Raw genomic sequence first — 115343 nt, 5'->3', positions numbered from 1 at the left:
AGGATGTCTCCTTGATGCGGAAACTGTCTCCAGCCTCCACTGTGAAGGCCTCCTCTCCAATCCACACATCCAGCTTGCCAGAGACCATGTAGGCCACCTCCTGCGTAGGGCGTGTAATCGCCTCGCTGCGGTGAGAGCCCGGCTGAAAGGTGGAATGGATCATCTCGAAGCTGTCGGTCAGGTCTGGTGATACCAGTGTTTCCAGCAGGCCTTTGTCCCGCTCGCCAATCACGCGGCGGTTGCCATCCCGCACTACACGACCTCTCTCATTTTCCGGCGCGTCTGCATTGCCGAAAAACAGGGAGAGCTGAACACCAAACACCTCGGCAAACTGCTTCAGGTCCGTATGGCGCGGCGTGGATTTATCCCGCTCCACCTGAGAGAGCCAGCCGACCGAGCGACCCAGTTGTTTTGCCAGTTCTTCCAGCGTCAAACCGCGCGCAATGCGAAGCGCCTTCAGATCTTCTCCCAATGTGCTTGTAATGGTCATGCATCGCGATTCCGTGAAATATTTCCCGATATTTTCACCATTCGCTGTGAAAATATCAAGCATTTTTTCACGAAAGATCAGAGAACATGGTGGCCAGAAACGCTACAAGCACATATTTTCATAGCTGAATCAAATAGTTAGAAAATATTACTCGCCACCTGTATTAGTCGCGGTGAATATATCACTACCCTTTTAATTTTCAGGATGCCGGTTCCGAAGCACCTATAGCTTTTTGCTATAAGTGTCTAAAAAAATGATTGTTGTGGCAACATCGTCGATAAAGTAGCTTCCATCGCGATTGAGGGGGATTTAATCGTGAGCCATAATTCATATCGCATCTGCTTAGGATCAGCGATCATACCCGCTTTGGTATTTTCGATGGCTATGATTACACCAGTTTCATTGACAGCATTCTGAAGCTGACGGCCAACGGGCAGGATCTGGACGACATCTTCGCCCCCTCGGACTGCGTGCTCAATACTGGATCGATCTCGGCTCGGCAATCGGTCATTAGGGCGGATGCGGCCTTCGGCCTGAACTGCAATGGCTGTTTCGGTTCCAACTTCACCAATTAGGGGCTTAAGGCGAACCTTGCTCTGCAGTTCTGATCGCGTTTCGGCCTTCACCGGGGCAGAGCCTCTGCAATCCCACGCACCGCTAGAAATCGCAAGCTGCGGGCAATTGCGCTTAGACCAAACAACGCGCCGATCCAATCTGGACACTTAAGACCTGTGGCAACGTCGATAACAATCGCCAAATGACAACCTACTTGAGAAATACCTGCTCAGGGTTCCCTGATTTGACCGCGTGCTTAGTCAATCAAGGCGCAAGTTTATGGAGCAAGAATGAAAGACAGAGTTGCAAGTTCAACCGCTTACACAGTGTTGCAAGGCTTGTTGTTGATTGCAGAAAAACCAGGATATCGACATCTTGTCACTGCAGAGGCTCTTAAAGCAGGCAAAACTATCTTGGACGGCTCTGACGAAGGCAGAAAACGACTGAAGCAGCTCAACAGTCGTTGGTTTCGTGCACTCGTTCCATTTATGGAAAGGCTGACATTACCCGGTATTTCAACGCATTACGGGTTACGTAAGAAGTATATACGCGACGCTGTCGAAAATGCCCTCTCCGAGGGCTACAGCACGGTCGCAATCCTTGGCGCAGGTTTAGATACGCTTGCCTATGAACTGCATTCGCAGTTTCCCGAGGTTACTTTTTTTGAATTGGATCATCCGGCGACCAGTGCTCACAAGCAAATGGCTTTAGATGGCCAAGTGGCCGACAACCTTCATCTGATCGAAGTGGATTTCAAAAAGACCAGCGCTAAGGAAGCGTTACTTTCTCATGAGTCCTATGACGGCGCCAAACCTGCTGTTTTCATCTGTGAAGGCGTGCTCATGTACTTGCCGGTTTCAGATGTGAAAGCACTCTTTTCAGGACTCAGAGAACTGGGCCAAAAGACGCGGATCGTATTCAGTAGCGTTACCCCTTTCTCCGATCCCGAGAACAATTGCGGCCCTTTGTTGCGCCTCTATCTGCGAATGAAAGGTGAACCAGTGAGTTGGACCATTCGGCGCACGGATTTAGCCGGTTTCATCAACGAGCAAGGATATGTTTTGCTGGATGTGGCCGAGGGGCCCAAGCTGAAGGATCGTTATCTCCCCAACACCACGCCAACAATGTTGCATCGTGGGGAATGCTTGGCCCAGGCACAAGTTAACAGCACTCGCGTTGAGATCGAGGCATCATGCCAATCCGGTTGAACATCGCAACGGATCCAGTACAGATCGATAGCATTCTGAAGTTGCGGTATGACGTGTTCTGTTTGCAAGAAAAATTGTTTCAACCAACCGCTGACCAGAGGGTTGTTGACAGGTTCGACACGTTATCGACAACGCGAAACATATTGGCGACACGAGACGACAGGATTGTTGGTGCGCTAAGGATTAACGTCGATTCCTCTGTGGGGGTGCCAGCGGATGACTATTACGATTTTCGTCAGCATCTGCCAAAAGAGAACGTCAATATGATGAGTGTGGGCATGTTCTGTGTTCGTGAAGCGCAGCGCTCGCTAGGTATTGCACTTCACCTGATTTCGTTATCGGCTTATTTCGCCGTTTCAAACGACATTACGCATGTCATCGCGCCAACGAACCCGGCTATCGGCAAACTTTTAGGTCGCGTTGGTTTCAAACCTGTTGGCGACTTGCGGTATGATCCGCACTTGGGGGGGAATTTCGTCCCTATGATGCTGGATATGAGAGACTTGGCAGACAGTTTTCTAACATTTGCGAAACGCACCCAACTTTATAATTTCCTGCAATCCTACGAGTACATGCTGTTCAACGCCGGCGAAACTGTGTTGCAGGCTGGTGTAAAGGGAAACTCGGCTTTTGTGATTATTGAAGGCGAAGCAGAAGTGCGCCATGCTGAATCCGGCGCTGCTCTAGCCGTCTTGGGCGAAGGTCAGGTTCTTGGCGAATTAGCCCTTTTGACCGATGATACTCAGTCTGTAGATGTGATCGCAAGATCTCATCTACAAACGATGGTGCTGCCGAAAGATACCTTCCTAAATCATTTGCGGACTGATCCGGATCACACGCTGCAAATGCTACACAGCTATGCTCACAGGATGAAAACCGTGTTGCTGGGATCGGGCTTTGTTGCAAATCTCTCCTAGAGTGCACTTCGAGCTACTTTAGAACTATCGCTTTAGACTTATTCGCTCAGAAGTTAGTTTCCGAGTATCGTCTTAGCCTCAGACAGGACCCTTGGCCCAGTTCCGAATCCCTGTTCAACATGCTCCGCTTCCCCCAAAATATCTTTCGATAAGTTATAAGGCATTGTTTTACTCGCGAAACCGACCCGTAACCAAAATCACCATGCCGCCTATATTAGTCGCGACAAATATATCACTACCCTCTTATTTTTCAGGATGCCGGTTCCACCGAACAGGAGGGTTCGTTAGGGTCTGCGCATAGCCATTCCTTTGAATTCTTCAGCTGCTCAGCGATGTTTGTCGCTGGCCGGTATCTTTTTCTTTGAACTGAGGCATCTATGCAGAATTTAAGCGTTAACGTGATCGGGGCCGGGATTACCGGAGCCATGATTGCGTATAAACTCGTACGTCAAGGTTTCAAAGTCACCCTGTTTGATGCAAACCACTGTGTGGGCGGAGATGTCTCCCGCACCTCCTTTGGCTGGATTGGCCACATCGCCAATGATCCGATTAAGCATCCAGATTTGTTCCCGTTACTGACCGATGGCATGCAGCGTTACAAAGCTTTGAACGCCGAATTTGACGGCACGCTGTTTGATGCGGAAGGCGGCGCCATTGTTTGGCGCGCAACTCCGGAAGAAACGCAAGCCGTGATTGACCGTCAACGGCAGGCAGGCACCCGAACCCGCGCCATGAGCAAGCAAGAGCTGCAGCAGCATCTGCCAGCACTCGCCAACCCGCCAGAGCTGGCAGCCCATTCAGAAGAAGATGTCAGCTGGTATCCACCTAAAGTCATCGAAAAGCTGGTTGATGTCTTGATCCGTCTGGGCGGCGACGTGGTGCTGAACAGCTCAATGAGTGCATTGGATGTCACCGACCATCACTGCAACGGCATCCGCATGAATGATGAGGTCTTTGCCAGTGATTTCACCGTACTGGCGACCGGTGGCGGCAATGGCAGCCTGATCGCTCCGTATGAGCCGAAACATGGCCTTTACACCTCGCCGTCCACCTACATTGAGCTCAGCGCAGAACTGCCGGACTTCACCCCTGTGCTGCAAACGCCGGATATCGAGATGCGCAGCCTGGGTCTTGGCAACTTCGCTCTGGCTGAAAATCCGCCGGAAACGGATGATCCTGCCGAGCTGGAGCGTATTGGCGCGCAGATAGTGCAGGCCGTCAAAGACACCTTCACCAACGCCGGTCAGGTGGAGCTGCTGTCCATTCATGTCGGCCAGCGCCCCGCCAGCCATTTAATTGAGCCTCTGGCCCGTCCCATCAACGGCTTTTCCAACGCCTTCGTCGCAGGCAGCCACCCCGGCGTCATCCTTGCCCCCCTGATCGCAGAAAAAATCTGCACCCAGATCACGGAGCAAGCACTGTCCAGAGCAGTGGTTTAAAGGGCTAAAGGACTGTTGGGCTGGCTGAAGACAGCCCAACTGGATGGCAAGCGCTCAAGTTTATGCACGAAGCCATTCATCGTTTGAAGGATGAAGCTGTGTTGCCCCCTCATTTTGCGAGGTATTGAGGGAATCGATGGTCACGCGCCACAGTTTGACGAGCTTGATGAATGTATCCAGCTTCTCTTCAAGCTGCGTCACACCAAGGCTCTTGGCAGAGAACCTTGAGTTCAGCGCTGGCTGGTTGTCGCCTTCTGTCATGGCAAGAACCGCATCTCCGGTGCCTTTGCCCAGCAGGTTGGCTTGCAGCAACAACCGATACCCTGCTTCGCGTTTGTCTTTCTGGATGTCAGGCAGCAGGGCGAACAGGATCACCTCATCCTGATTGTTCGCGCCCAAAGTGAGCATAAACTCCTCCTCAACGTCAAAAGAGCAAAGCCCTTCCTCGTCCAGTTGAAGGTTTGGCAGCCCGATTTTCTCGCCAAGCTCGGCAATAAGTGTTTCAGCGTGTTTCATGTTCTATTCTCAATATGGTTTGAGGCTCAGGCTGCGCCCACGGGTTTCCCAGCTGCGTAGCTGTGCTCATCAAAGTAATCCAGCGTCGCATCAAAGGCGTTGTCCTTGGCTCGTGCCAAAGCATCGCCAGTCTCCGTGCCATCGTAGAGGCCGATGAAGTCATTGAGGTCGGAGACATAGCTTGACGAGTCGATCTGTGTTCCATCTGGCTTCGCTTGTGCCAGACCGAGATCCAGCCCCAGCGTACCGTCCAGCTCCTGCCCAACCCAAAGTGCCTCGTGGATTGAGTGACCGCCGTCATAGTTCAGGAACATGGTGTTCGCGACCATGTAGTCTTTGGAGTCCGGGATCTGGTCCGGGTTAGGGGAGGTGTGCCTCAGATAATGCAGGAAATGCAGGTTCAGGTTGGTCGAACCAGAAACGCCAGAGGCAAACGGCATGCCGCGAGACAGCGCTTCCACCTGAGACTTACTCGGTTCCTGCAGCTTTGGCAGATTCACATCCGCCGGATGCGTGCTTGGGATTTTGTCTGCATCTCCTTCAAACGTAACACTGCCGGGCTGATACCCAAGCGTAATGCCCGCATGGGCACTCTTTGGAGTATCCGTACGCCCAACTTTGGGTCTGTCTTCTCTCGCCAGACCTGGATCTTCCGGCGCATTTGTGCGGTTGGCTTCCTTGCAGATCCCTTGATAGGCCTTGTTCGCAACCTTGATATAAGCAGGCAAGTCGGCGACCTGCTTGCCGTTGACGACCAGTGGTTGCCGGTCTGTAGGCACCGTCTTGGTCAACAAAGCATGCAAGGCAACCGTGGACTTCACGACCAGCATGGGAACAGCAATGGCGTCATATCCGTTGCGGGTTGGTGCGGACAAAAACTTGTCCAGATTCAAGAGTGCATCTTCGCGCGGCCCTTGCACAAACTCCATCAGTTCCGGGCATTCCGGCATCCAGAACCGCTCATTACCCGCCATCATCCGGTGCATGGTCATGGCCGTCTGGTTCTGCACCCGCGGGGTCTGGATGGAAATCACATCGCGAATGCCATCTTTCACCAGTTGGGCGGAGTTCATCACGGACTGCGGTGTGTCGTGAACCATGTCCGCAATAAAGGTACTGTCGAGTACGCGGGAATAGATTGCATCGTGCAGGCGCGTCAGCGGCGGGTTATCACTCTTGCCCAGCTGGCTAAGCAGCGTCTTTGTCTCATCAGAAAGACCCGTCAGGCCGATCTCCTCGAGGCGATCCGCAACAGCGGTCAACAACTCGCGGGTTTCCGGCACGGAGATCCGATGGCCCAGCACCTGATCCTTCACATACCCATCAACCTCAGCCAGATGGCCAGCAGTTGTCGGGTTCAGACCCGGGGTTTGCGCTTCATTTCTGAGGAGTGCAAGCAGATGGGTTGTCACTTCGCCCGGCACGCGCGCAACGTCTCCCCCCTGCGCCGCGTTCTGCGTCCGCACACTTTCTGGATAGACGAGGGTGGAATGAACCGCCTTCAACGCAATCGGCACGGCTTCTTTCAACACCGCGTTGTCTGAACCACCCAGAAAGCTCAGCGACCGGGTGATGCTGGAAATACCATCCGCATCTGCGCTCTTGGCCAGCTCCACAATACGAGTGGTGAGAACCTCTGCTGCCTTTTTCGGGTCATCCGGGATCGCGGCCCCTTCAAAAAACGTTTCCAGCGTCAGTCTGGTGCCATAGGCATGGGCTTCCTCAAAGAGTGCTGTCACTTTTTCCTGCGCTTGCTGAGAAGCCTTGCTTGGCACATGAAGGAGCGTGGCAAGAATGCTCGACTTTGGGAGGTGCGGCTTTGTGGAGAGGAAGTGATCTACTACCTTTTCCGTGACTTCTGTGCTGAAATAAGAATTGAGCTCGCGCTTGATTTCACCCAGAACCGCTTCGTGCTGAGGTGTTTTCTTCGTCACGTAGTTGAGAGAGTTTTCAACGATCCGCTCACTCGGCTTCGGTGGGGCAACATCTGCATATTGAGCAATGTTGGGCTGAGGAGCCGGGGGCTGAGAGTTTGAAACTGAGTAATTTGATCCGGTCATGAAAGCACCATCGCTTTAAAGTGGAACTGCTTGCCCTCATGCGGGAAGCACGTTCCGGGTACACGCTTTAGTCATCACTCATATAAGCGTTGGTCTGATGGTTCTGTGCTGACTGGCACTCTGTTCCTGCCACTTGGAAAAAATTGTCGTTCTCTTCCTTCCAGCAAGCAAAACTGATGACAATATTGCGATGGTTCAGGGAGTTAGGTATTTTGAGACCACCGATGGGACTGGTAGACTGGGAGGGAGGGAGCAATGGGGATGACAAGGAGATATCTGGCACTCTCCTCGTTGTGCATGGCGTTGCCAGTACGAAAATCAACCACAAGCCCTACGTGGCTACAACAGCGTTCATGGTTAAAAAAGCTTCGGTTGTTTTGAAGGCAATCACTCCGCAGCATTTCACGACTTTATTGCGGCACATGATGTCTTTGCGCGTCCTCCTGATCATTAATTTGCACCGCTATTTGCAGACTGTTTCCTGAAGCACTTTCACAAGGTGATACAGCAAATATCACAGTTTCCGTTTGCTGGATAACAAGCTTCGGCGTCGGCCCCACTCTGCATTTTTAATCTAACCAGCCTGTATTCTTTCCAGTTTTCCTTCGCCATATAAAAATATTAAATTTATAAAATCAAAATAATTTATATTTTTACTATATCACGCAAATAGCCACTCTTTGAATATTACAATCACCCAATTCATTTACTAGATTTCGCACCTTGGTTTTCCTTATTTCTCCTGTATAGCTATTTCTAGTCTTGTTGTTTTCCTTCCAAATGACAGGGTTCAACCAACAGGGTAATGACCGCATGTTTTCATTGAAGGGCAAGAAAGCCCTTATTGTTGGGGTGGCGAACAGCCAGTCCATTGCATGGGGATGCGCTAAAGCCATGAAGGCACAGGGCGCAGAACTGGCTCTTACATACCTGAATGACAAAGCGAAAAAGCATGTGGCCCCACTGGCAGAAGAAGCCAATGCAGCCATTTTTGCGCCGCTGGATGTGACAGATCCAGACCAGATGGAGGCCCTGTACCAGCAAATCGAGCAGGTTTGGGGTTCGCTGGACATTCTGCTGCATTCCATCGCCTTTTGCCCGCAGGCTGACCTGCATGGTCGCGTGGTGGATTGCTCGGCAGAGGGGTTTGGGGTGGCCATGGACATCTCCGTGCACTCCTTCCTGCGCCTCATTCGCAAATCAGAACCGCTGATGTCCCCCGGCTCCAGCGTCATGACCGTGACGTTTCATGGCTCGGAAAAGGTGATCAGCCATTACAACATCATGGGCCCGGTGAAAGCCGCGCTGGAAAGCACCACGCGCTATGTGGCAGCAGAACTGGGCCAGAAAGGCATCTCCGTCAACGCTTTGTCGCCTGGCCCGTTAGCAACACGGGCTGCCAGCGGCATTGCCAGCTTTGATGAGATGCTGGCCGACGCAACGCAGCGCGCGCCCACACGAAAACTCGCAAGTATTGAAGACATTGGCGCATATGCCGCCTTTCTGGCCAGTGATGAAGCTCGAAACATCACAGGCGTGGTTCACCCCATTGACGGCGGTTACCGCATCATTGGTTAGGCAGGCACCGAGGTAGATTATGCAAGTAGAACTCTTTAGCAAGCGAACGACCGATTACTTTGCGGCTCTCGCGGAACAGAACCAGTTTTTGCAAGTCGCCAACTCACGGCGCTCCACGCGCCTGATGAACGATCTGCAGAAGAAACAGGCAAAGTCAAAGACCAAGAGCGAAGCACTGGCGGCATCCTGGGGCCCGTACGACACGCCCAAGAAACTGCTGGATGCGTGGTCGCATTATCTCAAGGAATCCAGCGAACGCGCCATCCTGACCATGGATGCCCTGCGCGAAGCCAGTGACACCTACTTTGACCACATGGCCAAAGGCTGTCCGCCGGTTCTGATCTACGATTACGAGATCGTGGTGGAAGGTCGCAACCTGCCGCGCCCCTGTAACTACATGCTTTTGAAGATCATTCCGCCTGAAGGGGTGGAGGTGCTGGACTGGAAGCGCCCCTATGTGATCATCGATCCGCGCGCTGGCCATGGTGCAGGTATTGGCGGGTTCAAGAATGACAGTCAGGTGGGCGTCGCCCTGCGTGACGGGCACCCCGTGTACTTCGTCGCCTTTCACCCCATGCCAGAGCCAAATCAGGAACTGGCGCACGTCACCCATGCCGAGGCGGCCTTCCTGCGTGAGATCATCTCGCGCCATCCCGACAGCCCGAAACCGATTGTGGTTGGTAACTGTCAGGGTGGGTGGGCGACGGCTATTCTGGCCGCGATCTATCCGGATCTGGTGGGGCCGATTGTGCTCAACGGCGCGCCTATGTCCTACTGGAGCGGTAAAATGGGGCAGGACCCCATGCGCTATTCAGCTGGCCTGACGGGCGGCATTGTGCCTGCTTTGCTCTCCGCCGATCTGGGCAACGGCGTCTTTGACGGCGCCAATCTGGTGCAGAATTTCGAGATGTTGAACCCGGGCCGCAACTGGTTCCGCAAGTACTATGACCTTTACACCAACATCGACAGTGGCGAAGAGCGCTATCTGGAATTCCAGAAATGGTGGAGCGGCTTCTACTACATGACGGAGGAGGAATTCCGCTGGATTCTGGACAACCTTTTCATCGGCAACAAGCTGGCGAAAAACGAAGCGTTTCTGGAACCGGGACGCCCCATCGACCTGAAGACCATCAAGTCGCCCATCATCGTGTTTTCCTCTTACGGCGACAACATCACCCCACCGGATCAGGCGCTCAACTGGATTGCCGATACCTACACGGATGAAGCCGAGATCGAGATCCTCGGTCAGCGTATCCTTTATATGCTTCATGATCAGGTCGGGCATCTGGGCATCTTCGTGTCTTCCAGCGTTGCCAAGCGCGAACACACGCAGGTGGCCTCCACGCTGAAGACAATTGAGGCCATGCCTCCGGGGCTCTACAAACTGCAGATCGAAGAGCAAAAAGGCAAGGGGTGTGATGCTAAGTTCAAGGTGAGCTTTGCCCGTAAGACCATTGATGAAATGCTACTGGAAACTGGTGAGCGCGATGAAGAAAAAGCGTTTGCAGGTGTCGCCCGCTTTTCAGAAAGCTGGGAGGACATGTATGACAGCACCATCGGCCCTGTTCTGAAAACCATGAATAGCCCGCAAACGGCAGATGCAACGCGCGACATGCACCCCATGCGGCTGGCAAATGGTGCTTTTGCCTCCACCAACCCTTTCATGTTCTGGCCCACGATGGCCGCAGCAGCGGTGAAGGAGAACCACACACCAAACATGGCCAAAACACCCTTCCATTACTGGGAGGAACTGATGGCCGACAGCATTGAATATGGCTGGGATGCGCTCAAGGATATGCGCGAAGCCTTCATAGAAAACAGCTTCCTCACCTTCTGGGCCTCACCGCCAGCCGTGGAATACGGCAAGGCCTTGTCATTCCGCAGGCCAAAGGTGCCACTGCAGGACCTGCACAGCCTGACCAGCATTCAGAACGCGCTGAAAAAGATCGAAAAAGGCGGTGCTGCAGCGGCTATCGTGCGCATTGTGCTGATGATTGCCGACACCCGCACCGAAGTGCGCGGCGAAAAGCTGGAACGGTTCAACGAAGTGCTGACCACATGGGCACCCTTCAAATCCATGGATCCGAAAGAGCGCAACTTCCTCATTCATGATCAGACGCTCATTTCCCGTTTCGAAATGGAAGCAGGGTATAATGCGTTGCCGGGCTTGCTGAAAAGCGAGAAGGACAAGACCTTTGCGTACAAAGCCGTGTCCTACATCATCGGCAAGGAAGAAAATATGGCGCCCAATTCGCTGGAACTGTGGCATTGTCTGAAGAAGTCGCTCAAATGGGGTTAGGAAGGTTTGATGACAACAACCTACAAGAATACTCCGTATGACCAGATCGAAGTGGGCATGGAAGCCACGTATGAGCGGACCTGCTCTGCTGATGACTTTTACGTCTCTGCCCATGCCTCCGGCGATCTCAACCCCATTCACCTGCCCAAGGAGGACCGCGACGGAGACGGCGACTTTGAAGGTGTCGCCCCTTCGCTCTGGGTCGCAAGCCTGATTTCCGCAGTGTTGGGCAACCAGATGCCCGGACCGGGCACACTTTACAAAAGCCAGAGCCTGCGCTTTCTGGGCCGCGCCTATGAAGGCGACCACCTGACAGCCCGTGTAAAGGTGACGGAAAAGCTACCTGATTATGTGGTGACGCTGCGAACCACTGTAGAACGTGCAGGCGGTCAGGTGATTGTAGAGGGCGAGGCTGAGGTCATCGCCCCGCGCACCAGCAAAATCGCCAAGGCAGTGAGCCTCCCCGGCCTGACAGTGCGCAGTCACGAGCACTTTGACCGATTGCTGGATCTTGCGCGCCCACTGCCTCCACTGATCACCGCCGTTGTCGCGCCGGAAGACCGCAAGTCACTGGGCGGCGCATTACTGGCTGCTGAAAACACGCTGATTGAGCCTGTCCTGATTGGCTCGCGAGAAAAGATTGAGGACGCTGCGGACCGTCTTGGCAAAGATCTGGCTCATTGCGATATCATTGATGTTGCAAGCCACAGCCAGGCGGCAGCACAGGCCGTTGCCCTGGTGCGCGAGGGTAAGGCCCAAGCCATCATGAAAGGACAGCTCCACACCGATGTGCTGCTGGCACAGATCGTCAAACGGGATGTGGGCTTGCGCACGGACAATCGCCTCAGCCATGTGTTTGTGATGGATGTGCCGGGATTGGACCATTTGCTGTTTATCACCGATGCAGCCATCAACATCTCACCAGATCTGGAAGCCAAGGTCGACATTGTCCAGAATGCCATCAATCTGGCACTGGCGCTTGGCCAGCAGCAGCCCAAGGTGGGCATCTTGTCAGCTGTAGAAACGGTAAACACCAAAATCCCCTCCACCATGGATGCAGCGATCCTTTCCAAAATGGCAGAACGCGGCCAGATCAAAGGCGGCATCGTGGATGGCCCACTGGCCATGGACAACGCCATCGACATTGATGCTGCCGTGACCAAGGGCATCACCTCCCTTGTTGCAGGTAGGGCAGATGTACTGGTTGTGCCTAATCTGGAATCTGGCAATATGCTAGCCAAGGAATTGGCCTTTGTTGCCCATGCAGAAGTGTGCGGAGTTGTTATGGGTGCCCGCTGTCCGGTGATCCTCACCAGCCGTGCAGATGACGATAAGGCCCGATTGATGTCTTGCGCTGTTGCGCTTCTTTACGCTGCGAGCCAGAAAGCATGAGTTTCTATTTTACGCTCAATACCGGATCATCCTCAGTCAAGTTTGCGCTTTACAAAGCGAAGACCGAGCCTGAGCTTTTCATCTCCGGCATCATTGAGCGTCTTGGCCCTCAAGCCCGTCTGAAAATGCAGACAGCGAGTGAGCAGATCGTGGAAGATCTGGGCCACGTTGACCATGCCGGCGCTGTCGTTTCCATCTTCACCCGCGTGGAACCCCATCTGAAGGGTAAGTCCGTGGTAGGCATTGGCCACCGCATCGTCCATGGCGGCAACGCGTTTTACAAACCAACAGAGCTGACCTCAGAAGTGGTGCAGGAGCTGGAACAGCTGATCCCGCTGGCGCCGCTGCACCAGCCTTACAGTCTGGCAACCATCCGTGCGGCCAAGCATGTATTTCCCGGCGTGCTGCAGATCGGGTGCTTTGATACGGCCTTCCATGCCGGTCACACCTTCCCCAATGACGCCTTTGCCATACCACGCCATTTTTATGAGGAAGGTGTCCGCCGCTATGGCTTCCACGGTCTCTCCTTCGACTATATCTGCAGTGAGATGCACCGCGAATATCCGGATGTGGCACGCGGACGTCTCGTGATCGCGCATCTGGGCAATGGCGCTTCCATGTGCGCCGTGGAAGATGGCCGCTCCATCAACGCGAGCACCAGCTTTTCTGCCGTAGATGGCCTGCCCATGGGCACACGGTGCGGGCGTTTGGACCCGGGCGTCATGCTCTACCTGATGCAGGAAAAAGAACTGTCGGCAGAAGAGATCGAGAACATCATCTACCGCCGCAGCGGGCTTTTAGGATTGTCTGAGGAATCCTCCGACATGCGCGTGCTGGAGCATTCTGAAGAGCTGTTTTCCAGACAAGCCGTCAACTACTACAGCTACCAGATCCGCCGCGAAGTGGGCGCCATGGCCGCCACGTTGGAAGGCATTGATGCGCTGATCTTCAGTGCTGGAGTAGGCGAGAACTCAGCACGCGTGCGCTCCAATGTCTGCGAACCGCTGGCATTCCTTGGCATCACCATCGATCAGGAGAAAAACAAGGCTAACGCCCCGGAAATCGGAACCGGACCAGTCCGCGTCTTCATCATGCCCACCAACGAGGAGCAGGTGATTGCCCGGGCTGTTGCACAGGCCTGCAATAAAACGCAATAGAGAGTGACTGGAGCACAGAGCAACCTCGCGGTAAACGTGTTTCATATTCAATGCCGCACGTTTTCAGTGAGTCCCCTTATGACTGTCCTCTCGCCGACCATCACCGTCCGCCAACTCTCTCTCGATGATTATGAGGATGTCGTCGCGCTCCTGAATGAACTGACAGATGGCATTCCGCTTGTTTATGGCAAAGACGGACCTGCGCAATTCGCCAAGCTTTTGCAACATGACGGCACCTCGCTCTTTGGGGTGGAGATTAACGACCAGGTCGTTTCCTGCGCCACGCTTCATATTATGCCCAACATGACCTATGGAGGTCGCCCTTACTGCCTTGTTGAGAACGTGGTGACGCTCCGCGCCTACCAAGGCAGAGGCTTTGGCCGGATGGTCATGGAGGCCCTGCGAGATGCCGCATGGCAAGCCAACGCCTACAAAATCATGCTGCTGACCGGACAAGACCGCGGCGCAAGAGGCTTTTACGAAAGCCTCGGCTACAAAGCCGACCAAAAACACGGCATGGTCCTGCGCCAGGTCCCCCCGTATAAGGCGCCTGTTAGCTAGCTACGACAACTGCCGATGGGTCTTGATGTGGTCGATGAACAGGCGCAGGGGTTGCAGGTTTTTGTATTCGCGTGGGTAGAACAGGTAGATCGGGTCCACTGGCTTCAGGTAGTCCTCCAGCAGGCATTCCACCTTTGTCAGGTCGCAGTTTATCAGCGCGTAGTCGCGGAAGGTGAGCACCAGCCCCATGCCCTGTTCCATCAACTGCAGTTGAGCGGGCAGGGTGTTGAGGATCAGCCCGCCCTGCACATCAATCTCAACACGGTCCCCATCCAACCGAAACACCCAGGGCGCCAACTGCCCGGATGTTTGGAAGCGGTACTGAAGGCAGTTATGCGCCAGCAGGTCTTCAGGTTTTTCGGGCCTGCCATGCTTATCCAGATAGGCCTTGCTGCCAAGCACGGTCAGGGGTTGCGGGTTGGAGAGGCGGATCGCAATCATATCCTGTGCAATCATTCCGCCCAGACGGAGCCCGCCATGCAGCCCGTCAGCGACAATATCGACGATGGCATCGCTGAGTGACAGCTCCAGCTGTATCTCCGGATAAGCCTCCTGAAAGCTGGACAGAAGATCAGCAAGGAAAGAGTGAAACACAAACTCAGGCAATGTCAGCCTGAGGCTACCTCGGGCGCTGCTGCCATGATCTTTCGCATCCTTCACCGCTTGCCCCAGCAAATCAAAGGCCGCACCGGCTCCGCTTTGCAGGGCACGGCCTGCGTCTGTCAGGGTCACAGACCGGGTGGTGCGCACGAATAACGCCGTCCCGAGCTGTTCTTCCAGCGACTTCAGCTGATGAGACACCGTGGACGGTTTGATGCCGAGTGCCACAGCTGCGCCTTTGAGGCTGCCGTTCTGAGCAATGGCGTTGAACACTTCCAGCATGGCAAGGGGTAGACGCATTATTCGATTCCATACATCTATCAGATCGATATTAAGGCAATTAATAGCATGAAACCATCCATCTATAAAGACAGCATCAGAAATTCAAAGAGGCTCTCCCCCTATGAAAATCCTCGTGCTCACCGCCCATCCCGATCTCAACAAGTCCCGCATCAACCGCTCCTGGTTTAAAGCGTTTGCCGAAACCGACGACATCACAGTGCTTGATCTGACCCGTGTTGGCGGCCCAACAATGAGCTTTAACGTCGAAGAACAGCAGCAACTCCTGCTCTCCCACGATCGCATCGTCTTCCAATTTCCATTTTACTGGTACTCCGCTCCCCCCGTTCTGAAAGCATGGCAGGATCAGGTATTGACCTACGGCTTTGCATACGGCCCGGGCAGCAAAAAACTGGTGGGCAGAGAGCTTGTGCTGGCCATCTCCACCGGGGGACCGGAAGACAGCTACCATGCAGGCGGCTACAACAACTTCAGCATGGATGAGTTGCTCAAGCCCTTTCAGCAAACGGCATTGATGACTGGCATGACTTACTTGCGTCCCTTCGTCTTTCACGGTCTGGCGGTGGTTGCAGAAGCTGCCATGGAGGCCTCTATCGCAACATTGCTTGCTCACATCCAGGACCCGGAGCTGAACCCACTCATCAAGAAAGCTCGGATGGATAAGCTGCTTGAAAACGACGCGGAGTTGGCTGCCCGTGTCAGTGCCTGACCTATTTTTCTAGCCCAGTTTCAAAAGGCGAGCCTTAGTGCTCGCCTTTTTGCCGTCTCATAAAAACTGGTGCTGATGAGCCGGCTAAGGCTTAAAAATATGTAATATCTAAAAATCGATTCGATCTTTAATGAGCGTATCCGCATCCAGCCGTCCATCTCTCTTAACCTGACGTTTCAAAGCACAGCTTTGTTTTAGCGATTTGTTTCACGCCCTTGTTTTCGCTGCGATCCTTTAGAAGGATAGACCTACTGTGGCATTATGGATGGGACGACATGGCGGTGACTTTGTTTTCGGTGTCTTGATCTGTTGGTCAACACTGCATTCATTTTCAGAATTCTTTTTTTATGGCCGAGGCTTGGGGATCGCTTCCTGAATTTTGGTCATCTGAAGGCTGGAGGGACACCATTCCTGTCAGACTTAGCGTAGGACACATTGCTCAACACCGCCTTGCCTCCAACCACAAGCAGGACCACGGTATCAATGCCCGTTTTGCATCATTTTCAACGGGAGGGGACGCAAAACTGACAGAACGGAGTGGCCTCGCCGGTCCCTTTCTCAATCGGGATTGAAGCTCCTTCGTTCTCCAGCCTTCAGGAATATTTCGAGTACAGATTGGAATTACCCCGCACAAGTTGCAGTATAGTACCGAGTAGAATGTCTGTTGAATCGAACAACTCAATGAATGAGCCGAGACCTGAGGTAATTTACCGGCCCAGCATCAACTGGGATGAATGGCGCGAGGGGGTCGCTGAAGCGACGGGAGAGGCTTGCTTACCTTCCAGCACCGCTTCACCGGATGCCTTTGGTGCAGGCGTGCGCGGGTCTCGTTATAAAAGCGGCTTTGTAGCAACCATCAACGCGACCCCGCACAAGTTCATCCGCACCAGCCAACGCATCGCCCGTGATGGCATGGATGCTGTGTTTGTGCAGTTTTATGATCACACCCACAATTGCGTCACCCATATGGGTCAAGAGAGCGTGGAGCTCCAACCCGGTCATTTGATCGTACAGGATATGGCCGAACCCTTTGTGGTGGACCATGGCTCTTACAAATTGATGACATTGGCTCTGCCACGGGCAATTCTGGCGCCCTTCCTTCATGGGGACCGCACCTACCCAACCCTGTGCCTCCCTGCAACAGGCGGCTCAACCAACGCCGTGATCAGCATGATGCAACTGCTACGCGGTCAACTGGCGTATCTGACAGATGAAGACGTCACGCCCATCGTGGAGTGCATCGCCAAGCTGGTCGCCAACCAGATGAACAACGGCCCGAGCCCCTCATTTGCACTGGACGAAAACAGCCAGACCGCAGCACGGTTTTTGCAAGCCGCGGAATACATCAGCCGGACCTATGCCAATCCACGCCTGAACAGCACAGAAGTAGCACATCACCTCAATGTATCGCGCACAACGCTCTATCGCCTGTTTGAGCCCATGGGCGGCTTCGTCGCCTTCCTGCGTTACATCCGCATGAAACACGCCATGCGCAAGCTGCTGCATTCTGGAAGTGATGCAGTCAAGATCCAGCAGATCGCCGAGAGTTGTGGTTTCTCGCACGCCTCCAGCTTCACCCGCAGCTTCAAGGAACACTACGGCGTTTCTCCTCGCGACATCCTGATGGACATCACTGCTGGACAAGACATACAGCTTCGCACCTCCAGCGGCATCTTCGCCAACTGGCTTGCCACGCTGAATGGGACAACGTTGAACTGAGGGGGAAAACACAGAGCTAATTGGCTCTGCCTTTCATTAGATAACCCATTGCAACTAGAAGTTTCGACGCTATGCTCGCCCTTGTTATCTATTTAAGGATTTTCAGCAGGTTATTATGATTTGGCGTTGGTTGGTTAAAAAAACTTTTTACTACAAGCTCATGAGCATACTGAAACTGTGGGGAATTTATGGAGCTCTTTTACAGTTCGCCCATAAAGGGCCATTGCGCGCGATGCTATCAGTTTGTTGCGTGTTTGCAGCGATCATTGCTTATAATTTCTTTACAGGCCTGATAGCGTCACTCTTCATCAATTTCGAAACAGATTTCGCTCTTAAAAATATTCTGTTTTTGATCGTGGTTTTGCCATTCGTTTTATGGGCGGGCACGTTGGCATTTGAGCTCTATATTACCGGAATGCGCGCCCCGAGAAAGTTCCTCCTATGGAACCTCTTTTACAATGAAAAAAACGACCAAGAGGTGCGGGAGTACATTCAATGGGTAAAGGAGCAACATAAGAAACAGAGAAACCCTGGTACTTAGCAGCAACGCAATAGTAATTGCTTGGTACACTCTTAAACTAATCCATGCCTACCAAACTTCTTTAGCAACACGGCACAAAACTACCAGGTGAAAGACATCCATCTTCGTGTTTTGGTGTGATTTGTGGCGAGGAACACAGCAACGCAGAAAAACGCGGAAGCTTTCAAACGAACGCACAAAACAACTCAAACGCTCACAGGTTTGCGTAGTACCAATTTAGAGCGTTGATTTCGCTTAATTTTCATAGCGTTAGTTACGTGCCAGCAAATAGGCCCCTATGAGTTTTGCCAGTAGAAGCCTGATTGGTAGCATTGACAAGACCGGGACGGCACCGAAGAGTTGCTGTGTTTTATTCTCTGATAAGTTTTGAGCTGCGCAATGATTGTTCTTGGTAATTCTGAAAGTTGGCCTGGCATTGGCACCAGTGCTGATCAACTGCAAAACGGGGCACATGGACTGGATGCTCTGGTGCCCGGCCTGTCTCTTGTGGAAGCTGAAGCCAAGGTACGCAGTGTAGGCTATGGCGGCTGGCCAAACCTGCTGGGTAACATGGAATTCGATGCCAGCGTGATGGACGGCACTACGCGAGATTACGGCGCGGTTGCAGGCGTGCCGATGACGCTGGAGGTCACCCGCCTAGCAAAAGCGGTGCTCGATAACCTGCCGCACACAATGCTGGTGGGTGAGGGGGCTCGCCGTTACGCGGATGAGCTTGGGTTTGCCAAGGACCCTGCCTTACTGGAGCACAGCAAGAAGGTATGGTGGCGTAAACTGGAAGAGGTGATGAGCGAGGAGCAAAAGGCTGCCTTTCCCAACACGGATCTGGCGCCGCTCACCAAAGCGATCACCGATCCCGAAAAGGTGCGGGACACAACCGTATTCCTTTGTAAAGACAGCCAAAACAACATCTGCACCGCGACCTCAACTTCAGGCTGGGCTTGGAAATACCCCGGACGGGTGGGCGACTCGCCAATCCCCGGTGCGGGTTTTTATGCGGACAGCCGCTATGGAGCCGCCGCGTGCACGCACACAGGTGAAATGACCATGCGCTGCGGCACCGCTCGCACCATTGTGCTGGCCATGAAATTGGGCATCTCACTGGATGACGCGTTGCGACTGGCCATCTCAGAACTGCAAGAGCTTGAAAGCGGCTATATCGGCGGTGTTGTGATCCATGCCATTGATGCAGCAGGCAATCACCGTGTGGTCAATGTGGGATGTGAGGAGGAGATCGTCTATTGGGTCTGGACGCCCGCGCTCGGTCAACCTGAGAAGCGCAAAGCTATTCCGGCAGAAGATCTTATGGCGGGTCAGGTGGAGGCTTTATCATGAAGCTGGAAGTTTGTGTCGACACCATCGCCGGATTGAATGCTGCTGTTGCAGGCGGTGCTGACCGGATTGAGCTGTGCTCCTGCCTTGCGATGGGTGGCCTGACGCCGTCCGTTGGCCTAATGGAACTGGCGGCCAAAGCGCCTATCCCGGTCTACGCCATGATCCGCCCGCGCGGGGGTAACTTCATCTTCTCCCCGCAAGAGGTGGACCAGATGAAGCGAGAAATTGATGCTGCCCGTAATACCAATTTGGCCGGTGTTGTTCTGGGCGCTAATCAACATAGCAACGCACTCGACGATAACCTACTGAAAAACTTAATAGATCACGCCAATGGCCTTGGTGTCACGCTCCACCGCGTCATTGACCTTGCCCCAGATCTGATCGAGGCCACCCATATCGCCGTTGAACTCGGTTTCGAACGCATCCTCAGTTCCGGCAGTGCTTACAAAGCTATTGATGGAATTGAGAAACTAGCCGCCATGCACCAAGCCGCTGCAGGCAGATTATCTGTGATGCCGGGGTCAGGTGTTAACACTCAGACAGCGCTCAGTATCCTGCAAGCTGCTGATTTCACTGAGATCCATGCCGGCTGCGGCACAACTTATCCGCAAGACCAGCGTCTGCTGGATTTTGGATTTGAAAGCGCTGGAGAGAAACACACTGACGAGAAATTGGTTAGATCACTCAAAGAATTAATTCAGGGAAATGCTTAAAACAACTAACGCCGCAATCCATTTCACCGGAAATTACTTATTTTTACTTTGCAACTCCAAGCAAACTAAGTAAATTAAGGCACTCCCGCAAGCGCAACTCCAGACCGCAGCGTCCCCGTTACAGGAGAGATGAGGATGCTGATGAACTTGTTGACTTCAGAAACGGACGAGTTCGCCACATAGATCACATCTTTGTCTTTGATTTCAAACGCTTGCGTCAGGAACATGCCGCTTGGCTCTTTCAAGTTGAGGCGGTAAACAACAGGCACAGTACCAAACTCTTCATGTTGCTCATGAGGAGGAAGCAATGGCATCATCTTTTGCCGGTCCTCAAACCGGAACAGGAAAACCCCCGTCGCATCTGCAGTCCCGTCGTGCAAACCACCAGACATTCCAATGGCTTCCGAAAGGTTCACCCGCGAAGAGGGGAAGTCATGTTTGCGCCGGGCAACGACCGCACCAAACACGGTGAAGGATTTTGGCTGGTGCGTAATGGTAACAATGTCCTTCGGTCGGAGCCAAATATTGTTGGCAGGCTGTTCGGAAATATCGTCCAGAGAAAACCGGAACTTCTTGTCGTCCCTCACGACAGTAACAAACGACTCATAGTCCGGATTCCGCGTTCCCCCAGCCTCTGAGATTGCTTCAACCAAACTGAGCCCATCTTCATGCACGCGGAACTGCCCAGGACGCATCACATCACCGATGACAATGACTTTATGAGATCCATTTGCCTGAAGGTTTACAACCACTTGCGGGTCAACAGCTTTGCCTTCCAGCCCACCGAGAATCTGTTCGCGAACTTCAGAGATACTCTTGTTCTCAACCTCCAGTTCCCCAACATATGGCACGTAGATCTTGCCTTGGTCATCAACTACGAGACCTAGCTCAGTGCGCTTCTGGCCTTGTGTTGAGAAAAGCCCATTTGGAATAGACTCCCAGATCCCGACTGAGAGTTGATCTCCAACACCCACACGGACCGTACTTCTCTTGCCTCTACCGACGCGAAATTCTTTTGGAGGTAAGTTGCTGGCATAATTGGATAAATGCTGAACTGTAGGCACATCAACATCCAGCATGACATAGCTCAGAGACTGCGCATCACGTTGAGAAGTCGCGTTCTCCACCTGATAGGCACTTGGGCCATGCCCTGGAATTTCCGAGCACCCTGCTACAGCCAGTAGTAGCGCAAATGCGAAAAGGAACTCCAACCAGCCAGTTATGTGCAAACATGTTTTCACATGGCGACATTGACCTATTCACAGGCCTACGAGTAGCCGCTGGATTTGGCCATTGTGGTTTAGGCGCTGGATAATAGTAGGGGCAAATTACTGCAAATTATGAGTTCGATCAGAGATCGAAAAGTTTCAACTAATTGAAATAATGTAGATATTAGCATTCAGCATATGAGGGCAATGCTCGTGTTGGACCACGAGCATTGCAGGGGAAATCCTACCCGTTATGGGCAGGCAATCATTTCAATCTCAACAAGAGCATCTTTTGGAAGGCGTGCAACTTCCACGCATGAGCGCGCTGGGAACGGAGCGTTGTTGTCTTCAAAGAATTTGCCATACACTTCGTTCACACGACCGAAGTCATTGAGGTCTTTCACAAAAACCGTTGTCTTCTTAATGTTCTTTGCTGCAAGGCCGGCCTCTTCAACAATCGCTAGACCGTTCTTCAAAGACTGAAGGGTCTGCTCAGCAACATCTGCAGGCATCTCACCGGTTTCTGGATTAATCGGCAACTGGCCGGACGTGATGATCATCTGCCCAAGGTTCACACCCTGAACATACGGGCCAATGGCTGCAGGTGCTTTGGAGGTATCGATAGCTGTCATTGTTTTTCCAGTTTTATAGGCTTGTTAGTTCGAAATGTTCTGTTGGTGTGACGAATTCTTGTTGTGCTGCAATAGTTTGCAGCTCCCATTCGTCTTTTTCCTGCGTGGTTTTAAGCACGCCATACACCGCATTATTACAGTGCTGGAACGCTTCTACTTCAGAAAGTCCATTCAGATAACCAGCGGCAAATACAGATGTGATTAGATCTCCGACGCCAACCGGTTGGCGCTCAAACGGAAGGTGCGGCCGCTGTGCCAGGTAACTGCCTTGCGCATTTGCGAACATCATGGTGAAAGCATCATCAGAAACGCTGTGCAAGTGCTTGGCGAGAACCATTTTAGGCCCAATTTCCATTGCCTTAGCGCATGCTTGTTTGGCTTGTTCCAGCGTTTCAATTGGCTCACCAATGAACTGTGAAAGCTCAAACTGGTTGGGCACAATTACATCTGCAATCGGCATCACCTTGCTCACCAGCAACTCCGCAACGCCTTCGCTGACGATGCAGCCTTTATCAGGTGCACCCATGACTGGATCACAGAAATAGAGACAGTCCGGATTGTGACGCCGAACTTCGTTCACGATGTCGACAATGACATCGCAATGAGAAGGTCCACCAAGATACCCTGTTACAATGCCTTTGATCTGAGAGAGGACGTTCAGTTTTGCCAATCCCTCAAAGATTTCAGAGATTTGCTTGGCATCATGGGCCTGTCCAGTCCAACCTTGCGGATGCTGGGTGTGGTTTGAAAACTGGACGGTGTTGATGGCCCAGACCTCATGCCCCATACGTTGCATTGGAAATACAGCACAGCCGTTGCCAGCATGGCCGTATGTCACGTGGGATTGGATGGAGAGTATGCCTTTCATTTCAAATACCTCATTTCGGAACTGAGGCTCACAACCGCGAGCCTCAGCAGAACATCATGCCATTCTCGGCGCTTATGGATATACTGGAAGTGCGTTGAACATCCCCAGAATGTGACTGACTGCGACCAAAATGCCGAAGCCAAAGACCAGCCAGACAAGAGCGTCACCGCCCCAAACGCGGAACTGAGGATTGCCGAATTTCTTACGGCTAACACGCACCATCAGAGCAGGGACGATCGCAGTCCAGACTGTTGCTGCAAGACCAGCGTAACCAATCGCGATGATGAAACCATCCGGAAAGAAGATGCCACCAATCAGCGGAGGAACGAAGGTTACAGCAGCTGTTTTCGCACGACCTGCAGGGCTGTCATCAAACTTCAGGAAATCCGCCAAAAAGTCGAACAAACCAAGCGCTACGCCAAGGAAGGAGCTGGCCACAGCCATGTTGCCGAATGCGGACAACATATTGGATGCAGAGGTGTTTTCTACTGCACGGCCAAGAGCTTCCACCAATACGCCGATGTTACCACCCTGTTCAATGATCGGACCAAAATCGGCACGTGAGATGTTGCCCAATGTGGCGAATAGCCAGACAATGTAAAGTACCAGTGCGAGGAAAGTGCCTGTACCAAGGCAGAGCAAAATCTTCTTCGGCTCTTTACCGTAGTACTTCATCAAGCTTGGTACGTTGTGGTGATACCCGAAGGATGCCAGACAAAACGGCATTGCTGCGAACAGATACGGGAAGTAACTCCCCATTCCCATAGTACTGTCGCTATCAAAGAAAACTGCAGCCTTCATGTTGAACGTGTAACCGGTCACAGACATGAAGAACGTGATGATCATACCGCCAAGCAGAATGGTTGTGATGCGATCAACCGCTTTGGTAGACCACCAGACGAAAAACGCCAGACCCAATGCAAAGATCAGTCCGGCAAGCATCTGCGGAGGTGCAACGCCTAGAGTTGCATCGAGCGTATGCACTACGATCGATCCGCCACCGGAGATGTATGCATAGCAAAGAATGTAGCCAACAAACGCAACAGCGATGTTGTTGATGGTGTTCCACCCTGTCCCAAGGGTGTCTTTCACCATAGTATCGAAGCTGGACCCAACTGGATAATTCAGGTTTGTTTCCAATATCATAAGACCGGAATGCAGCATACAGAACCATGTGAAGGCGAGCGCCAGAATGGCCCATATGCTCCACATGCCAGCACTAACGGTTGGAACGGAAAACATACCAGCGCCGACTGCAGTGCCGGCGATGATCATAGCCCCGCCTAGGAAGGATGGACTGACTGTTGCAGTGGATTTTCCCAAACCACCGACTTGTGTGCCCTCAGACATTTACTTCTCTCCCGTGAAGTAGTTTTGTTATATCCGTGAGGAAAGAGGAGAGGCGCAGAGCAGCGCCTCCCAAGTTGCCAACTTATTTGATTGGCTTCAGACGTGCAGTGAAGTGGCGAAGCACGGGTGGCTCGTATTCAAAATCAAAGCCTTTGATATCCTTCGCGTTCTTCGCAACGTTAATCAACGCATCCGCGATGTAGTCCATGTGATCATTGGTGTACACACGGCGCGGAATGGTCAGTCGCATCAGTTCCAGCGGAGACTCTTTCTGCAGACCTGTGGCCGGGTCACGACCCAACAGGAAGGAACCGATCTCAACCGGACGAACACCGGATTCCAGATAAAGCGCGTTACACAAAGCCTGTGCTGGGAACTGATCACCCGGGATGTGCGGAACGATCTTCTTCGCATCCACGAACACAGCATGGCCACCGGTTGGGTACTGAATTGGCACGCCGCCTTCAACGAGACGATCACCCAAATACTTAACCTGACCAATACGATAGTGCAGGAAGCTCTCATCCGCACCTTCATGCATACCCCGTGCCAGTGCTTCCATGTCGCGGCCGGCTAGTCCTCCGTATGTTACGAAGCCTTCCATTGGGACGCAGAGGGTTTGGACGGCCTGGAACAGCTCTTTCTTCTCGCGGATGGCGCACATGCCGCCGATGTTGACCAGAGGGTCTTTCTTGGCGGACATGGTGAGCATATCGCCGTAGGAGTACATTTCGCGGATGATGTCGGTGATGGACTTATCCGCGTAGCCTTCCTCGCGCTGCTTGATGAAATACGCGTTTTCGCAGTAACGCGCGGAGTCGATCACAACCGGGATATCGTATTTCTGGCCGATCTCATATACAGCCCGCATGTTGGCCATAGAAACTGGCTGACCGCCGGAGCTGTTACAAGTCACTGTGGTGATGATCGCAGTGATGTTCTTCGCACCGTTTTCCTTGATCGATGCTTCCAGCTTCTCAAGATCGAAGTCACCCTTCCAATCGTAGTAAGTGGTTGTGTCATAAGCCCGTTCGTCCACCACATTGACGACTTCACCACCGTTCAGCTCTACGTGTGCGGCTGTGGTGTCGAAGTGGTAGTTGGAGATGAACACGTGCTTATCTGCATCGCGCACTTCCTTGGCGCGGCGGATCAACGCCGGGAACAGGATCTGCTCTGCACCACGACCCTGGTGGGTTGGTACCATATATTCATAACGGAAGAAGTGATGGACAGCTTCTTTGAGGTTGTAGAAATTGCGGGATCCGGCATAGGCTTCATCGCCCATCATCATGCCCGCCCACTGGTAGTCAGACATGGCGCCTGTGCCAGAGTCTGTCAGCAGATCGATGTAAACGTCATCACTTGCGAGCAGGAATGGGTTGTAACCTGCTTCAGCCAATGCCTTTTCGCGGTCTGCGAAAGTGGTCATCTTGATTGGCTCAACCATTTTGATGCGGAACGGCTCAGGGATACGTTTCATTGTTCTAGTCCTTACGTCATGTTTTTACTGCGCATTCTTTATCCAAATACTGGCTCCCACCTTTGGGAACACGCAGCGGCGCACGAGTTGGGTCGCTCTCCAACCATTTGGCGCGAAAGTTTTCAAGCACCTGAAACTACAGGCGTTTATCTTGGAATTTGTGTCTTGCGGCAGCAGTCACCAGATTTGAAAGTAAGACGCAGCTCACCCGTTCACTGTCAGAGACGGTGTGAGTAGTTTTGCCCGAAGAAGCGCAAGGGTAGATGTAGTTTTCCCGTTACACCAAGTAGATTGGGCGTCTAACAATCAAATTTTCAAAGGGACTGATGGGCCTGTAGGCTTATACGCACACATTTGGGAAGTCATAGGCAAGACGAACATCTTGCGTAAACCATGCCAAACTTTTTTTATTGCGATACTGAAGAACCAGTACTGACCGGCTCATGGCCTATTCCTCATCTTTACTGCATATCATGTGATAGCAAAGGCATATGAAACCACATTCACCCATGTGTCAAGCAGCTATTCTACCCCTGTGCTACGGGGTTGCCCCTAGTACAAGTATAAAGGTCAGTATAGACTTCATGAGGTATTAACAGGCGCTGTAATATTCGACATCACACAGTAAATAATTCTGTAAGTTATTACTTTTCCCTTCAAGGCAAGGTTCTTTGCGGTGCTTTACGGCAAGATCACCTGAAGTCGCCCAAGAGTGAAGCGCACAAATCAATAGCAGATACACAGGCGCCGCCACGAACTCTTGATATCTCAGAGATTTCTTTCCTGTTAAATTTCACAGGAGGCAATTATTCCAAGTTATTTGCAGGTAAGCATCTCTTTGCGACACTTTTTGGCTGCCACCACGTTATCCCCGTAAGAAAATTGCGCGCTCCCGCACTTATCCTCCCAGCCGCGTTTTTCTGCCCTGCCCAAAGGCAGTTGATAACTTTTCCGCACGCCGGGCATAAACCTCTCCCCACGCTCAAAACCAGAACGCCACCTTCATGAAACCTGCTCAGCAATCCACCTAAAACACCCCCACATAGCAACGCGTTCTTTTGCGTTTCTTTGCGTTTTTTAAGGATTTCATTGTGCGATGCACCATTAAATTCCAAACTCAAAAGTCTTGCGTGAGCAGCAACCTTAAAATCATGCGGTTAACCTCACCAAAGACAACCTTGGCAAGTACTACTCCCACACACTCAGACGATCAGTCTTTTTCTGAAAGACTGAAGCAAAGGACTGCGTTCGTGCTTGCAAAAGTGATAGTCGCCCCTCAGGGCTACGTGTGTAGATAAGTTGTGAAGGCCCGATATATCGCTCCCAGCGTTTAGCAAAGAACTCGGCATTCTTCTTTTTTTGACCGATCGAATTTGGAACTGGGTGATAATCCACGCGAGATATACCGCCGAGCCTGGAAGAACGCACAAGCAAATATCGCGGATTTTCAGAGGGGCCTAAAACTTCTCCCATTGCCTCCAAAAAGAGACGTCTCTCCGCAGGCGTAGCCCCATCCAACCGACAATAAACGACGCCCATTTTGTTTTGCGTGGACTGAATACGAAGGTTTTGAGTGCTTGTTTTTATGTGCTCCATGAACTGAAGGGTTTCTAAGACGCTCCATCCAACTTGCGTTATAGATTTCTCTAAAGAACTGTTTCGCAGATATAATCGAAAAATCTTGAAAGCTTTTGGTGCGATCATAACCGCAGCTACACCAGCACCGACCAGAATCCAAATTGCCAATGTCTCAACACCACGAACACCAGACAATATCTGCGCAATGGCAAGAGCGGCGGTTATAAGACCTGTCATAATTAAGTATTGGATGGTTTCAAAAAACACGAAACCTTGGGGCGCGTAGTTTGAACCAACGTTTTCACGCATTTCCGGTTTCGGGCTGGAACCATGCAATCCGTTGCTCCATGTGTGGCTCAGAGCGTTCCTCTCTTTAGCCCGCGCTAACATGCTTTGATTAAGGCTCTCTACACCAGCATTCGTCCATTTCGTGCCAGCAAGAGCAAGCCGCTTGGAACCGTTTTCTATTGTGAAGGGCGCTTCATAAGAAACGCCTTCAAAAGCAAGAAACCGCCTTTGCAGCATCCTCACATCATCTCCAACATTCTGTTGAATGTCATCAAACGGGTCAAAGACTTCTGGCCTTAATATCTCTTTTGTAAAAACTGATTTCAGCTTTTCATCTAACCGCTCAATATCAACTGATGCGAGATGCCAGATATTGGCTGTTTTATTAGGTTTACTCGGATCAATACGAATAGCCCTGCCACGCATTTGATTGGAAAGCATGTAAGAACCAACATAACTGGCTAGAATGAGGGTATTTACGGAGGGTGCATCCCAACCTTCTCCAAGCAATGCCTGCGTTCCAACCAAGGCAGTAATTCCGCCAGCATTGAACACCTCAGTTATCAAGTGAACGATGCTTTGCTTTTGCTCTCCCTTGATATGAACACGGACGAAATTCTTGTCATGAGCCAGGTCTGAAAACCGAATATGGCTATTATCGATGTGATTATCTCTAACCACTTGATCAAAGATGCCAAGAGCATCTTTGGGAAGAATAATCAGAGATCCGGTCAGCACACCAAGTTTGACGCCGGCGATACTTTCGCGGCGGAGATGCTCAAAAATTGGGGCCACACCGATTTTATTAAGCGGGCCTATGTCATCCGTACCAGAAGGCAATTCGGCCTCTCGAATATAGTCCGCAAGAACCACCATGCGTAGATCATCACCAAGTTGCCTGGCTTCCATTCGAGTGATCGTAGCTATGCTCTTCAGCTTGCCAGTGCTACTGGCTAGTATTTTTTTGATTTCCTTGGTGTCTTCAAGGTTTATTCTGCGCCGCTCAATAGCTCCTATTCGCTTAAGTTCGCGGCGAACAGCAACCAGAGTGTCATCAAATTCGGAGAAGTCATCAACATAGGAGTAAAGAACCCCACTCAGCAATACTTCAAGCCACTTGGGATCAACACCCGGAACCTCAGCCGCCCTGACACCTAAAATGTTTAGAGCGTAATCAGGCGGAGCAAAGCCAAGCGAATTGAGAAATATAATTATCGAGGAGAAGAACTGCGGATCATCAAGAATGTCTTTAACGTGGCTCTGCGTATCACGAACCCAAGGATGCGCAGAAAGGGCATCCAAAAAGCGCTTATTCTCCGAAAGTTCCTTAAGAAACCCTGCGGTGTTCTTTTTGAACTCCCATAGTTTCTGGTGCTCATCCTTTGTCGGAAGAGAAAAATGAACATAATCTTGATGCGGACATAAATCACCGCGTTGCACCAACTCAGGCACCGAAATTTCAGCATCTATTGGGCCGCACAGCTCTTCGTACTTCTGCCACTCTTTAAAGTCGACATCATATGGAGGAGAAGCTGTCAATGCGACAGTTTTGGGCTTCACTAAGCCAGCTTTCAGCTTGATGAGTGCCTTCCACCATTCATTCCGTAAATGATGCGCTTCGTCCAGCACGAGCACATTCACATTTTGCTCAGCAAGCAGTGCAATTACATCAACCGATTTAGACCGGATTACCTTTGGCTGGTCTTCTGCTTCATCTTCTGCGTCTTGAAGCTCCTCATCGATGTCCTCATTCGAGAATGCGGCATGAAGAGCTTGATAGGTGATCACAGTGAGAAACCTTGGGTTTCTGATATCCTTTGATATCCAATCAGGTCGCTCTTCACCCTCTGGTAAAAACAAGGACGTGAGGCGTTCTATCCATTGATTGCGGATCGTAATCGTAGGAGCAAGAATTACTGCGGGTTGATCTACTCGCCTTATGACCTCCAATCCAAGGATAGTCTTCCCTGATCCTGGAGCTGCAACAATATGCAAGTGGTCATCATCCAGATGGGTATCTAACTCAGCGAGAACGCGCTCTTGATACTCTCTCCAGGACGCTTGGAAACTTAATTTATCAAATGACATCTACAACTCTGGATTTAAGGCCCGCTATAAGTAACATGAAATACTTGTAGTGCCTACACGCTCAGCTGCTCCCTTCGTGTACTAAACGAGTTGAAGATAAACCCAAATTGGGCTGGCGCAATGCAAGACGCATCAAGCAGTTCGCACAGCTCACCGCGAGAAGGATCGAAACACTTCATAGAGCTGGAAGAGTTGTTTTTGGGAGTTGATGTTCATTTTGTAAAGAGCGCTTCTGAGTTGTTTGCGGACGGTGTCGAGCCGGACGGAGCGGCTTGTGGAATAGGCTTGCAGGGACTGGTTGGAGAGGACGGCGCAGATCACGTTTGTCTCAGCTTTTGAGAGCCGGAAGACATCTGCCATATTCTCCAGCACAGCACGTTCTGCCTGCTCCGAGGCACCTGTCATCATGATCTTCACCGCCAGGTATTGCGCGGCCTCAACAGCTCCGCCTGCCGCCTGTGGTTTTGGGTTAAACATCTGGATCAGATAGGTTATGCCGGATCGTTCATCCGTCAGCTTCAAAAGTGGCAGGCCACCGTGAAGGGCGCTAACATGCGCTTCTGCCAGTTTTCTGTTGTGCTTACGGTCAGTACAGGCAAGGCCTGCTTTCTTCAGTTTCAAAAACCCGTGCTCCAAAATCTCAAGGGCCTCTGGATTGATGGAACTGATGGTATGCTGTGAAAAGATGATGAGGCCAAATGGAAGCTCCGCTGCAACGCGGTCTTGCAACGACAGCTTCATCTCAAGGCTCTTGACCCTTTGCCGATAATGCAGAGCCCGGCTGGCATGCGGTATCATCCGCTCAAACACCTTTCTTTGCAAAGGTGTGAAGCCATCTCCGGCCCTGAGGGAAGATACACCAAACCAGCCGAAGTTATCGCCCTTGGTCAGGTTCGTTCCCATAAGGTCATAGACCTCATATCTGGGAAGCAGCTGGTGGACCGGGTTGGTTTTCAAACCATGCTCCGTCGTCATCTCTGCATCAGTTATCACCTGTCCATAGGGAGATTTGTGAACCCGCTCTATTCGGTAATCATGGGGGAAGTAGTCTGTGGTGTATTCAAGCTCGAATGCGGTATCGATACGCGCCACATAGTTGAGGCGCTCCTCGGGTTTTGCTGCATCATACGTGTAAAGGTGAACGCCAGACGTTCCCAGCATGTCGCTAGCCGTGGTGAGGGCGCGCTCAAACAGATCGGGGTGCTCTACAGCCTCATACAACTGAGTGAGAAAGAGTTCAAAATTCTTTTCCATGCCTCTAAATATGTAAATAGCAATGATTCTCTAAATATTCGATAGAGTTACCGTAGCGTAGTGACAATAAATATCAAACAGGATTTAGGTGGTGCCTAGCTTATGCAGAGTAACGCGAGCAGAGCAGTCTTATTAATCGAACAACCAGAACACGTTGAGTATCTTTCGGAGGCGTGCTCTTTTTCTTCTGCAAGCCCCCATTTGGGGAATGGTTGGTGGGTCGCGTTCCTTTTAACCTAAGTGGCAAGCTGATCGCATTTCAAAACAAACACTGTGTTTTTTGTGGCCCCTTGTTGAGATTATTCATCTCAGCTGACGGGTCATTGAGCAAGCGGTTTGGGTAAGCCGAAATGAGGTTCTGCTGTGTTTTAACTGTTATGGGGGGAAGAGAATATTAGAATGGATATTTCGTAACTTATTGTATTTATACTTGAAATCTATATCAAGCAGAGATGAACCTTAGATTGAGCTATACTCTAAGTCATTTGCTTCAAAACAGCTCGCCAAGCCTCCAGCGCGAGCTGTTTTTATTTCATGCGGTCAATCTGGTTAAGTCAACTTATCGGGCGCAAGAGCAAGGGATGTGTGATCGCTTTGCGCACGGCGCAGGGCCATGGTGGCCTCCAGAGCGGCGAGGCCAAAGATGAGGTAGAGCAGGGGGCCAGTGCCCAGTTCCACAATCATCCAGCCTGCGATGAGCGGAAAGCCGAAGATGCCGATGAAGTAGGTCAACGCGAACAGCTGCAGGGTTTGCGGCACCAGATCCTCCTGCGCATCATTCGCCGTCATTGCTGCCAGCACGGGATAGGACGCCCCGTAGCCAATGCCAAACAGGATCGCCACGACGATGTAGGCTGGCACATTTGCGCCTGACAGCGCAAAGAGCAGCACACTGCCAGCCATCACGTATTGCAGTGCTGCGATGGTGAGGTACGGCTGCACACCGCCCTTGAACTTTGCCAGCGCCACACGGCAAATCACCACGGTAATGGTGTAGGCAAGGAAGAAGTAGGCGTAGTCCAGCCCCCGAGCATCGGCAAACACGGTCTGGAAGTTGTTCATGCCCGCAAACACGCTGGCCCCAAGGCACACCATGATGATCGGCAGGAGCGCTCTGCCTTGCAGGATCACACCAACATAACGGATGCTCAGTCGCGATTTCGCCTCTGGTCCTGGGTTGATGGCGTGTCGTTGTACAGGCCTGACCAACACTGCAAACAAGAGCGCGCTGAGAACGCAGAGCCCGGCGGTGATCAAAAACGCATCTGCAATAGTCCCGCCCGCGGCTTCAATCTGCGAGGCCATCACGGGGGAGAGGCCGAAGCCTGCCATTAACACCACAGAATGGAGCGCAAAGTAGCGGATGCGTTCGTCTGCCGTCACAAGCCGGGTCAACACCACAGGTGCCAGCGCATAGGTGAGGCCCCATCCTGCACCTAACAGCAAACTGGCGATTATCACTGTGGCGTTCACTCCATCAGCCAGTGCAAACAGTGCAAGGGCACCCGCTATGGCCAGACATGCCAGAGCAAGCGTGACCACACGGCCAAACCAGTCGGAAAGGTGACCGGAGAAGAAGACAGCAATCAGCGTGGAAACGGTTGCCACCAACAACACGAGGCCGACGGCTTTTTCATCCGCCCCAAACCCGGCAAACAGCCGTGGGAGCATAAAGGTCAGTCCATAGGCTCCGGCTTGCAAAAGCACGGCAGATAAATAAACGACAAATGTCAGAGTGCGAGACATACGCAGGGCACCTCAAATCAAACAGGTTCAGGAGCACATCCCCTCACATCACACAGATATGAGCGATGGTTACTGCTCACCGGCACATTAGGTTTCCAAGTGGAACTTCATAAGATCCAATTACGCATAAATGTTTAGAACCAGTTTCACAGCAATCCTCACCCTACCCTACGTGGCTTCGCCCGTAAGAGTTTGGAGTATAACAGGTTTGTGCAAGTCACTCCTGATGGCGGGCAACTAGCCTGAGATTTTATCTGTTCTGTTGACGTCGCATTCGCCCTGAAATCACGCTGATATAGGGGAAACCTGCGGAATACTCCAAAATAGCAGTGTTCCAGATGTGAAGCGGAGCCTATGGATGCCTCAGAAAAAAAAGAGTGACGCAGAGAAAACGACCAGCGACCCGCAATCAGAAGCGTGGATCCACTCCATGTCAGATATCCTGCACATCAAGCAGGAGGACCCGAACACACAAGGCCATCCAAACGGCGGAAACACGGATCATACTGATGGGCCTTCTGGCAACGGCGTGTCACTGGAACCAGATGTAAACGCGGATGAGACCGCTCCCCCAGAGCCTCAGATTCCGGATCTCACGCCACAAATCAAGAAAGCAAGTACCAAGTTCGAGGTCTATAAAAAGCGTCGGAACATCTTCAAGGACGTGCGTGATCTGGAAATCTTCGATAACTACGTCAAATCCACCGCACAACTTCTGGAACAGGCCAATGACCTGAACAAGCAGCAGAATGTCGATGCAGTAGAAGATACTCTCGACAATGTCAGCCTTACCATGAAGGAAATCGAAAAGACCTACGCCCGTGGTGTCGCCTCCGCTTGTGTGCTGGTGCAGCGAAAACAAGAACTGGCAGATATCAGAGCACGTTTAAAGTTCCTCAACAGTTTCGATCTGGAAGGCTTTTCCGAAAATCGGCAAAGAGAGGCTCCACGGTTGGCGGGGCTCGTTCAAACCAATGTCGATAAAGCAGAGGCTCAGCTGAAAGCCGGCGAAATCAAAGCCAGCCGGGATACCTTTCTGACAATACAAGGCTATCTGGAAATGCTGGAGCTGACGCTCAAGGAAATACCGTCAAAGGAAACTCAAAAGCCGCGCAAGGAAATCACGGTGCAGGCTTATACCGGCGATAACTCAGTGGCAGGGGCTCAGGAAATACTCACTGAACTGAATAGATTGTATGAGGAGCAGCGCAAGATCCCGTACACAGATAAAGAAGAGTACGCACGGAGCAGGGAGAAGATAACGGCTCAAAGAGCGTTACTCAAAAACCCCGATCACCGGATTAACAATGCTGACCGTGATGGAATTTTTACCCAGTTCGAGCCTCTGGGCGAGGATGGCAAGTCTGTTCTTGATAGCGGCGAATACGAGAAAGCCGGAAACAAGATCCATTTGAGTGTCCAGATGGATCAACTGGCACAAGCCGGAAACATCCTGACACCGCTTTTGCTCTCGCCAGATAATCCCTTCCTTTCGTTTAAAGTCACCAACATGGACGGAGCGGTGGAGGCATTTAAAGATGATGAGAAGCAGTATTCCGCTGATACGCCTGAGGCCAAAGCCAAGCTGGCAGAGCAAAAAGCGTACTTTGATCGGGTCACCCAAGGTGCGCAGATCACGCTTTATCCGTATGCCAAGGACACAAGCTATCCTGATGGCGCTGAAGACTTCGGCTTTTTCCTGAAACTGCTGGAACAGGAATTAGCAGCCGCTGGAATTCAACCGGGCAAGAACCCGGATTCCGATGCTGGCCTCGAAGGTTTGAGCTTTGCAACCTTCCGCAATGAAGAAGGCTCTCGTGGTGTTGGCGTGGACGACGAAGACCAGCTCGAAGAGAACCGAAAGATGCTTCGGAGCAAGCCGTTCTATCAGGCCCTCACCAACAAGGATTATAAGCCAGAGAAACCTGAAGAGAGCCCACCATCTCAGCAAGAAGAGGCAGAGAGTAGGAAGAGTGCCCGATAGGGGACGCCGCCTCGGTTGATCGTGATCGGCTTGTGCTGGGTGATCTCGCAGAATGATCCGGCAAGGGACGCGCGAACACGGTTCAGTCGCGTCTCCCAGTCATCGTAGGGCAGTAGGCCTGCAATGAGAACTTTGCTCTCCGGGGTCAGCTTCGGCAGGAGCCCGAAGTGGCGGGGATCACTACCCAGCGCGCGCACATCCGCCAGACCGTTCAGGGCATAGGATATCTTGGCGCCATCGATCCAGTTGAGGGTGTATAGTGGGGTTGGCTCGCCGTTCTGCAGCAGACCGCGAGTGATCAAAGCGTCCTTTGCATCGAACCAATCCATGGCACGAATGGTCTCGTCCCAACGCGGTGGAGGAAAGCCGAGTGGTCGTGTCAGCAGCCCCGTTTTAAAATGCAGCCCTCCCAGCACCACGACGATCAGGATAAGCGCGGCTGAGGCTGCGAACGCGTGTTTGGCAAGGACAACGCTCGACGACTTCAGCTTGGCAAACCAACTACCCAAAAGCGGGAAGAGGAACAGGTATCCGGCCATGGGCCAATGGGGCAGCGTGTTTCGGGAAAGCAGAACCACTACGTTGAACACGATGATCGGCACAATTGCAAGGCACAGGAAGTACCGGCCAGACACTGTTTTCTCACCAGTACGGAAGAACCGTACCACAAGCCACAGGCCCACGATCAGTGTCACGGGCTGCAGATAGGCCAGCTGTCCCAGAAGCATGCGCCCGGTATTGAGGAGGTGGACGGGAAGATCAAAACCGGCGGAGGTCACAGAGCGGGACAGCTGGAACCCGAATGACTGCCAACCGTTCGTGGCATTCCACCAGATGACAGGGCTGAAGACCAGAAGAGCAACGGCACTGGCGATGTAAGGGCCACGGGTACGGAGGAGAGGGCGGAGTTCCCTGTCCGTGAGCAGGAACAGCAAGGCACCCACTCCAGTCAAAACTGCCATGTACTTGGAGAGCAGAGCCAAACCAAACGCCAGTCCAACAGCGCTCCAGCGGGCATCGCTTATGTGGCGTGTGTTGGGGTTCAAAAGCGGTGTTAGCAGGCTGGCCGCGATCAACAAGAAGAGCATCATCGGTCCATCCGGTACGACCCAGCTACCTGCGGACAGCATGAAAAATGGAGAGATGGAGAACCAAGCAATCGCCCAGACACCAGCCTTCGCGCCATAAAAGCGGGCGGTCAACTGGTACAGCAACAGGGTCGAGATAACAGACATAGCGATGAAGGGCGTGCGGAGCACAAAACCTGCCTCAGATCCTGTCAGCCAAGCCGTTGCATGGACTATCCAGAAGGTCAGCGGCGGGTGGTCGAAGTAGCTGAGAGACGGATGCCGGGCCATGACAACCATATAGCTTTCATCAACACCCAGCCCCAGCATAGCGGCCCCATAAAAACGGGCGAGGGTGACAGCAAAAACTATAATGAAAATAACAATGGCAACACGGGCTGGTGTGACGGCTCTGTCAATCATCAGCTGCCTCATAATCAGGTTACTTCGCTTTTTCTTATGGTGAGATAAGAGGGCCTTGCGTGCAGAAACAGCGGGAACGCATTGAAGGAAACTCCCGGCAGCTCAGCACCACTTAAACACTCTCTCCACCTCCAACGCCCTTCTTCCCTGCAAGCCTGAAGTTAACCTGAAGAGTATGTCGTATTTTTATCAGTGCGGATGTGAAGTGCGGTGTAAAGGCAGGCAACCGCGCACAAAAAAGCCCGCGAAACGATAGCTTCGCGGGCTTGTTGCTAAGTCGGTTTAGGCCTAGGCAGCAGCGAGTTTTTCGCTGCGCAGTTTATCAAGAGCTGCATCGGTGACTTTAAAGCGTGGGCCATATGCAGCTGCCAGCTCATCAGCGCGTTTTTTGAAGGCTTCAAGGCCGATGCCGTGGATGAACTGTAAGGCACCGCCTGTGTGTGCTGGGAAGCCGATGGCGAAGATGGAACCGATATTTGCTTCCACCTCAGTACGCAACACGCCTTCATCCAGACAGCGCAGGGTTTCGATGGCCTGACGATACATCATGCGATCTTCTGCATCTTGCATGGAGATGCTCAAGTCCTGCTCCTTGAACTGGGAAAGACCATCCCAGAGTTTCTTAGAGCCATCACCAGCATACTCGTAGAAGCCACCGCCATAATGACGACCACCACGGCCCATGTTCACCATCGCCTGACCAACCTTCACGTTGGAGCTGTCATCTGCCGGGAAACCATCTTCAACACCGAGGCGTTTATCAAGCGCGATGTGGGTCTCGTGGATCTTCTTGGTGAGCACCATGGAGACTTCATCATGTACGGCCAGCGGACCAACCGGCATGCCGATTTTCCACGCAGCTCGCTCAATAGCAACCGGGCTCATGCCATCACGCATCAGAGCCAGACCTTCATCCAGATAGGTGCCGAACACACGGCTGGTGAAGAAGCCACGCTTGTCATTCACCACAATTGGCAGGTAGCCGATCTGCTGCACATAGTCATAGGCCTTGCGCAGGGTATCGGTGCTGGTTTTGTCACCAACAATGATCTCCACGATCTTCATTTTATCGACTGGAGAGAAGAAGTGCAGGCCAATGAAACGGGTCGGATCGGGACAGCTTTCCGCCAGAATGGAGATCGGCAGGGTTGATGTGTTCGAGCCGTATATACCGTTATCAGAAAGCTGCTTGTAGGTTTCAGGGATAACCTTCTCTTTCAAGGAGATATCCTCAAACACCGCCTCGATGATGATATCGGTGCCTGCAAAGGTCTCATCGCTATCTGTTGGAGTGATGCAGCCAAGAAGAGCTTCCTTCTTCGCCTCATCCATGCGGCCTCTTTTGATGGCTTTATCTGCCAGTCCTGCTGAATAGGCCTTCCCTTTTTCCGCATTCTCAAGGCTCATGTCCTTGAGTGTGGTTGGCAGACCACGGCTTGCATGTGCCCATGCAATGCCCGAGCCCATCATACCTGCGCCAAGAATAGCAGAGCTGCCTGCTTTCCAGGCATCACCTTGCGGGCGAACCTTGCCGGACTTGATGGCCTGCATGCCGAAGAAGAAGGTGGTGATCGCCGCGCGAGCCTCAGTAGAGCGCAACAGCGTCGCAAAGCCACGGCTTTCATTGCGCAGCGCGCTGTCAAAGCCCATGCGCATGGAATTGACGGCGATGTCCATCACCTTTTCAGGTGCTGGCATCAGGCCACGCGTTTTGTTGTAGAGCATGGTTGGCGCCATCGCGGCTACCATGCGCACATTGGCGCTTTCCGCATTGCCACCTGGATAGCGGAAGCCTTTTTGATCCCACGGCTGAACAGCGGCCTCAGGGTTGGCTTTGATCCATGCCTTTGCAGCTGGGATCAGCTCTTCCGGCGTATCAACCAGCTCTTCAACCAGACCGGCTTTCAACGCCTTTTCCTGACGCAGCTGCTTGCCTTCTGCCAGCAGTGGCAGGGCTGCTTCCAGACCCAGCTTTGCGGTGAGGCGGACAACGCCACCAGCGCCGGGCAACAGGCCGAGTGTCGCCTCTGGCAGGCCAACAACAGCCTTTGGAGAGTTAAGCAAAATGCGGTGATTACAGGCAAGACAGATCTCAAACCCGCCGCCGAGCGCTGCTCCATTGATGGCCGCAACCACAGGCACTGGCAGCTTTTCCAGCTGGCGCAACGGGGCTTTCATCTCTTCCACGTAGGCGAAGATGTCTTCCGGATCCATACTGCCGTGGAGCATCTCTTCCAGATCACCTCCGGCAAAGAAGGTCTTCTTGGCAGAGGCGATAATAACACCGGAAAGGCCCTCTTCAGCGGACAGCTTGGCCATCAACTCTTTCATGCCTTCAAACCAGGCACGGGTCATGGTGTTTGCGGATTTGCCAGCTGCGTCAAACGTGATTGTAACAATGCCGCTGGCGTCTTTTTCGTAAGTGTATTCAGACATGGTCTTCCCCGTTATACGCGCTCGATGATGGACGCGATGCCCATGCCGCCGCCAACACACATGGTGATCAAGGCACGCTTTTGGTTCCGGCGCTCCAGCTCATCAATCATGGTAGACACCAGCATGCCGCCTGTTGCGCCCAGTGGATGACCCATGGCGATTGCACCGCCAACCACGTTCAGCTTCTCGTCCGGCACGTTGAGGTCCTTCTGCAGACGCATCATGACGGAAGCGAAGGCTTCATTGATCTCAACCAGATCGATGTCATCAATGGTCAGGCCAGCCTTGGCGAGTGCCTTCTTGGAAGCAGGTCCCGGTCCGGTGAGCATGATGGTTGGGTCAGATGCCGTGACAGCGACTGAAAGCACGCGAGCGCGTGGGTTTAGGCCCATGTCCTTGCCAGCCTGTTCACTGCCGAGCAGGATCAGAGAAGCACCATCCACGATGCCGGAGGAGTTGCCCGGGGTGTGGACGTGGTTGATTTTCTCTACTTCCGGGTAACGGGCGAGTGCCACTGCATCAAAGCCCATAGCCCCATGCTTCTCAAAGCTCGCACGCAGCGAGCCGAGGGTCTGCATGTCCGTATTGGGCTTGATGAAGTCGTCTTTTTCTAAAACGATAATGCCGTTCTCGTCTTTGACCGGAACAACGGACTTGTCGAACCAGCCGTTATCGCGTGCGTGCGCTGCCCGCTGCTGACTGGCAACAGCTGCTGCATCCACATCATCCCGGCTCCAGCCCTCAATAGTGGCAATCAGGTCAGCACCAATGCCTTGCGGTACGAAGCCAGTGGCGAGCACGGTTTCCGGATCTTCGCTGAACGGTCCGCCATCAGTGCCCATAGGAACGCGGCTCATGCTTTCATAGCCGCCAGCGCAGATCATGTCTTCCCAGCCGGACGCAATACGCGCAGCGGCAGAGTTGAAGGTGTCCAGACCAGACGCACAGAACCGGTTGACCTGTGCGCCGGCCACGGACTGATCCCAGCCCGCTTTTTGCAGGGCGATCTTTGGCAGAACCGCACCTTGTTCACGAACTGGTGTCACGCAGCCCATGACGACATCATCCACGCGGGAGGTGTCTAAGTCATGCCGGCCCTGCATTTCAGAGAGAAGGGTCGTCACCAGATTGATTGGTTTGACTTCATTGAGGGATCCATCCGGCTTTCCTTTGGAACGCGGAGTGCGGATCGCATCATAAACGTATGCTGTCGTCGCCATGTGTTTCTACCGTGTCTTATGGACAAATAAGGGGTTAAGCACCGGGGCAACCGTGTCGCCCCGGCTGAACTCAAGCAATCTCGCGGTTCTGATTTTCCCAGAACGGCTCGCGGAGTTTGTTCTTCAAAACTTTGTTCATGGCAGAGAGCGGCAGCTCTTCTACCAGCGACATGGAGCGCGGACACTTGTAGCCAGCAATGCGCTCTTTTGTGTGGGCTCGGATTTCCTCAAAGGTCGGGGTTTTGCCTTCCTTCGGCACGATCACCGCATGCACGGCCTCACCATAGGTTTCATCAGGAATGCCGATCACGGCCACCATGGAGACATCCGGGTGCATGGAGATCGCGCTTTCCACCTCAGCGGTGTAAACGTTCTCTGCACCTGTAATGATCATGTCCTTGAGCCGGTCTTTCAGCGAGAGGATGCCCATGTCATCCACCATGCCGACGTCGCCTGTGCGATAGCCACCATTGCGCATCACGGCTGCGGTCTGGTCAGGAGCATTGTAATAGCGTTTCATGACGGCTGGAGAATACAGCACCACCTCACCAATTGTGTTGGCTGGCAGCTCATTGCCGTCCTCATCTTCGATGCGAAGTTGGATGAGCGGGGAGGCGGCCTGCCCCGCGGCACCAAAGCGCATGAGTTCGCCTTCGTGAAATTGCTTTGCAAGGAACGTCGCCGCCCCAGCCTCTGTCATGCCGTAAACCTGCATGAGATCGGTCTTTGGGAAATTCTCCTGAATCAGCTTCAGCAGGGCCTCAGAAATAGGCGAGGCACCGTAATAAAGCTGTGACACACGCAAAAAGTCTTCAGAGTTAAACTCCGGAGCATGCATCAGCATCTGGAACATGGCTGGCGCCATGAGGAAGGACGAAACGTCGAAGTTCTTAACCGCCGCCACCACAATATCCGGACGGAACATGGGTACAACCAGAGACGGCTTGTTCTGGATGAGGCGCGCCAGCAGCAGGCCATAACCAGAAAGGTGAAACAGCGGCATGACCAGAAGCGCAGGACGGTCATGGTAAGGAACGCCATTGGCAGCAACAAGATTGGCACTGGCGAGCATAGAACTGTGAGTGTGCACCACCCCTTTCGGGAACCCGGTGGTGCCGCCGGTGTAGCTCATGAAGCACTCGGTCTCTACATCACGGCCCAGCTCCAGCGCAATCGGCTCACTCAGGCAATCCGCATAGGCTGTGGTGCCTTCCGGTTGCTCCTTCTCACCCACATGAATGAAATGCTTCAGGCTTTCAGCACGCTCTTTGATGGCCGCCACCATAGGCGAGAACGTATCATCATAAACGATGGCCTCCATGCTGGAGTGGCCGATGGCGTAAAGCATCTCTTCAGCAGACCAGCGGATGTTGAGCGGAACGGAGATCATGCCCGCAATCATGGTGCCGATCATCGCTTCCACATACTCGGTGGAATTGAGGCTGAGAATGGCAACCCGTGCACCCGGCTCAAGACCTAGGTCTTGCAGGCCCTTTGCAAATTGACGGGTGCGCTTTGCAAACTGCGGATTGCTGAAAGCGCGACCACCAAGGTCTTTAAACAATGGAATGCCAGTGTCCACCTTCTGCAGATGGTTCACAAGCATATCAAAATTCATGGCACCTGCCGGTACCCCAGTATGTGTTCCAACCATATTCCCCTCCCAAGTCATAGGTTGAACAGCGCGATTGATGCGCTGTGCGTTTTAAAATGCGATGCCTGTTCCCTTCATAGTGCGCTGCTTCCGGCGCTTATTGTTTTTCAGGCAATGATGGTATCAATGAATACGCTGCTGGTTTCAGCAGGGTGATATCGAGGCTTGGATGCAGCTTTTGCTGCAACGCCACCCCAAGCAAATAACTTCCGATAGAAACAGCCTGAATGGCTGAATCCAGATCCTGCGGAAAGGCGCCTTCCGCTTTGCCGCGCTCCAGATAGGAGACAAGCAGCCGCTTTACGAACTCATGGGCGCGTTTCACCGCATCTCCTAAAAGAGCGTAGTCTGTAACGCTGCCAGCCATCAGCGCGAAATAAGCCTGATAGCTGGGCTTGTTCTGTAAATCATCAAAGTGAATGTCGATATACCGCCGGATCGCCTCCCTCGCGTTTGTCTCCGGTGGGATCTGCTGGGTAACGTGTGCCTCAGTCTCGCTCACCATGCGGTCGATCAGCTTGACGAACATCTCGTCCTTCTTGCCAAGTCTTTGAATAGTAAGACCGCGGCTATACCCCGCTTTCAGGCCGATGCTCTCACAGGTCGCCATCTGAACACCTTCCGCATTGATGATGCTCACCAGCGCATCAAAGAGCTTGCGTTCGGATTCCTCCCGTCGTTCGGCCTGTGTCTTCTTCTTTTCCAAATCAACCAACATTCACTCATTTTAATTGTTGAACGTTTAGCAAATAAAATGAAGTGAGTCCATGACGCATACGTCAGATCATCACTGAGTGAGCCTAAGGAATAAGACCCCACCTTTGCAATTGGCGGAAATTGAGGGCTGTTACTGCGTTACTGTCAGGTCGATGACGACGGCGGACCATGTCATACATCCAGTAACCGGAATGACCATAGTTTCATTCATCAAAACAACTGTCACTCTTGCAGCTTCACTCATTCCAACGTGGAACAAGATCGGTTGGTCCGCATATTATTCACAGCACCAAACCAAGTTGCCTGAGGGGACACCTCATTTTTGATGTGAATAACATCAGAAATACTACGTATAGCGATACTACGGATCGAACTTATCCGATCACCCTGCCATGATGCCGCTCTGTGAACGGGTTCAGAACGAGCGTAACAAGCGGAAAACACGGTATTTTTGCGCAAACTCGCGGTAATCCACACGCTTGGAGTGATGGAAAATATATTCCATTTTATGAAATCACAGTCTATATCATCCAAATATCTGCATCATAAATACATCAGATATTGAAGCGGGTCTTCAAAACAGGTGGCAAAACCTCGTATTCAGGTTGAATCCCATCAGGAAAATCTTTTTGCCGTCTAATGAGTTTGATGCACCGTTTCAGCTCGGTTTCCATGTCGTGTGTAATCACGAAGTCCATCTGGTCATTCTCAAGCAGTTTGCGCGAGTTCTTATTCAACTCGTGACCGATAAAGGTAATCGGCGAACCCGTCTCACCAATTGCCTTTGCAATGCCCGTATTTCCGCCTGCTACATTATATATTCCAAGCGGTGTCGCGCCTTCATCCAGTCGGTTTTTGATCAGCTTATAGACGGTTTCGGCGTCATCGTTGGAGTTGATGATCTCGCAGATCGTAATATTGGGGTAGTCCTTGCGTAACAACCGCCGAAATCCAGTCTCGCGCCCTTCCTGACAGTGATAGTGGGCACTGGTTGCAAGGAAGACCTCACCTGTCTTGCCACCAGAAAGTTTACCCAGCAACTGGGCTGCACACAGGCCTGCCGCGATCTGATCCATCCCAACGTAACCAAGGTGTTTGCTGCTTTGCTGGTCCGTCGTCAAGCAGATCACAGGTGTTCCGTTTTCACTGATTTCTTCAATAGCACGGGTGATGGCAGGATGTTCCCGCACGGCGATTATGATGCCGTCATACTTGTTTGCCCAGGAGATCATCTGCTCTGAAAACACACTCGGCTCAAAGTCCTTTGTGTGCGAAGAAAAGCATTTGAACCGCACGTTTGGGTCATCCCCATAACGCTGTTCCACCAGTTCCATTAGCTCTTCAATGAAGCTCGTTCCAGAATCCACCAGCAACCCCACGGTTATCGGAGAAACTTTTTCCAAAGCAACCTCTTCGGGCTCTTTTAGCCCTGCCAGTGCCTTGTGAACCAACCCCACTTTGACCTTGGAAACGCCCCCTCGTTTATTGAGGACGCGGTCAACTGTAGCGGTCGAAACTCCTGCCTTGTTTGCTATGTCCAACACACTCGGATTCTGCCAGCTGCCACGCCTCATATATATCACCTTTGATTGTTAAGCCATCAAAACGATCAATCTTGACGTCGGAATTCACATTTTGACTTCACGGGAGCAAACCTTCCAAAATATTGAAATGATGGAATATTCGTTCTCTCATCCCGATTTTACATGTAATTTCAGACTCTAAATTGACAGGTACCAGTACTTACATATGATCTTTAGCAGATCAAATTGATGTTTATACATCGGACATTGGGAGAAGTCGTTTGTCGGGAAACATCAACTTCGCGTTGAACCATATGCTTGCACCTCAAATGACGCTGGACGCGTTTTTTGGCATGGCTGCCTCCATGGAGATCAATGCCGTAGAAATCCGCAATGACATTGCTGGCAATCCGTTTGAGCAGAAAACACCAGCAGAAGACGTCAAAGCACTTGCTGAAAAGCATAACGTCGAAATCATCAGCATCAATGCCCTTCAGCGTTTTAACGAGTGGTCAGATGTTCGCCTTGCTGAAGCAAACGAACTCATCGGCTTTGCTGAGCGGTGTGGCTCCAGGGCTCTCGTCATGTGCCCGGTCAACGACCATGATTATGGCAAGAGCGATGATGAGCTAGCGGCAAACCTGCGCCAATCTCTGACAGAACTTAAACCACTGCTGGAGACTGCTGGGATCACCGGTCTCGTGGAGCCTCTGGGCTTTCCGCAGTGCTCTTTGCGCCGCAAGGCGGATGCTGTTGCAGCAATCCGCGATGTGAACGGCGAGGGTGTGTTCAAGCTGGTGCATGACACATTCCACCATCACCTTGCAGAAGAAACAGAGTTCTTCGCGGACCAGACAGGCCTCATGCACATTTCCGGTGTGGAAGATCCAGACCTTTCCATTGCGCAAATGTTGGACGATCACCGTCTGTTGGTGGGGGAAGCTGACCGTTTGGGCAACGCCGCACAAATCAAAACCATGCTTGCCAACGGGTACACAGGTCACGTGTCTTTGGAGCCATTTTCTCCAGTTGTGCATGCCCTTGAAAACGTGGTGGACGCCACGCAGGCAAGCTTTGATTTCCTGAAAAAAGAACTGCAGGCAGCAAACGCTGCCTGATCATCCAGGCGACTGATTTCGCTAAATAAATTGGCGTAGATGGGGATCCGCGCCAACCTAATCTTGGGAGAAGTGCCAGTTTTCGGCACGGAGGAGGAAGTAATGAAACGTACTCTATTGGCTCTAGCTGCATCGGCAATGATGACAACCAGCGTCATGGCTGAGAACATCGGCGTTTCAATGGCTTATTTTGATGACAACTTCTTGACCATCCTGCGCAACGCGATGGGCGACGAAGCTGCAAGTGCAGGCGGCGTTGAAATTCAGTTTGAAGACGCACGCGGCGACATCGGTAAGCAGATCGACCAGGTACAGAACTTCGTTGCACAGGGCGTTGATGCGATCATTGTGAACCCTGCTGACACATCTGCAACACCACGCATCACCAAACTGGCCAACAGTGCCGGTATCCCACTTGTTTACGTAAACCGTAAGCCAGAAGACAAAGAACTGCCTGAAAAGGTTGTGTTCGTGGGCTCTGATGAAGTTGTTGCTGGTCGTTTGCAGATGGAAGAACTGGCCAAGCAGATGGGTGGCAAGGGTAACGTTGCTATCATGCTCGGTGAACTGGCGTCCAACGGCACACGTGGCCGTACACAGGGCGTTAAAGAAGTTCTTGGCAGCTATCCGGACATCACGGTTGTTGAAGAACAGACAGCTGACTTCCAGCGTTCTGAAGCAATTGACCTGATGAACAACTGGATTGTTTCCGGCACTAAAATTGATGCCGTTGCTGCAAACAACGACGAAATGGCTCTGGGCGCTCTGATCGCAATGAAGCAGGCTGGCATTGCTGCAAGCGACATTGCAGTTGCTGGTGTTGACGCTACTCCAGATGCGCTGGCTTCCATGAAGCGCGGCCAGCTGTTCGCAACCGTGTTCCAGGACGCAAAAGGCCAGGGTGCAGGCTCTGTTAAAGCTGCGTTGAAGCTGGCTCGTGGTGAAAAAGTAGACACCATCGTTTGGATCCCATTCAAGCTGGTAAACAAAGAAAACCTTGGCGAGTTCCTCGACAAGTAAGCAGTTGAGCGAAAGGCTTTGCAGCCTTTCGCCTTGCTCTGGCGCGCGTTTCCTTCTCTCGGCTTTTGTCTCATGAGAAGAACGCGCCCAGCCTCCAAGTGATCAAGCTTCCGGGCCAGGCACCCGGAAGCCCCCTCACACTGCCAGCAGAAAAATGGAGTTCACGGACTGTGAGTTTAAGCACACAAGAGGCGGTACGTGAGAATAAGGGTGCCGCAGCCCAACAAAAATACCTGCTAGAAGTCGATAGTGTGCGCAAGGAGTTCCCCGGTGTTGTTGCACTGGATGATGTGAACCTGCGCATCCGACCCGGCACAGTTCATGCCCTCATGGGAGAAAACGGGGCGGGCAAGTCCACCCTGATGAAGATTATTGCAGGCATCTATCAACCAGACCGCGGAGAAGTTCGTCTGGGTGGCAAACAGGTCCAAATGGCCACGCCGCTGGATGCACTGGAGCAGGGCGTTGCCATGATCCATCAGGAACTCAACCTGATGCCGTTCATGACAATCGCCGAAAACATCTGGATCCGCAGAGAGCCGCTCACAAAGCTCGGGTTTGTTGATCATAAAGCACTGCGTGAGAACACAAAGAGGCTGTTTGACCGGCTGAACATCAATCTGGATCCGGAAACTGAAGTACGCGACCTGTCCATCGCCAACCGGCAGATGGTCGAGATTGCAAAAGCCATTTCCTATGAATCTGATGTGCTGATCATGGACGAGCCAACATCGGCTCTGACAGACCGCGAAGTGGAGCATCTGTTCCAGATCATCGCGAGCCTGAAGGCAGATGGAAAAGGCATCGTCTACATCACTCATAAGATGGATGAGGTCTTTGAGATTGCTGATGATGTCTCCGTCTTCCGTGATGGCAAATACATCGGCACAGATCTGGCCAGCAACTTGGACAGTGATCAGCTCATCCGCATGATGGTGGGCCGCGAGATCACCCAGATGTTCCCGAAAGAGGAAGTGCCAATCGGTGATGTGGTCCTTTCCGTGAAGGATCTGTGTCTGGACGGTGTGTTCGAGAACGTGAACTTCGAGCTGCGTGCAGGTGAAATTCTCGGTGTTGCAGGTCTGGTGGGCTCAGGTCGTACCAACGTGGCAGAAACCATCTACGGCGTGACCCCGGCAACGGGTGGCAGCATCACCGTATTCGGCGAGACAGTTGAGATCAAAACGCCAGCGGAGGCCATGGGTCACGGCATGGCGCTTCTGACCGAGGACCGCAAGGACACCGGTTTGTTCCTGATGCTCGACATTCAGGAGAACATGCAGATCGCGCTGCTCAGTCAGGACCATGTGAAAGCCGGGTTTGTGGCCGAAAGCGCTGTCTCCAAGCTGTGCACGGAAATGAGCAATGCTCTTCGCGTAAAAACGCCGGGTATGAACGAGCGTATCGAAAACCTGTCTGGGGGCAACCAGCAGAAGGTTCTGATCGGTCGCTGGCTGCTGACCAAACCTCGCATCCTCATTCTGGATGAGCCAACCCGCGGCATTGACGTGGGCGCCAAGGCAGAAATCCATAAGCTCATTACCAAACTGGCAGGTGAGGGCGTTGCTGTTCTCATGATCTCCTCTGAGATGCCGGAGGTGCTGGGCATGAGTGACCGCGTGATGGTGATGCATGAAGGACATGTCACCGGAATTCTGGATCGAGCTGAAGCAGATCAGGTCAGCGTTATGCGGCTTGCTTCTAACTAAGAATTTTCATGCGCGGCAGCTTTAAGCGCCCGACGCAGAGATTGAAAGGACTTGCCAGATGGCAAATGCAACTGATGTAGCTGAGACGAACGCTCCAGCTAGAAAACTGCCGGTTGAGGCCAACATCTTCCTCGTACTGATCGGCATTGCAGTCTTTTTTGAAGTCCTGGGCTGGATTGTGAAGGGTGATACCTTCCTGTTTAACCCACAGCGCCTGCTGATCATGGTTTTGCAGGTCTCCATTATCGGCCTTCTCGCCATTGGCGTGACACAGGTTATCATCACCGGCGGTATTGACCTGTCTTCAGGCTCGGTGCTCGCGCTCTCGGCCATGGTGGCCGCCAGTTTTGCACAAACCTCTGACTATACGCGCGCCGTGTTCCCGATGTTCACGGACATGCCGTTCCTCGTACCAGTATTGGCTGGTATCGCCGTCGGGGCCTTAGCCGGGTTCATAAACGGGTCGTTGATAGCCTACACGGCCATCCCTCCGTTTATTGCAACTCTCGGCATGATGGTAACAGCACGTGGTCTGGCGCGTTACTACACCAAGGGTCAGCCAATCAGCCTGCTTTCTGAAGAATACATGTGGCTCGGTTCCGGCACCATTCCAGTGATCATCTTCCTGATGGCCGCGTTTATCTTCCACATAGCCCTGCGCTTCACCCGCTACGGCAAGTTCACCTATGCAACTGGTGCAAATGTTCAGGCAGCAAAGGTCTCCGGTATCAACGTTGGTCGTCACCTGATCAAAGTGTACACCCTTGCAGGTTTGCTTGCTGGTTTGGGCGGTGTAGTTGCCGCGGCGCGAGCTGGCAGTGGACAGGCCGGTATGGGCCTTGCATATGAGCTTGACGCCATCGCTGCAGCTGTTATTGGCGGAACAAGCCTTGCAGGCGGCGTTGGCCGCATCACAGGCACCGTTATCGGAACCATTATTCTGGGTACAATGATGAGTGGTTTCACGTTCCTTGGTATTGATGCTTACATCCAGGACATCGTGAAAGGTGGTATCATTGTAGCTGCAGTGGTTGCCGATCAGTACCGCCAGCGCAAGCGGGCCAAGGTCTGATCAAACCGCGAAAGAATTTAGGCTAAAACCTCCCACGGATTATGCCTAATACCCGAGCAGGAGAGCCCTCGTCCGGCCTCCTGCTCATTTTTTATCTGCAGGGCTTAAAGCCGCTTTCCAACCGTTATATATAGGCCTTCGACAACTCTGCCTCACGTACATCAACCTTTGATCCGGTGTGCGAAGAGTTCTCAATCGCTTCAATCAGAGCATGCACCATCAGCGCGTCATGGCCGGTAACTTTCGGGTCGCGGTGCTCAATGATACTGAGGGCAAAGTCGTCAATGAGATCCCGGTGCCAGTCGCATGGAAACGCCATGGGATTAGCGCCGCCGCCTGTCCCGTCCTTCGTCCCGCTGCGCTCACCAAACACATCGATGGAACCGTCACGATAAGTCACCGTGAGCTTGCTGCCTTCCAGATGTGCAGATGCTTTTGACCCATCCAGCACCAGCGTTTCTTTTGTATCCGGATAGGTTGCCGTTGTTGCCATGATGGACCCGACAGCCCCGCTATAAAACTCAATGCCAGCAGTCGCGAAATCTTCGGCTTCCATCTTATGCGCTGTAGTCGTTGCACACATGGCTTGCACGGATTTTGCCGGGCCGGTCAGGCTCAGCATCAGGTCCAGCACATGAATAGCCTGCGTGATCAACACGCCTCCACCGTCCCGCGCATATGTTCCACGGCCTGCCTGATCATAATAGACCTGATCTCGCCACCATGGGATGTTCGCCCGCACCAGGTGAATATCGCCCAAGGCCCCTTCAGAAAGCAATGTCCTCAGCTGCTTTGCACCCTCGCGAAACCTGTGTTGGAATACCACGCCATATTTCACGCCTGCATAATCGCAGAGTTCCACCAGCTCAGCCGCTGCATCATAGGTTCGTTCTAACGGCTTTTCTGTCAGGATGTGCTTGCCTGCACCGGAAAACAACTCAATCAGATCATGTCGTTGATCCGGCGGGGTCAGCAGCAGGACAGCATCAATCTCCGGATCACTGGCAATCTGCTCGGGGCTGTCAAAGCACGGCCAGCCGTATTGCTTAGAGACAGCCTCTGCCTTGGCTTTTGTTCGAGTATAAAGGCCTGCGACTTCCACGTGATTTCTCAGCAGGTCAAGCGCTTCCAGATGTGGTTTTGCGGCCATTCCCAAACCAACGACGGCCAGACTGATCGAGGGCATTCAGAGGAATTCCTTCTGCGGTACATATATCAGGCAGTATTTATACCAGTTTAGGTTGCCCCAGAAGAACGTGGAAACCCTGAGTCCAGAAAAACGGTTCGTTGCCGCAACAACGAACCAGTTCAGGGGAACTTATACAGGAGACTCCAGCCGCATTTCCGTCCGAGCATCAAACATATGCAGCTTTTCTTTAATGTAAGACACATGAACCTGCGTGCCTTCAGCAATGTCAGGCCGGTCGAGTGTGAAGATTTTAAGGCTGTCTTGCCCAACACGCACATGAACCAGCGTGGAAAGACCCATGGGTTCAATAAGATCCACAGTTGCCGGGAGACTTGCCGGACCTTCCTCCACGATCATCAGATGCTCCGGTCTCACACCCAGAATAACGTCCATCCGGTCCTTCAAATCCAAGCTTTTGGGCAAAATAATCTGGTGTCCTTGATCTGTTTGAAGGTGATACCCCTCGCCAGACGCCGACGCTGTGCCCCTGATAAAGTTCATAGCTGGAGAACCGATGAAGGAAGCCACAAAAACGTTGGCTGGCTTGTCGTAGATTTCCAGCGGCGTACCAACTTGCTGAATATATCCATCATGCATCGCAACGATTCTGTCGGCCATTGTCATGGCTTCAATCTGATCATGGGTCACGTAAATAGACGTCGCATTGAGCTTGCGGTGCAGCTTGCGGATTTCCGAGCGCATCTGCTCACGAAGGCGCGCATCCAGATTGGAGAGCGGCTCATCAAACAAAAATGCCTGCGGGTCACGCACAATCGCTCGGCCCATAGCAACACGCTGTCGCTGACCACCAGAAAGTGCTTTCGGGCGACGTTCCAACAGGCCATTCAGGCCGAGGATGTTGGAGACCCCGTTCACGGCACTTGCGATCTTCTCCTTTGGCGATTTGCGAAGGGTCATCGCGTAGCTGATGTTCTCCTCCACGCTCATATGTGGATAAAGCGCATAGGACTGGAACACCATGGCGATGTCCCGATCGCGTGGTGGCAAATCATTGATGATCCGCTCGTTGATTGAAATCGAGCCGGATGTCACTTCCTCCAGCCCCGCAATCATGCGCAGCAAGGTGGACTTGCCGCAGCCGGACGGGCCAACCAGCACAATGAACTCACCATCCTGAATGTTCAGGTCGATCCCGTGCAAAACAGCGGTGTTTCCGTAGGATTTGGTTGCCTCGGTGATTTGAATAGAAGCCATAGGGTACCTCGTTATCCTTTGACCGCACCGGCGGTAAGACCCTGCACCAGATAACGCTGGATGAGGAAGAAGAAGATTGCTGCTGGAATGAGAGCCAGGAAGCCCGCTGCCATCATCTGCCCAAAATCGACAGAGAATTTGGAGACGAACGTGAGCAAGCCAACCGGGAAGGTGACTGCATCTGGACTGCTGACCAGCATCAGCGCAAAGAGCAGCTCGCTCCACGCTGCGGTAAAGACAAAGCCAAGCGTGGCTGCAATGCCCGGCAAGGTGAGCGGGAAGATAATCTTCACCAGTGCCCCAAAGCGGGTGTTACCGTCAATCATGGCTGCTTCTTCAAGGTCTTTGGGAATGCCATCAAAAAACGACTGCATTAAAAACGTCGCGAACGGAACGTTGAAGGCCGTGTAGACCACCACAAGGCCGAGCAGACTGTCCGTCAGCCCCAGCGGCGTGAGGATGCGGAAGATCGGCGCAATCAGCATGACCAGTGGGAACATTTGGGTGATCAGCATCAACACGATGATGACCGCCTTGCCCCGGTAGTGAAACCGCGAAAACGAATAGCCCGCCGCTGCTGCAATCAATGTGGAAATGACAGCCGTTGAACCTGACACGATGGCCGAGTTGATGAAGAACTGCGGAAAGTCCGTATCTGTCATCACCTGCGAGAAGTTGGCCCACGTCATTTCCGAGGGCCACATACGGATACCTTCAGAGTAGAGCAGTTTGGTCGGTGTCACCGCAACCTTGAACAGCCAGAAGAGCGGAAACAGCGCAAAGAACAGATAACAGGCGAGCAGGCTGTAATGAACACTCCAGTCCGCCACCCGCTGGCCCTTTGATTTTGCATAGTATGCCATGACAGAGCCTCAGGTTTCGCGCAGCAGACTGCGTCTGATGAAGATGATGGAGACCGCATAAGCCATCAACAGAACCAGCAGCACAGCCGCAATTGCGGAGGCGTAGCCAAAGTCCAGACGGCGGAAGGCCTGCGTGAAGATGTAACTGGACACGATCTGGGTTGAATCTGCCGGTCCGCCATTGGTCATGACGATAATGAGATCCGCAAAGTTGGCGATCCAGATGGTGCGCAGCATCAGCGTAATCGCGATGGTTGGCGCTAGAAACGGCAGCGTGATGCTGACAAATTGCTGCCTGCGGCTTGCCCCATCAATGGAGGCAGCCTCATAAATCTCACCCGGAATGGATTGAAGCGCAGCCAGCAAGGTGATGGCAAAAAACGGAATGCCGAACCAGATGTTGGCGACGATTGGTCCCCACATGGCGAGGTCAGGGTCCGACAGAATGTTGGTCGGCTCGCTCAGGATACCGAGCGCAAACAGCCATTGGGGCAGGGGGCTGATGACTGGATTGAACATCCACGCCCAGTTGAGGCCAGACAGGAACGCAGGCACCGCCCATGGCAGAAAAACAAGCGACTGGATGATGCGCCGTCCCGGAAACGTACGGTTGAGCAGCAGAGCCAGCATTAAACCCAGAAAGAACTGAAAGAACAGTGAGGTGACTGTCCACCAGAAGGTATTGTAAAGGGCATTGTGAAAGTTCTGGTCGTGCCAGATCGCCTCAAAATGCGCAAAGCCCACATAACCACCGCTGAACGGGTTGAGGATGCGGATGTCTCTGACCGTGTAAGTCAGGCCAACAACCAGCGGCACCATCATCACCGTCACCAGCAATACAATGGCTGGAGAGGCGTAAAAGTAAGGCTCAAATCGGGATAGGAATCTGCGGGAGGCCACACCCTGCCGACTGGCAGGGTGTGTTCCAAGGTCTGTGGCAGCTGTCATCACTGTTTAGCCAGCCACTTTTTCTGTGCTGTGGTGAGGTAATCTCCCCACTCCTTGCCCAACTCTTCCGCAGACTTGCGACCCAGCAGGGCTTCCTGACTGGTGCGGATGGAGATGGAATCTTTGAAGAACGCGAACTCTTCCAAGTGGGTTGGCATTGTCAGCGGGTGGACGTCCGGATCGGACAGCTCTTCAAACCAGCCAGCAAATTGTGGTGTGTTGTAGTGCGGATCACTTTCTGCATCTTTGTAGATAGGCAGAGTTCCTACGCGCTTGGACCACTCCAAGTTTGCATCGCGGCTTTGAAGCTTCGCAATCAGTTTCCAGGAGGCGTCTTTGTCTTCGCTGTCAGCAAACATGGACCAGCCCGCATACCCGATGGTTGGGTAGGCCTTGCCGTTTGGACCTTTTGGCATGGTGGTTACACCAAAATCATTCGGGTCCATGCGTTGCGAAATACCGATAAGCGCATCCGGATCCTGATCAAGCATCGCACATGTGCCGGAGTAGAAGCCTGCCACGATCTCGTTGAAGCCCCAGTTCAGGCTGTCTTTTGGCGCAAGACCATCCTGATAGAGATCCACCATGAACTGAGCACCTTTGATCCACGCGTCCGTGGACATGATGCTGTTGCCTTCCTCATCGAAGAACTGATCTGTGCCAGCTGCTGTTGCACCAAACACAGCCCAGCCATTTAAACCGCCGGACCCACCACGCAGGCAGAAGCCGTATTTGCCAGGAAGAGCCGATACTTTTTCAGCTGCATCGCGGAAGTCATCCAATGTCACAGGTGGATTTTCAACACCCGCTTCCTTGAAGAGCTTCTTGTTGTAGAACATGGCGCGCAGGTAGAAGCCGTAAGGCAGCATGTAAGCAGTACCGGAACCACTGCGGGCCATCTCAATGGTGCGGGCGTTCAGTTTTTCGGTGCCATCCCAGCTCTTCAGGTAAGGCTCAAGGCTCTCCAGCGCGCCGTTATTTGCATAAAGCGCGGCCCATGTATCTGGCATTTCAACCACATCCGGCGTCTGACCAGCAGAAACCATAGTCGCGAACTTCTCGAACGCCTGCCCCCAAGGCAACGAGATGATTTCGACGTTGGTGCCCGGATTTTCTGCTTCAAACTCTGAAACAATACTCTGCAAGACCTTGGTACGCTCCGGGCTTGTGATCACCTCCACCAGTCGAAGATTGGTTTCAGCAGCTGCCGGACCTGCAATAGCTGTTGCCACAAGACTTGCGGCCAATAACTTTTTCAAACTCATAATTGCCTCTCCTCTAGCAATGTTATTCTGATGCTGCCCCTAACGCTTCTTCGAGGTCCCCCCAGAGATCCTCAGGGTCTTCAAGGCCAACATTCAGGCGAACGACGTGCGGTGACACGCCAAAGAATGCGGTTGAGTTTGGTCCTCCCGATTGAATGAGAGAGGCCTGTGCAGGGCAAATCAGGCTTTCATGCCCGCCCCAACTCACACCGATTTTGAAAATTTTCAGATGGTTACACAGTGCTTCGACGCTGACATTATCTGTCAGTTCAATGGAAAAGAGACCGGAGGTTCCGCGCAGTCCCGGGTGGGTCTTGTTCTGGAATGCCGGATGGAAAACAGTTTTCACGCGAGGATGCTCAGTCAGTCGCTTGGCGATCTCCAGCCCCGCTTGCTCATGGGCTTTCATGCGGATTGGCAATGTCCGCAACCCGCGCAACAGCAGCCATGCCTCAAACGGCGCAATCTTGCCGCCCAGATATTGGGTCACTTCTCCGCGGATCTGCGCCACGCGTTCAGCTGACGTGGCGATCACCCCCGCGACCACGTCACTATGGCCGCTGATGTACTTGGACGCTGAATGCACGACAATATCGCAGCCCAACTTGATCGGGTTTTGGAAGATAGGCGAGGCCCAACTGTTGTCGATGATTGTGGGGACACCTGCCTCTTTCGCCCGAGCACACAATGCTTGCACATCATGCGCCTCCATGATCCAGCTGGTCGGACTTTCCAGATAAAACAGGCTATGCCCGGGAAGGCCGGCTTCAACAGTCGCGAGATTGCCGCCATCAATATAATCAACGCTCACACCAAATTTGCGCAGGAAGATCTCAAAGAAGCGAAAGGTGTCCGGATAAACATGTTTGACGGACAGGATCCGGTCACCGGGCTTCACCACCGACAAGATGGCTGAAGAGATGGCGGCCATCCCACTGGAAAGCGCCAGCGCATCTTCAGCACCTTCCAACTTGGCGATCTTCTCCTCAAAGGCGCGAACGGTTGGATTGATACCGCGCGTGTAAACCGGGCGATTGATCTTACCCGAGAAGGTGTCACACATCTCCTGATAGGAGGAGAACGTGAAAAGCGAGTTTTGAAAAATCGGCGGCACAACGGCATCCGCAAAGGACGTCTCATCATGCGCTACGATAGTTGCTGTGTCCTCCCCCCACAGATCGATCATCCCAAATCCGTTTCCTGTGCCATCTGCACAATATCTTCTTCAACCACAGCCAAAATTTCCAAGGTATGTTTGCGGGCCATCTCCGTGTCTCCAGCGGCGATGGCGTCAAATAATTGTCGGTGAAATGGGAAAGACCGTCCGGCAAAGTCCTTGCGGTTGAACGGCATCTCAAAAAAGCTCTCAAAAGATTCCCGCATCTGCTGCAGCAACTGCTCAAACAACGGATTGCTTGCAGCACGGTAAATTGACAGGTGAAACTCAAGGTCCTCCGGGCCAGCCGTCCCGTTGAGATGATGGACCGCTTCCATGTGCTCCAGTTTGGTGCGCATCTCTTCAATCTCTTCCGGCGTTGCCCGCTTGGCTGCCAGAATTGAGGCTTCAACTTCAAGCGCACGGCGCACTTCCAGCGTCTGCAACAAGCCATCGCGCTTGGTTGCGATGGACAGCGGCAAGTAAACTGTTTTCTCAGAGAGAGGGCGCTTCAAATAGGTCCCGGATCCACGGCGGATCTCCACGATCCCCAATGCTTGCAAATGGCGTATCACCTCACGAATGGACGAGCGGCCAACCTTCAGGCCGTTCATCAGCTCTCGTTCCGTGGGCAGTTTGTCACCAGGCTGCAAGCCTTCCTCCACGATGAAATCTGTCAGCGACTGCAGGATTGCATCGCTTCTGTCCTCGGTCTTGATTGGCCGAATTTTATTATTGGATGGGCTTGGCACATTAGGCTCCGCACAGATGTTCGTTTCATATTGTCTGCCATCAGACGTCAGACCAATTTTAGAGCCATGATTTTACGCTTGTAAACATCAGCTGTGCACAACCCTTGATTTATCGCAGCGCACCCAAAAGGAAAACTGTGAGATATCAGCGAGCTACGCTCGAGGTATTAATGTAAGGAAGAGGAGGGATTTGGGAGCGAAAGCCAGCAGAACATGGCCTGTCAGAAGCAACAACACCTGCAAACACGCAGCATGACGTGCGTATGAGTCATAATCGCCAACCTAAGCAATCTGAGCTCCATTGCTCGTAAATGCAGAAGAAACTACGGCAATACCTGAATGATGGTCTTCTGTTTGTGTCTTTGCAGCCCAGCCCAAGCCTATAAGCGCTGCCTGCATCAACCTTAATGCACGCTTCCGCCTGAATTCTTCTTCAGAATATCAGTCAGAACGTGGGATGGGACGGGCAGCATGACCTGACCGAGGGACTTAAGCGTTTCGGCGAAGTTTGAGGCAGCTTGTTCAACTTCTTCGCATCTTTGCGGGCAGGTGATGTGCTGCAGGCAGAGGTCAACCGTATCAACATCGTGTTGCAGACCTGCGATCAGACCCATGGTCAAACATTCTTCGATGCACAGATGTTGAGAGTCGTAAGGGTATGAGCGAAGCGGACATGCTGCGCAGCGCTTTAGTGTCCGCACATATTGGGACAAACTGGCAAGCGCCACGCCGGCGTTTTGATGACCAAGCACCTCACTGTAGAGGTCCCAGGCCATCTCCCAAGGCGTGATGGAACCTGTCTCAAAGCCAGAGGACCAACGGCGATATCCCTCAAGAACCAGTCTTTCTGGTTGGCGTTCCAGATAAACATCATTTGCCCCAACATCCATGGGTATCGCCTCTTTGGTGCGTCTGGCGTTCGTGTTACTCCGCCAGCAATTTAAACATGAGTATCACAGTATAGTTTAATACAGCATGGATGTTCAAGCAGGAGTTTCGACTAGCAGAGTATTTTGCTGCGGAAATTGCGTTGATACACAGGGTGGTTGTGTCCACTGGCAAACTCATGCAATCTCCGGAGCTTGCAACAGCATGTCACGAGGAACCGGATGAGCGAAACAAGAGACGACCGTCAGGCAGCCACCATAGTGGATGTAGCTGAGCGTGCTGGAGTGGCCGTAGGCACGGTGTCGCGTTTCATCAACGGGCGTGAGGTGCGCAAAACCAACGAAATGCGCATTCGCGAAGCTATCAAGGAGCTGGGTTACCAAACCAACACCTTCGCGCAGGCCATGAAAACTGATGTGACCAAGACAGTCGCCGTGGTGATGGATGGGTTTGATGAGTTCCACACCCAGGTGCTCTCCAACGCCATCACTCAGTTTTTCGATCATGGCTATCAGGTCACCACTTATCATCTTAAGAACGAACCAGGCGAGCTGGATAATCTTCTGTCCATCATGAACGCCCGCAAGTTTGACGGGGTGGTGATGAGTGGCACATTCAACAACACCATCTCGCTGGATCAGTTGCGCTCTTTGCAAAAGCCAATTGTTCTGTTCAACGATGAATCCACAGGCATCGATATTGACCGAGTGCTGGTGAACAATCGAGAAGCCTCCAAACGGGCCGTGCAACATATGATCGAGATGGGGCATGAGCGCATCGCGATCATTAAGGCCAGTGATCTGCAGTCTTCCTCACGCGGGCGCTATCAGGGCTTTTGTGATGCCATGGAAGAGGGCGGTCTACAGGTACGCGGTGAATACATCTACGAAGGAGACTGGCGTCTTTCAGATGGATATTTCGCACTTCAACAGTTGATGGCCTTACCTGAACGACCAACGGCTTTATTCTCAGTCAACTATGAGATGACTATGGGTGTGTTGGAAGCGATGAAAGAGATGGGATTGGAAGTCGCCCAAGACCTCTCATTGGTCAGCTATGATGATCCCTATTTCTTCCGCTTGCTAACCCCCAGCATCACAGCAATTGCACAGCCGCATGATGTAATTGCAACCCGCTTGGTTGAGATGATGTTGACGCGGCTTAACAATGGCATTTCCTCCTCCTCACGTAAAATGACTGTCTCCTGTGATGTGATCCTGCGTGATTCCGTCGCCCGTTTGCTTTGACTTTTTTCACAGAGGTTGGAGAAGGGGAAAGTGCTTTTGTTTCATAGAACATAGGTTCTGTGCCAAGCAAATATGCCGCTTTGCAACAAAGTTGAAAATATTGAAATTAGTTGACAACGGTATCAACTAAAGGAAAACTTCCTGTATGACGCAGGGTCTCGATGGGGGAGGACCTGCTAGTCTGGGGGGATATTATGAAATTAATTCGGCTCGCGGCAGCGGCTTCTCTTTTTGCGTTTTCATCATTTTCATCCGCTAATGCGGAAACAGAACTCAAAGTCTGGAACCTGACCAGTTCTTCTGATGCGGTCAACAAACATTGGGAAGAGGTGATCGCCACCTTTGAGGAGAACAATCCCGGCATCTCGATCAACTACGAGACTTTTCCGAATGATGCCTACAAGACCGGTTTGCAAGTCGCGCTCGCTTCAAACGCAGGACCAGATATTTTCTTCAACTGGTCTGGCGAAGATGCTGCGGTTCTTTCCCGTAATGGCCTGACTGCTGACCTGACGGAAATTGGCGCGAAACCTGGTATGTGGGGCGAGAAGATTGCACCGGGCATGTTTGATGCTTTCTCGGTGAACGGAAAAATCCATGGCGTACCAACGCACCTGATCACCAAGTACATGTTCTACAACACCAGCTTCTTTGCAGATAACAATCTGAGCGTTCCTACCACGCTTGGTGAGCTGAAAGCCTCCTGTAAAGCCATCCGCGACATCAATCCGCGCATGTCGCCTATTTCACTGGGCAACGCAGAAAAGTGGAAAGGCGTGCACTACATCTCTACGCTGAACCAGAAGATCGTCGGCGAAGAGCAAGTTGCGAAAGACTACGCGTTGCAGGGTGAAGCCTCTGAACTGTTCTCTGATCAAGGTTATGTGGAAGCGCTGCAAACACTCGTAGATCTCAGTCAGGCTGGTTGCTTCAACAAAGCACCAAACGCCACCACAGCAGATGCCTCCCGCAGCCTGTTTGCGGCTGGTCAGGCAGCTATGATTTACTGCGGGAACTGGTGTCCGGGCACGTTTGACAGCGAAGGCCTTGAAGGCGGTTATGATCTCGCCCGCTTCCCAGCAGCAGAAAACGGCAAAGGCAATCAGGGCTATAACTTTGCCCTGCTGGAAGGCTATCAGATCTCAGCCAGAACGAAAAACATGGATGCCGCCTCCACCTTTGTGAATTTCCTCATTTCTGGAGAAACCCAAGCAAAGCGTGCGCGTGATTTCGGTCGTTTGCCCGTTAATGCCTCTCATATGGGTGAGGAAGACGGCACGCCAATTTTCCGCAAAATCGCCAAGGATGCAGGCAGCTATGCCGGTCTGGTGCTTATTCTGGATGTTGGGTTGGAGAAGTCTGTTTCTGAGCATTACCTCAGCATCATTCAGGAAGTGCTGAATGAAACCAAGACTCCCGAGCAAGCCATGGATGAAATCCGTGCGCGTGCTCAAAAAGCAAAAGAGCAACAGGGCTAAACCCTCCACGCTTTCAGCAGAGTCTTAACGCATGACAGTACTTTTGGAACAGGAGAGCGCGGCCCACCGCGCCACTCCATCCTCTATCTTCGGCACGAGTACCATTTTCGGATGGATCATGGTGTTACCGGCACTCAGCCTGTTCGCCCTGTTCATCCTCGTGCCGTTTATCCAGACACTCATTTACTCGCTCTACAAATTCGGGCTCACGTCGCCCACCAAACAGTTCGTTGGTTTCTCTCACTACATTGAGATCGTGCAGGACGATGTGTTCTGGATCGCTTTTGAAAACAACATCATCATCGCCATCACCGGCATCATCTTACAGATTGGCGTGGGCTTGCTGTTGGCCGCCATTCTGGATCGCGGCATTAAACGCGGGAAGAGCGTGATCAGCGCGATCATCTTCATGCCCATCGTCATCTCCACTATTGCCATTGGTCTTTTGTGGCGACTGGTGTTTGATCCCAACACGGGCATGATTGAAGAGTTGTTCTTCAACATGGGTTGGTCAACACCCATGCGTGGCTGGCTGGGTGATCCTGATATCGCCCTTTACGCCATTATCTTCGTGGGCTTCTGGCAGTACACCGGTTTCATGATGATCATCCTGCTTGCCGCCATGCAGGGCATCCCGCGGGAGCTGTATGAAGCTGCCAAACTGGATGGCGCCGGCCCGATCCTGAGTTTCTTCAATGTGACTTTGCCAGAGCTGCGCAATGTGCTGATCGTATGCGTTCTGATCACAGTGATCAGTGCCTTCAAAGTCTTTGATCTTGTTTACGTTCTCACCTCTGGCGGGCCTGGTAACTCAACTCAGGTGATGGGCTCATATATCGTTCAAAATGCCTTCACCATCGGGCGGATGGGATACGCCAATGCTGTCTCAGTCGTTCTGCTCGTGATCGCTCTTGGCCTCGGCCTTGTTCAGCTGCACACCAGTCGGAGGGACAAATGATCAGGATGCCCTTCAAAACGCTTCGGCTCATGATGTACGTCTTCATTGGAGGCTACTGCGTGTTCATTCTCACGCCGCTCAGCTGGATGGTCTTCACCGCATTTAAGAAACGTAGTGAGATTTTCGCCAATCCATCTGGCTTGCCGAGCGAACTTTACTTCGGCAACTTTGAGCGGGTGTTCTCTTCCGGGATTGGAACTTACTTCCTCAATTCACTCATCACCTCGGTGTTCTCAGTCACTGGCATTGTCGCGATCTCAACCCTTGCTGCCTATGCGTTGGCGCGCATTCCATTCAAGGGACGCATGTGGGTCTATATGCTTATCGTGGCCTCTTATGCGGTGCCGCTGCATGCTGTGCTGGTGCCCATGTTCCAGTTGCTGGATGGCTTTGGTCTACTCAACACGCTGGCAGGTTTGATACTGCCTTACATCGCCTTCGGCATCCCGTTTACCGTCATCCTGCTCTATGCGTTCTTTCTGGAGTTCCCCAAAGACCTTGAGGAAGCTGCAAAACTGGACGGCTGTTCTCAGCTGCGCACAGTGTTTTCCATCGTGTTGCCGCTCTCCAAACCTGCATTGCTCAGCGCAGCAATCTTTCAGGTGGTCTTTGTGTGGAATGAGTTCCTTATCGCCCTGCTGATCCTCACCTCAAAGGGGGTGAAGACACTACCACTGGGGTTAACTTCCTTTCAAGGACAGTACTCCAGCGACTGGGGGGCGATCATGGCTGCGGTGCTGCTTTCCGCCTTGCCTATCGTTGCGCTTTATCTGGCCATGCAAAAGCATTTTGTTCGTTCTCTTACAGGAATGGGAAAATAAATGACGACGCTAACTATTTCTAATCTTTGTAAGAGTTTCGGTGATGTGGACGTGTTGCATGACATCAATCTGGCTGTCCAAAGCGGTGAGTTTGTTGTGCTTGTAGGACCAAGCGGCTGCGGAAAATCAACTCTCCTGAGGCTGATTGCCGGCCTCGAAGACATCGTCCAAGGCACCATCCAAATTGGGGAACGTGTCATCAACAATGTTGAGGCAGACAAGCGTGGCATCGCCATGGTGTTCCAATCCTACGCGCTCTACCCGCACATGAGTGTGGAGCAGAACATCGGCTTTTGCTTGCGCGTGGCGCGACAACCCTCAGCCCTCATTCAAGAGAAAGTGCAAGACGTTGCGCAGACATTGCAGATCAAGCCGCTCCTGAACCGTAAACCGGGAGAGCTTTCCGGTGGCCAGCGTCAACGTGTTGCTATTGGCCGTGCCATTGTTCGCGATCCGGACGTATTCCTGTTCGATGAACCGCTCTCCAATCTGGATGCCGAGCTGCGCGTACAGATGCGTCTGGAGCTGATGAAGCTGCATAACAGGCTCAAGGCCACAATGATCTACGTGACCCACGATCAGGTGGAAGCGTTGACCATGGCCGACAAGATTGTCGTGATGCGAGACGGTGTGATCGAGCAAGTCGGCACGCCCATCGAGTTATTCAACTCACCTTGCAATAAGTTCGTCGCTGGTTTCATCGGCACACCAAAGATGAACTTTCTGCACGGCCATATCACCTCTGTCACCGAGCAACGCCTGCATTTGGATCTAGGGGGCGGAATCGCACTGGAGATCCCCAATCGTTGGCACGGGCTTGATGCGGCTCAACAAGGGAAGAAAGTTTGTGTTGGTATCCGACCCAATGAGGTGAGCGAAACCAAACACGGCCTTTCAACTCTCCAAGGCACGATTAGTGTCGTGGAGCAACTAGGCCGCGAAACTCTCTCTCACATGATGTTGCCTAACAAACAATACGTCTCCGTTTTGGAGAACGGGCAGCATTTTCATGACGTCGGGACACCATGGACCGTCTCTTTAAACCCCGAAGCTATTTATCTGTTTGACGAGCGCGAGCAAACGATCGCGCTCACCAAGGAATTTGCATAATGACGAGAAGAACACTGAGTGATCCGCTGTTGCTGCGGCAAGTGCATCTGGATTTTCATACCGGCCCACAAGTACCTGATATCGGGTTGCATTTTGATGAGAACGAATTTGGCGATACGTTGCTGAAAGCAGGCGTACAGTCCATCACGCTCTTCGCCAAGTGCCACCACGGCTATTCCTACCATCCAACCGAAGTCGGCAAACCTCACCCAAACCTGAAGACAAACCTGCTGCGCCGTCAGATTGATGCCTGTAAAGTACGCGGCATAGCAACGCCCATCTACCTGAGCTGCGCCTGGGATGAGCTGGCCTGCCATGAGCACCCGGAATGGCGCGTGGTCGATGAGGACGGCAAGTGGATCACCACAGGCGGGGTCGATCATTTGCAAGGCCCAAGCTGGGGCATTCTGGACTTCGGAACCAGCTATCTGGATTACCTTTGCGCGCAGATTGAAGAGGTCGCCCGGCTGTTTCCAGAAAACGACGGCATCTTCCTCGACATCTGCCATCAATATGTCAGCCTCAGTTCACAAAGCCTAGATGCGTTACATGCCAAAGGGTTGGATTGGCAAAACACCAAGCATCTTGTGCAGCATGCAGCAGATATGCGTGAGCAGTTCCTGAGCAAAACCACAGAGGCTGCACGTTGTGTTCATGCAGACCTACCTGTGTTCCACAATCATGGCCACGTTACACGGGGCGACCGCCGTATCCTCGGATTTGACAGTCACTTGGAAATTGAAAGCCTGCCGACAGGGGGATGGGGCTACGAACACTTTCCAGTTTCCGCACGCTATGCAGAGACAATTGGAGCTAAGTATCTGGGTATGACCGGCAAGTTCCACACATTCTGGGGTGAGTTTGGCACCTACAAGCCGGGAGCAGCGCTGGAACAGGAAAGCGCGATGATGCTGGCGTTTGGAGCTGGCAGCTCCATCGGAGATCAGCTGCACCCTTCCGGCATTATTGACCAGACCACCTATGAGCGCATCGGGCAAGCGTTCAAGTTGATCGAAAAACGCGAGACTTATCACGAAGACAGTAAAGGGGTAGCAGAGATCGGCATTCTTTCTGCCGAAGCGATCAATGATCCTTATACAATCCGCACATGGCCCAAGCATGTACCGGGAGACGAGGGCGTCGTACGTTTGCTTCTGGAATGTCAGATGCAGTTTGATGTTCTGGACCGCAATTGTGATATTAGCTCCTACAAACTCTTAATCCTGCCCGACAACGTGCAAGTGGATGCTGACCTCAAAGCAAAGCTTAATATTTATCTGACAAGCGGAGGCAAGCTTCTGCTTTCCGGTAGAAGCGGTCTTGATGAAGACGGCTTCCTGTTTGATGTTGGTGCTGAGTACTGCGGGACCAGTCCGTTTGATGTAGACTATGCACTGCTGTCCGCACCGGAGTTTGGTGAAGTTCCCCAAACTCCGGTGTGCTTTTATGAGGGATCACAGAGGATTAAGGTGACTGATGGCATCTCATTGGGCGATGTCTATGAGCCTTACTTTGCCCGCTCTATCAAACACTTCTGCGGACATCAGCACACACCAAACAGGCGTGATAAATCTGGTTATGCGGTGGGCGTCACAAAAGGGCCAATCACTTACCTCGCCCATTCTGTGTTTTCCATCTACATGCATAAAGGTCCAGTGGTTTTGTTGGATGCCCTGCGAAATCTCATTGGCTCTTTGCTGGAAGAGCCGATGGTCAGCACCACCCATGAGCCAATGCCCGGTCTCAGGGTGATCTTACGCCACCAGCCGGAGCTCAAGCGATATGTGCTGCATACCTTGTTCTCAACTCCTCGGTTGCGTGGTCAAAACAAGAGCACCAATATTGAAGTCATTCAGGAGAAAGTCCGGCTGCGCGACATCTCACTGGATCTCAAGCTTCCCCGATCAATCACAGGTGCCGAGAGCGTGGATGCGGGCGAGGTAACGCTCAGCACAGTGAGCGGTATCCAACGTCTCCTGATTGGCGAACTCAACGGACATGCTGTCGTTCCATTGAGTTACGCCTGACGGGATGATTGCATCCTCTTTCAAACCGGGAGGCCTCAGGTCTCCCGGTCTTTTTTATGAAAGCCTAGAGGCCCATGAGAACCATGTGCGGTTCACCGTCAGAGGTCTTTTCGCTGGTCATGCCATCGGCATTTACGGTGCAAGTTACCCGTTGGCGGTAAGAGGAGAAGCTCTCAAAACTCACCACATCGACCGGCTCATCAAAGTGTAATGTCAGCCTCACCCGGTGGGCTGCGACTGAGCTTTGAACACCAAGAACTTCTGCTGCAAACCGTCGTCCAAGATACTTGCCGGCAACCCGGTCGCCGGGCCGCAAGAACAACACCGGTGGACGGTTACCAATGGCAGCGTAAAGGGTGTTCCAATCCTTATAGCCTTGCTGGCGAGCAATAAGCTCAAGGGTTTGGGAGTGCGAAATAGTTTCGCCGCGTTTTTCCAGCGCAGCACGCAATTGCTTCGCTTGCGCTTTGAGCGCCGTAAGGGAAGGAAGAGATCCGTTCATTTCATAGCCTCAAACTATGCGGGATCAATTTGATGGAGCTCGCATTGCCACCAACCCGCTTGTCTGGGCTGAAATCGCATCTTTTATGTCAGGCTTCACCATGAGCATTGCTCTGCGAGCGGCAGGGGCCTGATCCCTTGCCGCGCAACCTACAGAGGATGGGTGTTGCTGTCAAACAGGGGTTACGCGCACCTAGTAAAATTTGCCGCGTGCTGTCACGTGCCAGAGTGTTTCCACCACACCGTTGCGCACGCCCACATACCAGTCATGCAGGTTACAGGTCGGGTCACAATGCCCCGGAACCAGCTTGATCTTGTCGTTGAGCTTCAGCGAGTTCTGCGGATCCTTGAGGACGCCATGCTCATCTGAATAATCAAGGCTTTGCAGGTCAGGTCGCTCAAACACAGTTGGAGGACCGGAATCTATGCTATGCGCCTTCAGCCCTGCATCGCAAACGGCTTGTCCATCGATGTCAGTGGACATGATCGAAGTCAGCAGGAACAGGGCATGCTCAAAAGCAGATAAGTGCTTGCCATCTTTGTCTTTCACTTTGCGGTAGTCCGCATCCATGAAGAGATAGGACCCGCATTGTAACTCGTTGAACACACCGGATGCGGCTTCAAACGGATATGAGCCTGTCCCTGCACCACCAACGATATCACAGTGGATCTCTTTGCTTTCTAGCAGATCTACAGCATCCTTGGTGATCGTGATTGCCGTATCCAGCAGCGCTTTTCGATCAGCGTAATCGTAGGCATGTTGCGCAGCGCCCTGATAGGACTGAATGCCCGCAAACCGTAAGTTGGGGGCTGCGATGATTGCAGTCACCAGCTGCAACACAGCAGCACTATCTGCCACACCGCACCGAGCGCCTCCACAATCCAGCTCCACCAGAACTTCCAGCTGTGTTGCGTGTTTGACTGCGGCTTGTGAGAGATCTGCAATGTTTGCCAAATTGTCCGTACAGACAAGGATACGTGCGCCAAGCTTGGGCAGCTGTGCCAAACGATCAATCTTGTAAGGGTCGCACACCTCGTTGGACACCATAATGTCCGTGAGGCCCGCTCTGGCCAGCGCCTCTGCTTCACTCACCTTTTGGCAGCACACACCGCAAGCATTACCTTGTTCTATCTGCAGTTTAGCAATCTCAGCTGACTTATGCATTTTACAGTGCGCCCGATGGCGAACACCATACTTGGCAATCTCATCACGCATTTTCAGCAGGTTATGATCAAAAGCATCAAGATCAACAATCAAAGCAGGCGTTTGCACGTCGTCCAGCTTCATTCCCGGTAGGGCAGGGATGTCATAGCCAATCGTGTACTGGGAAAGATCTGAGGTCACGGCGAAGTCCTTGCAGCAGGCATGAGGTCAGTAAGAACGAGACTGAACAGTTGGAACGGCAGAAACAATGCACCACACACCGTTTCCGCCTGCAAGTCTAACTCGCCTTAATGTAGCGAATCTTGCCACCTGTCGAAATCGTTTCAGCCGCCCGCAAAATGGATTGGGTGTCGATGCCGTAATGAGCATAAAGATCGGCAATGGTGCCAGTCTGACCAAAATGCTCTACACCAAGAGTGCGGATCGTATTGCCTTTCACCGCACCAAGCCACGCAAGAGTAGCGGGGTGTCCATCCAGCACTGTAATAAGTGAGCAATTGTCAGGCACATCGTCAAACAGACGCTCAATATGGCTGCGCGCATGCATTGCCCCACGGTCCCGAGCGCGTTGTGCAGCTGTCCACCCTGCATTAAGGCGATCAGCAGATGTGATTGCCAGCAGCCCGACATCACGGCGGTCTTCCGCCATCATCCCAACGGCGTTGATAGCCTCGGGCGCAACGGCTCCCGTGTACGCAATCACGATTTCCGCATTGGGTCCCGGCTTGCGCAGCCAATAAGCACCATCGACAATGTCCTGCTCTTCTTCAGGCGTGAAGGTCCGCAGTGGCTGTTCTAATGGGCGGGTTGAAAGACGCAGGTAAATGGAGCCACCGGTCTGATCCCGCAACCATGTACGCTCGTCCGGGTCACCCTCACCATCACGCTGCATATAATCAAACCCAAAGCGCATAATGGTCGCCAGCTCATCAACGAAGGCTGGTTCAAATGCGGCCAATCCATCCTGAGCCATACCAATCAACGGCGTGCTGATGGACTGGTGTGCCCCACCTTCCGGTGCCAGTGTCACACCGGATGGTGTTGCCACCAGCATGAAGCGCGCATCCTGATAACAGGCGTAGTTGAGCTGATCTGCTGCTCGCAAAATGAAGGGATCATAAACAGTGCCAATCGGCAGCAGCCGCTGACCGTTGATGCTGTGTGACAGCCCAAGTGCAGAAAGAAGGAGGAACAGGTTGGATTCTGCAATACCCAGCTCAATATGCTGGCCTTGCGGAGAAAACGCCCATTTGAAAGTAGAGGGTATCCGCTCTGCCTTAAATGTATCCGCCAGTTCTTCCTTCGCGAACAGTCCACGCTGGTTGACCCATGGACCAAGGTTGGTGGAGACCGTGACGTCTGGTGCGGTTGTCACAATGTGCTTTGCAAGCTCTTCATCCTGCTTGGAGATTTCGTGGAGAATTTGCCCAAAACCCATCTGAGTTGAGAGCATCTTTTCTGCTGCATTGGGTGCAGGTAATTGCGCGGGAACCGGTACAGTCTTTGCAGAATATCGTCGGTTGCCTTTTGAAAAGAACGGAGCCCCAGTCACGAAGGCCTGAAGGCTTTGCGGATCAGATGTACTTTCCCATTTGTCCCACTCATGCCCCTCGCGGATGCCTTCCATCTGACGGTAGTCTTCCATCTGTTTGGAGGTCATCAGGCCAGCATGGTTGTCTTTGTGCCCTGCCAACGGCAAGCCAAAGCCCTTCACCGTATAGCACAGGAACAAGACCGGGCGATCATGGGTCTTGGCATGCTCAAATGCATCAATCAGGGAAGGTAGGTCATGACCGCCAAGATTGCACATGAGCTTGGACAGCTCTGCATCACTGCGCCGATTGATCAATTCGTTGACTTCGCCCTGATCTCCCAAATCATCCAGCAATCGCTTACGCCATGCTGCACCGCCTTGATAAGCAAGCGCACAATAAAGCTGATTGGGGCACAGATCGATCCAGTCGCGCAGCTTGTTGCCACCCGGTTCTTTGAAGGCTTCTTCCTGCAGGCTACCGTATTTAAGAGTGACAACTTCCCACCCGAAATTGCGGAAGATGCTCTCAAACTTCTCCCAAAGGCCTTCGCGGATCACCGCATCCAATGACTGGCGGTTATAATCCACGATCCACCAGCAATTGCGCAGGCCATGTTTCCATCCCTCCAGCAATGCCTCATAGATGTTCCCCTCATCCATTTCCGCATCGCCAACCAGCGAGATCATACGACCTTCCGGCGCTTTGTTAAGCCCGCCATGCGCCTTCACATAGTCTTGCACCAGTGACGAAAACAGCGTCTGCGCGACACCAAGTCCAACAGAGCCAGTTGAAAAATCAACGTCATCAATGTCCTTGGTGCGAGAGGGGTAAGATTGAGCACCATGAAACCCACGAAAGTTCTGCAACTTCTCCAGGGTCTGGTTCCCGGCCAGATACTGAATGGCATGGAAGATTGGTCCGGCATGCGGCTTCACCGCCACCCGGTCCTGAGGGCTTAGAGTGTGGAAGTAAAGCGCAGTCATTATGGTGCTGATAGAGGCACAAGACGCCTGATGGCCGCCCACTTTCACATCACCAACGTCAGAACCGCGGAGATGGTTGGCATTGTGAATGGTCCAGGAGGCAAGCCATCGCACTCGGCTTTCCAGCGTACCCAAAGTATCCAGTGAAGCTGCGCTCATTAAACTCCCCGTCGGTTTCATTGGAATATTTTTATTCCGCGAGGCTATCAGGTTGCCTTGAGAATTAATCTCTTGAGCCAACTGATATACCTTCATGAATAAGGGAAATTTTTGAGCTTTGATCGAATTTAAGGAAAATACTTCCGCCTAACCTATTCGTAATGCACTTTTCAGCTCATATACTACGTAGATTCACGGCTGGCCATTTGCGGGGAGAGCGGTCTTTGAGCGCCTCAACATCAAAGGCACAACAAAGGTCAGCAGAAGTAGGCGGAAGACGTGGTGGGCGGCGACGAAGGTGGGGTCGAGACCACTTTGCACAGCGATTGCAGCCATGGCCTCTACTCCGCCCGGAGCGAAGGCGACGAACAACAGGCTTGGGTCCAGGCCAACCAGCGGCATCACCAACACAACTCCAAGGATTGCCATGCCAACCGTAATGAGCGTGACAACAACGCCCGCGCCTACGGCTTTAGCGAAAAGATCAAGACTGACGCCTTTAAAGCGAGTGCCAATCAAAGCCCCCATCACCAGAAACGAGCTGAGCGTGGCCCAATCCGGCATCTTGCCGGGTGTGAGTGCACTCACGTGCCCCAGAGACGACACTAGCATCCCACCGAGTAGGTAGGCAGCGGGAAGTTTCAGCTTCAGGAAGATGGTTCCAACCACAGCTGCCCCGAGCAACAGGTAGACCGCAGAGAGGAGGTTGATGTTTTGTGCTGGTAGAAAAGAAACGTCCGTTTCCTCAAAAAGCAGCGAGATAAACAGCGGAACGCAGATGGTGAGGAACAAGACCCGCGTGCTTTGTGCAAGTCCAATGCGGGTAACGTCCGCTTTGCTGTCTGCCGCCATGCTGAGGATGTAGCTCAAGTGCCCCGGAGAGGAGGCGAGTGAAGCGTTATAAGCATCAAACCCGAAAAACCGTACCAAGATCGCACGGCTGATCAGCATACTCAGGATAAGACTGATCCCCAACGCCAAGAAGCTCGCAGGCCACGTAATCGCGGCATCGATAACAGCGGGAGTTACACCAGAACCTATGCTCGTACCCAAAACAATGAAACAGAGTGTGCGCAACCAAAGGGGAACGATAACGGGAGCGCCAAGCAAGCCACCGAGCGAAACGGCGAGAGCTGAGCCGGTGAGGGGGGCTGCCGGGAATCCGAGGAAGGAAAAAAGACCAGCCCCTGCGCCTGCAATAGCGAGCGTTATGGACAGATTGGACCAGTCTTTCTTCTCAATCACCAAAACTCAGTTTCCCAGCTGCGGTTTGATCAGTCGCTTTCAGCGGCTTCCAATTCCTGCTTGCGAACACGACGTGCACGGATGGTTGGCAAAACAACCAGAATAACAGCCAGAGCCAGCAGGCCCATGGTCATCGGGCGTTCCATGATAAAGCCAATCCCATCATAAAGCTGCATAGACCGGGAGAAGTTATCTTCCAGCATGCTGCCCAGAATGAAGCCGATCAACAGCGGAGCCAGCGGATAGTTGGCAAAACGCAGGAGCGTTGCACACACACCAAAGCCAACAAGCATCAGCAGTTCCGTTGCATTGTTCTGTCCAATATAAGCGCCCATAAGGGTGAAAAACAGAATGAACGGAATGAGATAGTTGCGTGGAACAGCCAGCACCTTGGCGATGTAGGGGATGAGCGGCAGATTCAGGATCAACAAGATCACATTGCCCACATACATGGAGATGATCACGGACCAAAAAATTTCTGGCTGATCAATCATAAGACGCGGTCCCGGGGAAACGTTCAAGGCTATCAGTGCACCGAGCAGGATCGCAGTTGTCCCCGAGCCCGGTATCCCGAGCGTCAGCAAAGGCACAAAAGAACCAGTACATGCCGCGTTGTTAGCGGACTCTGGAGCTGCAAGGCCTTTGACAGACCCCTTGCCAAACTCCGCCTGCTCTTCTTTTGGCGCGATGTTGCGTTCTACCGCATAGCCGAGGAAAGAGGCGATTGTTGCACCGGCTCCCGGAAGAACCCCAATCAGGAAGCCTTGGATAGACTGGCGACCAATTACCGGCGCTATTTTCTTGGCCTCTGCCTTTGTGATGCGCAGGTCCTTGATGTCGCCGCTACTTCCACCAGAATTGGAACGGGATGGGTCTAACACGAGGAACAGAGCTTCAGGCAGGGCGAACATGGCCATGGCCAGCGTGATGAATCCGAATCCGGATTGTAGGTCTAAGATACCCATAGTGAAGCGCGGTTGGTTGAACAACGCCCCTTCGCCAACGGTTGCCATCATCAGACCAACAAGCGTCATGAGCAAGGCTTTGCCCACCTGTCCACTGCCCGCAAAAGCAGCGATTGCGGAAAGGCCGACGACCATCAGAGCAAAGTATTCAGCTGAGTGGAAGAGCAGCGCGACGGATGCGAGCGCAGGTGCAAAAATCATCAGCAGGATTGCGCCGATGCTGCCACCCGCGAAAGAAGCAATCGCCGCAACTGTCAGCGCTTTGCCTGCCTTGCCTTGGCGCGCCAAAGGGTATCCATCGAAGCTTGTTGCAACAGTGGATGCCACGCCCGGGGCGTTGATGAGGATTGAGGACGTGGAGCCCCCAAAGATCGCGCCGTAATAAACACCTGCGAGCAGGATCAAGGCTGCTGAAGGGTCACCGATAGAGATCGCCACAGGGATCATGATGGCGATGATGGACATGGGTCCAAGACCCGGCAACATGCCGATGAACGTGCCGATCAGACAACCGCCGATCACCATTAAAAGATTAGAAAACGAGAAAGCCGTCGAGAGGCCAACCCAAATACCGTCTAACATCGTGGCCTCCTAATTTAAGAATGTTGGAAGAGGACTGAGATAAATTCCCAGTGTTTGCTGAACCAGATACCAGACACCACCAGCGGCAACAGCTGCAACGGGCACCAGGATCACAAAACGCCGTTCACCGAGCAGAGCGGCCGAGATCACTAAAAAGAGCAGGGTGGAGAGCAGGAAGCCAGCGGGGCGCAGCAACAAAGCGTATCCCGCCATCAGAACCAGCAGGAACACGGCCTGACCGATGTTGTAATCCCACAGTCTGCTGAAATCGATCTCGTCTGCATCTGAATCTGCAGGCTTTTTCTCGAACCCAAGCAAAATGGCGAGGCTTGTGATTGCAGCCAAAACCGCAATGACTTTCGGAAACGTGCTCGGCCAGATTGGGTTAAACCGCATAAACGGCGGCAGACCTGCGTCCATCATAAAAAACGCGGTGTATCCGTAACTTAGGCTCACTGCCAAAATGACAAGTGCGATCCATCGGTCCAGTGCCATTATCCCCTCCCGTTGGCATGGCAAGTGGATGCGCTGCGATGAGCGCATCCGTTTATTTTTATTGATTTAGAGGAAGCCCAGCTTCTTCATGAGATCTCCGATGGCCTTTTCCTGACCTTCGAGGAACGCGTGGAAGTCTTCACCAGAGTTATGGATGTTGACCCAGCCGTTGCGTGCGCGCACTTCTTCCCACTCAGGGGTATCGTACATCTTCGCAAGAGCTTCCTGATAGGTAGCCACCTGTGCCTCTGGCAGGCCCGGTGCGCCGAAGAAACCACGCCAGTTGACGAAGGTGGTGTCGATGCCCTGTTCCTTCATGGTTGGCGCATCTTTGTAGGCTGCAACACGCTCATCAGCAGTCACACCGATGATTTTCACTTCACCCGCATTTGCAAGATCAATCGCTTCAGAGAAGCCGGTAGAAAGCGCGGAGATTTCGCCGGAAAGCAGCGCTGCCATGGCCTTACCGCCCGCATCATACGGAATGTACTTCACCATGGTTGCATCTTCGCCAGCTGCTTCCATCACCATGGCCGCAACAAGGTGATCCATACCGCCCGGTACAGAACCGCCACCAATTGCGGTGCCGCGTTTGTCAGCTTTATAAGCTGCAAGCAGGTCACTCATGGAGTTGATTGGGCTGTCCTTACCAACCACGATGGCTGCATAATCACCAATGGTGCCGGCAACCAATGTCAGATCACGGAAGTTGTGTGGGAATACGCCAGTCAGTGAGCGGATCACGATTGGCGTAGAATTCACCATCAACGTACCGTGCTGGCTTGCAGCGTTCTCGATCAGATAACCGATGGCCTTACCACCGCCACCACCGGACATGTTTTCGAAAGAGGCCGTGCCTGCAAGGCCGGACTTGGTCAGTGCTTCGCCTGTACCGCGTGCAGTGCCGTCCCAACCACCACCAGCACCGCCTGGAATGAGGAAGTGAATGCTATCAACCACAGGCTCCGCAATTGAAGCCGTTGGCATGGAAAATGTCATCGCAGCCAAAGCCGCTGCCGCAACCACGCGGCGCGCCCGAATAAAACTCATTGTGTCCTCCCATTTGACAAGGGCAGCATTTGTCACCCATGACTTACGTGAAAACACGGAAACCTGACACAAACCTGTCACCTCCTTGATTTTTTGGGGAAGCAAAAGATGAGATTTCTTCTCGTAGAAGATAACGCCAAGCTGGCGACATCCATTGTCGAGCGTTTGACACTGGATGGTCATGTCGTTGATCACGCTGCTGAAATTTCCACTGCCGAGGACTACATCTCGACAGCAGATTACGACATGATTTTGCTCGATATCATGCTTCCAGATGGTGATGGGCGAGATTTTCTAAATGAACATCGGGGCCGTCAGGATGACACTCCGGTGATCGTTTTGACAGCTCGCTCAGAAGTGTCAGACAGGGTAGGGGTGCTCGATCTAGGGGCCGATGATTACATCACAAAACCCTTTGATTTCTCAGAGTTAGAGGCAAGATGCCGTGCTGTTATCCGGCGCAGGTCCGGCGGCGTGACAAATGCTAAGCGATTCGGCGATCTGGTGTTTGATTCACTGGCTGGCACACTCAAAATTGGCAGCAAAACAGTGAGCCTGCGCAACAAAGAACTGCGTCTTTTGGAGATATTTTTCGGTGCACCGGACGTTATTTTCTCAAAAACCAAGCTTGTAGACAGATTATTTTCTTACGACGAAGACGTCTCGGAAAATGCCATTGAGGTCTATGTTGCCCGTTTACGCAGGCATATTTCCTCCTCCTCGGTCCAGATCATCACCGTGCGTGGACTGGGGTATCGGTTAAGCCTGACATGAACTCTGGTGCCAACATATCCGGCTCGATCCGTCGCCGCCTGACCTTGCAGCTCCTCGGCATTGCTGCCGTGCTTGCAGCCCTGCTGTTTGTGATGGTGATGACTTATGCCAAGCAAGTCGCAGAAGAATCTCAGGATAACATCCTGTCAGCATCCGCCACATCCATTTTGGACAGTGCAGCAATTCAGAGTGGGGAGGTGACTGTCGATATTCCATATTCCGCACTCTCCATGCTTGGCAATGTGAGTGATGACCGCGTGTTTTACCGCGTTGTCGTCAATGGAAAGTATCTCACCGGATATGAAAGCTTGCCCATTGCCAAGGCATCAAAAGGGCAGGACAGCCATCGGTTCATCACCTCTCATTATCTGGGTGAAAGCATTCGTATGGTCTCCGCCACACGCCGCCTTTCCAATGCATCCGGCCCTGTCGAAGTCACCGTGTCTGTCGCTCAAACACTAAAGCGTCAGCGAGAAACCTTGGAACGCATCTCCGCAAATGCCGCCTATCTCGGCTTCGGGTTCTTTATTGCAGCTGCCGTGCTGGGTGTATTGACAGCGCAATCTGCCGTGCGTCCTGTCCAGACACTGGCAAACTCTGTCTCTAAAAGAGGGCCGCAGGATCTGAGGGCAGTACAAGCCCCAGTGCCGGGCGAGATGGCGCCGCTTGTGGTAGCACTCAATCGGTTCATGGCGCGACTTAAGAAGTCACTCACGCGCTCCGAAGAGTTCATCGCAGAAGCTGCTCACCGCATCCGCACGCCGCTTGCCGTGCTGCGAACGCAAGCGGAAATTGCTTTGCGCCGCGTGGAGCGACCAGAGAACAGAGCGGCTTTGAAAGAGATGATCCGAGCCATTGATGAGAGCTCACGCGCAGCAGGCCAACTGCTGGACCACGCCATGGTTTCTTTCCGCACCGACCATCTGGAGGTGAAGGACATCAACCTGCTGGATCTGGCAGAGGAAACCCTTGAACGGCTGCGTCCACTGGCAGAGATGCAGGATAAAACCCTGAGCTTGCACGGAGATGAGCCGCCGCCAATTTCAGGGGACGCAATCCTTATCCAAAATGCACTGAGCAATATTTTGGACAATGCCATCAAATACGCTCCAAAAGGCGAGGACGTGCAAGTTATCGTAACGCACGAAGACGACTGGGTGGTTTTGTCCGTTTACGATCAAGGCCCCGGTTTTGCTCCAGAAGACATTGACCAGTTGACGGAGCGGTTCTCGCGGGGCAAAAACGCCGAAGATACGGTCGGTTCCGGGCTTGGGCTTACAATTGCCGAAGAGGTGACGCAAGCTCATGGTGGACACCTGAAACTTTCAAACAGAACAAACGTCAGAGGCGCATGCGTATCCTTCTATTTCCCTCAGTCCTGATCATGTTGTTGGCGTCTCTGCTTTCGGTAGGTGCCTATGAGATTGAACAGCACAAAGTGTTTCCCGCTCCGCAAGAGGGGGCAAACCTGCGCATTATATCCAACTCTGACATCGACATTTTCTCGCCTATGGTGGAAGCATTTCAACGCAAGTACCCGAGCGTTTCCATAGACTATACCGTTGTCAGCAGCACCGAGTTGATGACAGCCCTTTATGATGAGAAGCAGGTTTTTGACGTTGCCATCTCATCCGCCATGGACCTGCAGGTGAAGCTGGCAAACGACGGTTTCACCTTGCCGCATAACTCCCCAGTCGCTGGCTTGATGCCGGATTGGGCCCGCTGGCGCAATCATGTGTTTGCCTTCACGCAGGAGCCAGCATCAGTGGTCTACTCCAAATCCGCATTTGCTGGATTGGAAGTTCCAACATCACGGCAAAATCTGATTTCAACTCTGCGCAACCATCCGGAACGCTTCCTCAACAAAGTCGGCACCTATGACATCCGCCAGAGCGGCCTTGGCTTTCTGTTTGCCACGCAAGATGCCCGCACATCCGACACTTTCTGGCGTCTGAACGAGGTGATGGGCTCTCTGAACGCCCGTCTCTACTGCTGCTCCGCTGACATGATTTCTGACATCACAAAGGGCAATCTGGCAATTGCTTATAACGTGCTCGGCTCTTACGCCTCTGCACGGGCCGCCAGTGATCCTGATATCGGTATTCTGGAACTGGAAGATTTCACAACACTCATGCTGCGCTCCGCCATCATCCCAGCTGGAGCCGAGCAACCCGAAATTGCCGGCACGTTTATAGATCATCTGATCACAGCATCCTGGAGCGAGGAGGGGGCTGACTACTACCCCTATCCAAAACTCAACCGCAATGAGATTGCCCCGAACCTATCGCTACGCGCCATCCGCCTTGGCCCTGGCCTTCTGGTTTATCAAGACAATCTCAAACGCCAACACTTCCTCCAGGAATGGCAAAACGCGATCATTCAGCAGTGAGACCAACCAAATCAGCAGGTGGAGGGTTTTGTCGCTCAATCCTCTTTCACCTTGTCAGAGTTTGTGGCAAGAGGCTGCCTCCAAACTCAGCTGAGTGAGAGCCACAAATGCCTATAGAGATCCGCCCACTGAAGAATTCAGATGCTCCAGACTGCGCACGCGTATTTTATGATGCCGTCACAATCGGAGCAAAGGAGTACTATTCGGAAGAGCAGCTCGCCGCATGGGCTGGGCCTGCACCCGCACCTGAGCGTTGGTCTGCCAAACTCCACGATATGGCTGGCTTTGTTGCTGTCAAAGACAACTCTGTAATCGGTTTCATGACCATCGACACAAAAGGCTATGTGGAGTTCGCCTTCACCAGCCCTTATCACACCCGCCAAGGTGTCGGCACCGCTATCTATGACCAGCTGCAAAGCTGGGCAGAACAGCGCAACATCTCCACCCTCTCAGCAGATATAAGCATAGCTGCAAAAGCCTTCTTCCTTCACCACGGCTGGCAGGTTGAGCGCGAGCAAGCACCCGTTGTTCGAGGGGTAGCGCTCACAAACTTTCTCATGACAAAGACCTTGGCCGCGTAAAGCCTAACGACACCCACTAGAGTTCCTGCGATATTCACGTGGTGTCATGTCTGCAGCAGGCTCAAAATCGAATAACTGACCGACTTTGAGTTGCACTCCCAAGCACTCGCTTTTATCACTATAAGATAAGAATGATTTTGAAAATTGCTTCCAATAGTAGTGACTACGCACACCCAAATTATTGAATTTATAGCACATTTCGCAGAGTGAGGCTGTTTTGTCTGATACTACCTTGAAGGCTAAATGGGGACAGATCAGCCTCCTGTTTTCAGCCAATTTTCTGTCTTTGTTGGGAAATGGCTTGTCTGCCATTGCAATACCTTGGTTTGTCTATGACCTGACGGGCAACGCTGTCATCACAGCAACAATCGCCATTGCCGGACAGCTTCCAAACATCGTTGTCGGTCTTTTCAGCGGGCCGTTGATCGACAGGTTCTCCGCCAGAACCACGAGTATTTTCTGCGATGCCGTGAACGCCTTTGCTGTGCTTCTAATACCGCTCTTGTACTCTGTTAACCTGCTGGATCTCGCCCTCCTTGGTTTTCTGGTCTTCCTTTCTCAAGTTATCGATGTTCCGGGCCAAACAGCAAAAAGCGTTATGATCCCAGCCTTAATTGATCAGGAAGGGTTGCCTCGCGAACGTGTAAACGGAATGAACTCGCTGCTTGAGACTGTGGCAGACCTTCTAACCCCATCTATGGCTGGTATCCTGATCGCAGCATTTGGCGCAACCACTGTGCTGATCCTGGACTCCCTGAGCTTCCTGATGGCGCTTATGATCGTATCCATAGGCATCAAGGCCACTCGTCAGCAGCACGCAGCTAATACAAATAAACAACCAACGAAAGAAGTCTGGAAATGGATGCTGTCAACACCGGGCATCTTGAAGCTCGGCCTTTATGACTTGATCATCAACACAGTGGCCGTCTCCTTGCTATCATTGACCTTACCGGTTCTGGCAAACTCAAATGACAAGCAAGCGGTCTGGCTTGGAATCTGGCTCACATGCTTTGCCTGCGGAACCACGCTCACAACACTGGCCTACACGTTTCTGGGCCACAGAGTATCATCGCTCAGGCTTCTGCAACTCACACCCATAGGCCAAGCACTTGGCCTAGCCTTGCTGCTCTGGATGATCAGTACGGATTGGACAAGCGCCAATGTGGAGACCGCGGCAATCGTCATTTCACTGGGAATGTTTGTGTATGGTGTGAACCTGGGCGTTGGTAGCGTCGTGGATGCGACCGTGCTTCAAAAACTCGTCCCCGAAGACAAACGCGGCACAGTCTTCTCCGCCTTCTCCTCCCTACGCTACACCGGCGTCCCCCTAGGCCTATTCCTCACTGGAATCCTCCTAGAGCAAAATAACCCCACACTCCTCTTCACCACCTTCATCGCCCTACTCACTCTAAACTCACTACTTTGGGTGAAAGGAACGTTGGAGATTTAAAGTTGTGAATTGTGGTTCCATAATTCACATTATCCGACTTTTGCATAGAAGAACGGTATTTTAGACCCGTAACCTTCCAGAATTGCTGCACTTATTGGAATGAGCGACCCTGTCAAGAAATTCACACTATACTCCTCGAAGTTTTAGCCTACCCAATCAACTCCTCACTCTCCGCATCAAACAAACACACTCGCGCCATGTCGATGGTGAAGGTCATGCTCTCTCCTGGGGTACACGCAAATAAGGGGGAGATGCGGGCTTTGGCGGGGTGGTTTGCTAGGCGGATGAGGCAGAGGGTGTCGGCGCCGGTGGGTTCCAGGAGCTCGACGTCGCATGCAATTTCCGGATTCACGGTCTGCGTGAAGGCGTTGTGGGTGATCATTTCGGGGCGCAGGCCGAGGATGATTTTTGTGTTTTCACGGGCGTGCAGCTGCTCAGAATTTGGGAGCGGTAGGAAGTAGTCTACTGGCTTGCCCCTCAGGACGGCAGGCAGGATGACACCGAGTTGTTCCTCTCGTTTCACCAGATCCACGTCTACAAAGTTCATTGGTGGTGCGCCGACGAAACCGGCGACGTACATGTTTGCTGGTTTGCTGTAGATCTCTTGCGGGGTGCCGATTTGCTGGATCTCACCGTCTTTCATGATGGCGATGCGGTCTGCCAGCGTCATGGCCTCTATCTGGTCGTGAGTGACATAGACCATCGTGGCTTTTAGGGTTTGGTGGAGCTTCTTGATCTCTGTGCGCATTTCGCCGCGCAATTTGGCGTCCAGATTGGAGAGTGGCTCGTCGAACAGGAAGATTTTGGGCCGGCGTACAAGGGCACGCCCCATAGCCACGCGCTGACGCTGCCCGCCTGATAATTGCGATGGTTTTCGGGAGAGCAGGTGTTCGATCTGCAGCGTACTTGCAACCTCGCGGACGGTGGCTTTGCGTTCTGCCTTGCTGATTTTGCGCATTTCCAGCCCGAACGCGATGTTGCGCTCCACTGTCATGTTTGGGTAGAGCGCATAGCTTTGGAACACCATGGCGATGTCGCGGTTTTTGGGGTGAACGTCGTTGACCACCTCCCCATCCAGCCGAATGATGCCGTCAGCTATTGGTTCCAGACCGGCGATGATGTTGAGCAGTGTCGACTTTCCGCAGCCGGAGGCTCCCAGCAGGACGAGGAACTCACCATCTTTTACATCAAGTGAAATGTCCTTCAGGACGTCAGTTGAGCCAAAGGACTTGGACGCATGTTCGATGGATATGGTCGCCATAAATGAGCCTTTAGCCTTTGACCGCGCCGGCGGTGAGCCCGCGCACGAAGAAACGTCCAGCGATGATGTAGACAACAAGGGTCGGCGCTGCCGCTATGAGGGCTGCGGCCATGTCCACGTTGTATTGCTTTACGCTGGTCGTTGAGTTGATGAGATTGTTGAGTGCGACTGTGACCGGCTGAGACCCGCCTGAGGTGAAGCTGGCGCCAAAGAGGAACTCGTTCCACACCTGCGTGAACTGCCAGATGACAGAGACAACGATGATTGGGATCGAGAGCGGCAGCATGATGTGCCAGAAGATGCGAAAGAACCCTGCCCCATCCATGGTGGCTGCGCGTACCAGCTCTTGCGGAACGGAGACGTAGTAGTTGCGGAAGAACAGCGTGGTGAAGCTGATGCCGTAGATGGTGTGCACCACGATGAGGCCGGTGATGGAGTTGGCAATGCCCAGATAACCAAGCGTTTGCGCCATGGGCAGGATGACGATCTGGAACGGGATGAAGCAGCCGAACAGCATCAGGGCGAAGATGATGTTGGCACCGCGGAAGCGGAAGAGCGACAGGGCGTAGCCGCTCAAGGCGCCGATCAGGGTTGAGATCGCTACCGATGGCACGGACATGATCACCGAGTTGAGGAAGTACGGACGCAAGCCCTCACAGCGCACACCGATGCAGGCGCTGGACCATGCCTCACGCCAGGCGGTGAAGTTGAGCTCGTGCGGCAAATCCAGCAAAGCCCCTGCCCGGATTTCCGCGAGATCCTTCAGCGAGGTAGAGAGCACCACGTAAATTGGGCCCAGATAGAGAACCGCAGCGGCGAGCAGCAGGGTCCAGATGAAGATGCGGCCAAGCAGGTGGCGTTTGCCGTTGGCGCCGGGGAGTGTTTTGGGCTCAGCCATGTCGCTTTGCCCTCAACTCTGAATAAAGATAGGGCACGATGATTGCGGCAACGGTGGCCAGCATCATCATGGCGGAGGCGGCACCAAGGCCGATCTGGTTACGGCGAAAGGCCATCTCATACATGAAATTGGCGGGCAGCGTGGAAGAATAGCCCGGACCGCCGTTTGTCAGCGCCACCACAAGGTCGAAGCTCTTGATGGATAGGTGCGCGAGAATGACGAAGGCAGAGAGGAACACAGGTCTCAGCGAGGGCAAGATGATGCCGAAGTAGATGCGTGTGGTGCTGGCGCCGTCCAGATGAGCGGCGCGGATGATATCCTCATCAACGGTGCGTAGAGCGGAGAGGAACAGGGCCATCACAAAGCCTGAGGCCTGCCAGACAGCGGCGAGGACCACCACATAAATTGCCATGTCGCGGTTGACGATCCAGTCGAACTGGAAACTCTCCCACCCCAGTTTTTGCATGTAGCTTTCAATGCCGAGGGACGGGTTCAGGATCCATTTCCATGCTGTGCCCGTCACGATGAAGCTGATCGCCATGGGGTACAGATAGATCGTGCGCAGCGCACCCTCAGCGCGGATACGCTGGTCCAGCAGAACGGCCAGCACGCAGCCAATGGTGATTGAGAACAGGATGTAGAGACTGCCGAAAATCAGCAGGTTATCGAACGCCACATTCCAGCGATCCATAGCCAGCAAGCGCACATATTGCTGGATGCCCTGAACATCGAAAGTGGGCAGCATGCGAGAGTTGGTGAGCGAGATGATGCCGGTCCACGCGATGAAGCCGTACACAAAGAACACGAGGAGCAGGAACGGCGGAGCGATCACCAGCTGCGGCAAATATCGCTGCAATCTGTCTAAAACAGACATCTGCTGCTTGCGCTGCTGGGGGTTGGACATAGGGTTCTCTTTGCTCACTGGGTGCTGCGGTCTTATCAGGATCTACGCTTTACTCTGACTGCCCTAGGGAAATCAATCTGCTAGGATTACGGTCTCGGCAAGTTGATTGACAGCCTCTTGCGAAGACATATCCGTATTGAAATGCTCTGTGACCACATCCAGAAACGCCCCACGCACGGCGCCGGACTGTACTAGCTCGTGAGCGATGGATCCAACCACGGTGCCGCGGGCCTCATTGAGAAGAAGGTCTTCGCTGGATTTCATGGCGCATTCATCAAAGCCATCAAGGCTTACGCCAAGTCTGGCGGGAATAGAGCCTTTCAGCAGGTTGAAGTCCTTCTGCACCTGTTCATCCAGCAGCGTAGAGGCCATCAGCTGCTGTCCGGCTTTCTGATCTGGGTCTGAGACTTTGAACATGGCAAAGCTGTCGGAGTTGATGATGTACCCTCCCTTGGAGGGGGACGAGACGCAGATGAAGTCTTCACCGTACTCAAGACCTGCCGTCAGAAATTCGGCCTTGGCCCAATCGCCCATAATCTGCATGGCCGCCTCACCGCGCATCACCATGGCGGTGGCAAGGTTCCATTCGCGGCCCGGAGCGCCGGGGTCCACATAGGTGCTGAGCTTGCGCATCTGGTCAAACACCTTGATCATAGTGTCGGAGTGCAAGGCCTCCTGATCCAGATCCAGATAGACCTTCTTGTAAAAATCCGCGCCGCCGATCCCCAGCAACACCACTTCAAACAGGGTAACGTCCTGCCAGGGCTGGCCACCATGGGCGAGCGGGATAATGCCTGCGGCCTTGATCTTTTCTGCGACCTCGTTGAACTCTTCCCATGTTTGCGGAGGTGTGACGCCGACCTGATCCAGCACTCTCGGGTTGGCCCAGATCCAATCCACACGGTGGATGTTCAAAGGCACAGCAACATATTTACCCTGATACTGAACGGTTTCTTTCAAAAGGTCTGGCAGCAGCTCATCCCAGTTCTGCTGCTGTGCAATAGCATCGAGCCCTTCAAGCGCGCCCACTTCGGCCCATTCCTGAATGTTCTGGCCTTTGATCTGGGCAACGGAAGGCGGCACTCTGGCCAACGCGCGGGCACGCAAGACGGCTGCCATGGCGTCTCCGCCTCCGCCAGCAACAGGTGCGTCATCCCACACACCGCCACGGGCCTCAAACGCCTGTTTGAGGGAAAGGGCTGCACGTGCTTCTCCGCCTGATGTCCAGAAATGCAGAACTTCAGCGGTTGGTGCGGCTTGTGCCGTTATGCTACCGAATAAAACAGCAAGTGCGACCAAGCTGAGACGCGGGCTGCCCATTACATTCTCCCGATGGGTATTCTCAAGGACGCTTCTAGCAAACTCTTTCTTCAATTTATCGCGTATAAACACACAATCCAATGAACTTGCACGTGCAAGACAACCTGACGCATACACATTCCTCTCGCGACGGCCAAATGTTTTGTTATACAGCACTGAGCCAGAGTGAGCTGGTTGGGATTGAAATGGGTACACCGAGGTATGATGCTCTCGAACAAAACACTGCTGATTGTTGACGATGATGAGGAAATCGCCAGCCTGACGGCAGACTTCCTGAAAGATCGTGGGTACACCGTGTTCACCGCCAACTCTGCGGAGGAAGCGATTGAGCTTCTGGACACCAACCACATTGATCTGATGGTTCTGGACATCATGCTGCCGGGAGAAAACGGGCTGACCCTGTGCCAGCGCGTGCGCCAGACCTCCAAGATGCCGATCATCATCATCTCCGCTATTACGGGTGATACAGAACGCATTGTCGGGCTGGAACTGGGCGCCGATGATTATCTGGAAAAGCCGTTCAATCCGAGAGAGTTACAAGCCCGCATCTTTGCTATCTTCCGCCGCACGGAAGACGTGGAAACAGCAGCTGCGCCCAAAGCGCAGCGCTTTGAATTCAGCGGCTGGAAGCTGGATGAAGCAACCCGCCACCTGACCGCACCGGACGGTGTGCTGGTGCACCTCAGCTCCTCTGAGTTTGATGCTCTGCTGACCTTTGTGAAAGCGCCGCAAAAGCCAATCTCTCGCGACACGTTGGGGCGTGTACTGCGCGGGGCTAAGGTGGATTCTCACGATCGCAGCATCGATATTCTGATCAGCCGCCTGCGCAAAAAGCTGGCACAGACGGACCCAAGCACGGACTTCATCACAACAGTGCGCCATCAGGGCTATCTGTTTTCTCAAAGCGTAACGCGAGTGTAGGTCCATGGCACTGAAAAGAGCGTGGCTATGTCAGGATTGATCCTGAGCCTCCTGCCCAGATCCCTTGAACGCCGTATGGTTGTGGTTCTCATCACCGCCGTGCTCTCGGTTTTCGTGGTGCTGGGGCTCACGCTCAATGCTTACAACACTCGCGAATTGGCACTGGCGAACTCTTTTGAGGCGGATGCGGAACTGAGCCAATACATTCGCGGCTCTGCACCAGCTCCTTTTGCAGGCAAATATCTGCAGGCCGTTCAAGCTGTCCAACCAACACCATCAGACGGAGCTTCGTCCCTTCCAATAAGCATTAACGATGAAGGCTCATCCCTAACCGCAACTCTGATGTTTGAAGGTGCGCTGCCTCGGGCCGATCTGATCATTCAAGATCAATCTAAACCAACATATCAAGTTGATAATCTTGGTACTTTCGTTTTGGCCGTAACACGTCAGGACAAAAACGCTCAGCTCTATCTGGCTCTTCCAAATCAGCAAGGTGTACGCCTGATAACGTTCCCAGAGCTCTGGCAAAACCGGATGACAGAGCCGGTGCTCTTCATCCTCGCGGCCCTTTGCATCACGCTGGTGTTCGTGCTGGCCCGCAGTCTCGTGCATTACACAGCTGCGCCGTTCCGTTCCCTCGCCAAGTATGAGCGAGCTGAGCTGAAACCGTGGGACACGGAGGAAGCCGTTGCCCTGCAGGATACACTGGTGCGAGAGCAGGAAGCCCGCGCACAGCTGCTGGAAGAGCAAAAACGCATGCTGGCCTCCATCAGTCATGATCTGCGTACACCTGCCACCCGACTACGCCTGCGGCTGGAACAGATCGAATCCACCACCCTGCGCAATCGCATGCTGCATGATGTGGAAGAGATGACCCGCCTCATCGCGGCCTCCCTTGATTTCCTCCGCTTCAACGCCTTGCTGGAAGAGCCTCAACACCTCTCCCTTGCGGCGCTGCTTCAGTCTCTTTGTGATGACTACATGGACACGGGCAATGATGTTGTGTTCGTGCCTCAACGCCATAAGCTGACGGACCAAAGCCGCAATATCTTTGGTGGTGGCGGTGAAGTTGAGCTGGAAGTTGAAGGCCGCGCTGTCATGAATGGCCAACCGACGGCCCTGCGCCGAGCCTTTAGCAATCTCATTGATAATGCGCTCAAATATGGTGGCGCAGCCACTGTGGAGATGCAAAATCTTGAGAATGATCAGCTGCTTGTTTCCATCAGCGATCCCGGCCCCGGCATTCCCGACCATCTGCACGAAAAGGTGTTTGAGCCTTTCTTCCGCAATGACAGTGTAGAGCGCACCCGCTCTTCCAGCGTTGGCCTTGGCCTGTCCATCGTCAAACAGATCATCAACGCCCATGGCGGAGAGATCAGCCTTGGCGAAACGGCAGAAGGCAAGTTTTGCATTTTTGTGAAACTGCCGCGTGAGTTGTAGGCACAGCCGCACTCTGCGTAGTTTTCCTCATACCACCAGCCATTTTGGGGAAAGACCCGCAAAAACAACCTGTAATGTAACAAGTTGATACATCAGGTTTGCGAGCAAGGCACTTTCATGATTTCCCTAGGACATCATTTAGAAATCCGTCGTTAAAAGCGGAAGGTACCATCGCTGCACTTGGCAGTGTGACCCGGACTTTAATGGAGTACAGGATGAAAGCGTTATTCATTGGTCAGTCTTATATTGACGTGACCTTTTTGTCAGAGATCATGCCAGAGGGTGATGAGAAGGCAATTGCACAGGATTACGCTGTCAGTTTTGGTGGCAACGCTGTCACCGCGGCTTTCGTCTGCGCAAAGCTGGGCATTTCACCTGACCTGTTGTGCTCCATGGCAGACGATTGGCTCTCCCGCATGTTCCGCGATATGGCGGCCAAATACTCCATTCCAATCCATAGCTGCAAAGTGAAGGAAAGTTCCCTCTCCTTCATCATGCCGAAGGACGGCAAACGGGCTATTGTGCGTTGTCGTGACAACGATTTTCTGCACCCGGTTCCTGAGCTTAACCTGGCTGGTTGTCAGGCGCTGCATGTAGATGGTCACATTCCTCATGCCGCTTTGCACTACGCCAAACTTTGCCGCAAACACGGCATCCTGACGTCTCTGGATGGTGGTGCTGTTCGCGAGAACACCGAGGAACTTCTCGACTACATTGATGTAGCCATCGTATCCGAGCTGTTCTGTGAGCAACTTGGCAAATCCCCGGAAGACACGCTGGAATACTTGCGTGCCAAAGGCGTGAAGGTCGGCGGTGTCACGCAAGGCGAAGAAGGCCTGCTGTGGTACGAAGACAAATGCCCGATCAAACGTTTACCAGCTCTGAAAGTGCCAAAAGAGCGCGTCATCGACACCAACGGAGCGGGTGATACCTTCCACGGTGCTTACGTCTATGCGTATCTGGCAGACCCAAAAGGCAGTTGGGAAGATCACTTCAAAACAGCGCGCGCGGCCTCCGCACACGCCATTCAGTTCCTCGGCAACGAGGCCTCCCTGCCGACCGTTCTTGACCTCGACAACGTACAGAAGAATTTTCCAGCAAGTGATGCATAATATGAGTTCTGTTCAGCCCGTTAAAACGGCTCTTGTGGGCTTTGGTGTTTCTGGCCAAAGCTTCCACGCACCCCTGCTGACATTTGTGGAAGGGATCGACCTTGCCGCGGTGGTTTCCAGCAAGCCGGATCTCGTCAAAGGCAAGTTGCCCGATTGCACGCCGTACACCTCCTTTGATGAGCTGTTGGAGCAACCGGAGATCGAGCTTGTCGTTCTCAGCCTGCCCAACACCTTGCACTACGACCATGCCAAAAAGGCACTGCTCGCTGGCAAGCATGTGGTGGTTGAAAAGCCATTCACCATCACCAGTGCGGAAGCTGAAGAGCTGATCGACATTGCAGAGCAGAAAGACCTGAAGCTCTCAGTCTATCATAATCGCCGGTTCGACTGTGATTTCCTGACGGTTCAGGACCTCATGGAAACCGGCAAGCTCGGCAAAGTGCACTCTTACCTGTGCAACTACAATCGCTACCGCCCGGACATTAAAGGCCGCTGGCGCGAGCAGGACATTCCCGGTGCTGGTATTCTTTATGACCTGGGTGCCCACGGCATTGATCAGGCGCTGAGTTTGTTTGGCACGCCGAAATCCGTTCAGGCGAAACTGCGCGTTCAGCGTAAAGAGGCAGCAGCGGTGGATCACTTCCATCTTGTGCTTGGCTATAACGACTGCGATGTCGTCCTGCACGGCAACTGTCTAAGCACAGAGCAAGGTCCACGCTTTCAGGTGAGCGGGGATAAAGCCACCTACATCACCTATGGCATGGACCCGCAAGAGGACATGTTGAAGGCTGGCGGTGGACCTGCAAGCCCGACCTGGGGCATTGAAGCTGAAGACGACTGGGGCACGCTGTATAACGAGACGGGTGAAGGTACGCGCGTACCAAGCCAGAAAGGTGGATACGAACGGTTCTACGCAGGTATGCGGGACGCCATTCGCAATGATACCGCAGTACCAGTCTCCCCACGTGACGCGATGCAGACCATCCGCATCATTGAAGCAGCTTATCTGAGCAACAAAGAAGCCAGAACTGTCTTGCTCTGAAGATCGAAACTTGACCTGTGGCGGCTCTCTGCTGCCGCGGGCTCCTCTCCTCGCGGTTCAGCACATAAGCACGCACCAAAAAGCGCTTTGAACGCAAAAATCACAAAACAACGCAAAGAAAAACGCAGACTGAAATCCGGTCCCGTGGTCCCTTCAGACATGGGCGCTTTTGCGATTTCGGGATGCTAGAGCGCGTGCTGATCCTTTTTACAAGTGAAACTGCCCGAATTGGCCGCTCTGTAATGTATCAAGCTGTTGTTACAGCATTGTTGCAAATGTATGGAAGGGCGCCTCCGACTGCATGTAATTGCATGATGTATATTAGTATATAATTCGAGTTAATCTTATCTATACATCAAGTCGATTAGCACTGATATCCATCAGTAAGTCATTCTCTATGTAATGAGAAATATTTCCCTTTGTAACAATTCGTAACACCCCGTAACACTAGTCTTTTTACGTATTGTTGTGCGGCCTTACGCAAATGATCCTCGCGTAAAAATCGCCTCTTGTCCCTTCAAGACTTAGTGGAAGCTTAAGAAGGCGCGCATTCACCTAATATAATCGGGAGATAAAATGGTGAAGGATCCAAAAAACAAATTTTCCATCAATTTGCCTTTGAAGGGCATTGTTCAGGCTGTCACCGACCTGCCCGATCCGGTGTTTGCCGAAAAGATGATGGGTGATGGTGTTGCCATCGACCCGACAGACAATGTTCTTTACGCCCCGTTTGCTGGCCAGATAACTCAAATTCACAATTCACATCATGCAGTTACACTGCAACAAGGTGACGTTGAACTGTTGATGCACATCGGTCTCGACACCGTCGCCCTGAAAGGCCGCGGCTTTGAACTGCACGTCGCAGAGGGAGATCAGGTCGAGCAAGGTCAACCCCTTATCACCTTCGACGTCGACCTCATCGCCCGCGAATGTGTTTCCGTTCAGTCCGCAGTTGTCATCACCAGCGGTCAGGAAATCACAACAGTTGCTCCCTTCGGCAGCGCTCAGACAGACCTCAATCAGGTCGTCTTCACCGTCCCAAGCAGCAACGATCCGCAAGGCACAATTGCTCCAGCGCAGGAAACTGCTGCTGAGCCAACCGGCCCTGCGATCACTGGCTCCGTCAAGATCCCCAACGCCACCGGTCTCCACGCCCGTCCAGCCGCCCGTCTGGCTGTTGAAGTGCGTAAAGCGGATGCAAAAGTGACCTTTACGGTCAACGGCAAAACCTGCAGCGGCTCTTCTGTTACCGGCATTATGTCTTTGAAAACAAAGCTTGGTGACGAGCTGGAGATTGAAGCTGTTGGTCCGGATGCGCAGCAAGTGGTGGCTGATGTTATCGCTGCTGTGAAAGCTGGTCTTGGCGAAGAAATCACCAGTTTCTCTGAGGCCCCAAAGGAAGACGTGATTGAAGAAGCGCCTCTGCTTCAGGTCAAATCAGGCGAAGAAGGTGTTCTCATCGGCTTCACCGCATCTCCGGGCCGCGCCATCGGCAAATTGGTCAAGCACAACAAAGCTCTACCGGAAGTTACCCGCGAAAGCATCGGCCCTGCTGAAGAACGTGCGGCGTTCAAAGCCTCCGTCAAATCCAGCATTGCAGACCTGCAAAGCATCATAGATCGCCTGAACAAGAACAGTCAGGAAGAACTGGCAGAAGTCTTCAACGCCCATATCGAGCTGCTCTCCGATCCGGAACTCTCCGAGAAGCCACTGGCCGACATCGCGAAGGGCCAAGGCGCAGCCTGGAGTTGGAAACTGGCTTACGAAGCCCAGGCAGAAACCCTCGCCAAAATGGACGACCCGCTGTTGGCTGGCCGTGCTGTTGACGTGCGCGATATTGGTCTGCGGGTTCTGAAGAAACTGCTTGGCGTTGATGACGGTGGTGAAATTCTGGAGGAAGGCACCATCCTTCTTCAGGAAGACGTCACCCCTTCCGAAATCGTTGCTCTGGATCTCACCAAGATTGTCGGTTTGTGTACCACTCATGGCGGTTCATCTTCTCACGCAGCCATCATCGCCCGCTCCAACGACCTGCCATATCTCGTCAATGTCGAAGAAGCCATGAAGGATCTGGAAGACAGCACCGTGCTGCTTCTGGACGCAAAGCGCGGAAAAATCAAAGTTTCTCCGACTGACGAAGAGCAAGCTGCCTTTACCAAGAAGATTGAAAACGCAGCCAAGCAAGCTGAAGAATACCAGCGCGACGCCCACAAGCCGGCCATCACCAAAGACGGTTTCCGGGTGGAAGTTGCGGCCAACATCGGCAGCGTCGAAGATGCTGAAAAAGCTGTTGCAGCTGGTGCAGAAGCCGTTGGTCTGCTGCGTTCCGAGTTCCTCTACATGGAGCGCCTCAACGAGCCGACGGAAGAAGAGCAGGCAGAAAAGGTTGGCGCAATCCTTGAGGTTATGGGCAAGGAACGCCCTGTCATCATCCGCACGCTGGATGTGGGCGGCGACAAGCCTTTGCCTTACATGCCTATGCCGCATGAAGAGAACCCGTTCCTCGGCGTCCGCGGTGTACGCATCGGCATCGAGCGCCCAAGCATCCTGCGCCGACAGGTCCGCGCCATTCTTTCTCAGGCACACAAGGGTCATGCACGCATCATGTACCCGATGATCAGTGCACTGGATGAGCTGCGTGCCGTCAACGCTCTGGTGCGCGAAGAGCAGAAGAACCTTGGTGTAGAGCATGTTGAAGTCGGTATCATGATCGAGGTGCCCTCCGCTGCTCTTATGGCCGACAAGCTTGCATCGGAAGTGGATTTCTTCTCCATCGGCACCAATGACCTCACCCAATACGTTATGGCGATCGACCGCGGCCATCCCGGCCTCGCGTCCCGCGCCGACGCTCTGCATCCAGCCGTGCTGCGCATGATCGAGCTGACCGTCAGAGCAGCAGACGATGTAGGCAAATGGGTCGGCGTCTGTGGTGGCCTGGCCAGTCAGGTAGAGGCGGTGCCCGTTCTCATCGGCCTCGGCATCAAGGAACTCTCTGTCAGCGTACCTGCGTTGCCGGAAGTGAAACACAAAGTTCGCACTGTATCCATGGAGGAGTCCCGCAAGCTCGCGCAAGCAGCTTTGGACTGCGCGGATACCAGTGACGTGAAAGATCTCCTCAAATCACAGCAGTGATGCAGGAGTAAATGTGGGAGTTGGTGTTCCAGTCGGGAATACCTAACAAAAGTCAGGGGGCATGGCGTGTTCGCACACCATGCAACTCTGGGGGAAAAACAATGAGTACATTCTCAAACGCATTCGGAGCCTTACAGAAGGTTGGTAAGTCCCTGATGCTACCAGTGTCGGTTCTTCCAGCTGCTGGTATCCTTCTCGGCGTCGGCGCAGCTGACCTGCCATTCATTCCGGAATTCATCAACCACCTGATGGCTCAGGCTGGTGGTTCGATCTTCGGTAACCTGCCTATCATCTTCGCAGTTGCCGTTGCACTCGGCTTCGCTAAAAACGACGGTGTTGCAGGCCTCGCTGCTGTGGTTGGTTACGGTGTTCTTCTCGCAACAATGGGCGTTGTTGCAGAAACACTTGCGATCGAAACCAAGCCGATCCTCGGCATCACTTCCATCGATACCGGGGTGTTTGGCGGCATCCTCGTGGGCGCGCTGGCTGCGTTCATGTTCAATAAGTTTTTCCGCATCAAGTTGCCGGATTATCTAGGCTTCTTCGCGGGTAAGCGATTTGTGCCGATCATCACTGCGTTTGCCTGTATTTTCCTGGGTGTTATCCTGTCATTCGTATGGCCTCCAGTCGGCGGTGCCATCAACGCGTTCTCCCGTTGGGCAGCGGAAGAAAACCCGGAAGTTGCATTCTTCATCTACGGTGTGATCGAGCGTGCGCTGATCCCATTCGGCCTGCACCACATCTGGAACGTTCCATTCTTCTTCGAAGCTGGTTCTTACATCGATCCAGCAACTGGTCAGGCTGTCACCGGCGAAATCCAGCGCTACCTTGCTGGCGATCCGACTGCTGGTAACATGGCTGGTGGCTACCTCTTCAAAATGTGGGGTCTGCCTGCTGCTGCACTGGCAATCTGGCACTGCGCGAAGCCTGAAAACCGCACCATGGTTGGCGGTATCATGATCTCCGCAGCGCTGACCTCCTTCCTGACTGGTATCACTGAGCCAATTGAATTCGCGTTCCTGTTCGTAGCGCCAGTTCTTTACATCGCACACGCAATTCTGGCAGGTGTTGGCTACTCTTTGATGATCATGCTCGGCATCAAGCACGGCATGACCTTCTCACACGGCTTCATCGATTACGTTCTGCTTTACCCACTTTCCTCTAACGGCTGGATGCTGGTGGTATTCGGTCTGGGTTATGCGGCTCTGTACTACGCTGTGTTCCGTGTTCTCATTGTAGCCCTGAACCTGAAAACACCTGGCCGCGAAGCTGCGACTGAAGCATCTGCTGCTGTTGCCTCCGGTGATGAAGACGCGATGTCCGCAGCACTGGTTAAAGCCTTTGGCGGTGCAGACAACATCACCAACCTGGACGCATGCATCACCCGCCTGCGCGTCAGCACCGCTGATGTTTCCAAGGTTGACGATGCTGCCCTGAAAGCCCTCGGCGCCCGCGGTGTGATCCGCGTTGGCAACGGTGCACAGGCCATCTTCGGCACTGCCTCTGAGAACCTGAAAACCGACATGGAGATCTACCTGCAAGGCGGCGGTGCTTCCGCAAAACCAGCAGCAGAACAAGCTCTCGATGCAGCCGCGATCTTTAGTCAGCTTGGCGGCAAGGATAACGTGGTAGCTGTTGAAGCTGTGGCAAACACCCGCGTGCGCGTTGAACTGCGCGACATCGCTGGTGTGTCCATGCCGGACCTGTCCCAGGCAGGTGTTCAGGTCATGAAAGCCGGAGACAAAGCGCTCCACCTCATCGTTGGCGAAAAGTACACCACCCTCGCCAAGGATCTCTCTGCTCAGATCTAACTGACAGAGACCCAAGGTGCCTTTGGAGGTTTACCCTCCTCCCGAACCTTCAGGGGCACCCACCACCAAAAGCAGCACTCCCCGCCCGGCGAGTGCTGCTTTTTTGTGTTTGGGAAGCTGTACCGTTTAGGGTAGGAGCTTCTTCCTTGCCTGTTAACGCCGCTCAACCCTCCTTAACCCTTCTCACATACGCTTTTGAGCAAAACTACAGAGGGACGGATATGTGTGATGCGTGTGTTGTGCAGTTGGTGAGGGAACGGTTGTCGCGCCGAGGATTTTTGTGCGGAGCAGTGGCCTCGGTGGCGAGTGGCGCCGTGCTAAGTGCATCTGCTTTGGCGGCGACGGCAAATGTACTTCCCGATGCTGTTTCATTTTCAAACGTAGTGGATCTTACCCAGACACTGACACCGGATTTTCCAACGTTTGAGGGTGGTCCTGCGTTTGAGGAGAGCTATGAGTTTACCTTTGCCAAGGACGGGTTGAACCTGAAAACCCTCCGCTATCATGAGCATGTGGGAACACATTTCGATGCACCGATCCATTTCAGCAAAGACGGCCAGTCTATTGATGAGATCTCGGTTGAGAAGTTCGTTTGCCCGTTGGCCGTGATCGATGTGCGCGATCAGACGGCAAATAATCCTGACTACCGTGTTACACCAGAAGACATTCTGAATTACGAGCAGCAGCATGGGCCCATTCCTGACAGAGCCTGTGCTGCGATGCTTTCTGGCTGGCCGCAATTTGTAGGCACAGATAAGTACCGGGGAGAAGATGGCAAGGGTGTTCTGCACTTCCCCGGGTTTCACGAGGATACGGCTAAGTTCCTGATTGATGAGCGCAATGTCTACGGACTTGGCGTGGACACCCTGTCCATTGATTACGGGCCAACAAAAGACTTTCCCGTGCATTATCTGTGGTTGGGATCTGGCCGATATGGCATCGAGAATCTGACCAACTTGGATCAAGTACCGCTGGCAGGTGCGACAATCATTGCTGGCGCACCAAAGTTCAAAGGTGGAACAGGTGGGCCGGGCCGTGTCCTCGCGGTTTATTAAAGGCGAGAAGGAGAGCGGCATTCATCGGCTCTCCCTGTCTTCCGGTCGTTAGCTGGAGGGTGTTGCTACACTTTGAGGGGTACTCCCCTTCATCTCCTTGGCGCGCTTTACCGCGTCTTCCACCTGTGTTGCCCAGATCGGACGTTCCTCGGCATTTTTCCAAGGCACTTTTGGCCACCAGGCTTTCGTAGAGATGACTTGTCCCGGTTCGACAGAACCACCCGGCAGCGGTATGGCGACATCAACGCCGTACTTTTCTGCAGCTACCTTGACGCGTTCAACAGGCTCAGTCCAGTTGTGGGAGGACAGATCAAACAGCCCCCAGTGCACTGGCAGCATTGTTTTGCCCTTCACCAGTTTGTGCACCAAAACAGCCTGTTCTGGTCCCAGATGAGTGTCTTTCCAAAGCGGATTGTAAGCGCCCGTTTCAATCACGGTCAGATCAAATGGCCCAAGGCGTTCGCCAATCTCTTCAAAGCGATCATGCATGCCAGTATCGCCAGAATAGAAAACTGAGTGCTCCGGTCCGTTAAAGGCCCAGCCTGCCCAGAGGGTTGCATTCACATCGCTAAACGTGACAGAGCGGCCTGATCGGTGCCGTGAAGGGGTGGCCGTAACAGTTGTCTCCTCAACTTGCACAGATTGCCACCAATCGAGTTCGGTAATACTGGACTTGGAAACACCCCAATATTCCAGATGAGACTCAACCCCAAGCGGCACGATCCATTGTACCTGCTGCCGCGCCAGTCTCTGAACCGTCTCCATATCCAGATGGTCATAATGGTCATGGGAGATCACAACAGCATTGAGCTCAGGCAGGTCTTCCAAAGCGATCACCGGATCATAGAAGCGCTCAACGCCCACCCATGGCACTGGAGAGGCGCGTTTACTCCAGACCGGATCAATCAAAATGCGCGTTTCATCCATCTCGACCAAGAGCGTGGAGTGACCAAACCATGTTACGCGAGCCCCGGATTCCGGTGCTACATTGAGGCGATCACCAATTGTCTCGACAGGAATGTCTTGCTGCGGTCGATTGTGGTCGGTTGGTTCCAGAACAAACTGGCGGAAAATCTCACTTAACGGCCCGCGCACCATTGGCAACTCGTTTGCGAAACTATCATCACCCCATTGCTTGGACTGCGTTAGCTGCGCTTTGTGGTCATCATCTGGTTTTTGCCCCATGTTCGTGTAGGCGCTGGCGTAAATCGTACCAACGCCGATCACCATCACACCTAGCACGCCACCCGCAATCTTCTTAATCATTCGCTTTTGCAATCTCTTACATGCGAGCTTGAGGCACACAGCCTGCTCATCTTGCCCATTTCTCGCTGCTTAAATTAGGGAGCTGCAAGTGTACATACCAGACGCAAACTGTAAATTATGTGCGCCAGCAGCACTTCTGTGATGACCGTCACATTTTCAGTAGCTTCGAAGGCCAGAGTTACACTTTCATCCGTCCTCTCTGAAAATTACAATAAAATCTTTGCCCTTCTTCAATTCTCGATTAACTCAACGACGCGTTTCACGCCATCTCCCTTAAGATTGCTCAGTATTTTGGTCTTATAGGTAAGTAAGAAGCAAAAATATGCGCATTCGATTGGAGCATCTCGATGCCGAAGTCTGGCCTCACTCCCGAACAGAAAAAATGGACTGATCAGGTCCTTAAGCACTTGAATTTAAAGAATGTGGATGAGGTTCAACTGGACGAAACGCATTCTGACAATACAGAGCACGACAAGCGTCCCAATGAAGTGAATCCGGGGCAACCTGGAGCACGGCGTGCTCGCGTATTGGTTTCTAAAGACAGTACAGCTGCACATCAGGAACAGGCAGCACGCGCGGCAACTGAGTTTAAAGCTGAAATTACGCAGCTCTCCAATAGATACCAGGCGCTGGCAACAAATGCACAAAAGCTGGACGCGCAGGCCCGCAAACAGCTCGTGACAAAAGAGCATATTGATCTCTTCAAAGTACAGATCGAAAAGATCAGCAACACCTTCAAGCAGTTTAACAAGAATTTTTCTGGCCAGCAGCGACCTGATGCCGGAACTATAAGCGTGCTCAAGACCTTGCTGGATAAGGTCCAGTATCACATCACCGAGGGAAAGAAGGTTCTGCAGCAGGGATGTGAGCACGCTGATGCGATGATTGCCAAGGAGATGCCAGCTGTCGAGGCCTACCAAAACACCGTTGAAGACACTTTCAAGCATCGCGATGAGTTGACGCAATGGGGCGTTGATACCACTGACTTCGATAAGGCTCACCGTATTGCAAACCTTCCGCTCTTGCGCATGCAAAAGGCGATCTCTGATCATAGTTATCAGGGCCTGAAGTTCATGCTGGGTAAGATTGCTGGCAAGAAAGAAGCCTTTGTAAAGGCCTATGATGATGCCAAGGAGCAGATCGAGAAAAACAAAGAAGAGGCGCAGCAACAACTGGATAAAACACTTGCTGACGCCACATCCTTAAACAAACGTGCGCCAGAGCTTGAACACTCGCCCGAAGCGCTCACACAGTTTACCGCAGCTTTTGAAAAGGTTGCGACTTCCACTCCAAAAGGGCAGCAAGCTTTAAGCACCGGCGATTATCAAGGTGCAGCAGCCATTTTGCACGACAACGAAGGCGCACTGTTCCAGATGCAGCAGCTCTGGTTTAGCAATGCGACCACGGCAGATGGGGAAGCGGATCAGCCCATCGAGAAAGGCAAGCCAATCCCGACGCGCAAGAAGATTGAAAACCTGCGCCGTGCATTGGAGCAAGCCTATGAACGGTTGCCCTTTATCAAAGCTTCCCTGCCGAATGCCCATCAATATGAAGCTGAATGCAAATCACTGAAGACATTGCTCACTTCAGCTCAATCAGATCTGATTTCCGGAAGAATTGAAGACGCGGAAGAAAAGGTCCTGCCACTCCGAAAAATCCGCTTCCAACTTTACAGTCTGACCCATAAGGCCAAGGAGCAGGTTCAGTGGGTTGAAAAGCAGCTTACTCAGCTAAAAGACGATGCCAGTTCCTGGCTTGATCGTCGCAAAGACCTCAAGCTCATCAGCCAATCAGATGAAAATGCCAGACAAAGCTTCGACGCCTATGAAAAAGAAGCAGAAAACGTGAGAAATCACTTCGACAGCGCAGCAGGCCATATTGAAAGCGGCAAGGCAATACAGGCACAAAAATCCGTCGATGAAGGCATGACCAGCCTAAAGCGTCTGATCTCTCATGCCTCAGATATTGAACTGGACTAACCTCCGCATTGCGGTTTAGGGCTGCAGAAGTTTTCGGATGCTCCTCGCCAGAGCTTGTTTCGTTTCCGCGCTATCTGCGTTCTCTGTCATGAGCCAGCGTGTAAGCAACCTATGCGCCATGCCCATAATCGCCTGCCCTAACAGTTCAGCGGAAGTTTCATCCCAGACTGATCCTTCACTTTGACCATGTGCAATTGTACGGGTGGTTTCATCGTGTAAAGCAACATGAGTGAACTGGGTCTTACCCATCCAGTAAGCCTGTGGGATGTTCAAAAATACAACACGCGCTATGCCTGGGTTGGCAAAATAGAACTCACACCAGACATCCAGAAAGACCAGACACTTATCAACCGTGTTATCAGCAGTACCAGCGGCAGCCATTGCTTCTGCATAAAGGTTATCAAGATCTCCTTTAATGCAGGCGTAGAGCATCTCTTCCTTATTGCCAAAGTATTTGTAGACCGTTTGTGGGCTCACCCGAGCCTGCTGACAGATCTGCCGTATCCCTACATCCTGATACATCCCGGAGGAGAAGATCTCCAGAATGGTTCGGCGAAGTGTTTCAAGTGCTTCTGGCTTTATTGCTCTGCGGTCAACATCAACGGTCATTCCGATTGGCTCCCCCAATTTTTGCCATTGTATCTGGTTTTCGACTGTCTCCTAGTCGCCTTGTCCCCTCATGTACCGAAAAACACTCCAGTTTTGATCAAGATCAAATAACTTGACACAACAATAAAACTCGGTAACGCTGTTTCCATAAATTCAGGAGGGAGAACTTTGGGGGAGTTTCAAACTTATCTGCCAATTTACGCAGTGGTTCTCGCTGTTATACTCAGTGTCGGCGAAACGCTCATTTTAGTCAGAACCGATAAATATTGGCCGTTGTCTATCGACGACTATCTCGCATGCGGTTTACTCATCTTTTCTGCTTTGATTTTCGAAAGCACAATGGGCATCGCTCTCATGCTCTGCGCCTGGGCATTCATGTCTGGCAACCTCTATGCAATGCTGTTTACGCGGCTCGACCCGCAAACGGGAACCCGCGAACGCATACCAGCTCTCTCAATTCTTCTTGGTGCAGCCTCAATCGGTCTTGTTGCAACCTTCGCAACACTCATTTCAAGGATGGTTCCAGCATGACACTGACAGATACCGCTAACACAATTGATACAGGGTCCTACCAAAAGGATGGATACCTGTTTCCCATCAAAGTGCTTGGACCAGACAATGCCATCCGCATGCGTGCAGAACTTGAAGCAATTGAGAAGCTGCAAGGGCGTCCCATGGACAAAGCGCAGTGCAACAAGTCTTACCTTCTGTATGACTGGGCAGATGAACTCGTCCATCATCCGGTTATTCTCGACGCGGTTGAGCAACTGATCGGGCCGGACATCTTATGCCTGATGACCAACCTGTTCACCAAGGAGGCAGGCAGCAGTTCCTACGTTTCCATGCATCAGGACGCAGCCTATTGGGGCGTAGACGCTGATGATGTGGTCACCGCATGGGTCGCGTTGAGCCCGGCCACCGCCCAATCAGGTGTGATGAAGGTGGAGCCTGGCAGTCACAAATCCATCCGCACGCAAATCAACACCTACGCCAAAGACAACCTTCTCACCCGCGGACAGGAGATCCCGGAGGAAGAGCTGGAACCGGAAAATCAGATCTATATGGAGCTGAAACCCGGTGAGATGTCGCTGCACCATTTCAAACTCGTGCATGGCTCTGATGCTAACACCACAAGCGATCGCCGCATTGGCTTTGCAATCCGTTATGTGGCCGCCAAGAGTAATGTAAGCGCCGATAACCAATCTGCATTGCTGGTGCGCGGGCAAAACCACACAAGCATCATCATGGAGAAACGTGCGAAGGACTTGAACCCAACACAGCGCTATCGTGAACACGCCCGCGCCATGCGCAATTTGGTCAGGTCTATGCTTCTTCCACAAAAAGAGGCAGGATTGGGAGAGCGCGCAAGATTGTTCATCACGCGTCAAGCCGGGGTACTGCTAACATACTACCGGCAAATCAAGGGGGGATAACGCAATGAGTGAAGCAAACAATAGCCATAACCAGCAGTTTGGCAGTTTCAAAGAGTTCTATCCATTTTATCTGGCAGAACATGGGAATGTCGTCAGCCGCCGATTGCATTTTGTGGGAACCGCGCTGGTGCTTTCGCTGCTCACTTATATCATCTCATTCGGCCTATGGACGCTGCTGCTTGCGGTCCCAATCGTTGGCTATGGCTTTGCTTGGGTTGGGCATTTCTTTTTTGAAAAGAACAAACCAGCCACATTCAAGTTTCCGTTTTACAGCCTGCTTGGCGACTTTGTGATGTTCTTCGACATTTTGCGCGGCAAAGTTTCTATCCTGAAATAAAGTGCTTGAACCAGCTTGCGAGGACGGGCAAGCGGGCAAATTTTCAGCACAGCAGCAACGCAAAACCTGAGGTAAAGCCCACAGATCTTGGTGCTTGTATTGGTCATGGCAGCAACTCACAATGCTCATGTGACCAATACAAATCTGAGTGTCCTATGAAAAACCTCAGCCTGGCAGTTTCGCTTCTCATTGCCTCGTCCAGCATTGCCTCTGCCGGAATGACTTCTGATCTCAACTCTGCCATCGCGAATATGTGCGAGAAACTGAAGACCTGCGCATTCCAGCAAGTGGGCATCAACGCTGCCTCAAAGCAGACCCCGAAAGCGACTGCCATCAACAACAGCGTCAATCAGGCCTGTGCACTGATCAAAGCAGATTTCACCAGTGCGGCAACAACAAATACTCAGAAAAGAAAGGCAATTGCCTGCGCATCCTCAGTCACAAAAAAGACCTGTAGTGAACTCAGCCAACCCAACGCCCCAAGCCCCCCAGCCTGCAAAGGCTTCCAAAGCTTCAAACGTTCAAAATAGGCCAGCCCAAGCCCCCTCACCGATTGCCATGGACCTTACTCAGCAACCTTCACTAGCCATCAACATACGCCCAGCCAAAGCCACAGAGGTTGATCTGTTGGCTGCAATCGGGCTGGATGCCTGGCGAAAAGGCATCAAACCTCTCCTCCCCGCTTTTTGTGCGGAGGATGTGGACGCAAACAACCCTTTCCAGCCCTTCGTTCATGCCTGCATTGAGCATATTTTAGTTGCTCAACTCGGTGATAACATTGCTGGTTTTGCAGCAAGAGAATTCAACGATAACCGCATCACCGATCTCTGGGTCTGTCCCCTCTTTGAAGGCAAAGGCGTCGCCACAACTTCGCTCATGGCCCTAGAAGCAGAAATCCAAAACGCTGGCCACACCATCGCCCTCATCACAGTCACAGCCCATAACACCTGAGCTCGCCAGCTTTACACCCATTTTGGTTATGAAATGATCCGCAAGGAGACACTATATGATCGCATTTTAAGAACAAGGATGGAGAAGGTTGATTTGGGAAGATCTTTGAGACCCAAATTTAAGACCTTCATTAACCACGTTCTTTCTTGATACTTAGCCTTACTCACGCGGGCCTTTGTCGCCCGTCTTCCCTCACAGACTTGAATGCAACTCAAGATGTGAGGAACAGGCGCCGTGACAATAACAATAAATGAAAAAGACCTAGATGCTGCCACACTGCAACTGGCTGTACTCGCCGGTTTACTCATCCAAACAGAGGAAGGTTCCTCTGAATACTCGCTGGTGGAGGACTGGTTTTCTGATCCAATCTCTCATCTTGCTGACGGTCTTAAAAATCCCCAGAGCAATCTACCTGCCTTGATCAAAAAACTTATTGGTTCACGCAGTGGTGCTACTCTCAATGTTCCCAGTGCTTCAACAGATAGCCTCGGCACCTGGTATCCGCTGCTGCAAGCAAATGATGCAGAAACTACAGCAGATGTGTCCGGCCCATACCTCATTTCCAGACCAGCAACTCAGGGCGGACTGACATATGGGGTGGGTTTCCAGACAGTTCAAAATATCTCCACCGATCTGCAGGCCAGAATTTGGGGCCTGCTTCCGATTATCATTGTGAATGGATCGCCTGAGGTGGCGCTGACAGATCCGGACGAGAGTATTGTGCTGGGTGTCGAGATTGCCAGTTCATCGGGACCGATTGTCGAAGTCGCAGGCTTTTCATTAGATGGCCTTCAAATGAGCGTCGCTATGGCTCCTGCGAATACAACAGGTTCTCCCGTCGACATTAGTCTTGAAATTCTTCAACTTAAGATTCCAGGAGAGGCACAGGCCAACGATGTTAACCTAGCCGATTTCCAAGCCGTTTCTAATGAAGAAATTATGGGAGCTGTACGAGGGCTTCTCATCGCGGCGGTGGCGCAGGTCATGCCAGCAGACTCGCCTGAGATATCCTTACTGTTCCCTGCAATAGGCTTTGGCGGACAGGTTGCTGATATCGGAGAGGTCCCTGCCCTTGACTGGCTCTCGTTGCTTGAGAACAGTGAAGACCTGACCAAGCCCTTCGTCGATTGGCTCCTGCAAATTTCTAGTGATACCAAAACGCTCAATGCTTGGGGCGCTGCATTGACTGGCTTGATCACTGGCACAATTACACAGGCCTCTGGCGAAGGAACTCCAGCAGCCCCCTATCAGTATGCCCTCCAGACCTTCGGAAGCGTTGGAACGCTATACCTGATACTTCAGGCAACGACTAGTAATGATGGCACAACTCACTTGCTGCCAGGTTTGGCGTTTGATGCAGATGCCGTCGCTTTGGGAACATCGGAAGCTCAACTTGTTCCGTCGGCTTCGCTCACGTTTGTTGATCTTGGTTTCAACAGCGGTGCCCTTTCTGTTGCACCTGCACCATTTGCTGCTCAGCTTACCCTTGAGAGCAAAACCCAAGGCTCGGACCTCATCAGTGCGATATATGATGGCAAAGCCTTTGCGGTTGGATCACTGGAGCTGGGGATTGAACTCACTCCATCCGGTGAGAATGTAAACCTCTTGCCGAAGTTTGAGCTTGTTTCCGTTGAAATTGCCGGCTCCTCACACGCCTCTCTCAATCTGTTGCAGCCGGAGAAGGTTGCAAGTGTCGTTGCTGGTGATCTGGCATCTGCGGTGAGCGAAAAGCTCCACGATTTACTGGGCACATCTGCGGGTACACCTGGTTTTGCTCTTTCTGTCTTGATAGGCCTTGCTGCTCCCACCAGCAGTGGTTGGGCGCAGGATCTTGCACCTCCTCTCAGCACGGATGAGTTTGCAAGTAACATTACAGATCCCTTAGGAGCTCTGCAGAAGTGGTATTATGCGGTCCTTAATGCGGATCAATCAATCTCTGGTGCACTACCTGCCCAATGGATTGCGCAGATGATAGCAACCTTGATGACCAGTGGTTCACAAGCGGTCTCGATATCATCTGCAGCCGGAACTTCGCAGGATCCCTGGCTATTCCCGCTCATGGGCGCTCAGATCAAAGCTTATCTGCGTGCCTATACAGAAGATGCAAATCTGATTGTCGGACTTCAGGTCGGAGCAGATTTTGAACTGAGTTCTGAAACCCCGCTGAACATCTCGCTTGGTGCCGACCTTCTCACATTGGAAACTTCCAGCGCCGATCAAGTACTGTCAGGCGCAAATGCTTTCAATACGTTGAGCTTTCAGATTGCATTGCCAGAAGGCGTCACCACCTCCGCGGTCTCCGGCATTACCCTTGGTATTGAAGGGGCTGATGCGCAGGTCAGCTGGTCATCAGAAAATGGGTTTGGCTGGCAGATCAATGTGGCTCAATCTCAGTTGAAAGACGGTGACACGGTTGTCGCAAGTGGCAGCAACCTGGAATTCGCACAAGGTGTGTCCTGGGTCGATAAATTATCCGGTGCGGGTGCAGCCACTTTTGCTCCTTTGCTCGCTGGGATTAGCGGTTTGGCTTTGCTGCGCACAGGCACACGCGCAGGCTTGCTGCTGGATGGGTGGTTAGGTCTGCTTGGCGGAGCAACTGCACAGAACATGCCTACGGGCATCACGTGGCCTGAAGGTATGCCACGCGTTGGCGCTGATATCCTCACCAATCCATTGGAGGCGATCAACCGGCAGATTAATAGTCTGCTTTCTGAGCAAACACAGGCACAAGCCGCACTGTCTTTACTTGGCTGGGCTTTAAGTGATGATGCAACCGCGCCGCAGATCTCAACTTCAAGCAATGGTGATCCCTACCTTGTCCCATTGCCGACGTCCACGGGCATAAATCTGGCTATCTGGGACAAGGAGGACGCAGGAGACGGTGTTATCGTTGGTTTGCAACGGACTTTTTCTCCAGAGACTCTGGGCGACATTGTTATCTCCGTTGAGACTTCTGCTGAGCTGTACTCCAGCTCGACTTCGACTGACTCCCACACGCCTTCTGTCACCCTTCTTGCCGGTTTGACGGGTCTAAATGGAGATCTCATCCAGAACACATTGAGCTCCGCCCAGATAGGTCTCACATTGGTGCTCACCTCAGAGGGCCCGGCTATGGCGCCAATTTTGTCGGTGACCCCTGCTGATGAGAATACGCCCATCAGAATAGATTTTGACAATCCAGCAACCGTTCTTTCAGCCGTCCATAGCGAAGTACTGCTAACCCTATTGAACAAAGGCGTTGCAGCACTTGTGGGCGCTTATGGCGGTAATGAAACACTCTCCAAGCTAGGCGGACTACTGGAAACAGCTGGCCTTGCAGTAATGGTGGATGGACAGTTCGCTTTGAACGCTCAAGCATGGCTGCAACTCACAGCCGCTCCGACTTCGTTCTTTAAAGAGGCGGGAAATTATCTGCTGGAGCAGGTTGAGCAACGAGAGGATCTGATCAACCTCATCAAGTCTGTGTCCGGACTTGAATGGCCTAGTGTTCCAGAGGAACTGCTGGCTGTTCTAGCAGCTCTTGACCTGATCACCTCCAAGGAGGATGGCTACCTCCCTGTCCCGAACTCAATTCTGGCATTGATTTCAAATCCTGCATTGTTCCTCCCAACGCAACTTTCTGCGTTGATGAACAGTTCAGAGAAAAGAGCTGCTCTAGCTGCTGCTTTTGGTCAATCCACAGCCACAGCAAGTTTTGGTCCACTGGAACTGACGGTCCTGAATGCAAATGACTTTAAATTGGAGTTTTCCAGTCCGGTCGCATTCGGTTCCTCCCTTCAGTTGGGTGGATCCATCAATTTCGATTTGACCAGTGAAAGTTTGACCTCATCAGTGGATCTAATCACACCCCAGATCGAGAGTGGTTTGACGCTCTCCCTTTCTAGCAACAGTTTTGAAAGTGCTGAATTTTCAGCCGCTGTAATGCTTGGTTCCTCTGAGGGCTCACTGAAGCCGACACTTGTCACTCTTTATCCATTTGATGCGAACACCTTCTTACAGGATCTTGAAAAAACTGTTCCAGCCATGTTGCTGGGTCGTGTCGTTGCGGACGCTTTAGACACGGTCCTCAGTACTCATCCCGTTGCAATGGGTGTTGCCGATACCCTCGGCCTTACCAAAACAGGTGAAGATGATCGTACTTACATCACATTGCCAATACAGTTCATTGAAAATCCTAGTGATTGGCTGCTGGAGAAAACTCAAATAGGCCTCAACGGCGTCTTTAATGTGGAAGGCCTGAGCCGTTTGCTTTCGCAACTTCCAGCAGAGGGTACACCCGGTTCCGGCATTTATCTGAGGCCCGCAGATAACGGCGTAACGGTTGCAGGCCTGCCATACAATCTTGAACTGGTATTTACCGCAGATGTAGATGCCAATCAGTTTTCTATCTCACCACGGTTGGCGGAAGAACTGCAGCTTTCTGATGACTTCTCAATCTCAGAACTCTCATTCGGGCTGGCTTTAACGCCTGATTTGGTTCCGGTTCCGACAGCTCAGATCGCGTTGTCTGGTTCTATCTCAAGTACGGCTCCTCAATTCGAACTGACCGCCGGCTTTGATAACACCTTCATGTTGTCTGTAGGGCGGCATGAAGGCCCAACCTTGAGTCTTATCCCCTTTAACGGCTGGATGGAGTTTGCAGAGGATGTAGCAGCACAAGCGGCCCAAAACCTCATTTTAGAGGCAACAACCGAGTTGCTATGTAAACTGAAAACTAGCGGTGCTGCAGACTTTATCAACAAACTCGAAACCGCTGCGGAAGCTCTTCAAATTTCTGAACTTGTTGATGAATTGATCCAGTCAGCGACTGAAGCAGATAGCGGCCAGTCTCTGGAAGAAATTGCGATCGAATGGATCAAGCAGAGGCTGTCTACCGTAAATGCTTCAGCTACAGCACAAGCGGTTGCCACACTCCTCTCTACTGAGTTGGAAGGAGTGTCCGCGCATGACGGGTTGGTCATTTACAAACTGGATCAGAGTGGTTCCTCTCAGATTTCTTTTGGTAGTAAAGATGGTCTGGTTGGTCTTTGGGCTATGGCTGGATTTGATGCCGGATCGGGTATTCAGGTTACACTCTCTGAAACCGGAGTTGGCTATCCCCTTGCGACCGGTGGTGACATTCAATTCGATATGGGGCTGAGTGTAGAAGCTGACCTGTTTAGTAACACCGGTCCGCGCATCGCGGTGGACTGGTCTAACAGCAAGAGTTTCTCTCTTATCTTCAATCCCATTGGAGCTGGTAGTGCCTATGAGGTGTACAATGCACAACTTCTGCCCGTGCCATTCCCCGGTGCAGATGGAACTGCAGGCGGTGGTATAGATGCATGGCTAGAAGATCTGGCCTTACATGTTCTGCCGCGTTACGCAGCACTTGGTTTGCTCAACGCAAGTGTCACAAAGGCGTGGCTCACTCAAAAGCTATTGGGTGGAAAGATCCCAGCTCCCGGCACTATTCTGAGGTCCATAGGATTGATCAGCGAGGATGATGGCCTCTACATACCCGCATCTCCGGAGGCAATGGCAGATAAAACGGTCAGCAGCGTACTTAGCTCTTTGATCAACTCAATTTTAGGCACATTAACTGCTGGTGCTCCACTTACTCTTGTATCCTTACCAGATGACGGCAAACTGCAAATCAGTTCAGACACCAGTGACGGTTCGGAGACAACATCAGAGTACACTTTATCACTCGTGGTCCCGAGTATTTCGATCAAAAACAGCGGTGTTGCCCTTCAGCTTGGTAACTCAGAAGCAGGTGACTGGATTAAGCAGGCCGGAAAATCCAACACTGACGACTACAAGCCCGGTCTGGCCGTCACGCTCAGTGTACCTGATGACGGGCCAGATTTTGAGCACATGCAGTTTTCAGCGGCCTATATTGGTGCGTCTCTGGATGGGAAAAACGGCAAACCACTCATTGACCTCTCGCGTTTTTCTCTAGGAGGTATCACCGCTCAGGGTCTTCTTGCTCTGAAGTTTGGACAAGGTGATCCTGTTGAAAGCTATGGCGCCGGAGGTGATCTGGTCAACATTGCATTTGCACTCAGCCCCGGTTCCGTCACAGGTTCCAGTGCAAACCCAGTTGCTCAAAACTTGCTAGGGTCTTCGTCCTCAAGTGCTCAAGGCGCTAAACCTGCTGTAAACCCCGCGTTTGATGCAACTTTGGGTTGGATCTCAGACGGCACCTTTGGCGCCGCACTAGAACAAGACGGCAAACCAGTTTCAGAAATTTACCTGCCAGTTCAACGTAGTTTTGGTCCCTTGCAAGTGGATGGTATCGGTGCCGATTGGCACGCCGACACACATAGCCTCGGGATGCTGTTTGATGGCGGCATTGAAACCACGGCTGTGACGCTGGAGGTGATGGGACTTGATATTACTATTCCCATCACGGACCCAACCAACTTCGATGGGTATGGTCTGGATCTTTCCGGCCTTGCATTAGCCTTCAAAGGTGGCACGGTTTCCCTTTCCGGTGATCTGCTGAAGCAAACCCGTGACAACATCATCAGCTATGACGGCGAGATCAACGCGTCCACCAGTCTTCTGGGTCTTACAGCGGTTGGCTCCTATGCCCTCATGCCTGCCAATCCAACAGATGGAGAAACCCAAACCACGTCACTGTTTGTGTTTGGTGACGTACGCACCGGTGGCGCGCTTGGCGGACCGCCAGCCTTCTCCATTCAAGGCTTTGCCGGTGGCTTTTCAGTCAACCGTGGCCTGACATTGCCGGATGTGAGTGAAGTGGACAGCTTCCCTCTCATTCAGGCGGTCTCTGATCCCACATTCATAGCGGAGGGAAGTTCCCTAGGTCAGGTGCTGGCCAAATTTGATGAGGTCATCCCTCCCCAAATCGGTAATTACTGGGGCGCAGCTGGCATGAATGTCTCCAGCTTTGAGCTGGTGGATACCTTTGCCATGCTCATTGCGAACTTTGGCGCCAGCTTCTCATTTGATGCAATTGGTCTGGCAAAGGCGACCATGCCGCCAAACGCCTCCTTCGATAAGGCTCTGGCCTATATCGAGCTGGGCGTCACCATGAGCTTTGATCCCTCTGACGGTGAGTTTGCACTCACAGGCCAGCTCTCTCCAAGCTCGTTCCTGCTCTCTCATGACTGTCATTTGACCGGTGGTTTTGCGGTCAGAGCATGGTTTGGCGACAACGAGAATGCCGGTGATTTTGTCATCACTCTGGGCGGATACTCACCTGCTTTCACACCGCCGGATTACTATCCAGCTGTGCCACGGGTTGGTTTTGACTGGCGCATCAATGATGACACATCCATCACCGGGGGCACCTATTTTGCCCTCACCCCAAGTGCCATCATGGCCGGTGCTGATCTAAGTGCACAGTTCCATTCCGGTGAACTTCATGCCTGGTTTGATGCTGGTGCGGACTTCCTGATCAGTTGGGCGCCGTTCTACTACAACATTGATGTGCACGTGGATGTAGGTGTTTCCTACACCATCGACTACTGGATCGGTTCCTCAACTTTCTCTGCATCTCTCGGAGCTGGTCTGAACCTGTATGGCCCACAAACTGGAGGTTCGGTCTATGTAGACTGGGTGATCATTTCCTTCTCCATTCCGTTTGGAGATGGTGGATCAAGCAGTCAGGCAGCCTTGTCGTGGGATGCATTTGCACAAAAATTTCTGCCTAAGAATGCTCAAAAAGACGACGAGATCGTCCCACTGATTGCGGCTGTTCAGGCAGGTCAGGTGTCAGGTGCAGCGGCCAATACGGTGCAGGCCAAGACCGCAGAGTTCAAGATCACCTCGGCTATTCCGGCGACCTCGGCCACGTTCACGAACACCTCCCAGACCTTCAACGGTTCTGCTCCTATCGGCGTGAAGCCTGTGGGTTGGAAAGACAGCGTAGATACGGAGCTGACCGTTTCCATCACATCAGCAGACGGAACAGAAGAAACATCTGGTTTTACTGTGGAGACAATCACCAATGGCGTGCCGTCCGCTCTCTGGTCTGATGGCAGTTCGACAGCTGGTTCATCTGACGAAGATGCAGTCATCAAAGACGCAATTGTTGGACTGGCCATCGGTACCACTGTGTCTCAACCAACTGGTGGTGTAGGCCCAATCACGATGAGTTCGGCTTACAAGCCAACCTGTGCACAAAGCTCGGATGCGCCGCTGTCATTTGCGGATATTCCGCAGATCAACGGAGATCAGCCGGAAGCACAGGACAATGCGTTTGATGTCATCCAGTCGACCATCGCATCGACAAGTGTTGAGCAGACCAGATCCGCAATCAGCACGGCACTGAACAGTGTGAATCTGACTGCCATAGACAACCCGGATCTGAGTATCATGAAGGAGTATGCCGATCAGATCATGATTGCGCCTCCACAGCTGGCAACCATCGGCACTTATGTGGACACACCGCCGGTGGCCTCCAGTACACCGCCGGCAATTGCCCAACCTTCCACCGACACCTCTGGCTCATCGGAGGTCTTGGAGCACACAGGAAAAGGCAGCGTGGATCTGGTTGCATATGGCAGTTTACGAGAACTTCGTGGAGTAACTGAAGCTTCTGGCGGTTTGCCATCCAGAAAACGTGTCCGTTGGACATGGCGCAGTCTAACACCGTTCCACTACAGGATACCTGAGGTCTCCGCAGAGTCAGGTCGTGCTTACCTCTTTCAGGCGTCAAAGAACACATCACCGCTGCACCTCGATCTCAGCGAGTTCAATGGCGTATCGCTCAGAGTTGTTGCATTGGATCGGGCGGGCCGTGTTCTGCTTGAAACAGAAACCCGCGGTCAGTCTATGGCCTTGCCAGCTAAGACATACCGTGTAGCGGTGTTCTGTGAAGCTGGTCAGGGTAGCGCTCCATTCCACCTTGATGGCTGGATGATCGATCAAAAGCTGATGCTGGCCGGAGACGGTCGCTTGATCGGCGAAGGTTGCACGGTCTTCACCCGCGGAGCCTTTGAGCAAACCACTCGGTTCAAGCTCGGTCCCGTTCTGATGAAGAATGTCATCAATGCAGACGTGCTGGAGCACGTGAATGGCACAAGCATCAATGGCACTCTTGAGACCTGCTTCCCGAGCGGCGCACGGTCCATCGCGATCACGGTTGGAGCTGGTGAGGTGTCTGTGCAAGACATCCTGATCAAGCATGGCACTCAGGTTGGCGGCTGGAAACCGGCCACGCCTTCGCAAACGCTCGATCTGGGTGAGGCGAAAGTCTTCTTCTTTGAAGGCACAACTGATCAGCCGGTGCGTCTACGTACAACAGCAAGCCCGACCATCAAGGGCGTGTTTGCCAGCACGCAGTCTCCGTCAGAGCTCAAAGCCACCTGGTCCAAGCAGTCCCTCGGTTCATTCGCCGCTCCTGTCTCAGGTAAGGCGAAGAGCAAAGCGGCAGGCCAGATCGCGCTGACGCGCAGCGCTGACTAGAACCAGACGAAGAAAAGGAATTTTCCAATGCAAGAACAAGACTCCAACACCTCGTCTGGCCTGACTGCTGGACAAGTTGAAATCTACGACAAGGATGCACCAGCCCTTCCATCGGGCAACTACACTCTGACGGTTGATCAAGCCGTGAAGCAGGATGGAACCTGTGCAGTCAGCTCGTCGAACGACGATCAATGTACAGCCTACTCCACATCGCTAGATTTTTCTGTCACAGGCCCCAAGCTCTCCATGAGCACGGATCAGGTGGTGGAGGTCTTTCCTCCATCCCGCTCCCCCGGTGCCTGGCAGGAAACACTGCCCTACATCACGCTCAGCTCTCCTACTCTTCCGTGGGAAAGTGAGCTGACAGTACCAAACACATCGGAAAATGCACCGTGGCTGGCGCTTGTGGTGTTGACCGAGGACGAACTCGGCGGGGCTGGTCAGCCTGTTACTTCCGGCACTGTCGGCACACTCATCAACCCGTCTTCGGCAGACATTCTGGCGCCTGTCATCTCTCCTGCCCCAACCACACAGGAGCAGGAAGAAAAGATCCAGATGCTCGACATTCCAAAGGATGTGTTTACGGCCAACATGCCCTCTGCAGCGGACATGAGGCTTCTTGCTCATGTGCGTAGAACAAGCACCGATGATGGCACCGCAACTGGAGAAGCTGGTACAGAAACCTACTCCGTCATCGTCGCAAACCGGCTCCCTCAAACCGGTAAGAACAACTCTGTCTTTCTGATCAGCCTTGAAGGTCTTGGTGATTACTTGCCAGGTGGCAGCCAAAGCATTGCGCAGGCTAAAACCGCTGTGCGGGTCGCTGTGCTTTACTCCTGGCAAATGGGCACAGTCACAGACACCGGTGATTTTTGCTCGAACTTTCAGGAGATCTCTGAAAACGGCAGTACCGGCATGCTCAAGATTGACAGTAGTCTTGAAGGGCAAGCCGGGACAATTCTGGAGCAGGGTTTTGTCCCCCTCACCTGGAACATGCGTTCTGGCGAAACCATGACAGCATGGTATCGCGGCCCCTTTGCGCCCGTTGCCACAAAAGAAGACTTGATCGTACCGCCGCAAACCTCCGGCATCCTGCCTGCTGTTTTGCATAGTGATCAGCTGCTGCGATACAATCAGTCAAATGGCATCTTTGACGTTTCATACGCTGCAGCCTTTGAAGTTGGCCGCCTGCTGGCGCTGTCATCTCCCTCATATCTGACGCAGATTGCAGGCTGGCGTTCTGATGCAGTCAGTCAAGCGCTGGACCTCACCAACAACGCGTATAGCGAAGCGCGGGATTATCTCAGTTCTGGTGGAGCAACATCTTCTGAGAGCACACCTCCTCCTCCACCGGTCAGCATTCAAAACTGGCTGGCCCGTCAGGCGCAGCTCACCGGCCTGCCATTTTCCTATCTGGTTCCGAATGCGAGCATACTGGACGCTGAGCAATTGCGTTTCTTCATCGTGGACCAGAACTGGATCTACTACTTCCTCATGGGTGCGTTGAGTGTTGGGATTTTGGAAGACAGCTCCCTCGCACATCATCAGGGCAGCGCGCACACCACTGTCACGCAGGCCATGACACAGGCGAACAATGGAGAAGGTTGGGTTGAGCCCATCACAGGGTACCTGCTTCGCTCCAAACTCGTCACTGACTTTCCAAAGATGACCGTTTCAGCAAAAGCTGCCAACAATAATCCTCTTGTCTGCCTGCAAAAGCAGAACCTTTCCAGCTCAGTTGCTTTTGGTATGTTTTATGGCGTCCCGAAGAGTGTCAGCTTCACTCAACCAGAACGACATTTGCAGTTCGGGATTTTCTCTCACAACGACGGATATGTGATTCCCGCCCGCTACATTTCCGGCTCCAATGCCGGAAGTGAAATTCCAGGTGAAAGCACCGGTGCTGACGACGTTGCTGTGTCCATGCGCACAGGCAGCACAGGCGTGGTGAGCGTGGATGCAACTGCCCGGCAGTTGGCTGCAGTCATCGCCGCAAACGACAGCATATTGCAAGACACTTCAGACCTGACATCCGGTCAGTTTGCTATTCAGCTGATCAAGCCTGCTGGCAGTTTCACCTTCAGCTGGTCCTCAACTTCCCAGAATAACACCAATGGAGAAGCAGCATGACGTACAATGAAACCGCAGTCTCTCCCGTGGTAAGCGGACCACGCATGATTGTTCCAATGCAGATGGATTGTTTGCTGGTTGGCACGCCCAATCAAAAGGTAAACTGGGCCAAGCTGGGCCTGAACTATGACGACCTGCTGAACGGCAAGTCCGCCATCACAACCGAAGTTTCTCCAAATTACGCATTGGAAACAGGTGCACACCTGCACTTCACCGTACCTAAGGCACTGCGCCATGGCACGCAAAACGAAGAAGGGGTGATGAGCTATCCAGACCTGCCAAACCGTTGGCTGGTTACGCGCATTCTCTCGACATCTTCGGCTGCAAAGCCTGAGTTGGCCTCCTGGATCATCGAAAGCGACTATCTAAGTGAGGTCACACCGCAAACGGAGGCACAATGGCTGCTCAACACAGCTGCCAACTCAAAAGACACACCTCAGCTCGTGGCCAAAGGTCTGGGCCGCGCGATGCCATTGGCTGAATGGAATGCCGACCCGCTTTCTGATGCCGCTGATATCACTGCAAGTGCCCCCGGTTCCATCCGGTGGGCGGCGGCTTACAGCGGCACACAAAACGTGCTCTCCTTCCATGATCCGCTGACAAACTATGATGCGGAAAGCGTAACTGTAGGCTACATGGTGATTGGTTGGTATCAGCCTGTCACGCAGGACCCCTTCGCGGGTGTTTCCCAAAAGTCGACTGCAGAGGATGCGGAAGCTCTGTGGCAGCAGATCATGACCGAGTTTGCCTGGACACTTGCAGGCGGCGAGACCGAAGCAAAACAGGATTGGGAAAAGTGGCTTGCCGCAGAATACCCTTCCTCAGCAACCACAGAATGGATCTACCCCAGCCAGATGCTGTGTAACAGCGTCTACCTAAATCTGCCGTGGCAGGGCAAAGACCACGATTACACTCCTGGGTCTTCCGGGGTCACGGATCTGGCTTTGTCTGTCGGGCAAAGCTCCAGTCAGGCTTTGGCAGCATTGCTTGCAGCAAACACAGCAAGCGAAACAACGGCCTCAACAGCAGTTACAAGCACTCAGAAGAATGATCTCCTGACGTCCGTGTTCGGCAATTTTCCAGCCGATACGTACAGCAGCACCGTCAACTTTGATGCCACGGCTCAAGCCGCCATCTTCTCTCCCAAACCCGGAGGAACCCAGTGGGTTGTTCGCCCCGCCAACGCTAACAATGCAGCTCCCGGCACATTGCCTGCAAGCAGCTCCGCCATTTCCGTAAATCTTACTGATGCTCAGGTCTCGCTTCTGGTAGAGCTCAACCAGTCACAGGCAGAGGTAGACCAAATCTCTAAGTACATTGCAGATCTAAACTGGAGGATTTTTGCGGTTGCCTACCTTGAAGAACAAGCAAAAACAGCAAACAACAACGGGTTTGACGCAACCCCTTACACAACTGCTTTGGCTGCCTTTAAGTCTGAAGTGGATGATCAAAACACCAAACTTACAAACGCAACCAAGTCCGTAAATGATCACAAAGGTCAGCTGGAAACCAGCGTTGGTTCTACATTTCAGGTTTTGCAGAGCCCGCTTTCACAGTTCATGTCTCCCAATGACCCGACAGTGATTGTTGCAGGCAAAGGGATCGCAGGCCAGACCTTAGTCACCGCAGCTTCAGCAACCCAGAAAACCATGCTGGAGGTGCGGGTAACGGGAGAAACCCTGAGCAAATTCACATTCTCCTGGACATCGGATTACAGCAGCAATCCCATCTCTGGAAGCGTGTCAGCCTCTACCTTGTTTAGCGACCTCGGGATTACCAGTTCCTCGCTTCTTCCCGTTGAGTATCAATGGCTTCTGGCAGAAGCGATCCTGCTCAATCCGGGCAATGCTCAATACATTGCGAGCTTAATTGCAAGTGAAGCCGGACAAGAGCTTACGGCCAGCGAGCTGGAAACATTCGGTAATGCGATCATCACCGCACTGCAAACGATTTATCCAACCACCGGCAGCGATGAAGATCACGATCCGGTTGCCAAGGCTCCCCAGTACTTTGCTGGTGTCGTCCCTTCTGAGGTTGGTGTGAACCTGTCTTACTCAGCACCATGGATCCCTTTGGTTCTGGATTGGAAAGCAAACTGGTACCCGGACACATCACAGTCTTTAGGGTCTACAGGCAGCGGCCCGTTTGAGCTGAGCGGCCAGACAATCCTGAATGGCACCGCTTTTGGTGTCTTTTCCTCCAGACTGCAAAACTTCATCAAGTCGTCACCGCAGTTCAGCAAGCTAACTGCAGAGGAACAATCGTTCCTGACTGATGCCGAAGCAACGGGCACTGGCTTTGACGTGCTCATTCAGACCATGAGTGGTTTTGAAGAGGCGTTTTTGGGCCGCAAGCAGGAAATGTCCATGCTCACCTCTGATGACCCTGACATTCGGCAGGCAATCCTCTCGGCATCCTCTGCTGTTCCAACAAATACGGAACTGTATGCACCTTTAAGAGCGGGGCGTTTTGAGTTTACCGGCGTTTACATCGCAGACGCCTTTGGTCAGGTTCTGAACGTGATTGATGATGGCGAGACGACCAATCCGACAGTGACAATTCCACCGGCACTGCACTCAGATTCCGGCGCGAACTTCGCTGCATTGGAGCCAGCTTTGCCGCAACCGGCAAAGCTTGATCTCACGCTGATGAGCGCAGCAACCTTTAACGACTCTGAGGAGACCTCAGTCTCCGTCCCTGTCAACTCTGCCAGTGCCTCTACCCCCATCATCGGCTGGCTTCTGCCAAACCGGCTGGAACAGTCCATGATGGTGTTCGAAGCCGACGGCACTCCCGCAGGCACAGTGCGGTCCATCTACTCTGAAAACAGCGCTGGTTTGCGTTGGGAAAGTGCCCCCGGACAGCCGATCTCTCTGGGAACGCCTCCAACAGTTCAAAACCCACGGTTTGAAGAGATGCTGACCGGCTTGCTGGCAACCCAGCTCTCAGAAAGTGACGCCGCACTGGAAGGGCTGTTGCAACTTGCAGCGCTCAACAGCTGGGCTATGAGCGCCAAAGGCGGTCAGCCGCTGAATGGCAATCTACAGGAAATGCTGGGAACTCCCATCGCCGTGGTCAGCGCCAGATTGGCATTAACACAGCAAGGCCCGCTGATTTTGGACCCTGCTGATCTCACCGAGACCAGCTTACCCTCATCTCCGGTACAAGGGTATCAGACGACCTGTTCCATTGGCGACTTTGAACTGGCAGCCTCCGGTGTTCTGGGCAGCTATGTCAATGGCGATTTCAGCCAGCTAATCACGGCAAAGAACTATCAGCAGGAACTGACAAATGCCTTAGCAGAGTCGGTGAAGCAAACACTGACCCGATCAACACCTGAGACAACGGGAACCTACATCAACTCCGGTGCGGATATTCCCATCACAGTGAGCAGCACACAGGCTCCCGCGTATGTTGAACTGGTTCTGCTGGTTGATCCACGCGGTCAGATCCCGGTGACATCCACATTGCTTCCTGCAAACTGGGCTCAACTCACCCCGCAAATGATCGCCCCTGCCCTGCAAAACATGTCTGCCAACTTCCGGGTTGGTCCGATCCTGACGCCAGCAGATGCGATCAGCCTACCCCTGCCCGGCGGTACACAGGGACAATGGCAGTGGGTGGAGGTCAAAGGCACTGGCTGGGAGGTAACTTCTCATTTGCTCACCCCGGACACCAGCCCACAACTCGGCAGCGCCCCCGCCGTCATCCGGGACGGCTGGCTCTCCATGCCCAATGTCGAGAAGTAACGGAACAGAGTGAGGCTTCGGCCTCACTCTAAGTTTGCTGTATTTTGTTCAGCAATTACAGATAGACTTGTCTTAACAACGTAAGTTTCACGATGGCAAAGCAAAGCAGCACACTTCTAAACGCAATGCTGTGCTTTAAGAAATTTCATAAGTGTTTCAGTGAGTTTGTCTTTTTTCTAGCATTTTGAGGATACGGGAGAAGCGAGAAAAAGACTGGGTTGCCGCAAAGGCAAAGCCCTTCCAGCCAGCGAAAATAAAACG

General features: G+C 52.7%; 85 protein-coding genes (1 of these 85 running past the window's edge). 45 read left to right on the top strand and 40 right to left on the bottom strand.

The window, feature by feature from the left end; genetic code table 11:
• Positions 1-490 carry the 5' portion of a helix-turn-helix domain-containing protein gene (locus tag BM231_RS10965; protein ID WP_093519711.1) on the bottom strand. 68 nt of this gene lie to the left of the window's left edge, so the window shows 490 of its 558 coding nt (coding positions 1-490); its start codon is at positions 488-490; the stop codon falls past the left edge of the window.
• Between the two features lie 245 nt (positions 491-735).
• On the bottom strand, positions 736-1212 hold the full coding sequence (locus BM231_RS10960; protein WP_139226352.1) for a hypothetical protein: 477 nt from the start codon (positions 1210-1212) through the stop codon (positions 736-738).
• A gap of 123 nt (positions 1213-1335) precedes the next feature.
• Between BM231_RS10960 and BM231_RS10955 the strand changes: the two genes are divergently transcribed.
• The 3 genes from BM231_RS10955 (at position 1336) to BM231_RS10945 (ending at position 4609) form a co-directional block, all read left to right on the top strand.
• Complete coding sequence (locus tag BM231_RS10955; RefSeq protein ID WP_093519313.1) at positions 1336-2253, top strand: class I SAM-dependent methyltransferase; 918 nt, start codon at positions 1336-1338, stop codon at positions 2251-2253.
• On the top strand, positions 2238-3170 hold the full coding sequence (locus BM231_RS10950) for an N-acyl amino acid synthase FeeM domain-containing protein (RefSeq protein ID WP_093519311.1): 933 nt from the start codon (positions 2238-2240) through the stop codon (positions 3168-3170). Before BM231_RS10955 ends, BM231_RS10950 begins: the two co-directional genes overlap by 16 nt.
• Positions 3171-3547: 377 nt before the next feature.
• On the top strand, positions 3548-4609 hold the full coding sequence (locus BM231_RS10945) for an NAD(P)/FAD-dependent oxidoreductase (RefSeq protein ID WP_093519309.1): 1062 nt from the start codon (positions 3548-3550) through the stop codon (positions 4607-4609).
• Between the two features lie 60 nt (positions 4610-4669).
• On the opposite strand, the gene BM231_RS10940 is transcribed toward BM231_RS10945, so the two are convergent.
• The gene (locus BM231_RS10940) at positions 4670-5125 is read right to left on the bottom strand and encodes a CesT family type III secretion system chaperone (RefSeq protein ID WP_093519307.1); all 456 of its coding nucleotides are present in this window, start codon (positions 5123-5125) and stop codon (positions 4670-4672) included.
• A gap of 26 nt (positions 5126-5151) precedes the next feature.
• Positions 5152-7185: a hypothetical protein gene (locus BM231_RS10935; RefSeq protein ID WP_093519305.1), complete on the bottom strand. Its 2034-nt coding sequence runs from the start codon at positions 7183-7185 to the stop codon at positions 5152-5154.
• Positions 7186-7998: 813 nt separating this feature from the next.
• On the opposite strand from BM231_RS10935, the gene fabI reads away from it, so the two are divergent.
• The 5 genes from fabI to BM231_RS10905 all read left to right on the top strand — a co-directional run bounded on the left by fabI (position 7999) and on the right by BM231_RS10905 (position 14172).
• On the top strand, positions 7999-8763 hold the full coding sequence (gene fabI, locus BM231_RS10925) for an enoyl-ACP reductase FabI (RefSeq protein ID WP_093519301.1): 765 nt from the start codon (positions 7999-8001) through the stop codon (positions 8761-8763).
• A 19-nt stretch (positions 8764-8782) separates the two neighbouring features.
• Positions 8783-11062 carry a DUF3141 domain-containing protein gene (locus BM231_RS10920; protein WP_093519299.1) on the top strand — a complete coding sequence of 760 codons (2280 nt, stop codon included), beginning with the start codon at positions 8783-8785 and terminating at the stop codon, positions 11060-11062.
• Between the two features lie 9 nt (positions 11063-11071).
• Positions 11072-12454, top strand: coding sequence for a bifunctional enoyl-CoA hydratase/phosphate acetyltransferase (locus tag BM231_RS10915; RefSeq protein WP_093519297.1), 1383 nt, complete (start codon positions 11072-11074; stop codon positions 12452-12454).
• Positions 12451-13611, top strand: a complete 1161-nt coding sequence (locus tag BM231_RS10910) for an acetate/propionate family kinase (RefSeq protein WP_093519295.1) — start codon at positions 12451-12453, stop codon at positions 13609-13611. The genes BM231_RS10915 and BM231_RS10910 overlap by 4 nt, the downstream gene beginning before the upstream one ends.
• A gap of 78 nt (positions 13612-13689) precedes the next feature.
• Entirely contained in the window at positions 13690-14172 is a 483-nt protein-coding gene (locus BM231_RS10905; protein WP_093519293.1) for a GNAT family N-acetyltransferase, read from the top strand.
• Here BM231_RS10905 and BM231_RS10900 read toward each other — a convergent pair whose 3' ends face one another.
• Positions 14173-15072: a LysR family transcriptional regulator gene (locus tag BM231_RS10900; RefSeq protein ID WP_093519291.1), complete on the bottom strand. Its 900-nt coding sequence runs from the start codon at positions 15070-15072 to the stop codon at positions 14173-14175.
• A gap of 103 nt (positions 15073-15175) precedes the next feature.
• Here BM231_RS10900 and BM231_RS10895 point away from each other — a divergent pair, with 103 nt between their 5' ends.
• The 5 genes from BM231_RS10895 to BM231_RS10870 all read left to right on the top strand — a co-directional run bounded on the left by BM231_RS10895 (position 15176) and on the right by BM231_RS10870 (position 20086).
• Positions 15176-15781 carry an NAD(P)H-dependent oxidoreductase gene (locus BM231_RS10895; RefSeq protein WP_093519289.1) on the top strand — a complete coding sequence of 202 codons (606 nt, stop codon included), beginning with the start codon at positions 15176-15178 and terminating at the stop codon, positions 15779-15781.
• A 681-nt stretch (positions 15782-16462) separates the two neighbouring features.
• Positions 16463-17500, top strand: a complete 1038-nt coding sequence (locus BM231_RS10885; RefSeq protein ID WP_093519285.1) for a helix-turn-helix domain-containing protein — start codon at positions 16463-16465, stop codon at positions 17498-17500.
• A gap of 115 nt (positions 17501-17615) precedes the next feature.
• Positions 17616-18041, top strand: a complete 426-nt coding sequence (locus BM231_RS10880; RefSeq protein ID WP_208860276.1) for a hypothetical protein — start codon at positions 17616-17618, stop codon at positions 18039-18041.
• A 378-nt stretch (positions 18042-18419) separates the two neighbouring features.
• Positions 18420-19373, top strand: a complete 954-nt coding sequence (locus BM231_RS10875) for a glycosylasparaginase (RefSeq protein ID WP_093519283.1) — start codon at positions 18420-18422, stop codon at positions 19371-19373.
• Complete coding sequence (locus tag BM231_RS10870) at positions 19370-20086, top strand: copper homeostasis protein CutC (RefSeq protein ID WP_093519281.1); 717 nt, start codon at positions 19370-19372, stop codon at positions 20084-20086. The genes BM231_RS10875 and BM231_RS10870 overlap by 4 nt, the downstream gene beginning before the upstream one ends.
• A gap of 74 nt (positions 20087-20160) precedes the next feature.
• Here BM231_RS10870 and BM231_RS10865 read toward each other — a convergent pair whose 3' ends face one another.
• The 8 genes from BM231_RS10865 to BM231_RS10830 all read right to left on the bottom strand — a co-directional run bounded on the left by BM231_RS10865 (position 20161) and on the right by BM231_RS10830 (position 32581).
• Positions 20161-21327: a polysaccharide biosynthesis/export family protein gene (locus BM231_RS10865; protein WP_093519279.1), complete on the bottom strand. Its 1167-nt coding sequence runs from the start codon at positions 21325-21327 to the stop codon at positions 20161-20163.
• A gap of 218 nt (positions 21328-21545) precedes the next feature.
• Entirely contained in the window at positions 21546-21926 is a 381-nt protein-coding gene (locus BM231_RS10860) for a RidA family protein (protein ID WP_063310683.1), read from the bottom strand.
• Between the two features lie 13 nt (positions 21927-21939).
• Positions 21940-22794: a pyridoxal kinase PdxY gene (pdxY, locus tag BM231_RS10855; protein ID WP_093519277.1), complete on the bottom strand. Its 855-nt coding sequence runs from the start codon at positions 22792-22794 to the stop codon at positions 21940-21942.
• A 72-nt stretch (positions 22795-22866) separates the two neighbouring features.
• The gene (gene mtr / locus BM231_RS10850) at positions 22867-24144 is read right to left on the bottom strand and encodes a tryptophan permease (RefSeq protein ID WP_093519275.1); all 1278 of its coding nucleotides are present in this window, start codon (positions 24142-24144) and stop codon (positions 22867-22869) included.
• Positions 24145-24226: 82 nt separating this feature from the next.
• Positions 24227-25627 (bottom strand): tryptophanase, encoded by a 1401-nt coding sequence (locus BM231_RS10845; protein ID WP_057461422.1) that lies wholly within the window; start codon positions 25625-25627, stop codon positions 24227-24229.
• Between the two features lie 1188 nt (positions 25628-26815).
• Positions 26816-29581, bottom strand: coding sequence for a DEAD/DEAH box helicase (locus BM231_RS10840; RefSeq protein ID WP_093519273.1), 2766 nt, complete (start codon positions 29579-29581; stop codon positions 26816-26818).
• Between the two features lie 150 nt (positions 29582-29731).
• Positions 29732-30835 carry a helix-turn-helix transcriptional regulator gene (locus BM231_RS10835; RefSeq protein ID WP_093519271.1) on the bottom strand — a complete coding sequence of 368 codons (1104 nt, stop codon included), beginning with the start codon at positions 30833-30835 and terminating at the stop codon, positions 29732-29734.
• A 549-nt stretch (positions 30836-31384) separates the two neighbouring features.
• Complete coding sequence (locus BM231_RS10830) at positions 31385-32581, bottom strand: MFS transporter (protein ID WP_093519269.1); 1197 nt, start codon at positions 32579-32581, stop codon at positions 31385-31387.
• A 358-nt stretch (positions 32582-32939) separates the two neighbouring features.
• On the opposite strand from BM231_RS10830, the gene BM231_RS10825 reads away from it, so the two are divergent.
• Positions 32940-34565, top strand: a complete 1626-nt coding sequence (locus BM231_RS10825; protein ID WP_093519267.1) for a virulence protein — start codon at positions 32940-32942, stop codon at positions 34563-34565.
• Here the strand turns inward: BM231_RS10825 and BM231_RS10820 are convergent.
• The 6 genes from BM231_RS10820 to BM231_RS10795 all read right to left on the bottom strand — a co-directional run bounded on the left by BM231_RS10820 (position 34526) and on the right by BM231_RS10795 (position 43656).
• Entirely contained in the window at positions 34526-36055 is a 1530-nt protein-coding gene (locus tag BM231_RS10820) for a glycosyltransferase family 39 protein (RefSeq protein ID WP_159437960.1), read from the bottom strand. The two genes, BM231_RS10825 and BM231_RS10820, sit on opposite strands and share 40 nt — an antisense overlap.
• A 288-nt stretch (positions 36056-36343) precedes the next feature.
• Positions 36344-38491, bottom strand: a complete 2148-nt coding sequence (locus BM231_RS10815; RefSeq protein WP_093519263.1) for a 3-hydroxyacyl-CoA dehydrogenase NAD-binding domain-containing protein — start codon at positions 38489-38491, stop codon at positions 36344-36346.
• A gap of 11 nt (positions 38492-38502) precedes the next feature.
• A complete protein-coding gene (locus BM231_RS10810; RefSeq protein WP_093519261.1) occupies positions 38503-39711 on the bottom strand; it encodes an acetyl-CoA C-acetyltransferase in 1209 nt (402 codons plus the stop codon).
• Positions 39712-39781: 70 nt separating this feature from the next.
• Positions 39782-41365: an AMP-binding protein gene (locus BM231_RS10805; protein WP_093519259.1), complete on the bottom strand. Its 1584-nt coding sequence runs from the start codon at positions 41363-41365 to the stop codon at positions 39782-39784.
• A gap of 97 nt (positions 41366-41462) precedes the next feature.
• A complete protein-coding gene (locus BM231_RS10800) occupies positions 41463-42083 on the bottom strand; it encodes a TetR/AcrR family transcriptional regulator (RefSeq protein ID WP_208860275.1) in 621 nt (206 codons plus the stop codon).
• Between the two features lie 553 nt (positions 42084-42636).
• Entirely contained in the window at positions 42637-43656 is a 1020-nt protein-coding gene (locus tag BM231_RS10795) for a LacI family DNA-binding transcriptional regulator (RefSeq protein ID WP_208860274.1), read from the bottom strand.
• Between the two features lie 263 nt (positions 43657-43919).
• Here BM231_RS10795 and BM231_RS10790 point away from each other — a divergent pair, with 263 nt between their 5' ends.
• The 4 genes from BM231_RS10790 to BM231_RS10775 all read left to right on the top strand — a co-directional run bounded on the left by BM231_RS10790 (position 43920) and on the right by BM231_RS10775 (position 48524).
• Positions 43920-44723 carry a TIM barrel protein gene (locus BM231_RS10790; protein ID WP_093519705.1) on the top strand — a complete coding sequence of 268 codons (804 nt, stop codon included), beginning with the start codon at positions 43920-43922 and terminating at the stop codon, positions 44721-44723.
• Between the two features lie 102 nt (positions 44724-44825).
• A complete protein-coding gene (locus tag BM231_RS10785; RefSeq protein ID WP_093519255.1) occupies positions 44826-45743 on the top strand; it encodes a sugar ABC transporter substrate-binding protein in 918 nt (305 codons plus the stop codon).
• A 170-nt stretch (positions 45744-45913) separates the two neighbouring features.
• On the top strand, positions 45914-47452 hold the full coding sequence (locus BM231_RS10780; protein WP_167550292.1) for a sugar ABC transporter ATP-binding protein: 1539 nt from the start codon (positions 45914-45916) through the stop codon (positions 47450-47452).
• A 58-nt stretch (positions 47453-47510) separates the two neighbouring features.
• Positions 47511-48524: an ABC transporter permease gene (locus BM231_RS10775; RefSeq protein ID WP_093519253.1), complete on the top strand. Its 1014-nt coding sequence runs from the start codon at positions 47511-47513 to the stop codon at positions 48522-48524.
• Positions 48525-48648: 124 nt separating this feature from the next.
• On the opposite strand, the gene BM231_RS10770 is transcribed toward BM231_RS10775, so the two are convergent.
• The 8 genes from BM231_RS10770 to BM231_RS10735 form a co-directional block, all read right to left on the bottom strand.
• Positions 48649-49710 carry a Gfo/Idh/MocA family protein gene (locus BM231_RS10770; protein ID WP_093519251.1) on the bottom strand — a complete coding sequence of 354 codons (1062 nt, stop codon included), beginning with the start codon at positions 49708-49710 and terminating at the stop codon, positions 48649-48651.
• A 132-nt stretch (positions 49711-49842) separates the two neighbouring features.
• Positions 49843-50928, bottom strand: a complete 1086-nt coding sequence (locus BM231_RS10765; RefSeq protein ID WP_093519249.1) for an ABC transporter ATP-binding protein — start codon at positions 50926-50928, stop codon at positions 49843-49845.
• 11 nt (positions 50929-50939) lie between these two features.
• Positions 50940-51791, bottom strand: coding sequence for a carbohydrate ABC transporter permease (locus tag BM231_RS10760; RefSeq protein WP_208860273.1), 852 nt, complete (start codon positions 51789-51791; stop codon positions 50940-50942).
• 9 nt (positions 51792-51800) lie between these two features.
• A complete protein-coding gene (locus BM231_RS10755; RefSeq protein WP_063310139.1) occupies positions 51801-52739 on the bottom strand; it encodes a carbohydrate ABC transporter permease in 939 nt (312 codons plus the stop codon).
• Positions 52739-53998: an ABC transporter substrate-binding protein gene (locus BM231_RS10750; RefSeq protein ID WP_167550298.1), complete on the bottom strand. Its 1260-nt coding sequence runs from the start codon at positions 53996-53998 to the stop codon at positions 52739-52741. The genes BM231_RS10755 and BM231_RS10750 overlap by 1 nt, the downstream gene beginning before the upstream one ends.
• 28 nt (positions 53999-54026) lie before the next feature.
• A complete protein-coding gene (locus BM231_RS10745; protein WP_093519245.1) occupies positions 54027-55190 on the bottom strand; it encodes a PLP-dependent transferase in 1164 nt (387 codons plus the stop codon).
• Positions 55187-55912, bottom strand: a complete 726-nt coding sequence (locus tag BM231_RS10740; RefSeq protein ID WP_167550291.1) for a FadR/GntR family transcriptional regulator — start codon at positions 55910-55912, stop codon at positions 55187-55189. Before BM231_RS10740 ends, BM231_RS10745 begins: the two co-directional genes overlap by 4 nt.
• Before the next feature lie 404 nt (positions 55913-56316).
• The gene (locus BM231_RS10735) at positions 56317-56802 is read right to left on the bottom strand and encodes a hypothetical protein (RefSeq protein ID WP_093519243.1); all 486 of its coding nucleotides are present in this window, start codon (positions 56800-56802) and stop codon (positions 56317-56319) included.
• A gap of 219 nt (positions 56803-57021) precedes the next feature.
• Between BM231_RS10735 and BM231_RS10730 the strand changes: the two genes are divergently transcribed.
• From BM231_RS10730 to BM231_RS10705, 6 genes are all read left to right on the top strand, one after another.
• Positions 57022-58047, top strand: coding sequence for a LacI family DNA-binding transcriptional regulator (locus BM231_RS10730; RefSeq protein ID WP_208860272.1), 1026 nt, complete (start codon positions 57022-57024; stop codon positions 58045-58047).
• 194 nt (positions 58048-58241) lie between these two features.
• Positions 58242-59525 (top strand): ABC transporter substrate-binding protein, encoded by a 1284-nt coding sequence (locus tag BM231_RS10725; RefSeq protein ID WP_208860271.1) that lies wholly within the window; start codon positions 58242-58244, stop codon positions 59523-59525.
• A 31-nt stretch (positions 59526-59556) separates the two neighbouring features.
• Positions 59557-60483 carry a carbohydrate ABC transporter permease gene (locus tag BM231_RS10720; protein ID WP_093519239.1) on the top strand — a complete coding sequence of 309 codons (927 nt, stop codon included), beginning with the start codon at positions 59557-59559 and terminating at the stop codon, positions 60481-60483.
• Positions 60480-61304, top strand: coding sequence for a carbohydrate ABC transporter permease (locus BM231_RS10715; RefSeq protein ID WP_093519237.1), 825 nt, complete (start codon positions 60480-60482; stop codon positions 61302-61304). The genes BM231_RS10720 and BM231_RS10715 overlap by 4 nt, the downstream gene beginning before the upstream one ends.
• Complete coding sequence (locus tag BM231_RS10710; RefSeq protein WP_093519235.1) at positions 61305-62414, top strand: ABC transporter ATP-binding protein; 1110 nt, start codon at positions 61305-61307, stop codon at positions 62412-62414.
• On the top strand, positions 62414-64441 hold the full coding sequence (locus BM231_RS10705) for an alpha-amylase family protein (protein ID WP_093519233.1): 2028 nt from the start codon (positions 62414-62416) through the stop codon (positions 64439-64441). The genes BM231_RS10710 and BM231_RS10705 overlap by 1 nt, the downstream gene beginning before the upstream one ends.
• 64 nt (positions 64442-64505) lie before the next feature.
• Here BM231_RS10705 and BM231_RS10700 read toward each other — a convergent pair whose 3' ends face one another.
• From BM231_RS10700 to BM231_RS10670, 7 genes are all read right to left on the bottom strand, one after another.
• Positions 64506-64943 (bottom strand): glyoxalase superfamily protein, encoded by a 438-nt coding sequence (locus BM231_RS10700; RefSeq protein ID WP_093519231.1) that lies wholly within the window; start codon positions 64941-64943, stop codon positions 64506-64508.
• A 192-nt stretch (positions 64944-65135) separates the two neighbouring features.
• Positions 65136-66287, bottom strand: a complete 1152-nt coding sequence (locus BM231_RS10695) for a DSD1 family PLP-dependent enzyme (protein WP_093519229.1) — start codon at positions 66285-66287, stop codon at positions 65136-65138.
• A 97-nt stretch (positions 66288-66384) separates the two neighbouring features.
• Positions 66385-68784 carry a transketolase gene (locus tag BM231_RS10690; RefSeq protein WP_093519227.1) on the bottom strand — a complete coding sequence of 800 codons (2400 nt, stop codon included), beginning with the start codon at positions 68782-68784 and terminating at the stop codon, positions 66385-66387.
• A gap of 192 nt (positions 68785-68976) precedes the next feature.
• A complete protein-coding gene (locus tag BM231_RS10685; protein ID WP_208860270.1) occupies positions 68977-70029 on the bottom strand; it encodes an AbrB family transcriptional regulator in 1053 nt (350 codons plus the stop codon).
• 29 nt (positions 70030-70058) lie between these two features.
• Positions 70059-71576: a tripartite tricarboxylate transporter permease gene (locus tag BM231_RS10680; protein WP_063310150.1), complete on the bottom strand. Its 1518-nt coding sequence runs from the start codon at positions 71574-71576 to the stop codon at positions 70059-70061.
• A 9-nt stretch (positions 71577-71585) separates the two neighbouring features.
• Positions 71586-72071 (bottom strand): tripartite tricarboxylate transporter TctB family protein, encoded by a 486-nt coding sequence (locus BM231_RS10675; RefSeq protein WP_093519223.1) that lies wholly within the window; start codon positions 72069-72071, stop codon positions 71586-71588.
• Between the two features lie 66 nt (positions 72072-72137).
• Entirely contained in the window at positions 72138-73121 is a 984-nt protein-coding gene (locus BM231_RS10670) for a tripartite tricarboxylate transporter substrate binding protein (protein ID WP_093519221.1), read from the bottom strand.
• Between the two features lie 108 nt (positions 73122-73229).
• Between BM231_RS10670 and BM231_RS10665 the strand changes: the two genes are divergently transcribed.
• The 5 genes from BM231_RS10665 to BM231_RS10645 all read left to right on the top strand — a co-directional run bounded on the left by BM231_RS10665 (position 73230) and on the right by BM231_RS10645 (position 78315).
• Positions 73230-73895 carry a response regulator transcription factor gene (locus tag BM231_RS10665; protein ID WP_057461447.1) on the top strand — a complete coding sequence of 222 codons (666 nt, stop codon included), beginning with the start codon at positions 73230-73232 and terminating at the stop codon, positions 73893-73895.
• Positions 73892-75277 carry a sensor histidine kinase gene (locus tag BM231_RS10660; RefSeq protein ID WP_063299747.1) on the top strand — a complete coding sequence of 462 codons (1386 nt, stop codon included), beginning with the start codon at positions 73892-73894 and terminating at the stop codon, positions 75275-75277. The genes BM231_RS10665 and BM231_RS10660 overlap by 4 nt, the downstream gene beginning before the upstream one ends.
• Entirely contained in the window at positions 75247-76284 is a 1038-nt protein-coding gene (locus tag BM231_RS10655) for an ABC transporter substrate-binding protein (protein ID WP_093519219.1), read from the top strand. The genes BM231_RS10660 and BM231_RS10655 overlap by 31 nt, the downstream gene beginning before the upstream one ends.
• A gap of 107 nt (positions 76285-76391) precedes the next feature.
• Positions 76392-76865, top strand: coding sequence for a GNAT family N-acetyltransferase (locus tag BM231_RS10650; RefSeq protein WP_093519217.1), 474 nt, complete (start codon positions 76392-76394; stop codon positions 76863-76865).
• Positions 76866-77082: 217 nt separating this feature from the next.
• Entirely contained in the window at positions 77083-78315 is a 1233-nt protein-coding gene (locus tag BM231_RS10645) for an MFS transporter (RefSeq protein WP_093519215.1), read from the top strand.
• Positions 78316-78463: 148 nt separating this feature from the next.
• On the opposite strand, the gene BM231_RS10640 is transcribed toward BM231_RS10645, so the two are convergent.
• The 4 genes from BM231_RS10640 to BM231_RS10625 form a co-directional block, all read right to left on the bottom strand.
• Positions 78464-79576: an ABC transporter ATP-binding protein gene (locus BM231_RS10640; protein WP_093519213.1), complete on the bottom strand. Its 1113-nt coding sequence runs from the start codon at positions 79574-79576 to the stop codon at positions 78464-78466.
• Positions 79577-79586: 10 nt separating this feature from the next.
• Positions 79587-80474 carry a carbohydrate ABC transporter permease gene (locus tag BM231_RS10635; protein ID WP_093519211.1) on the bottom strand — a complete coding sequence of 296 codons (888 nt, stop codon included), beginning with the start codon at positions 80472-80474 and terminating at the stop codon, positions 79587-79589.
• On the bottom strand, positions 80467-81378 hold the full coding sequence (locus tag BM231_RS10630; RefSeq protein ID WP_093519209.1) for a carbohydrate ABC transporter permease: 912 nt from the start codon (positions 81376-81378) through the stop codon (positions 80467-80469). The genes BM231_RS10635 and BM231_RS10630 overlap by 8 nt, the downstream gene beginning before the upstream one ends.
• Positions 81379-81450: 72 nt before the next feature.
• Positions 81451-82698, bottom strand: a complete 1248-nt coding sequence (locus BM231_RS10625) for an ABC transporter substrate-binding protein (protein ID WP_093519207.1) — start codon at positions 82696-82698, stop codon at positions 81451-81453.
• A 204-nt stretch (positions 82699-82902) separates the two neighbouring features.
• Between BM231_RS10625 and BM231_RS10620 the strand changes: the two genes are divergently transcribed.
• From BM231_RS10620 to BM231_RS10590, 7 genes are all read left to right on the top strand, one after another.
• On the top strand, positions 82903-83619 hold the full coding sequence (locus BM231_RS10620) for a response regulator (protein WP_208860269.1): 717 nt from the start codon (positions 82903-82905) through the stop codon (positions 83617-83619).
• 27 nt (positions 83620-83646) lie between these two features.
• Entirely contained in the window at positions 83647-85059 is a 1413-nt protein-coding gene (locus BM231_RS10615; protein ID WP_093519203.1) for a sensor histidine kinase, read from the top strand.
• 215 nt (positions 85060-85274) lie between these two features.
• Positions 85275-86171, top strand: coding sequence for a sugar kinase (locus BM231_RS10610; RefSeq protein ID WP_063310116.1), 897 nt, complete (start codon positions 85275-85277; stop codon positions 86169-86171).
• A gap of 1 nt (position 86172) precedes the next feature.
• Entirely contained in the window at positions 86173-87213 is a 1041-nt protein-coding gene (locus BM231_RS10605; protein WP_093519201.1) for an oxidoreductase, read from the top strand.
• 576 nt (positions 87214-87789) lie between these two features.
• Entirely contained in the window at positions 87790-90345 is a 2556-nt protein-coding gene (gene ptsP / locus BM231_RS10600) for a phosphoenolpyruvate--protein phosphotransferase (RefSeq protein WP_208860268.1), read from the top strand.
• 101 nt (positions 90346-90446) lie between these two features.
• Positions 90447-92156 carry a PTS glucose transporter subunit IIBC gene (gene ptsG / locus BM231_RS10595; RefSeq protein WP_093519199.1) on the top strand — a complete coding sequence of 570 codons (1710 nt, stop codon included), beginning with the start codon at positions 90447-90449 and terminating at the stop codon, positions 92154-92156.
• A gap of 299 nt (positions 92157-92455) precedes the next feature.
• Entirely contained in the window at positions 92456-93211 is a 756-nt protein-coding gene (locus tag BM231_RS10590; RefSeq protein WP_244527167.1) for a cyclase family protein, read from the top strand.
• Positions 93212-93259: 48 nt separating this feature from the next.
• On the opposite strand, the gene BM231_RS10585 is transcribed toward BM231_RS10590, so the two are convergent.
• Entirely contained in the window at positions 93260-94477 is a 1218-nt protein-coding gene (locus BM231_RS10585; RefSeq protein WP_093519197.1) for an MBL fold metallo-hydrolase, read from the bottom strand.
• A 347-nt stretch (positions 94478-94824) separates the two neighbouring features.
• Between BM231_RS10585 and BM231_RS10580 the strand changes: the two genes are divergently transcribed.
• Complete coding sequence (locus BM231_RS10580) at positions 94825-96456, top strand: hypothetical protein (protein WP_093519195.1); 1632 nt, start codon at positions 94825-94827, stop codon at positions 96454-96456.
• A gap of 15 nt (positions 96457-96471) precedes the next feature.
• Here BM231_RS10580 and BM231_RS10575 read toward each other — a convergent pair whose 3' ends face one another.
• A complete protein-coding gene (locus tag BM231_RS10575) occupies positions 96472-97065 on the bottom strand; it encodes a TetR/AcrR family transcriptional regulator (RefSeq protein ID WP_093519193.1) in 594 nt (197 codons plus the stop codon).
• A gap of 168 nt (positions 97066-97233) precedes the next feature.
• On the opposite strand from BM231_RS10575, the gene BM231_RS10570 reads away from it, so the two are divergent.
• From BM231_RS10570 to BM231_RS10535, 8 genes are all read left to right on the top strand, one after another.
• Positions 97234-97596, top strand: coding sequence for a hypothetical protein (locus BM231_RS10570; protein ID WP_093519191.1), 363 nt, complete (start codon positions 97234-97236; stop codon positions 97594-97596).
• Complete coding sequence (locus tag BM231_RS10565; RefSeq protein WP_093519189.1) at positions 97593-98498, top strand: phytanoyl-CoA dioxygenase family protein; 906 nt, start codon at positions 97593-97595, stop codon at positions 98496-98498. Before BM231_RS10570 ends, BM231_RS10565 begins: the two co-directional genes overlap by 4 nt.
• 4 nt (positions 98499-98502) lie before the next feature.
• Positions 98503-98835, top strand: coding sequence for an Mpo1-like protein (locus tag BM231_RS10560; RefSeq protein ID WP_063310107.1), 333 nt, complete (start codon positions 98503-98505; stop codon positions 98833-98835).
• A gap of 155 nt (positions 98836-98990) precedes the next feature.
• Complete coding sequence (locus BM231_RS10555; RefSeq protein ID WP_093519187.1) at positions 98991-99365, top strand: hypothetical protein; 375 nt, start codon at positions 98991-98993, stop codon at positions 99363-99365.
• Between the two features lie 28 nt (positions 99366-99393).
• Positions 99394-99786 (top strand): GNAT family N-acetyltransferase, encoded by a 393-nt coding sequence (locus BM231_RS10550; RefSeq protein WP_208860267.1) that lies wholly within the window; start codon positions 99394-99396, stop codon positions 99784-99786.
• 234 nt (positions 99787-100020) lie between these two features.
• The gene (locus BM231_RS10545; protein ID WP_093519185.1) at positions 100021-109203 is read left to right on the top strand and encodes a DUF6603 domain-containing protein; all 9183 of its coding nucleotides are present in this window, start codon (positions 100021-100023) and stop codon (positions 109201-109203) included.
• Between the two features lie 27 nt (positions 109204-109230).
• Positions 109231-111333, top strand: coding sequence for a hypothetical protein (locus BM231_RS10540; protein ID WP_093519183.1), 2103 nt, complete (start codon positions 109231-109233; stop codon positions 111331-111333).
• On the top strand, positions 111330-115082 hold the full coding sequence (locus BM231_RS10535; protein WP_093519182.1) for a hypothetical protein: 3753 nt from the start codon (positions 111330-111332) through the stop codon (positions 115080-115082). Before BM231_RS10540 ends, BM231_RS10535 begins: the two co-directional genes overlap by 4 nt.
• The last annotated feature ends 261 nt before the right edge of the window (positions 115083-115343 follow it).

This window comes from Pseudovibrio ascidiaceicola (genome assembly GCF_900114245.1).
GTDB lineage: Bacteria > Pseudomonadota > Alphaproteobacteria > Rhizobiales > Stappiaceae > Pseudovibrio > Pseudovibrio ascidiaceicola.
Note: the sequence above shows the minus strand (reverse complement) of the source record. Positions and strands in the feature narration are given on the sequence as shown.

Coding starts and splice junctions, on each gene's coding strand:
- BM231_RS10955 (WP_093519313.1), top strand. CDS start 1,336: ATGAAAGACAGAGTTGCAAGTTCAACCGCTTACACAGTGTTGCAAGGC.
- BM231_RS10950 (WP_093519311.1), top strand. CDS start 2,238: ATGCCAATCCGGTTGAACATCGCAACGGATCCAGTACAGATCGATAGC.
- BM231_RS10945 (WP_093519309.1), top strand. CDS start 3,548: ATGCAGAATTTAAGCGTTAACGTGATCGGGGCCGGGATTACCGGAGCC.
- BM231_RS10940 (WP_093519307.1), bottom strand. CDS start 5,125: ATGAAACACGCTGAAACACTTATTGCCGAGCTTGGCGAGAAAATCGGG.
- BM231_RS10935 (WP_093519305.1), bottom strand. CDS start 7,185: ATGACCGGATCAAATTACTCAGTTTCAAACTCTCAGCCCCCGGCTCCT.
- fabI (WP_093519301.1), top strand. CDS start 7,999: ATGTTTTCATTGAAGGGCAAGAAAGCCCTTATTGTTGGGGTGGCGAAC.
- BM231_RS10920 (WP_093519299.1), top strand. CDS start 8,783: ATGCAAGTAGAACTCTTTAGCAAGCGAACGACCGATTACTTTGCGGCT.
- BM231_RS10915 (WP_093519297.1), top strand. CDS start 11,072: ATGACAACAACCTACAAGAATACTCCGTATGACCAGATCGAAGTGGGC.
- BM231_RS10910 (WP_093519295.1), top strand. CDS start 12,451: ATGAGTTTCTATTTTACGCTCAATACCGGATCATCCTCAGTCAAGTTT.
- BM231_RS10905 (WP_093519293.1), top strand. CDS start 13,690: ATGACTGTCCTCTCGCCGACCATCACCGTCCGCCAACTCTCTCTCGAT.
- BM231_RS10900 (WP_093519291.1), bottom strand. CDS start 15,072: ATGCGTCTACCCCTTGCCATGCTGGAAGTGTTCAACGCCATTGCTCAG.
- BM231_RS10895 (WP_093519289.1), top strand. CDS start 15,176: ATGAAAATCCTCGTGCTCACCGCCCATCCCGATCTCAACAAGTCCCGC.
- BM231_RS10885 (WP_093519285.1), top strand. CDS start 16,463: ATGAATGAGCCGAGACCTGAGGTAATTTACCGGCCCAGCATCAACTGG.
- BM231_RS10880 (WP_208860276.1), top strand. CDS start 17,616: ATGATTTGGCGTTGGTTGGTTAAAAAAACTTTTTACTACAAGCTCATG.
- BM231_RS10875 (WP_093519283.1), top strand. CDS start 18,420: ATGATTGTTCTTGGTAATTCTGAAAGTTGGCCTGGCATTGGCACCAGT.
- BM231_RS10870 (WP_093519281.1), top strand. CDS start 19,370: ATGAAGCTGGAAGTTTGTGTCGACACCATCGCCGGATTGAATGCTGCT.
- BM231_RS10860 (WP_063310683.1), bottom strand. CDS start 21,926: ATGACAGCTATCGATACCTCCAAAGCACCTGCAGCCATTGGCCCGTAT.
- pdxY (WP_093519277.1), bottom strand. CDS start 22,794: ATGAAAGGCATACTCTCCATCCAATCCCACGTGACATACGGCCATGCT.
- mtr (WP_093519275.1), bottom strand. CDS start 24,144: ATGTCTGAGGGCACACAAGTCGGTGGTTTGGGAAAATCCACTGCAACA.
- BM231_RS10845 (WP_057461422.1), bottom strand. CDS start 25,627: ATGAAACGTATCCCTGAGCCGTTCCGCATCAAAATGGTTGAGCCAATC.
- BM231_RS10840 (WP_093519273.1), bottom strand. CDS start 29,581: ATGTCATTTGATAAATTAAGTTTCCAAGCGTCCTGGAGAGAGTATCAA.
- BM231_RS10835 (WP_093519271.1), bottom strand. CDS start 30,835: ATGGAAAAGAATTTTGAACTCTTTCTCACTCAGTTGTATGAGGCTGTA.
- BM231_RS10830 (WP_093519269.1), bottom strand. CDS start 32,581: ATGTCTCGCACTCTGACATTTGTCGTTTATTTATCTGCCGTGCTTTTG.
- BM231_RS10825 (WP_093519267.1), top strand. CDS start 32,940: ATGCCTCAGAAAAAAAAGAGTGACGCAGAGAAAACGACCAGCGACCCG.
- BM231_RS10820 (WP_159437960.1), bottom strand. CDS start 36,055: ATGATTGACAGAGCCGTCACACCAGCCCGTGTTGCCATTGTTATTTTC.
- BM231_RS10815 (WP_093519263.1), bottom strand. CDS start 38,491: ATGTCTGAATACACTTACGAAAAAGACGCCAGCGGCATTGTTACAATC.
- BM231_RS10810 (WP_093519261.1), bottom strand. CDS start 39,711: ATGGCGACGACAGCATACGTTTATGATGCGATCCGCACTCCGCGTTCC.
- BM231_RS10805 (WP_093519259.1), bottom strand. CDS start 41,365: ATGGTTGGAACACATACTGGGGTACCGGCAGGTGCCATGAATTTTGAT.
- BM231_RS10800 (WP_208860275.1), bottom strand. CDS start 42,083: ATGTTGGTTGATTTGGAAAAGAAGAAGACACAGGCCGAACGACGGGAG.
- BM231_RS10795 (WP_208860274.1), bottom strand. CDS start 43,656: ATGAGGCGTGGCAGCTGGCAGAATCCGAGTGTGTTGGACATAGCAAAC.
- BM231_RS10790 (WP_093519705.1), top strand. CDS start 43,920: ATGCTTGCACCTCAAATGACGCTGGACGCGTTTTTTGGCATGGCTGCC.
- BM231_RS10785 (WP_093519255.1), top strand. CDS start 44,826: ATGAAACGTACTCTATTGGCTCTAGCTGCATCGGCAATGATGACAACC.
- BM231_RS10775 (WP_093519253.1), top strand. CDS start 47,511: ATGGCAAATGCAACTGATGTAGCTGAGACGAACGCTCCAGCTAGAAAA.
- BM231_RS10770 (WP_093519251.1), bottom strand. CDS start 49,710: ATGCCCTCGATCAGTCTGGCCGTCGTTGGTTTGGGAATGGCCGCAAAA.
- BM231_RS10765 (WP_093519249.1), bottom strand. CDS start 50,928: ATGGCTTCTATTCAAATCACCGAGGCAACCAAATCCTACGGAAACACC.
- BM231_RS10760 (WP_208860273.1), bottom strand. CDS start 51,791: ATGGCATACTATGCAAAATCAAAGGGCCAGCGGGTGGCGGACTGGAGT.
- BM231_RS10755 (WP_063310139.1), bottom strand. CDS start 52,739: ATGACAGCTGCCACAGACCTTGGAACACACCCTGCCAGTCGGCAGGGT.
- BM231_RS10745 (WP_093519245.1), bottom strand. CDS start 55,190: ATGATCGATCTGTGGGGGGAGGACACAGCAACTATCGTAGCGCATGAT.
- BM231_RS10735 (WP_093519243.1), bottom strand. CDS start 56,802: ATGGATGTTGGGGCAAATGATGTTTATCTGGAACGCCAACCAGAAAGA.
- BM231_RS10730 (WP_208860272.1), top strand. CDS start 57,022: ATGAGCGAAACAAGAGACGACCGTCAGGCAGCCACCATAGTGGATGTA.
- BM231_RS10725 (WP_208860271.1), top strand. CDS start 58,242: ATGAAATTAATTCGGCTCGCGGCAGCGGCTTCTCTTTTTGCGTTTTCA.
- BM231_RS10720 (WP_093519239.1), top strand. CDS start 59,557: ATGACAGTACTTTTGGAACAGGAGAGCGCGGCCCACCGCGCCACTCCA.
- BM231_RS10715 (WP_093519237.1), top strand. CDS start 60,480: ATGATCAGGATGCCCTTCAAAACGCTTCGGCTCATGATGTACGTCTTC.
- BM231_RS10710 (WP_093519235.1), top strand. CDS start 61,305: ATGACGACGCTAACTATTTCTAATCTTTGTAAGAGTTTCGGTGATGTG.
- BM231_RS10705 (WP_093519233.1), top strand. CDS start 62,414: ATGACGAGAAGAACACTGAGTGATCCGCTGTTGCTGCGGCAAGTGCAT.
- BM231_RS10700 (WP_093519231.1), bottom strand. CDS start 64,943: ATGAACGGATCTCTTCCTTCCCTTACGGCGCTCAAAGCGCAAGCGAAG.
- BM231_RS10690 (WP_093519227.1), bottom strand. CDS start 68,784: ATGAGCGCAGCTTCACTGGATACTTTGGGTACGCTGGAAAGCCGAGTG.
- BM231_RS10680 (WP_063310150.1), bottom strand. CDS start 71,576: ATGTTAGACGGTATTTGGGTTGGCCTCTCGACGGCTTTCTCGTTTTCT.
- BM231_RS10675 (WP_093519223.1), bottom strand. CDS start 72,071: ATGGCACTGGACCGATGGATCGCACTTGTCATTTTGGCAGTGAGCCTA.
- BM231_RS10670 (WP_093519221.1), bottom strand. CDS start 73,121: ATGAGTTTTATTCGGGCGCGCCGCGTGGTTGCGGCAGCGGCTTTGGCT.
- BM231_RS10665 (WP_057461447.1), top strand. CDS start 73,230: ATGAGATTTCTTCTCGTAGAAGATAACGCCAAGCTGGCGACATCCATT.
- BM231_RS10660 (WP_063299747.1), top strand. CDS start 73,892: ATGAACTCTGGTGCCAACATATCCGGCTCGATCCGTCGCCGCCTGACC.
- BM231_RS10655 (WP_093519219.1), top strand. CDS start 75,247: ATGCGTATCCTTCTATTTCCCTCAGTCCTGATCATGTTGTTGGCGTCT.
- BM231_RS10650 (WP_093519217.1), top strand. CDS start 76,392: ATGCCTATAGAGATCCGCCCACTGAAGAATTCAGATGCTCCAGACTGC.
- BM231_RS10640 (WP_093519213.1), bottom strand. CDS start 79,576: ATGGCGACCATATCCATCGAACATGCGTCCAAGTCCTTTGGCTCAACT.
- BM231_RS10635 (WP_093519211.1), bottom strand. CDS start 80,474: ATGGCTGAGCCCAAAACACTCCCCGGCGCCAACGGCAAACGCCACCTG.
- BM231_RS10630 (WP_093519209.1), bottom strand. CDS start 81,378: ATGTCCAACCCCCAGCAGCGCAAGCAGCAGATGTCTGTTTTAGACAGA.
- BM231_RS10625 (WP_093519207.1), bottom strand. CDS start 82,698: ATGGGCAGCCCGCGTCTCAGCTTGGTCGCACTTGCTGTTTTATTCGGT.
- BM231_RS10620 (WP_208860269.1), top strand. CDS start 82,903: ATGCTCTCGAACAAAACACTGCTGATTGTTGACGATGATGAGGAAATC.
- BM231_RS10615 (WP_093519203.1), top strand. CDS start 83,647: ATGTCAGGATTGATCCTGAGCCTCCTGCCCAGATCCCTTGAACGCCGT.
- BM231_RS10610 (WP_063310116.1), top strand. CDS start 85,275: ATGAAAGCGTTATTCATTGGTCAGTCTTATATTGACGTGACCTTTTTG.
- BM231_RS10605 (WP_093519201.1), top strand. CDS start 86,173: ATGAGTTCTGTTCAGCCCGTTAAAACGGCTCTTGTGGGCTTTGGTGTT.
- ptsP (WP_208860268.1), top strand. CDS start 87,790: ATGGTGAAGGATCCAAAAAACAAATTTTCCATCAATTTGCCTTTGAAG.
- ptsG (WP_093519199.1), top strand. CDS start 90,447: ATGAGTACATTCTCAAACGCATTCGGAGCCTTACAGAAGGTTGGTAAG.
- BM231_RS10585 (WP_093519197.1), bottom strand. CDS start 94,477: ATGATTAAGAAGATTGCGGGTGGCGTGCTAGGTGTGATGGTGATCGGC.
- BM231_RS10580 (WP_093519195.1), top strand. CDS start 94,825: ATGCCGAAGTCTGGCCTCACTCCCGAACAGAAAAAATGGACTGATCAG.
- BM231_RS10575 (WP_093519193.1), bottom strand. CDS start 97,065: ATGACCGTTGATGTTGACCGCAGAGCAATAAAGCCAGAAGCACTTGAA.
- BM231_RS10565 (WP_093519189.1), top strand. CDS start 97,593: ATGACACTGACAGATACCGCTAACACAATTGATACAGGGTCCTACCAA.
- BM231_RS10560 (WP_063310107.1), top strand. CDS start 98,503: ATGAGTGAAGCAAACAATAGCCATAACCAGCAGTTTGGCAGTTTCAAA.
- BM231_RS10555 (WP_093519187.1), top strand. CDS start 98,991: ATGAAAAACCTCAGCCTGGCAGTTTCGCTTCTCATTGCCTCGTCCAGC.
- BM231_RS10550 (WP_208860267.1), top strand. CDS start 99,394: ATGGACCTTACTCAGCAACCTTCACTAGCCATCAACATACGCCCAGCC.
- BM231_RS10540 (WP_093519183.1), top strand. CDS start 109,231: ATGCAAGAACAAGACTCCAACACCTCGTCTGGCCTGACTGCTGGACAA.
- BM231_RS10535 (WP_093519182.1), top strand. CDS start 111,330: ATGACGTACAATGAAACCGCAGTCTCTCCCGTGGTAAGCGGACCACGC.